The organism is Dongia sp. P2_B8 (genome assembly GCF_056404715.1).
The window spans coordinates 697,501-812,843 of the sequence record NZ_JBFUDM010000003.1 but is presented as its reverse complement, the minus strand read 5'-3'; the positions used below and the strand labels follow the sequence as shown (position 1 = coordinate 812,843).

Annotated in this window: 99 protein-coding genes, 3 tRNA genes and 2 rRNA genes (1 of these 104 running past the window's edge); 41 read left to right on the top strand and 63 right to left on the bottom strand. The window is 60.0% G+C overall.

Annotated features, from left to right (window positions below):
* The 3 genes from AC1DWZ_RS11355 to AC1DWZ_RS11345 form a co-directional block, all read right to left on the bottom strand.
* A protein-coding gene (locus AC1DWZ_RS11355) for an ABC transporter substrate-binding protein (RefSeq protein WP_477168999.1) crosses the window boundary here: on the bottom strand, positions 1-572 show its 5' portion. It extends 433 nt beyond the left edge of the window; the window shows 572 of its 1,005 coding nt (coding positions 1-572); the start codon lies at positions 570-572; the stop codon falls past the left edge of the window.
* A gap of 87 nt (positions 573-659) precedes the next feature.
* Positions 660-1,985, bottom strand: a complete 1,326-nt coding sequence (gene hisD / locus AC1DWZ_RS11350; protein WP_477168998.1) for a histidinol dehydrogenase — start codon at positions 1,983-1,985, stop codon at positions 660-662.
* Positions 1,986-2,017: 32 nt separating this feature from the next.
* Complete coding sequence (locus tag AC1DWZ_RS11345) at positions 2,018-2,797, bottom strand: SDR family NAD(P)-dependent oxidoreductase (RefSeq protein WP_477168997.1); 780 nt, start codon at positions 2,795-2,797, stop codon at positions 2,018-2,020.
* A 62-nt stretch (positions 2,798-2,859) separates the two neighbouring features.
* Here AC1DWZ_RS11345 and AC1DWZ_RS11340 point away from each other — a divergent pair, with 62 nt between their 5' ends.
* The 8 genes from AC1DWZ_RS11340 to AC1DWZ_RS11305 all read left to right on the top strand — a co-directional run bounded on the left by AC1DWZ_RS11340 (position 2,860) and on the right by AC1DWZ_RS11305 (position 10,128).
* Positions 2,860-4,176 (top strand): hypothetical protein, encoded by a 1,317-nt coding sequence (locus tag AC1DWZ_RS11340; protein ID WP_477168996.1) that lies wholly within the window; start codon positions 2,860-2,862, stop codon positions 4,174-4,176.
* Positions 4,177-4,247: 71 nt separating this feature from the next.
* Complete coding sequence (locus AC1DWZ_RS11335) at positions 4,248-4,694, top strand: RrF2 family transcriptional regulator (protein ID WP_477168995.1); 447 nt, start codon at positions 4,248-4,250, stop codon at positions 4,692-4,694.
* 124 nt (positions 4,695-4,818) lie between these two features.
* Positions 4,819-5,676, top strand: coding sequence for a sulfate ABC transporter permease subunit CysT (gene cysT, locus AC1DWZ_RS11330; RefSeq protein WP_477168994.1), 858 nt, complete (start codon positions 4,819-4,821; stop codon positions 5,674-5,676).
* Entirely contained in the window at positions 5,673-6,536 is an 864-nt protein-coding gene (cysW, locus tag AC1DWZ_RS11325; protein ID WP_477168993.1) for a sulfate ABC transporter permease subunit CysW, read from the top strand. Before cysT ends, cysW begins: the two co-directional genes overlap by 4 nt.
* A 20-nt stretch (positions 6,537-6,556) precedes the next feature.
* Positions 6,557-7,609 carry a sulfate/molybdate ABC transporter ATP-binding protein gene (locus tag AC1DWZ_RS11320; protein ID WP_477168992.1) on the top strand — a complete coding sequence of 351 codons (1,053 nt, stop codon included), beginning with the start codon at positions 6,557-6,559 and terminating at the stop codon, positions 7,607-7,609.
* Between the two features lie 11 nt (positions 7,610-7,620).
* Positions 7,621-8,451: a sulfite exporter TauE/SafE family protein gene (locus tag AC1DWZ_RS11315; RefSeq protein ID WP_477168991.1), complete on the top strand. Its 831-nt coding sequence runs from the start codon at positions 7,621-7,623 to the stop codon at positions 8,449-8,451.
* 10 nt (positions 8,452-8,461) lie between these two features.
* Complete coding sequence (locus AC1DWZ_RS11310; RefSeq protein WP_477168990.1) at positions 8,462-9,367, top strand: Gfo/Idh/MocA family protein; 906 nt, start codon at positions 8,462-8,464, stop codon at positions 9,365-9,367.
* Positions 9,368-9,378: 11 nt separating this feature from the next.
* Positions 9,379-10,128 (top strand): SDR family NAD(P)-dependent oxidoreductase, encoded by a 750-nt coding sequence (locus tag AC1DWZ_RS11305; protein WP_477168989.1) that lies wholly within the window; start codon positions 9,379-9,381, stop codon positions 10,126-10,128.
* Between the two features lie 151 nt (positions 10,129-10,279).
* Here the strand turns inward: AC1DWZ_RS11305 and ureG are convergent, their stop codons facing one another.
* From ureG to AC1DWZ_RS11270, 7 genes are all read right to left on the bottom strand, one after another.
* Entirely contained in the window at positions 10,280-10,936 is a 657-nt protein-coding gene (gene ureG / locus AC1DWZ_RS11300) for an urease accessory protein UreG (RefSeq protein WP_477168988.1), read from the bottom strand.
* Positions 10,933-11,616 (bottom strand): urease accessory protein UreF, encoded by a 684-nt coding sequence (locus AC1DWZ_RS11295; protein WP_477168987.1) that lies wholly within the window; start codon positions 11,614-11,616, stop codon positions 10,933-10,935. Before AC1DWZ_RS11295 ends, ureG begins: the two co-directional genes overlap by 4 nt.
* Before the next feature lie 121 nt (positions 11,617-11,737).
* Positions 11,738-12,253, bottom strand: coding sequence for an urease accessory protein UreE (locus tag AC1DWZ_RS11290; protein WP_477168986.1), 516 nt, complete (start codon positions 12,251-12,253; stop codon positions 11,738-11,740).
* Positions 12,254-12,255: 2 nt separating this feature from the next.
* A complete protein-coding gene (ureC, locus tag AC1DWZ_RS11285; protein WP_477168985.1) occupies positions 12,256-13,965 on the bottom strand; it encodes an urease subunit alpha in 1,710 nt (569 codons plus the stop codon).
* 3 nt (positions 13,966-13,968) lie between these two features.
* Entirely contained in the window at positions 13,969-14,280 is a 312-nt protein-coding gene (locus AC1DWZ_RS11280) for an urease subunit beta (protein WP_477168984.1), read from the bottom strand.
* A gap of 10 nt (positions 14,281-14,290) precedes the next feature.
* Positions 14,291-14,593: an urease subunit gamma gene (locus tag AC1DWZ_RS11275; RefSeq protein ID WP_477168983.1), complete on the bottom strand. Its 303-nt coding sequence runs from the start codon at positions 14,591-14,593 to the stop codon at positions 14,291-14,293.
* A 12-nt stretch (positions 14,594-14,605) separates the two neighbouring features.
* A complete protein-coding gene (locus AC1DWZ_RS11270; protein ID WP_477168982.1) occupies positions 14,606-15,445 on the bottom strand; it encodes an urease accessory protein UreD in 840 nt (279 codons plus the stop codon).
* 281 nt (positions 15,446-15,726) lie between these two features.
* Between AC1DWZ_RS11270 and pncA the strand changes: the two genes are divergently transcribed.
* Positions 15,727-16,362, top strand: coding sequence for a bifunctional nicotinamidase/pyrazinamidase (gene pncA, locus AC1DWZ_RS11265; RefSeq protein ID WP_477168981.1), 636 nt, complete (start codon positions 15,727-15,729; stop codon positions 16,360-16,362).
* Here pncA and AC1DWZ_RS11260 read toward each other — a convergent pair.
* From AC1DWZ_RS11260 to AC1DWZ_RS11225, 8 genes are all read right to left on the bottom strand, one after another.
* On the bottom strand, positions 16,334-16,960 hold the full coding sequence (locus tag AC1DWZ_RS11260; RefSeq protein WP_477168980.1) for a chemotaxis protein CheB: 627 nt from the start codon (positions 16,958-16,960) through the stop codon (positions 16,334-16,336). The two genes, pncA and AC1DWZ_RS11260, sit on opposite strands and share 29 nt — an antisense overlap.
* An 82-nt stretch (positions 16,961-17,042) precedes the next feature.
* Positions 17,043-17,753 carry an ABC transporter ATP-binding protein gene (locus AC1DWZ_RS11255; RefSeq protein WP_477168979.1) on the bottom strand — a complete coding sequence of 237 codons (711 nt, stop codon included), beginning with the start codon at positions 17,751-17,753 and terminating at the stop codon, positions 17,043-17,045.
* Positions 17,753-18,487: an ABC transporter ATP-binding protein gene (locus AC1DWZ_RS11250; protein ID WP_477168978.1), complete on the bottom strand. Its 735-nt coding sequence runs from the start codon at positions 18,485-18,487 to the stop codon at positions 17,753-17,755. Before AC1DWZ_RS11250 ends, AC1DWZ_RS11255 begins: the two co-directional genes overlap by 1 nt.
* The gene (locus AC1DWZ_RS11245; protein ID WP_477168977.1) at positions 18,484-19,449 is read right to left on the bottom strand and encodes a branched-chain amino acid ABC transporter permease; all 966 of its coding nucleotides are present in this window, start codon (positions 19,447-19,449) and stop codon (positions 18,484-18,486) included. The genes AC1DWZ_RS11250 and AC1DWZ_RS11245 overlap by 4 nt, the downstream gene beginning before the upstream one ends.
* Positions 19,446-20,327 (bottom strand): branched-chain amino acid ABC transporter permease, encoded by an 882-nt coding sequence (locus AC1DWZ_RS11240; RefSeq protein ID WP_477168976.1) that lies wholly within the window; start codon positions 20,325-20,327, stop codon positions 19,446-19,448. Before AC1DWZ_RS11240 ends, AC1DWZ_RS11245 begins: the two co-directional genes overlap by 4 nt.
* A gap of 152 nt (positions 20,328-20,479) precedes the next feature.
* On the bottom strand, positions 20,480-21,784 hold the full coding sequence (locus AC1DWZ_RS11235; protein WP_477168975.1) for an ABC transporter substrate-binding protein: 1,305 nt from the start codon (positions 21,782-21,784) through the stop codon (positions 20,480-20,482).
* A gap of 144 nt (positions 21,785-21,928) precedes the next feature.
* A complete protein-coding gene (locus AC1DWZ_RS11230) occupies positions 21,929-23,362 on the bottom strand; it encodes a hypothetical protein (protein ID WP_477168974.1) in 1,434 nt (477 codons plus the stop codon).
* Positions 23,363-23,379: 17 nt separating this feature from the next.
* Positions 23,380-23,952: a chloramphenicol phosphotransferase CPT family protein gene (locus AC1DWZ_RS11225; RefSeq protein WP_477168973.1), complete on the bottom strand. Its 573-nt coding sequence runs from the start codon at positions 23,950-23,952 to the stop codon at positions 23,380-23,382.
* Between the two features lie 187 nt (positions 23,953-24,139).
* Here AC1DWZ_RS11225 and AC1DWZ_RS11220 point away from each other — a divergent pair, with 187 nt between their 5' ends.
* The 11 genes from AC1DWZ_RS11220 (at position 24,140) to AC1DWZ_RS11170 (ending at position 36,249) form a co-directional block, all read left to right on the top strand.
* The gene (locus AC1DWZ_RS11220; protein WP_477168972.1) at positions 24,140-25,207 is read left to right on the top strand and encodes an ABC transporter ATP-binding protein; all 1,068 of its coding nucleotides are present in this window, start codon (positions 24,140-24,142) and stop codon (positions 25,205-25,207) included.
* A gap of 29 nt (positions 25,208-25,236) precedes the next feature.
* Complete coding sequence (locus AC1DWZ_RS11215) at positions 25,237-26,553, top strand: ABC transporter substrate-binding protein (protein ID WP_477168971.1); 1,317 nt, start codon at positions 25,237-25,239, stop codon at positions 26,551-26,553.
* Positions 26,554-26,622: 69 nt separating this feature from the next.
* A complete protein-coding gene (locus AC1DWZ_RS11210; RefSeq protein ID WP_477168970.1) occupies positions 26,623-27,561 on the top strand; it encodes a carbohydrate ABC transporter permease in 939 nt (312 codons plus the stop codon).
* Positions 27,561-28,457 (top strand): carbohydrate ABC transporter permease, encoded by an 897-nt coding sequence (locus AC1DWZ_RS11205; protein ID WP_477168969.1) that lies wholly within the window; start codon positions 27,561-27,563, stop codon positions 28,455-28,457. Before AC1DWZ_RS11210 ends, AC1DWZ_RS11205 begins: the two co-directional genes overlap by 1 nt.
* Positions 28,458-28,618: 161 nt before the next feature.
* Positions 28,619-29,476: an FAD binding domain-containing protein gene (locus AC1DWZ_RS11200; RefSeq protein ID WP_477168968.1), complete on the top strand. Its 858-nt coding sequence runs from the start codon at positions 28,619-28,621 to the stop codon at positions 29,474-29,476.
* A 2-nt stretch (positions 29,477-29,478) separates the two neighbouring features.
* Positions 29,479-32,235 (top strand): molybdopterin-dependent oxidoreductase, encoded by a 2,757-nt coding sequence (locus tag AC1DWZ_RS11195; RefSeq protein WP_477168967.1) that lies wholly within the window; start codon positions 29,479-29,481, stop codon positions 32,233-32,235.
* The gene (locus AC1DWZ_RS11190) at positions 32,232-33,752 is read left to right on the top strand and encodes a 6-hydroxynicotinate reductase (protein ID WP_477168966.1); all 1,521 of its coding nucleotides are present in this window, start codon (positions 32,232-32,234) and stop codon (positions 33,750-33,752) included. Before AC1DWZ_RS11195 ends, AC1DWZ_RS11190 begins: the two co-directional genes overlap by 4 nt.
* Positions 33,749-34,651, top strand: a complete 903-nt coding sequence (locus tag AC1DWZ_RS11185) for a UPF0280 family protein (protein WP_477168965.1) — start codon at positions 33,749-33,751, stop codon at positions 34,649-34,651. The genes AC1DWZ_RS11190 and AC1DWZ_RS11185 overlap by 4 nt, the downstream gene beginning before the upstream one ends.
* Positions 34,638-35,222, top strand: coding sequence for an amino acid synthesis family protein (locus tag AC1DWZ_RS11180; RefSeq protein ID WP_477168964.1), 585 nt, complete (start codon positions 34,638-34,640; stop codon positions 35,220-35,222). The genes AC1DWZ_RS11185 and AC1DWZ_RS11180 overlap by 14 nt, the downstream gene beginning before the upstream one ends.
* Positions 35,219-35,803 (top strand): amino acid synthesis family protein, encoded by a 585-nt coding sequence (locus tag AC1DWZ_RS11175; RefSeq protein ID WP_477168963.1) that lies wholly within the window; start codon positions 35,219-35,221, stop codon positions 35,801-35,803. The genes AC1DWZ_RS11180 and AC1DWZ_RS11175 overlap by 4 nt, the downstream gene beginning before the upstream one ends.
* A complete protein-coding gene (locus AC1DWZ_RS11170; RefSeq protein WP_477168962.1) occupies positions 35,803-36,249 on the top strand; it encodes a MarR family winged helix-turn-helix transcriptional regulator in 447 nt (148 codons plus the stop codon). The genes AC1DWZ_RS11175 and AC1DWZ_RS11170 overlap by 1 nt, the downstream gene beginning before the upstream one ends.
* Before the next feature lie 150 nt (positions 36,250-36,399).
* Here the strand turns inward: AC1DWZ_RS11170 and AC1DWZ_RS11165 are convergent, their stop codons facing one another.
* Complete coding sequence (locus tag AC1DWZ_RS11165) at positions 36,400-37,608, bottom strand: amidohydrolase family protein (protein WP_477168961.1); 1,209 nt, start codon at positions 37,606-37,608, stop codon at positions 36,400-36,402.
* Between the two features lie 160 nt (positions 37,609-37,768).
* Here AC1DWZ_RS11165 and modA point away from each other — a divergent pair, with 160 nt between their 5' ends.
* The 3 genes from modA to modC are packed head-to-tail and all read left to right on the top strand — an operon-like array spanning position 37,769 to position 40,365.
* Entirely contained in the window at positions 37,769-38,557 is a 789-nt protein-coding gene (gene modA, locus AC1DWZ_RS11160) for a molybdate ABC transporter substrate-binding protein (RefSeq protein WP_477168960.1), read from the top strand.
* 9 nt (positions 38,558-38,566) lie between these two features.
* The gene (modB, locus tag AC1DWZ_RS11155) at positions 38,567-39,262 is read left to right on the top strand and encodes a molybdate ABC transporter permease subunit (RefSeq protein ID WP_477168959.1); all 696 of its coding nucleotides are present in this window, start codon (positions 38,567-38,569) and stop codon (positions 39,260-39,262) included.
* Positions 39,259-40,365: a molybdenum ABC transporter ATP-binding protein gene (gene modC / locus AC1DWZ_RS11150; RefSeq protein ID WP_477168958.1), complete on the top strand. Its 1,107-nt coding sequence runs from the start codon at positions 39,259-39,261 to the stop codon at positions 40,363-40,365. The genes modB and modC overlap by 4 nt, the downstream gene beginning before the upstream one ends.
* Here the strand turns inward: modC and AC1DWZ_RS11145 are convergent.
* The 10 genes from AC1DWZ_RS11145 to AC1DWZ_RS11100 form a co-directional block, all read right to left on the bottom strand.
* Positions 40,355-40,765, bottom strand: a complete 411-nt coding sequence (locus AC1DWZ_RS11145; RefSeq protein WP_477168957.1) for a carboxymuconolactone decarboxylase family protein — start codon at positions 40,763-40,765, stop codon at positions 40,355-40,357. The two genes, modC and AC1DWZ_RS11145, sit on opposite strands and share 11 nt — an antisense overlap.
* 15 nt (positions 40,766-40,780) lie before the next feature.
* Positions 40,781-42,280, bottom strand: a complete 1,500-nt coding sequence (locus AC1DWZ_RS11140; RefSeq protein WP_477168956.1) for a sugar ABC transporter ATP-binding protein — start codon at positions 42,278-42,280, stop codon at positions 40,781-40,783.
* A complete protein-coding gene (locus AC1DWZ_RS11135) occupies positions 42,281-43,321 on the bottom strand; it encodes a hypothetical protein (RefSeq protein WP_477168955.1) in 1,041 nt (346 codons plus the stop codon).
* Positions 43,318-45,441 carry an ABC transporter permease gene (locus AC1DWZ_RS11130; RefSeq protein ID WP_477168954.1) on the bottom strand — a complete coding sequence of 708 codons (2,124 nt, stop codon included), beginning with the start codon at positions 45,439-45,441 and terminating at the stop codon, positions 43,318-43,320. Before AC1DWZ_RS11130 ends, AC1DWZ_RS11135 begins: the two co-directional genes overlap by 4 nt.
* A 73-nt stretch (positions 45,442-45,514) precedes the next feature.
* Positions 45,515-46,528 (bottom strand): sugar ABC transporter substrate-binding protein, encoded by a 1,014-nt coding sequence (locus tag AC1DWZ_RS11125; protein ID WP_477168953.1) that lies wholly within the window; start codon positions 46,526-46,528, stop codon positions 45,515-45,517.
* A 37-nt stretch (positions 46,529-46,565) separates the two neighbouring features.
* The gene (locus tag AC1DWZ_RS11120) at positions 46,566-47,546 is read right to left on the bottom strand and encodes an ABC transporter permease (protein WP_477168952.1); all 981 of its coding nucleotides are present in this window, start codon (positions 47,544-47,546) and stop codon (positions 46,566-46,568) included.
* A 346-nt stretch (positions 47,547-47,892) separates the two neighbouring features.
* Positions 47,893-49,011, bottom strand: a complete 1,119-nt coding sequence (locus tag AC1DWZ_RS11115; RefSeq protein ID WP_477168951.1) for an autoinducer 2 ABC transporter substrate-binding protein — start codon at positions 49,009-49,011, stop codon at positions 47,893-47,895.
* 65 nt (positions 49,012-49,076) lie between these two features.
* Complete coding sequence (locus tag AC1DWZ_RS11110) at positions 49,077-50,021, bottom strand: ABC transporter permease (protein WP_477168950.1); 945 nt, start codon at positions 50,019-50,021, stop codon at positions 49,077-49,079.
* A gap of 10 nt (positions 50,022-50,031) precedes the next feature.
* Positions 50,032-51,018: an ABC transporter permease gene (locus AC1DWZ_RS11105; RefSeq protein WP_477168949.1), complete on the bottom strand. Its 987-nt coding sequence runs from the start codon at positions 51,016-51,018 to the stop codon at positions 50,032-50,034.
* Complete coding sequence (locus AC1DWZ_RS11100) at positions 51,015-52,541, bottom strand: sugar ABC transporter ATP-binding protein (protein ID WP_477168948.1); 1,527 nt, start codon at positions 52,539-52,541, stop codon at positions 51,015-51,017. The genes AC1DWZ_RS11105 and AC1DWZ_RS11100 overlap by 4 nt, the downstream gene beginning before the upstream one ends.
* A 95-nt stretch (positions 52,542-52,636) precedes the next feature.
* Between AC1DWZ_RS11100 and AC1DWZ_RS11095 the strand changes: the two genes are divergently transcribed.
* Positions 52,637-54,004, top strand: a complete 1,368-nt coding sequence (locus AC1DWZ_RS11095; RefSeq protein ID WP_477168947.1) for an FGGY-family carbohydrate kinase — start codon at positions 52,637-52,639, stop codon at positions 54,002-54,004.
* Between the two features lie 17 nt (positions 54,005-54,021).
* On the opposite strand, the gene AC1DWZ_RS11090 is transcribed toward AC1DWZ_RS11095, so the two are convergent.
* Positions 54,022-55,365 carry an FGGY-family carbohydrate kinase gene (locus AC1DWZ_RS11090; RefSeq protein ID WP_477168946.1) on the bottom strand — a complete coding sequence of 448 codons (1,344 nt, stop codon included), beginning with the start codon at positions 55,363-55,365 and terminating at the stop codon, positions 54,022-54,024.
* Between the two features lie 160 nt (positions 55,366-55,525).
* Entirely contained in the window at positions 55,526-56,314 is a 789-nt protein-coding gene (locus AC1DWZ_RS11085; protein ID WP_477168945.1) for a DeoR/GlpR family DNA-binding transcription regulator, read from the bottom strand.
* 253 nt (positions 56,315-56,567) lie between these two features.
* On the opposite strand from AC1DWZ_RS11085, the gene AC1DWZ_RS11080 reads away from it, so the two are divergent.
* Positions 56,568-58,649 carry a bifunctional rhamnulose-1-phosphate aldolase/short-chain dehydrogenase gene (locus tag AC1DWZ_RS11080; protein WP_477168944.1) on the top strand — a complete coding sequence of 694 codons (2,082 nt, stop codon included), beginning with the start codon at positions 56,568-56,570 and terminating at the stop codon, positions 58,647-58,649.
* Between the two features lie 23 nt (positions 58,650-58,672).
* Complete coding sequence (gene rhaI, locus AC1DWZ_RS11075; protein WP_477168943.1) at positions 58,673-59,971, top strand: L-rhamnose catabolism isomerase; 1,299 nt, start codon at positions 58,673-58,675, stop codon at positions 59,969-59,971.
* Here rhaI and AC1DWZ_RS11070 read toward each other — a convergent pair whose 3' ends face one another.
* From AC1DWZ_RS11070 to AC1DWZ_RS10955, 24 genes are all read right to left on the bottom strand, one after another.
* On the bottom strand, positions 59,972-61,006 hold the full coding sequence (locus AC1DWZ_RS11070) for a class II aldolase/adducin family protein (protein ID WP_477168942.1): 1,035 nt from the start codon (positions 61,004-61,006) through the stop codon (positions 59,972-59,974).
* An 11-nt stretch (positions 61,007-61,017) separates the two neighbouring features.
* A complete protein-coding gene (locus AC1DWZ_RS11065) occupies positions 61,018-61,896 on the bottom strand; it encodes a TIGR01459 family HAD-type hydrolase (protein WP_477168941.1) in 879 nt (292 codons plus the stop codon).
* The gene (locus AC1DWZ_RS11060; protein ID WP_477168940.1) at positions 61,893-63,185 is read right to left on the bottom strand and encodes an FGGY-family carbohydrate kinase; all 1,293 of its coding nucleotides are present in this window, start codon (positions 63,183-63,185) and stop codon (positions 61,893-61,895) included. Before AC1DWZ_RS11060 ends, AC1DWZ_RS11065 begins: the two co-directional genes overlap by 4 nt.
* Positions 63,172-64,713 carry a glycerol-3-phosphate dehydrogenase gene (locus AC1DWZ_RS11055; RefSeq protein ID WP_477168939.1) on the bottom strand — a complete coding sequence of 514 codons (1,542 nt, stop codon included), beginning with the start codon at positions 64,711-64,713 and terminating at the stop codon, positions 63,172-63,174. The genes AC1DWZ_RS11060 and AC1DWZ_RS11055 overlap by 14 nt, the downstream gene beginning before the upstream one ends.
* 41 nt (positions 64,714-64,754) lie before the next feature.
* Positions 64,755-65,507, bottom strand: coding sequence for a class II aldolase/adducin family protein (locus tag AC1DWZ_RS11050; protein ID WP_477168938.1), 753 nt, complete (start codon positions 65,505-65,507; stop codon positions 64,755-64,757).
* Positions 65,508-65,519: 12 nt separating this feature from the next.
* Positions 65,520-66,563, bottom strand: coding sequence for a 2-hydroxyacid dehydrogenase (locus AC1DWZ_RS11045; RefSeq protein ID WP_477168937.1), 1,044 nt, complete (start codon positions 66,561-66,563; stop codon positions 65,520-65,522).
* Positions 66,563-68,125: an FGGY family carbohydrate kinase gene (locus AC1DWZ_RS11040; protein ID WP_477168936.1), complete on the bottom strand. Its 1,563-nt coding sequence runs from the start codon at positions 68,123-68,125 to the stop codon at positions 66,563-66,565. Before AC1DWZ_RS11040 ends, AC1DWZ_RS11045 begins: the two co-directional genes overlap by 1 nt.
* 3 nt (positions 68,126-68,128) lie before the next feature.
* Positions 68,129-69,271 carry an ABC transporter ATP-binding protein gene (locus AC1DWZ_RS11035; protein ID WP_477168935.1) on the bottom strand — a complete coding sequence of 381 codons (1,143 nt, stop codon included), beginning with the start codon at positions 69,269-69,271 and terminating at the stop codon, positions 68,129-68,131.
* Positions 69,272-69,282: 11 nt separating this feature from the next.
* On the bottom strand, positions 69,283-70,383 hold the full coding sequence (locus AC1DWZ_RS11030) for an ABC transporter ATP-binding protein (RefSeq protein ID WP_477168934.1): 1,101 nt from the start codon (positions 70,381-70,383) through the stop codon (positions 69,283-69,285).
* Between the two features lie 3 nt (positions 70,384-70,386).
* Positions 70,387-71,244: a carbohydrate ABC transporter permease gene (locus tag AC1DWZ_RS11025; RefSeq protein WP_477168933.1), complete on the bottom strand. Its 858-nt coding sequence runs from the start codon at positions 71,242-71,244 to the stop codon at positions 70,387-70,389.
* Between the two features lie 9 nt (positions 71,245-71,253).
* Complete coding sequence (locus tag AC1DWZ_RS11020) at positions 71,254-72,201, bottom strand: carbohydrate ABC transporter permease (protein ID WP_477168932.1); 948 nt, start codon at positions 72,199-72,201, stop codon at positions 71,254-71,256.
* A 95-nt stretch (positions 72,202-72,296) separates the two neighbouring features.
* Entirely contained in the window at positions 72,297-73,739 is a 1,443-nt protein-coding gene (locus AC1DWZ_RS11015; protein ID WP_477168931.1) for an extracellular solute-binding protein, read from the bottom strand.
* 24 nt (positions 73,740-73,763) lie between these two features.
* Positions 73,764-74,747, bottom strand: coding sequence for a sugar-binding transcriptional regulator (locus AC1DWZ_RS11010; RefSeq protein WP_477168930.1), 984 nt, complete (start codon positions 74,745-74,747; stop codon positions 73,764-73,766).
* 256 nt (positions 74,748-75,003) lie between these two features.
* Positions 75,004-75,879, bottom strand: coding sequence for a universal stress protein (locus tag AC1DWZ_RS11005; RefSeq protein ID WP_477168929.1), 876 nt, complete (start codon positions 75,877-75,879; stop codon positions 75,004-75,006).
* A gap of 176 nt (positions 75,880-76,055) precedes the next feature.
* Positions 76,056-76,223 carry a cbb3-type cytochrome oxidase assembly protein CcoS gene (gene ccoS, locus AC1DWZ_RS11000; protein WP_477168928.1) on the bottom strand — a complete coding sequence of 56 codons (168 nt, stop codon included), beginning with the start codon at positions 76,221-76,223 and terminating at the stop codon, positions 76,056-76,058.
* Positions 76,220-78,598 carry a heavy metal translocating P-type ATPase gene (locus tag AC1DWZ_RS10995; protein ID WP_477168927.1) on the bottom strand — a complete coding sequence of 793 codons (2,379 nt, stop codon included), beginning with the start codon at positions 78,596-78,598 and terminating at the stop codon, positions 76,220-76,222. The genes ccoS and AC1DWZ_RS10995 overlap by 4 nt, the downstream gene beginning before the upstream one ends.
* Positions 78,595-79,092, bottom strand: a complete 498-nt coding sequence (locus AC1DWZ_RS10990) for a FixH family protein (protein WP_477168926.1) — start codon at positions 79,090-79,092, stop codon at positions 78,595-78,597. Before AC1DWZ_RS10990 ends, AC1DWZ_RS10995 begins: the two co-directional genes overlap by 4 nt.
* Positions 79,061-80,479 carry a cytochrome c oxidase accessory protein CcoG gene (gene ccoG / locus AC1DWZ_RS10985; protein ID WP_477168925.1) on the bottom strand — a complete coding sequence of 473 codons (1,419 nt, stop codon included), beginning with the start codon at positions 80,477-80,479 and terminating at the stop codon, positions 79,061-79,063. The genes AC1DWZ_RS10990 and ccoG overlap by 32 nt, the downstream gene beginning before the upstream one ends.
* A 31-nt stretch (positions 80,480-80,510) precedes the next feature.
* The gene (gene ccoP, locus AC1DWZ_RS10980; RefSeq protein WP_477168924.1) at positions 80,511-81,380 is read right to left on the bottom strand and encodes a cytochrome-c oxidase, cbb3-type subunit III; all 870 of its coding nucleotides are present in this window, start codon (positions 81,378-81,380) and stop codon (positions 80,511-80,513) included.
* The gene (locus AC1DWZ_RS10975) at positions 81,373-81,546 is read right to left on the bottom strand and encodes a cbb3-type cytochrome oxidase subunit 3 (protein WP_477168923.1); all 174 of its coding nucleotides are present in this window, start codon (positions 81,544-81,546) and stop codon (positions 81,373-81,375) included. Before AC1DWZ_RS10975 ends, ccoP begins: the two co-directional genes overlap by 8 nt.
* Positions 81,543-82,295, bottom strand: coding sequence for a cytochrome-c oxidase, cbb3-type subunit II (gene ccoO / locus AC1DWZ_RS10970; RefSeq protein WP_477168922.1), 753 nt, complete (start codon positions 82,293-82,295; stop codon positions 81,543-81,545). The genes AC1DWZ_RS10975 and ccoO overlap by 4 nt, the downstream gene beginning before the upstream one ends.
* 19 nt (positions 82,296-82,314) lie before the next feature.
* Positions 82,315-83,745: a cytochrome-c oxidase, cbb3-type subunit I gene (ccoN, locus tag AC1DWZ_RS10965; protein WP_477168921.1), complete on the bottom strand. Its 1,431-nt coding sequence runs from the start codon at positions 83,743-83,745 to the stop codon at positions 82,315-82,317.
* Positions 83,746-83,777: 32 nt separating this feature from the next.
* Positions 83,778-84,029: a hypothetical protein gene (locus AC1DWZ_RS10960; protein WP_477168920.1), complete on the bottom strand. Its 252-nt coding sequence runs from the start codon at positions 84,027-84,029 to the stop codon at positions 83,778-83,780.
* Entirely contained in the window at positions 84,026-84,844 is an 819-nt protein-coding gene (locus tag AC1DWZ_RS10955; protein WP_477168919.1) for a DUF2189 domain-containing protein, read from the bottom strand. Before AC1DWZ_RS10955 ends, AC1DWZ_RS10960 begins: the two co-directional genes overlap by 4 nt.
* A 158-nt stretch (positions 84,845-85,002) precedes the next feature.
* On the opposite strand from AC1DWZ_RS10955, the gene AC1DWZ_RS10950 reads away from it, so the two are divergent.
* The 3 genes from AC1DWZ_RS10950 to AC1DWZ_RS10940 all read left to right on the top strand — a co-directional run bounded on the left by AC1DWZ_RS10950 (position 85,003) and on the right by AC1DWZ_RS10940 (position 89,445).
* Entirely contained in the window at positions 85,003-85,791 is a 789-nt protein-coding gene (locus AC1DWZ_RS10950) for a sulfite exporter TauE/SafE family protein (RefSeq protein WP_477168918.1), read from the top strand.
* A 133-nt stretch (positions 85,792-85,924) separates the two neighbouring features.
* Positions 85,925-86,716 carry a Crp/Fnr family transcriptional regulator gene (locus tag AC1DWZ_RS10945; RefSeq protein WP_477168917.1) on the top strand — a complete coding sequence of 264 codons (792 nt, stop codon included), beginning with the start codon at positions 85,925-85,927 and terminating at the stop codon, positions 86,714-86,716.
* Between the two features lie 59 nt (positions 86,717-86,775).
* Positions 86,776-89,445 carry a bifunctional acetate--CoA ligase family protein/GNAT family N-acetyltransferase gene (locus AC1DWZ_RS10940; RefSeq protein WP_477168916.1) on the top strand — a complete coding sequence of 890 codons (2,670 nt, stop codon included), beginning with the start codon at positions 86,776-86,778 and terminating at the stop codon, positions 89,443-89,445.
* On the opposite strand, the gene AC1DWZ_RS10935 is transcribed toward AC1DWZ_RS10940, so the two are convergent.
* Together AC1DWZ_RS10935 and AC1DWZ_RS10930 are read right to left on the bottom strand one after the other, a co-directional pair.
* Positions 89,440-90,051: a response regulator transcription factor gene (locus AC1DWZ_RS10935; RefSeq protein ID WP_477168915.1), complete on the bottom strand. Its 612-nt coding sequence runs from the start codon at positions 90,049-90,051 to the stop codon at positions 89,440-89,442. The genes AC1DWZ_RS10940 and AC1DWZ_RS10935 overlap by 6 nt on opposite strands.
* Complete coding sequence (locus tag AC1DWZ_RS10930; protein WP_477168914.1) at positions 90,048-91,196, bottom strand: two-component system sensor histidine kinase NtrB; 1,149 nt, start codon at positions 91,194-91,196, stop codon at positions 90,048-90,050. Before AC1DWZ_RS10930 ends, AC1DWZ_RS10935 begins: the two co-directional genes overlap by 4 nt.
* Before the next feature lie 175 nt (positions 91,197-91,371).
* Between AC1DWZ_RS10930 and AC1DWZ_RS10925 the strand changes: the two genes are divergently transcribed.
* Positions 91,372-93,945: a cation-translocating P-type ATPase gene (locus tag AC1DWZ_RS10925; RefSeq protein WP_477168913.1), complete on the top strand. Its 2,574-nt coding sequence runs from the start codon at positions 91,372-91,374 to the stop codon at positions 93,943-93,945.
* Between the two features lie 46 nt (positions 93,946-93,991).
* Here AC1DWZ_RS10925 and AC1DWZ_RS10920 read toward each other — a convergent pair whose 3' ends face one another.
* The gene (locus AC1DWZ_RS10920) at positions 93,992-94,453 is read right to left on the bottom strand and encodes a MarR family winged helix-turn-helix transcriptional regulator (RefSeq protein ID WP_477168912.1); all 462 of its coding nucleotides are present in this window, start codon (positions 94,451-94,453) and stop codon (positions 93,992-93,994) included.
* 213 nt (positions 94,454-94,666) lie between these two features.
* Here AC1DWZ_RS10920 and AC1DWZ_RS10915 point away from each other — a divergent pair, with 213 nt between their 5' ends.
* The 11 genes from AC1DWZ_RS10915 to AC1DWZ_RS10865 all read left to right on the top strand — a co-directional run bounded on the left by AC1DWZ_RS10915 (position 94,667) and on the right by AC1DWZ_RS10865 (position 110,214).
* Entirely contained in the window at positions 94,667-96,409 is a 1,743-nt protein-coding gene (locus tag AC1DWZ_RS10915) for a redoxin family protein (RefSeq protein ID WP_477168911.1), read from the top strand.
* Between the two features lie 46 nt (positions 96,410-96,455).
* On the top strand, positions 96,456-97,493 hold the full coding sequence (locus tag AC1DWZ_RS10910; RefSeq protein WP_477168910.1) for an alpha/beta fold hydrolase: 1,038 nt from the start codon (positions 96,456-96,458) through the stop codon (positions 97,491-97,493).
* 357 nt (positions 97,494-97,850) lie between these two features.
* Entirely contained in the window at positions 97,851-99,068 is a 1,218-nt protein-coding gene (locus AC1DWZ_RS10905; RefSeq protein ID WP_477168909.1) for a tyrosine-type recombinase/integrase, read from the top strand.
* Between the two features lie 39 nt (positions 99,069-99,107).
* Entirely contained in the window at positions 99,108-99,791 is a 684-nt protein-coding gene (locus AC1DWZ_RS10900; protein ID WP_477168908.1) for a hypothetical protein, read from the top strand.
* A gap of 140 nt (positions 99,792-99,931) precedes the next feature.
* The gene (locus AC1DWZ_RS10895; RefSeq protein WP_477168907.1) at positions 99,932-100,183 is read left to right on the top strand and encodes a helix-turn-helix transcriptional regulator; all 252 of its coding nucleotides are present in this window, start codon (positions 99,932-99,934) and stop codon (positions 100,181-100,183) included.
* Between the two features lie 180 nt (positions 100,184-100,363).
* A complete protein-coding gene (locus AC1DWZ_RS10890; protein WP_477168906.1) occupies positions 100,364-100,717 on the top strand; it encodes a DUF736 family protein in 354 nt (117 codons plus the stop codon).
* Positions 100,718-100,790: 73 nt separating this feature from the next.
* Positions 100,791-101,942 (top strand): hypothetical protein, encoded by a 1,152-nt coding sequence (locus tag AC1DWZ_RS10885; RefSeq protein WP_477168905.1) that lies wholly within the window; start codon positions 100,791-100,793, stop codon positions 101,940-101,942.
* Between the two features lie 274 nt (positions 101,943-102,216).
* A complete protein-coding gene (locus tag AC1DWZ_RS10880; protein WP_477168904.1) occupies positions 102,217-105,015 on the top strand; it encodes a type I restriction endonuclease subunit R in 2,799 nt (932 codons plus the stop codon).
* A 15-nt stretch (positions 105,016-105,030) separates the two neighbouring features.
* Positions 105,031-106,740, top strand: a complete 1,710-nt coding sequence (locus tag AC1DWZ_RS10875; RefSeq protein WP_477168903.1) for a type I restriction-modification system subunit M — start codon at positions 105,031-105,033, stop codon at positions 106,738-106,740.
* The gene (locus AC1DWZ_RS10870) at positions 106,737-108,365 is read left to right on the top strand and encodes a restriction endonuclease subunit S (protein WP_477168902.1); all 1,629 of its coding nucleotides are present in this window, start codon (positions 106,737-106,739) and stop codon (positions 108,363-108,365) included. The genes AC1DWZ_RS10875 and AC1DWZ_RS10870 overlap by 4 nt, the downstream gene beginning before the upstream one ends.
* A gap of 4 nt (positions 108,366-108,369) precedes the next feature.
* Positions 108,370-110,214 carry a restriction system-associated AAA family ATPase gene (locus AC1DWZ_RS10865; protein WP_477168901.1) on the top strand — a complete coding sequence of 615 codons (1,845 nt, stop codon included), beginning with the start codon at positions 108,370-108,372 and terminating at the stop codon, positions 110,212-110,214.
* Between the two features lie 1,044 nt (positions 110,215-111,258).
* Here AC1DWZ_RS10865 and AC1DWZ_RS10860 read toward each other — a convergent pair.
* The 5 genes from AC1DWZ_RS10860 to AC1DWZ_RS10840 form a co-directional block, all read right to left on the bottom strand.
* Positions 111,259-111,333 (bottom strand) — tRNA-Met (locus AC1DWZ_RS10860).
* 261 nt (positions 111,334-111,594) lie between these two features.
* Positions 111,595-111,709: ribosomal RNA gene (gene rrf / locus AC1DWZ_RS10855) — 5S ribosomal RNA — on the bottom strand.
* A 121-nt stretch (positions 111,710-111,830) separates the two neighbouring features.
* Positions 111,831-114,601 (bottom strand): 23S ribosomal RNA (locus AC1DWZ_RS10850).
* 318 nt (positions 114,602-114,919) lie between these two features.
* Positions 114,920-114,996 (bottom strand) — tRNA-Ile (locus tag AC1DWZ_RS10845).
* A gap of 95 nt (positions 114,997-115,091) precedes the next feature.
* Positions 115,092-115,167, bottom strand: a tRNA-Ala gene (locus tag AC1DWZ_RS10840).
* Positions 115,168-115,343 lie beyond the last annotated feature (176 nt).

Genomic DNA, 115,343 nt, shown 5'->3' with positions numbered 1-115,343 from the left:
GCGACCGGCACCTTGCCGGCGATGAGGGCGGAGCCGGCGTCGGATGCCGGCATCGGCACCTTCTGGATGTCATCCAAGGTCATGCCGTTCTGCGCCAGGGCATAGTTCAGCAGGATGTGGCTGGTGGTGCCTTCCTCGAACGCGACCTGCTTGCCCTTGAGATCGGCCACCGAAGCGATCGAGCCATCGGTGATCATGGCATCGGCGGTCATCGAAACGTCGAGGAGCGCAATGATCTTGATCGGCAGGCCGGCTGCAGCAAAAGCCATTGCGGTATGTGTGGCGATGTTGCCGCACTGAACCTGCCCCGCCGCCAAGGCAGCGTTCAAATCGGCATCGGTGTTGAAGTTGACGATCTCGACCTCCGGCAGACCGGCAGCTGCGAACAGGCCCTTCTTGGCAGCGATATGCCATTGGCCGTAACCAAGCCATGGCTCGATCGCCATTTTGATGGCGCCGGCTTCGGGCGTCGTCGGAATGGATTGAGCGAAAGCATTTTTGACCAGGCTGCCGGCCGCCAGCGTGGCCGCACCAGCCTGCAAGACCTGACGCCTATTCGGTGTCCAGTTCATGATTCATCTCCCTCTTTATACGTCGTTCCCCGTTCCGGCGGCGATAGTGATGGGCCGCCTGGAAGCTTGTCAAGCAAACGCCCCCGTTTACGTCAGCAGTTTGGCGCGAATCTCGGAAACCGCGTTGGCATGGGCGTCAAAACCCTCATAGGTCGCAAGCACGCGTGCATGTTTGGCAAGCTCGGGATAGCCGGCCGAGGTCACATAGCCCACCGAGATGCGCTTCATGAAATCGAACACCGAGAGCGGCGAATGGGTCATGGCGGCTCGGCTGGTGGGGAGGACCGCATTGGGACCGAGCACAAAATTACCCAACGTCACCGGCGTGTGCTTGCCGAGCAGCACTTCGCCAGCATTCTCGATGCGCCCCAGATAGGCAAAGGGCTCGTCGGACAGGATTTCCAGATGTTCCGGCGCATAATCGTTGATGAAGTTGATGGCGCTGTCGATGTCGGGGGTGAGCACCACACCACCGCTGCGCCCGGAAAGGACAGCGGACGAAAAGGCGACACGCTGCTCAGACATCTTTGCCCAATAATCAGGCAGCGCCTTGATGTCGGCCTCGGCCACCTTGGCGCTGGGTGTGACCAGATAGGCCGATGAATCCGGCCCGTGCTCGGCTTCGACCAGCAGATCGAGCGCGGCAAGACGCCCGTCCACCGTCTCGTCGGCAAAGATGATGGATTCGCTGGGGCCGGCCGGAATGCCTGGATCGATCACATCCGATAGCAACCGTTTCGCCGCCACCACATAGGGGCTGCCTGGCCCCAGAACCTTGGCGCATTTCGGCACGGTCTGCGTGCCATAAGCCACGGCGGCAATCCCCTGGGCGCCGCCGCATTTAAAGACCTTGTCGACACCGGCCAGACGCGCTGCGACCAGGGTTGCCGCATCGATCTTGCCGTCCGGCCCCGGGGGCGTGATGACACAGATATTCTTCACGCCCGCCACCACCGCTGGCACAGTCGTCATCATGACGACGCTGGGGAACGAGCCCTTGCCGCGCGGCACATAGCAGGCAACAGACGGAATGGGGCGGAAGCGATCGCCGGCAAAAGCGCCCGGCCGCATTTCATGAAGCCACATTTCCTCAGGCTTCTGATCGGTGTGGAACTTGCGGATGTTTTCGACCGCAAATTCGATGGCGGCGATCACCTCCGGCTCAACCGCCTTGAAGGCCGCGTCGAAATCGGCGGAGGTCGCCGCGATCTCACCGGCCTTCACCGGCGATTTGTCGAACTCATTTGCAAAGCGCGCCAGCGCCACATCGCCTTCCTGGCGCACGGCCTCGATGATCGGGCGCACACGGTCGAGGAACGGTCCGAGGTCGGCCTCGGAGCGCTTTAACAGATTGGCGCGCGCTTCGGGGCTGAGGCGCGCGAGGTCATGCAGATTGACGCTGCCCTTGGACATGGACTTATCCATTCAGTCAGATTGTGCGGAAGTCAGATCGAGGCAAGATAGCCACCGTCGACCGGCATGTAAATTCCGGTGACATAGGCTGCGGCATCTGAGCTCAGGAAAATGGCGGCACCGACCAGATCGTCGAGTTTGCCGAAGCGCTGGAGCGGGATCTTGGCCAGCATGGCAGCGGACCAATCCGCATTCTCATAAAAGACGTCGGTCAGCGCCGTGCGGAAATAGCCTGGGCCCAGGCCATTGACGCGGATACCCAGGGGCGCCCATTCGGCCGACAAGGCCCGGGTCATGCCGAGGAGGCCGCTTTTCGACGAGCCATAAGGGACCGCCGTGGGAACACCTACCTCCGAGGTCAGCGAGCACATGTTGAGGATCGAACCACCCCGACTCCGCTCCTGACCGCCCTGGCTCATGATTTTGGCTGCGGCCTGTGCGCAGAAGAAGGCGCCCTTCAAATTGGTATCGAGGATCTTGTCCCACAGCGCCTCATCCACATCGAGGGACGGGCAGATCTGTTCCATGCCGGCATTGTTGACCAGGATATCGAGCCCACCCAGCGCCTGAGCCGCCGCCTCGACGCCCGCGCGGCAGGAGGCGACCTCCGCCACATCCATCTCGATGGCAAAACCCTTGCCGGCAATCTGCTGCAGCGTGTCGTCGAGCCCGGCCCTGGATCTGGCACTTACCGCAACACTGGCGCCGGCCTGCGCCAGGCCGATGGCGATGGCCTGGCCGATGCCGCGGCTGGCGCCGGTCACCAGGGCACGCTTGCCGTCAAGGCTGAAACGGGAAAGGTCGACTTTCATGGGAAGCCCGCGCTAGAAGTCAAAACTGAAGATCGCAGCATAGCCGAAAAGACCGACCTGTCATGTCACTCCAAGCCCCCTCCCTCACAGCACGCGCCAGGGCCCTGGCCAAGACCGGCGATGTGACGGGGGCTGCAATTCTCATCCGTGATCTGCTGCAGGCCAAGTTCGGCTTCGAGGCGGAAGATATCCGCATCAATGTCGACATCTACAGCCTCAATTCTTTGAACGGATTCTTCACGGCGGCCGGCCGGGCCTATTTCTTCAAATTCCATCAGGAGGAGAATGAGGAGGCGATGGCTGGCGAATATTACCGCGCCGGCCTGTTGGCCGAAGCCGGCTTGCCGGTCGACCAGCCGCTCCATGTCTCCACCGAACCCGGCGAACAGATCCTGGTCTATCGCCGCCGCGAGGACCAGCGCTTTGCCGATGTGCTGAAGGAACTGGATTTTAGCAACGACCCTGCTGCCATCGACCGTGCCGTCGCGGCGGAACGCACGCTCAATCAGGAACTGATGGCGGTCTATGCGAGAACCCTGCATCCGATCGACGCCACACAGTCTGCTGCCGAACCGATCCACCGCCTGTTCCATGCGCGTCTTGTTGATGCCGACAGGCCTGGCACCATCGGCGGCCGGTTCGGCAGCTTCTATCGCGGGCAGATGTTCGAGTTCCCCGGCCTCACCTTGTCCTGGGACGAGCTCAAGGATCTGCACTTCGTGGTCAATGGCGTGCGTTACCGCGATACGCTGGCAACCCTGTTCGATGATTCGTTCAGGCTGCTGGCCCCCGCGACCTTTGCCGGTTCCGCCGGCGTCACCGCCCATGGCGATGCGCACAACGCCAATGTCTGGTTCGAGGATCATGGATCCGAAGCTAGGCTGGTGATGTTCGATCCGGCCTTTGCCGGCCGCCACGTACCGGCCCTGCTCGCCGAGGTGAAGACGACCTTCCACAACATCTTTGCGCACCCATTTTGGCTCTATGATCCCGGTGCGGCTGCTTCGCATTTTCACGCCAAAGTATGGCGTGTCGGCGATACGCTGCAGGTCGAAACCGACTGGCAACCGAGTCCGGTCCGGTGGGCGCTTCTGGCGGCGAAACGCGATCTGCTGTGGCGGCCCCTGCTCCAGGAACTGGCCACACGGCATCTGCTGCCGGCAAATTGGCGGCGGCTCATCCAGCTCGCCCTCTTCCTGTGTCCGACCCTGGTCATGAATTTGCGGGCCGGCGGCGGCAGCCATAATCCGGCCTCGTCTGCGATCGGCTTTGCCACGGCGGTGGCCATGGGCAGTGACGCTTTGGCAGGAGATGGGCTAATTTCATCATTCCTTGATAAGCTCACACCCGAATCGGCCGGCCCAGCTTCACATTCGTGAAATCCCGTCGACGGATACTTGACATTTCTCCGCCAAGACATATTCTCTAGTTACCCTATAGAGATTTCAGAATGCTGTCGCAAAAAGCCAAATACGCCATGCGGGCCCTGCTCTATCTCGCCAAGGCCCAGTCAGACGACCCCGTTGGAATCGCCGAAATCGCCGCCAAGCAGGCTGTGCCGCGCAAATTCCTGGAGCTTATCCTCCTGGAACTCAAGCGGAATGGCTTCGTGCAGAGCTTTCGCGGCAAGCATGGCGGCTATGCCCTGGCCAAGGCGCCGGAAGACATTCATTTTGGCGAGGTCATTCGCCTCATTGACGGGCCTCTGGCGGCGCTGCCCTGTGCCAGCCTGACGGCTTATCGTCGCTGCAGCGATTGCGAGGACGAGGCGACCTGCGTTATTCGCCGTGTCCTGAAGCAGGTGCGCGATGCCTCTTCCGGCATTCTCGACCGCACCAGCCTCTCCGACGTGCTCGATGGGCGCGCCGGCGAACTGGTCATGGGAGACGGTATCTAGCGCAGATCTGGCGGGTCCTATTCCCCACCATTTTTTGAGCAAATACACTAGTAAGAAGATAGATAAGATCGCCCTTGAATAAGGCCTTTGGCCAGAGTTGGGGCCGCTGTTTCATGGGTGAGCGATGTCTACACAAGCCGGCATTTTGGGAAATTGGAAGCGACCGAGCGTGTTGCCGGGATTCGGCCTCACGCTGGGCTATGTTCTTTTCTACCTCAGCATCATCGTGCTGCTGCCGCTGGCAGCGCTTATCATGCGCCCGACCGAACTGGGCCTTTCCGGATTCTTTGACACGGTGATGACGCCGCGCGTGCTGTCGTCCTTGCGCGTCAGTTTCGGAACGGCAGCCATCGCTGCCGGCATCAACGGCGTCTTTGGCCTCGTCATCGCCTGGGTGCTGGTGCGTTATGAATTTCCCGGGAAGCGCCTCATCGATGCCTTTGTCGATCTGCCTTTCGCGCTGCCCACCGCCGTGGCCGGCATTGCGCTCACAACGCTCTATGCACCCAACGGCTGGATCGGGTCGCTGCTGACACCCCTTGGTATCAAGGTCGCCTTTACCCCGCTCGGCATCGTCATCGCCCTCATCTTCATCGGCCTGCCTTTCGTGGTCCGCACAGTGCAGCCGGTGCTCCTCGATTTCGAGACGGAGTTGGAGGAAGCGTCAGCCAGCCTCGGTGCCAACCGGCTGCAGGTCTTTGCGCTGGTGATCCTGCCCTCGATCATGCCAGCGCTCCTCACCGGCATCGCCTTGGCCTTTGCCCGCGCGGTCGGCGAATATGGCTCGGTCATCTTCATCGCCGGCAACATGCCGATGAAATCCGAAATAGCCCCGCTGCTCATCGTCAGCAAACTGGAGCAGTTCGACTATGCGGGGGCTGCCGCCATTGCCGTCGTCATGCTGGCGATCTCCTTTGTCATGCTGCTGGTGCTCAACGTCATCCAGCGCTGGGCACGGCGTCACGAGGACAGCGACCGATGAGCAGCAACACCCGTCCCAACAAGCCCCTGGCCCTCCAGGACCCGGCGATCGTACGCTGGGGCCTCATTGGCCTGGCGCTCGCCTTCATCCTGCTGGTGCTGTTCCTGCCGCTGATCTCGGTGTTCCTGGAAGCCTTGCGGCATGGTCTTGGCGCCTATTTCGCCGCTGTCATCGAGCCGGATGCGCGCGCAGCCATTCTGCTCACCCTTGAGGTGGCAGCCATTGCTGTCCCACTCAATGTTGTCTTTGGCCTCGCCGGCGCCTGGGCGATCGCCAAGTTCGAGTTCCGCGGCAAGAGCATCCTCCTCACCCTGGTCGACCTGCCGTTCTCGGTCTCGCCGATCATCTCCGGCCTCATCTATGTGCTGCTCTATGGTGCGCATGGCTGGTTCGGGCCGACCCTGGCCGAATGGGGCGTCAAGGTGATCTTCAATGTCGCGGGCCTTGTGCTGGCGACGATCTTCGTGACCTTCCCCTTCGTCGCACGCGAACTCATCCCACTCATGCAGGAGCAGGGAACCGAGGAGGAAGAAGCCGCCATCTCCCTGGGCGCCGGCGGCTGGCAGACCTTCCGCATGGTGACGCTGCCCAATGTTGCCTGGGGCCTGCTCTATGGCGTGCTGCTGTGCAACGCCCGCGCCATGGGTGAATTCGGTGCAGTCTCGGTTGTTTCCGGCCATATCCGCGGCCAGACCAATACGATGCCGCTCCATGTCGAGATTCTCTACAATGAATATGATTTCGTCGGCGCCTTTGCCGTCGCTTCGCTGCTGGCCTTGCTGGCGCTGGTGACCCTGGCCGCCAAATCCTTCCTGGAATGGCGCTACGGCGACCGGCTCAGTGCCGGCCGTGCCCATTGAGCGCGATAAAGGAGATCCCCATGGGCCTGCAGGCGCAAGGTATCGTCAAGACATTCGGGACCTTCACCGCGCTCCGCGGTGTCGACATCGACATCGCCAAGGGCGAATTCGTGGCATTGCTGGGGCCAAGCGGGTCCGGCAAGACCACCTTGCTGCGCATCCTCGCCGGCCTCGACGGCCAGGACGAAGGCACGGTGCTGTTCAACGATGAGGACATGACGGGGCGCAAGCTGCGCGACCGGCGCGTCGGCTTCGTGTTCCAGCATTACGCCTTGTTCAAGCATATGACGGTCGCCGAAAATATCGGCTTCGGCCTGCGCGTGCGGCCGCGTGAACAGCGGCCCGAGAAGGCCGAGATCAAGCGGCGCGTCGACGAACTGCTGCACCTCGTACAGCTGGAGCGGCTCGGCGACCGCTATCCCAGCCAACTGTCCGGCGGTCAGCGGCAGCGCGTGGCGCTTGCCCGGGCGCTCGCCATCGAACCTTCGGTCCTGCTGCTGGATGAACCATTCGGGGCACTCGACGCCAAGGTGCGCAAGGAATTGCGCCGCTGGCTGCGGCGCCTCCATGAAACGATGAACCTCACCAGCATCTTCGTCACCCACGACCAGGAGGAAGCCCTGGAGCTTGCCGACAAGGTGGTGGTGATGAACAACGGCCTCATTGAACAAGTGGGCACGCCGGAAGCGGTTTATCACAAGCCGGAAACGGCCTTTGTCTATGAGTTCCTCGGTGGCGCCAACCGCGTGCCGTGCGAAATCATCGGCGGCGTCGTCAAGATCGGCCGCACCATTGTTCCCGCCCCGCAAGCCGCCGACAAACCCGACGGCAAGGGCATCGCCTATGTCCGTCCGGAGGAGATCACCTTTGGTGCAGCCGACGGCCCCGGCGTGCCTGCCATCATCCAGCATGTCTTCCGCGCCAGTCCCTTGCCGCGGGTCGAAGTGCAATTGGTTGATACGGCACTCTCCCTTGACGTAACCTTGCCGCCTGAAGCGTTGGGTGCCGCGATGGCAAAGGGACAACGGGTGACGGTGAACTTCGCCAAGTTCGACGTACTGCCCGCACAATGATCTGGGCATAAATGGATCAAGCGAGTCTTTTGGGCGGCGAAATCTGGTTTCTCGTCGGCATTCTGGCGCTAGCCGGCTGCGGGTCCGGGTTCCTTGCCGGCATGCTGGGGGTGGGTGGCGGCATCGTCGTTGTCCCGGCCCTGTTCCAGGTACTGATCGCCTTCGATGTGCCTGACGATCTCCGGATGCATATCGCGGTCGGTACCTCGCTGGGATCCATCGTCCCTACCTCGATCATCTCCCTGCGGTCACACAACAAGCGCGGTGCCGTCGACTGGCAATTGCTCAAATCATGGGGGCCATGGATTGCGCTGGGTGTCATTCTCGGCTCGTTCATTGCCAGCGAAGTGCGCGGCGCCACGCTCACGCTGGTCTTTGCCATCATGAGTCTGCTGGTGGCCAGCTATCTCGCGATCGGCCGGGCCGACTTCCATCTCACCGACAAATTGCCGGGAACACCGGTGCGCCAATTGATCTGCCTGTTCATCGGCAGCGTCTCCGCCATGATGGGGATCGGCGGCGGCAGCCTCTCTGTTCCGGCGATGACCCTCTGCTCCTATCCGATCCGGCGTGCGGTCGGCACTGCATCGGCAATCGGCCTCATAATCGCCGTGCCGGGGACGCTCACCTTCATTGCTACCGGCTGGGATGAAGGTGCCTTGCCCGTGGCGTCGCTGGGCTATGTCAACCTATTGGCGGTGGCAGCGCTGGTGCCGAGCAGCTTGATCTTTGCCCCTATCGGCGCCAAGGTCGCGCATACGGTGCCGCAGATCGTGCTGCGCCGATGCTTTGCGGGCTTCCTGCTGCTCACCTCGCTACGCATGTTCTATTCGCTTCTCTGAAGGTACTTCCATGAAAAGCTATGGTTTCGGAATCATCGGCCTTGGTGTCATGGGGCAGGAGATGGCCGAGCTGCTCTCCGCCCATCCACGCTTTCACGTCGTCGCCGGTTTCGATCCCGCGCGACCCCAGGTTCCGTTTCCGCTGCTGGCAGATGCAGCTTCCGTGGTCGCCGATCCAAAAGTGGACGCGATCTACACAGCGACCCCGCCGGCATTGCATGAATCGATCGTGCGCCTGGCGGTTGCGGCCAAGAAGCCCATTCTGTGCGAGAAGCCGCTCTCCGCGACCATTCCGTCGGCGCGGCTGTGCTGCGATCTGGTGGCAGGTGCCGGGATTCCGGCCGCCGTCAACTTTTCGTTCGCCGCCCGCGACGTGCCGGTGCGCATCGCGCGCGTGGTCAAGAGCGGCGCATTGGGCAGAGTCGAAAGCGCGCATCTGCGCGTCCGTTTCGGGCAATGGCCGCGCGGCTGGCAGTCGGGTGCCGGCGCCTGGCTCGCCCAGCCGGCAGAAGGCGGTTTCACCCGTGAGGTCGTGTCGCATTTCGTGTTCCTCGCCAACCGCCTGTTCGGGCCCGGCACGCTCGTCGCCAGCGACGTCGAACGCGGCACGGTCGGCACCGAGACCAAACTCCACGCGACGATCCAATATCCGACGGTCAACTTCACGATAGATGCCGGCATCGGTGGCGATCGCGACGACGACAACCGGTTCACCGTCACGGGCAGCCACGGCGAGATCTCATTGGTCGATTGGCGGCTTCTCGACTATTCGGGTGATGCGGGTCCCGCCCTGCCGGAAACCTCGCAGCTCGATGCCCTGGCCGATCTTCTCGACGGGAAGCCTAATCAGCTTGCAAGTTTCACTGAGGGTCTCGCCGTTGCTGAATTGATCGAGGCGATGCTCGCCACTTCATAAGGATCCCTGCCATGAGTTTCGATTTCAAGCAGCGCCGCGTGATCGTGACCGGTGGCAGCCGTGGCATCGGGCGCTCGATTGCACTGGGCTTCGCCGCCGCCGGCGCTGATATCTCCATCTGCGCCCGGGGTGCCGCCACCCTTGAAGCCACCCGCCAGGAGCTTGCCGCCTTCGGCCATAAAGTCCATGCAGCGACCTGCGATCTCGCTCAGGAAGCTGCGATCAAGGGATATGTCGCCGATGCGGCCGCCGCATTGGGCGGCATCGATGTCCTGGTCTGCAATGCGTCCGGCATCGACAATACCGGCGACAGCTGGGTCGATTGCTTCAATGTCGACGTGATGGCAGCGGTGCGCGCAGCGGCTGCGGCCGAGCCGTTCCTCGCCAAATCGGGGCAAGGGGCGATCATCAATATCAGCTCGATTTCCGGCTTGAAGCCGTCGGTCAATGACCCGGCCTATGCCGCGGCAAAGGCGGCGCTGATCAATCTCACCACGTCGCAGGCTGTTGGCTTGGCAGTGCAGAAGATCCGCGTCAACGGCGTGGCACCCGGATCGGTGGACTTTCCCGGTGGCTATTGGGACCGGTGCCGGATCGAGACGCCACACGTCTATGAAGAGGTGAAAGCCGGCATTCCCTTCGGCCGCCACGGTACGCCGGCTGAAATCGCCAATGCCGTGCTGTTCCTCGCCTCACCCCTGGCCAGCTGGATCACCGGCCAGACGCTGGTGGTGGATGGCGGGCAGGTATTAAGGGCGTAATTTCTTCGCCTCCCCCCTTGAGGGGGAGGCCGCGCGATAGCGCGGGAGGGGGTATCTATCCGCCAATCCGCTGCAGCGAAACTGAAATGGACCTTACCCCCCTCCCCGCCCTCCCCCTCAAGGGGGGAGGGAAAGCAAAACAAGCAGCCTCTCAACTCCAATCCTGCAGCGCGGGCAGTGCATCAACGAACACGGCCTTGCGCTTGGGCATACCGCCCAGTTCCAGGATCAGCTCGATGATCCGCTCCAGCCCCAGCCCCACGCGCATGTTGGCAAAGACGAACGGTTTTTCGCCACGCTGCTTCTTGGCGTCCGTCGCCATGACGTCGAGATCGGCATGAACGATGGGAGCAAGATCCACCTTGTTGATGACCAGGATGTCGGAGCGTGTGATGCCAGGCCCACCTTTCCGCGGGATCTTGTCGCCCGCGGAGACGTCGATCACATAGATGGTGAGGTCCGCCAATTCCGGCGAGAAGGTGGCGCTGAGATTGTCGCCCCCTGATTCCACGAACAGCAATTCCAGCTTCGGAAAGCGGCCCACGAGATCGTCGACGGCGGCGAGGTTGATCGAAGCATCCTCGCGGATCGCCGTGTGCGGACAGCCGCCGGTTTCGACACCGGAGATGCGCGCCGTCGGCAGCACGCCGGCGCGGTTGAGGAAGGCCGCATCCTCGCTGGTGTAGATGTCATTGGTGATGACGGCGATGTCGTAGGTCTCGGCGAGACACCGGCACAGGCGTTCCAGCAAGGCCGTCTTGCCGGAACCGACCGGGCCACCGATGCCGATGCGAATGGGAAGCGTCATGAGCGGAACAACCTCGTATATTGGGTTTCGTGTTTCATGCTCGACCAATCGACGGCAAGCGCGCTGCCGCCGAGATCGTCGAGCGAGAGATCGGATAGCGTCTTCACATAGCCGATGGTGCGCGGCTCCAGCGCCGCCACGATGCGCAGGCCATCGCTCTGGCCGAGCGGCACCAGGCGGATGCCGGCCGAGATGAGATTGTTGGCAAAGGCCGTGAGATAGGCCTCAAGTGCCATCGCTTCCGGGATGCCGGCCACCGCGCACAGGCAACCGACGATGATGGGATAGGTCAGCTGGCAGGATGCCATGGCCTTGACGGGAGCGGCATCGGCGTAAGTGGGCCAGCCGCTGGCGACCGCTTTCAGAAAGGCAACGCCTTGTGCCGTCGATTCCTGCGCCAGCTCTGCGGTACCGCGCAATGCAGCCGCCTGATGAGCAATCGCGATGAGACCGTCATAAGGCGGCCGCCCTGCCGCGCGATGTGCCGCCAATAGAAACATCCCGTCATTGCGCCCGGCGCCGAAACGCAAGATGCCGTCAACCCAATCGGTCAGCTGCGCCGCGTTGCGCACCAGGCCAGCCTCGATCGCATATTCCAGCCCATGAGAATAGCTGAAGCCGCCCACAGGAAAGGCCGGCGACAGCCAGGTCAGCAGGCGTGTGGCCGTGCCGACATTCACCCCCCCAGCGTCATCCCCGGGCTTGACCCGGGGATCTGCCTGCAGCGCCTCGGCAGCTGAACCTGATCCCCGGGTCAAGCCCGGGGATGACGACTGAGAGGACGCAAACATCTCGCCTCCCTCAATGCTCATGCGTATGCGGTCCATGTTCATGATCATGGTGTGCGGCGTCACCGCCGGCATAGGCGCCACCTTCCGGGTGGAACGGGGCCTCGACGGTACCAAGTTCGGCGCCGAGCCCTTTCAGCATCGCGCGCAAGACGGCGTCATCGACCAGGCGCAACGACTGGTCACCCACCATTTCCGCCGCGGTATGCCGATTTCCGACATGCCAGGCGAGGCGCGCAAGATGTTTTGCATCCTTGGCACGCGCCTCCAGCAAGGTCTCGACGGCCGCAACGACCTTGATGAAGCCGTGGCCCATCAATTGCAGGCCGTCACCATCCGCGAGGCGCATCGGCCGTTCGAGATCAAGCAGGAACGGCTTGCCGCCATCGTCGGTGAGGCGGATACGTCGCCGGCAGCGATCGGCGTAGATGAGTGTCACGGTTCCCACCATCTGCGCCACCGGCCAATAGCCGGACGGAATGACCGCTGTCGCCCGCTTAAGCTGCTCGCTTGTCAGTGACTGGGCCATGATCAGAACAGGAAATAACGTTGGGCCATGGGCAGTTCCTTTGCCGGCTCGCAGGTCAGCAGCTTGCCATCGGCGCGCACTTCATAGGTTTCGGCATCGACCTCGATCGCCGGCATCGCGTCGTTATGGACCATATCCTTCTTCGAGAGGTGGCGCGTGTCCTGGACTGCCACCAATTGCCGCTGCAGGCCGAGGCGACTCCCGACACCCTGATCCAATGCCGCAGCACTGAGGAAGGTCACAGCACTTTCCTTGAGAGCCCCACCGAAGGCACCGAACATGGGCCGGTAATGCACCGGTTCCGGCTTTGGGATCGAGGCATTGGGATCGCCCATGGGGGCTGCGATGATCATGCCGCATTTCAGCACCATGTCCGGCTTCACGCCGAAGAAGGCCGGGCGCCACAACACGATGTCGGCAAGCTTGCCCACGGCAATCGAGCCGATCTCTTTCGACATGCCCTGTGCGATGGCGGGATTGATCGTGTATTTGGCGAGATAGCGTTTGACGCGGTTATTGTCATTCTCGGCCGGATCGCCGGCAAGACTGCCGAACTGCGCCTTCATCTTATGTGCCGTCTGCCAGGTGCGGATGATCACCTCGCCCACCCGGCCCATGGCCTGGCTGTCCGACGACATCATGCTGATGGCGCCCATGTCGTGCATCAGATCCTCGGCGGCGATGGTTTCGCGCCGGATGCGGCTTTCGGCAAAGGCGATGTCTTCGGGGATACGCGGATCGAGATGATGGCACACCATCAGCATGTCGAGATGCTCGTCGAGCGTATTCACCGTGAAGGGCCGCGTCGGGTTGGTCGAGGATGGCAGCACGTTGGACAAGCTGCACAGCTTGATGATGTCCGGCGCGTGGCCACCACCCGCCCCTTCGGTGTGATAGGCGTGAATGACACGGTTCTTGAACGCCGCCACCGTGCGCTCGACGAAGCCGGATTCATTCAAGGTATCGGTATGAATCGCGACCTGGATGTCCATGGCGTCCGCGACTGACAGGCAATTGTCGATGGCGGCCGGCGTCGTACCCCAATCCTCATGCAGCTTCAAGCCGCAGACACCGGCCTGAATCTGCTCGATGAGTGCATCCGGTTTCGAAGTGTTGCCCTTGCCAAGCAGCCCGATATTGACCGGAACGCCTTCCAGCGCCTGCAGCATGCGACCGATATGCCAGGGGCCTGGCGTGCAAGTGGTGGCCGAGGTGCCTTCCGCCGGCCCCGTGCCACCGCCGATCATGGTGGTGACACCGGAATTGATTGCCTCTTCCGCCTGCTGCGGGCAGATCCAGTGGATGTGGGAATCGACGCCGCCCGCGGTGAGGATGCGGCCTTCACCGGCGATGATCTCAGTCCCCGGGCCGATGATGATGTCGACACCGGGTTGCGTGTCCGGATTGCCGGCCTTGCCGATGGCAGCGATGCGGCCACCCTTCAGGGCGACATCGGCCTTGATGATGCCCCAGTGATCGAGGATGACGGCATTGGTGATGACGGTGTCGACGGCGCCTTCCGCCCGCGTGCGCTGCGATTGCGCCATGCCGTCGCGGATCGATTTGCCGCCACCGAATTTCGCCTCTTCGCCGGGGATGCCAAGATCTCTTTCGATCTCGATGATGAGATTGGTATCGGCGAGGCGCAGGCGGTCACCGGTTGTGGGGCCATAGGTCAGGCCATAGGCGCTGCGATCCATGCGGTAAGCCATGTCTCAGCCCTCCAGCTTGCCGTCGACGAGACCGCCGAAGCCATAAATGATGCGGTCGCCACCGAAGGCGACCAGATTGACCTCGCGGCTCTGCCCCGGTTCGAAGCGGACGGAGGCGCCGGACGGAATGTCGAGCCGGAAGCCGCGCGCGGCGGCGCGGTCGAAGGAAAGCGCCGTGTTGGTCTCGAAGAAATGGAAATGACTGCCGACCTGGATCGGCCGGTCACCGGTGTTGGCGACGCGCAGTTTCACCGTGGCGCGCCCGTCATTGAGAACAATCTCGCCAGGCTTGGTCAACATTTCACCGGGTATCATCGGCGCCCCCTCAGCGGATCGGGTGGTGGACGGTGACGAGCTTCACCCCGTCCGGAAAAGTTGCCTCGACCTGCACCTCGTGCAGCATCTCGGCGATGCCATCCATGACCTGGGCGCGGGTGATGACGGTCGCCCCATCACGCATGAGGTCGGCCACCGACCTGCCGTCGCGGGCACCCTCGACGATATAGTCGGAGATGAGCGCGATGGCTTCCGGATGATTGAGCTTCACGCCCCGTTCCAGCCGGCGCCGCGCCACGATCGCGGCCATGGAGATCAGCAATTTGTCCTTCTCGCGCGGTGTCAGGCGCATGGGTGCAGTCCTTCAGGCATGCCAGAATGTCGGCAGATTGGCGGGGAGGTTGCGGGAAGAGGCGCGCAGCCCCATCCACAAAGCGGCGTAAGACGGCCTGATGTCGGCGGCATCGTCAGCCAGCCAGCGCACCAGCAGCACATTGTTGACGATGGTGGCTGCCGCACGCATCGCATTATTGGCAACGTTCAATCTCTCGCGCACCCAGGCCAGGGCCTCGCCGAGACCCGTGCCAACATGGATCAGCATGGCGCTGGCACGGGCGCCGGCCAGGGCTGCCGGATGACCCAGCATCGCGACGAGATCGGCGTCGGCGGCGTGGAAGATGTCGGCCCAGGCCGGCTTGCCTTCGCGCACGATCTGCCAGCCGTCATGGATGAGGCCGTGGGTCAGTTCCTCGCCGCGCGCCTGGCGGCCGAAGGCCAGGATCTCGCCGGCCAGCACGGCACTGCCCGCCTCCATCGACAGATGGGTGCGCCGGCGCAGGCGGGCACCATCGAACAGGATGGTTTCCTGCGGCAGCCATTCCAACCAGGCATCGGCTTTGAGGTCGAGATGGATATCGATCCGGGTTTCGGCACCGGTCGAGCGATAGAGCTTTTCCGCCGCCTGGCCGATCGCCATGGCGCCAGCGCCCTGGCCGATCTCGACCGAGATCCCCAGGCGGTCACCACCGGTGAAGCCGCCGCAGGTGGCTGTGATCGCGGTGACCGGCAGGCCCATGTTCGGGCAATGCGGAAAGAGGGCGCGCATCGGCGCCCGCTGGTCGAGATGGACGAGCCGCGTCTGTGAGAGCGAGGTGGGCCCGATAGGCCGGTCATTGGCAAATCTGATGTCGAGGCTGCCATCCATCTGCGCGATCCGCCCCAATCCCCGAGATTTACCCAAGCACCAATGGCCGCGGCCACAGCAGCCAGCAAGGTAACGCAAGAGCGATGCCAGCCCAGGTCCCGACGGAAGGATCGAGGAATCGGGCCCTCACAGGGGTTGGCTCACTATGGCTTGCGTAGAAAATAGGCAAAGCGGCGCAAGTTTGCCCAAATTGGCGCCATCCTGGCGGCCCGGCTTGGCCCGATGCCACGCCATGTCTTATGATGTGGCAGCCACGCATGGACCGTTCCAGGAGATGGATCTTGACCGCAGCCAGCCTCGACACCGATGCCTTGATCGTCATCGACGTGCAGAACGATTTCTGTCCCGGCGGCGCCCTGGCCGTTGGCGGCGGCGATGAGATCGTGCCGCTGGTCAATCGCCTGATCGGCGCTAGCCCCCATGTCGTCCTGACGCAGGATTGGCATCCGGCCGGGCATTCCAGCTTTGCCAGCGTACATGCTGGCAAGGCGCCGTTCGGCACCATTGATCTCGCCTACGGTGCGCAGACCTTGTGGCCGGACCATTGTGTACAAGGTACCAGGGGCGCCGACTTCCATAGCAACCTTGCCTGGACCAAGGCAGAGCTCGTCATTCGCAAGGGCTTCCGCCCCGCGATCGACAGCTATTCGGCTTTTTTCGAGAATGATCAGACGACGCCGACCGGTTTGGCCGGATATCTGCGCGAACGTGGCCTCACCCACCTCACCCTGGTCGGTCTCGCCACGGATTTCTGCGTCGCCTATTCGGCTCTGGACGCCCGACGCCTCGGTTTTGAGACGCGGGTGATCATGGATGCCTGCCGCGCGATCGACCTCGGCGGCTCGCTCCAGGATGCAGTGGCAAAGATGCAGGCAGCCGGCGTGACGCTCACCGAGTCAACGGTGCTGGCGGCATAATTGATCTTGCCCCCGCTTGTTGGGGGCGGCCGGCGGCGATGTTGACAATCTTCCGAGCGATCTCTTCCGGCGACAGGATAAAATCGACCCATCCGGTGGCGATCGCACTTTCCGGCATGTCCGGTTCTTTGGCCGTCTCTGGTTTCTGTGCGATGGTGATGCCACCGACCTTTTTGATGTCATCAAGGGCGTCAGCACCATCTCCATCAAGGCCTGAGACGATCACGGCAACAAGCTTGCCGTCCCAATTCTTGGCCAGCGAGCAGAGAAAAACCGTGATGACATCCGGCCAACCGTGCGGCTTCGAGATCGGCTTGAGGCGGAATTCACCATCCAGAACATGGAGATCGCGCTTCTCCGGAATGATGAAGACATGATTGCGCTCGACCCGCAGCCGGTCCGTGATGAGCTCGACGGGCATCTTTGTATATTTGGGCAGGATCTCGTGAAGCTGCGTGGAGACGGTGCGCAAGTGATTCACGATGACGATGGCAGCACCCATATCTGACGGCAGATGCTGCAAAAGGCGGACATATGCATTGAGACCGCCGGCTGAGCCACCCACGCAGACGATCGGGAAGTCTCGTGTCATCGGCATCTGAATACTCCACTGGGCTTTATGGCCCAGTTAAGAAACGTTCATGATGCCTCATTCGTTCCGAATTATTCTGAGTATCGGATCAGCGCCGCCGCACACCCACCCCGACATATTGGTGCAACAAGGCGGGATCGGCACGCAGCTCCGCCGGCGAGACGATCTCTGCCGAACGGCCGTTTTCGATGAAAGCGACGCGGTCGGCGACGTGGAGAGCGGATTCCACGCGCTGCTCGACCAGGATGGTGGCAACACCAGCCTCCTTGAGCTTTGCCACAATCTCCAGGATCTTGGCGATCATGAGCGGCATCAGCCCTTCCGTTGGTTCATCCAGCAGCATCACCTTGGGCTCGACGCAGAGCGCGCGGGCGGTGGCCAGCATCTGCTGCTCGCCACCGCTCAAGGTACCGGCACGCTGTCCCAGCCGCTCGCCCAGGATGGGGAATAGATCGAGGACACGGGCGCGGGTGGCGGCACCCCTGCCGCGGGTCATCAGACCGATCTTCAGGTTTTCCTCGACCGTAAGGTCGGAAAAGAGGCGGCGGCCCTGCGGCGTGTAGCCGATGCCCTGCTTCGGCACCTCATGGGGCGCCAGCGACGTCAATTCTACATTGTCGAACAGAATGCTCCCGCCACGCACCTTGACGAGGCCCATGATGGCCTTCAACGCCGTGGTCTTGCCAGCGCCGTTCCGCCCCAGCAGGCACAGCACCTCGCCCGGCGCCAGGTCGAGCGAGAAGTCGCGCAGGACCTGGACATGGCCATAGAAGCAGTTGATGCGGTCGAGTTTGAGCATCAGGTTCCCAGATAGGCGCGTTGCACGTCGAGATTGGCCATGATCTCGTCCGGCGACCCTTCAGCCAAAAGGGTGCCATTGTTCATCACCGTAATGCGGTGGGCGAGTTCCATCACCACATCCATATTGTGCTCGATGAGCAGGATCGTGGCGCTGGCGGCAATCTCCTTCACCAGGCGGCAGAAATCGGCGATTTCCTGCTCCGACAAGCCCTGCGTCGGCTCATCGAGGATCAGCAGGCGCGGCTGCAGGGCGAGACCCATCGCCACTTCCAGCAGGCGCTGATGCCCGTAGGAGAGTTCGCCAGCGAGTTCCTGGGCGCGGCTGGCAAGGCCTACACGCTCAAGGGCCGCCTCGACGCCGGCCGCGATCTCAACCGGGTCGGGCCGGTACCAGATCGCACGCCCCTTGCTGAGCGCCCGCTGCACGGCGAGTGCTACATTGTCGAAGCAGCTGAGATTGCGAAAGACGCTGGTGATCTGGAACGTGTAGACGATGCCGCGCAGCACCCGGTCCCAGGGACGTAAGCCGGTGATGTCCTCGCCCTCGAAGATGATGGCGCCCGAACTGGGCTCGACGCGGCCGGAGATCATGCTGACAAGCGTGGTCTTGCCGGCGCCGTTGGGGCCGATGATGGCTCGGATCTCGCCTTGATTGAGGGCCAGGTCGATGCCGGTCACCGCCTGGATACCGCCGAAGCTGCGGGCAAGCGCCTTGGTGGCGAGGAAGGTCATGGTATCCACCCCAGCCAGCGGGCGCGGATGGTGCCGGCGATTCCCTTGGGGAACCACAGGACGAGGAGTACCAGCATGACGCCCACGACGATCATGTAGCTCGATGTGTGATCGCGGGAGATCTCGATGAGATAGAACATGAGCAAGGTGCCGACGAACGGGCCGACCACAGTACCGACACCCCCCAGCAGCACCCAGAGCAGCGGGTAGATCGAATATTGAATGGCAGCAAAACTCGACCCGACATAGCCGAAGAACAACACATAGGCCGCACCTGCCGTGCCGGAAAGCAGGCCCGAGAGCGTGAGGGCCAAGAGCTTGTAGCGGCGGGCATCGTACCCCAGCATGCTGGTTCGTTCGTCATTCTCGCGAATGGCGACGAGGACGCGGCCGATGGGCGAGCGGACCAACGCCAGACAGGTCGTCAGCGCCACCGCAAACAAGGCCAGCGCCAGATTATAGCGCCAGGCCGGGTTGGTGAGGTCGACATGGAGGCCAAGAAGATCGAAGCCACGCGCTGCCTGGCTCAGGGTCAATCCTTCGTCGCCATGGGTGACATCGTTGAAATAGAGCGTCACCAGGAAGGCTGCCTGGGCGAACATCATGGTCACGATCATGAAAGCCACACCCGTGGTGCGCAGGGCCACCAGCCCTATGAGAAACGCCAGGACCAGGCCGGCCAGCGCCCCAACAATGAAAGCCAGCACCGGATGCAGCGCGAAATAATAGACGCCCATGCCGGCGCCGTAGAGACCGGCGGCAAAGAACATGGCATGACCCAAACTCAGGAGGCCGGTATAGCCAACGAGCACATTGTAGCCCATGGCATAGGTCGCCAGCACCATGATGCTGACGAAATTGGTGTGGTCATAGTCGGGCAGCAGGAATTGCGCGCCGAAGAGCAGCGCGACCAACCCGGCATGCAGAACGACTATGCGCGCCTTTTGCGACGCCGCCCTCATCGCGCCTTGCTCCCGAACAATCCGTTCGGCCGGAACACCAGCACCAGCGCCACGGCCAGTGTCGCGATGATCTTGGAGAGGGTCGGTGAAAAGAAGACGGAAATGATTCCATCGCTGAGGCCGATCACGAAAGCAGCAAGGATCGTGCCTTTGAGGCTGTCGAGGCCACCAATGATGACGACGATGAAGGACAGCAGCAGCGGATCTAGCCCCATCAGATAGTGCGCTTGCTGCAGAGGTACGACCAGCACGCCCGCCACCGCGGCCAGCATGGCGCCCAAAGCAAAGACCGCCGCATAGACCCGCTTCACCGGCACGCCGAAGGCCTGAGCGGTCTCGCGGTCGAACTGCGTTGCACGCATGATCAGGCCGAATTTCGTCCGCGTGACGCCGTACCAGGCGCCGAGCAGCAACAAAGAAGCCGCCCCGACGACGATGAATTTGTAACCGGAATAGCCGAACCAGGGGAATACGATCCGGAACTGGATCGGCGCCACCACGGGCCGCGCCTCCGGTCCATAAATGCTCAGCACCAGCTGCTGCAGGATATAGAGAAGGCCGATGGTGGCGACGATGGTGGCTTCCGGCTGGTAGTTGAGCCGCCGCAAGACGAGTGCATCCGCGGCGACCGCAATCGCACCAACCACCAGGGGTGCCCCGACGAGCGCCAGCATGAAGCCCCAGAACGGCGCCTCCGGCACCAGCGACGTGAACCACCAGGCCAGCACCGCGCCTAACATGAAGAACTCGCCATGCGCCACATTGACGATGCGCATGACACCGAACACCAGCGACAGGCCGAGCGCGGTCACAGCCAGGACGAAGGCCGCGACGCCACCTTCCAGAAGTGCCAAGAGCAGATGGGGGCCGAGATCCAAGGGCGATGTTCTCTCAACTGCTAGTTATGGACTGCCCCCTGTCGTCATCCCCGGGCGAAGGCCCGGAGATCCACTGCGGCAGTTGAGAGAGTGGATGCCCGGGTCAAGCCCAGGCATGACGACATAGGGGACAGTCCCGCGATATCACGAAACTACAGCGGCTGTTTGGTGTAGTCGGTGTCGTTTTCGTAGAGGCCGTCTTCGATCGAGGTCTGGTGGACAACGTTGAGCTTCTGTCCCTCGACCTTCGAGATGAACTGATGGCCATAGCATTGATGCCGCTTGCCATCGAAGGTCTTGTCGCCTTGCGGATGTTCGTTGCCGGCAGCAAAGCTGGTCATCGCTTCGACTGCTTCGATCAACGCGCCCTTGTCGGCAGCCGATTTATAGCCGCTGGCCTCGACCACCTGCTTGATCGTGTAGAGCGTTTCCCAGCAGCCGAACATATGCGAGTAGGTCGCAATGTCCTTGGGATCATCGAGGCTGGCGCCGTTGCCATCGACGCCGACCTTTTCGCGGTAGAATTTGTCCTGCGGTGTCTGGTCGGCGCCAGCATAGCGCGGGAAGGCTTCCCAGAAATAGGTGCCGTCCAGGAATTCGAGGCCGGGACTGGCAAGATCGACCGCTTCCAGGGAATCGATGAAGCCGAAGATCTGCGGGCGCTTCGAGCCGAAATGCTCGCCCATTTCCTTGACGAAGGTGAGCACGCCGGGGCCGACCATGACGTGATAGATGACCTCGGTCTCAGCTGGAATCTGCGGGAAATATTTGGTGTAGGAAGTTTCGGTCGGCGGAATCGCCAGCAGCGCCACGACGCTGCCGCCCTGCTTCTCGATGGCCGCGGTGAAGAAGTCGCGGTGATCGTGGCCGAAGGCATAGTCGGGGAAGATCATGGTGACCTTCTTGCCGAGATTCCCGGCGATCCAGGGCGCCATGGAACTGACCTGCGAGCGCACATCGGTGATGCCGGGCTGGAAGACATAGCGGTTAAGGGCGCCGGAGGCGACGTGATAGCCCTCGCTCACCACGAAATAAGGCATCTTGAGTTCGCCAGCGCGCGGCGCCGAGCCGATCACGACATGGGAGAACAGGGTCCCGAAGACGAAGTCGACCTTGTGCTGGCTGGCGAATTTTTCGACCACCTCCGCACCGCGTTTGGGGTCCGTGCCGTCATCCTCGGTGATGATCTCGACCTGGCGGCCCGCGATACCGCCGCCTTCGTTGATCAGTTTCACGGCAGCCTGGGTAGTGCGGTCATACCAGCGGCCATAGGCGGCACCGATCCCGGTGCTGTGCAGCTGGAAGCCGAGCTTCAAGGGTTCGCTGGTCTGCGCCTGGGCGAAGCGGACATAGCCGGGCGCCAAGCCAATGGCACTCGCAGCACCCAGTGTTTTGAGGGCGGAACGTCTTGTGATCAGGCCTTTTTTGCCGCCGATAAGGGGCGTCTTCGGATTCATAGCACTACTCCCTGTCGTGAGTGGATTCCAGAATCTACAAAGCTTTAGGGTACCCAACGTGCCTCATGCCGGCCTTATGACGACCGTTTGCATACAAATGAAATAGAACACGAGATTTCCCAAAACTCAATAAGCCTGCGTTGCTCACCCGGCAGTTGCCGTCGCCAGCAACCACAGGCCGAACAACGTGTAGAGCACCATCAGGCTTGCCAGCGGCAGTTGACCCAAGGGTGCGCGCCAGCCATCGCCGCCCAATCGCGTATTCTGAATATGTGCGACGGCGACCGCGAGCAGGTGGCCAAGGACAATAGCGCCCGCCTGCAGATTCCAAAGCATCGCTACCGAATGATAGTTGGCCAGAAACGACGTGGTGACGTGATAGCGCCCGGTACCCAGCAGATCCCATCCCAGCCCGAACGGATCAGACAGCGCTTTCACCGCATATTGGAGGTCGACCAGCAGCAATGTCAGGTAATGGGAGAAGTGATAGGCGAGCGAAATCGGAATGATGCTGACGACCAGGAGCCCTGCGGCCCGCCCCGCCGGCAACGCGGGATTAATCCAGCGCGCTATCGCGATCGCCAGCAGATAGGCCGCGACCAGCCCCAGCCACAGGCCGAGCAAACCAAGCGTGTTGAGCCAGACGACCGCGCTACGGCCGGGAAAGTCCAGCGGGTTGATGCCGCCGAGACTGAGCCACCAGAAGGTCTTGCTCAAGCCGTCGAAGGAGACGCTGCCCAATGTCAGCAGCACGAACAAGATGCCGCTCACAGGCAAGGTGGCGATGTCAAATAATCGAGCACCGGGCAGCGTCAGATAGAGGGTGCGATGATCCGGCCGGTCCTGGCCGACCGGTCCCGCCCTCAAAGGCGACAGCTGGGCGATCAGGCGCAGAAACACGCTGAAGGGATCGGCGCGACCCAGCCATGCAACCTCTCCGAACAGAATCATGCCAATGAGAGTGACGGCGCCATAAAGAAGAATGGCACTGGCAAGACGTGCCGGATCGCTAGGGGCAAGATCGACCAGTTCGAACCAGGCAAAACAGGCAAAGCCCAGAATGGCCGGCCAGTAGCCGATGGCGTCCGGATAGCGCAGACAAGGCTGCCTGAGGCCCAGGAGACGCTGCAGCAGGCGATAAGGTGCGAGCCACGGGTTGAGACGATCCCAGAGATCGCCGCAAGCTGCCTGCAGAAAGACAAAGCCGACCCACCAGAGCGACCAGACGGTGATGGGCAGCGGATTGGCACGGGGATCGCGGCTCCCTAGAAAACCGGCGAGGATCAGGACGAACAGAATCAGCGCACTCATCGAACTGGCAAGCAGCGCCGGTGGCAGCCTTACCTCGCCCAGTTTCCGGCGCCCGCCAGCCCATCGTTCCAGCATCTGTGCCGGCAGCAGGAAGACCAGGAAGAACGAGGCCAGGACCGCCAGCGTGCCCCCCGCAATATAATAGCCGGTCGGCAGCAGCAGGACGAAGCCGCCCTCGGTCGTATGGGCCGCCGCGGGCGCCGTCGTCGCCAGAAGCGAGAGCAGACTTAGCTGAAGAAAGGAAAAACACCGTCCTGCGCGCATCATACAGTCAATGTCCGCCGCTACAGTCCGAATGTCTGCTTGATGCGCTCGGCGCAGGCCAGCGGCGTCTCATGGCTGGTATCGATCTCGAGATCGTAGGTCATGTCCCGGTGAACCTTGTCATACTGCCAGCGCGACAAGCCGATCAGGCGGTCGCCGCGCCTGCGTTCACGCTCCTCCAGCACATCCAGCGGTGCAAAAACGCCCACCCAATGGACCTCGAAGGGTGCCAGGAGCTGCCGGTACTCAGCCTTTTCGGCGCCCAGCAGGACTTCATCGATGATGAGATCGTTGCCCTGCGCCGCCAGAGCGACGATCGCGTGCCGCATGCCGCTGAGGGTGCGTTCACCGACCAGCCCCGTCTTGATGACCACAGACGGTTTCCCGTCCACCTGCGTGGTTTCAAAGACGAAACCATCCGGATGGTCAAAGTATTTTTCCGGCAGCATGTCCAAGAAGGCATCCATCGGGACATAGAGAAACGGCTCTTGTGTGATGGCCTGGAGCGCCTTGGCGAGCGAGGTCTTGCCGACGCTCCCAACCCCGTTGAGGAAAACGATGCGCGCGACCTTACTCACCACATTGCCTTTCATGAATTAGTCCGGTGCTTATCTTTTTGTGTATCTTATTGCAGGTGCGCGGACAGCCGCGACCCCATGTTATGCGACCTTAGTCGTATACGGGACTTCTTTCCTTGCACCATCTGGCACTGCCTTATACCGTTCTGTGTAAGCGCTATCATTTGAATCACGAAAAGCGCAACTGGGAGGTTCTGGTCGGATGGCGGCAGTCGGAATTCGCGACGCGCGCAAGGCGTTTGGCACTGCGCAAATTCTTCATGGGGTCTCAATAGATATAGCGGATGGCGAATTCGTCATCCTGGTCGGACCTTCCGGCTGTGGCAAGTCCACCTTGCTGCGCATGATTGCCGGCCTCGAAAGTGTCACCTCCGGCGAGATCTCCATCGGTGGCCGCGTGGTCAACGACGTGCCGCCGAAAGAGCGCGATATCGCCATGGTGTTCCAGAATTATGCGCTCTATCCGCATATGACGGTGGCCGACAATATGGGTTTTTCGCTGAAGCTCAAGAAAGCGCCGGCAAGCGATATCGCCCAACGTGTCGGACAGGCGGCGGAAATTCTCGGCCTCACCCCTTATCTCGACCGATATCCGCGCCAGCTTTCCGGCGGCCAGCGGCAGCGCGTCGCCATGGGCCGCGCCATTGTCCGCGATCCGCAGGTCTTCCTGTTCGATGAGCCGCTTTCGAATCTCGATGCCAAATTGCGCGTCGCCATGCGTGCCGAGGTCAAGGAACTGCATCAACGCCTCAAGACCACGACGGTCTATGTGACCCATGACCAGATCGAAGCCATGACCATGGCCGACAAGATCGTGGTCATGCATGATGGCATCGTCGAGCAGATCGGCGCGCCACTGGACCTTTATGATCGGCCGGGCAATCGTTTTGTCGCTGGCTTTATCGGCTCGCCGTCGATGAATTTCATCAATGGCCGGATCAGCGTCGAGGGCGGTACGTCCTTTGAGAGCCAGAGCGCGCAGTTCAAGCTGCCGCTCGACGGCGCTTACGCTGTCCATGCCGGCCGACCGGCGGTGCTGGGCGTGCGGCCGGAACATCTGCTGTTGGCAGAGGGCGGCGTCATGGCCGACGTCGTCGTCGTGGAACCGACCGGCTCGGAAGTGCAGGTCAATGCGCGTCTTGCCAGCGGCGAGGAAATCGTCGCGGTCTTCCGCGAACGCCATCTCTTCAAGCCGGGTGAACGAATCAGTCTCAAACCGCAACCGGGTCTCGTGCATCTGTTCGACGAAGCCACTGGCGCACGACTCTAGGAATTGCCATCCCAGAAGGAGGAATGACCATGAGTTTCAACCGACGCGACCTGCTTAAAACGACGGCGGCGCTCTCTGCCGGCGCCTTGGCACCGGGCCTGCTGGGTGGCCGCCAGGCTTTGGCCCAGGACACCCTCAGCTACAAGCCGGAAGATGGTGCAAGCCTGCGGCTGCTGCGCTGGTCACCCTTCGTGAAAGGCGACGAGGAGCAATGGCTGGCCAACACCAAGAAATTCACAGAAGCGACCGGCGTTGAAGTGCGCGTCGATAAGGAAAGCTGGGAGGATATCCGCCCCAAAGCAGCCGTGGCCGCCAATGTCGGATCCGGCCCCGATCTCATGATGGTCTGGTTCGACGATCCGCATCAATATCCCGACAAGCTGCTGGATGTGACCGAGCTTGCCGAATATCTCGGCAAGAAATATGGCGGCTGGTATGACGGACCCAAGGATTACGCCTCCCGCGACGGCAAGTTCATCGGCCTGCCCACCGCCACCATCGGCAACGCCATCGTCTATCGCGAAAGCTGGGTGAAGGCTGCGGGCTGGTCCGAATTCCCGACCAAGACCGATGACTTCCTGGAACTGTGCAAGGCCATGCAGAAGAGCGGCCATCCGGTTGGCTTTACCCATGGCCACGGTGTCGGCGATGGTAACAATTATGCCCATTGGCTGTTGTGGAGCCATGGTGGGCAGATGGTCGACAAAGACGGCAAGGTCACGATCAACAGCCCGGAGACGATGAAGGCGATCGAATACGCGCAGGCACTCTACAAGACCTTTATTCCCGGCACCGAAGGCTGGCTCGACGTCAACAACAACCGCGCGTTCCTCGCCGGCGAGCTGTCGGTCATCGCCAATGGCATCTCGGCCTATTACACGCCGAAGAACGATCCGGCACAGGCCGAAATCGCCGCCGACATCCGCACCACCGGCCTGCCGATCGGTCCCGTGGGCAAGTCGATCGAACTTTATCAGGTGACCAGTTCGGTCATCTTCAAATACACAAAGTATCCGAATGCGGCACGCGAATATCTGCGCTTCATGTTCGAGGCCGAGCAGATGAACAATTGGATCGAAAAATCCGCCGGCTATTGCTGCCAGACACTGAAGAGCTATGAATCGAACCCGGTCTGGACAGCCGATCGCAACAATGCGCCCTATGCCAAAGCCTCGGCGACGCTGCGACCCAACGGCTATGCCGGCCCGTTGGGTTACGCCTCCGCTGCCGTGATGGCAGATTATGTGCTGGTCGATTTGTTCGCCGAATCCGTGACCGGTGCCGCCACCCCGCAGGAGGCGATCGAAAAGGCGGAGAAGCGCATCAACCGTTACTACCGCGTCTGACGCGTCGCACGCGACCGGCGATGTTCGGCGCGCCGGTCGCGCTTTTTTTCCTCATCTGGCATCGGCTTCATGGCAGTCATAGAGACCACGCAAGCGACCAAGCGCCCGCTTCTTGCCCGCATCGAGCAGAGCCGCGGTGCGCTCGCCTCCCTGTTCATGCTGCCGGCTGCTGTGCTGCTGCTGGTGTTCCTCACCTATCCGCTGGGCCTCGGCGTCTGGCTGGGTTTTACCGATGAAAAGATTGGCCGCGCCGGCATCTTCGTCGGTCTTGAAAATTACGAATATCTCTGGGATGACAGCGTCTTCTGGCTGTCGGTGTTCAACACGCTGCTCTACACCACCAGCGCCTCGGCCTTGAAATTTGCGCTCGGCCTATGGCTGGCGCTCCTGCTCAATGAACATCTGCCGTTCAAGGCGTTCTTCCGGGCCATCGTATTGTTGCCCTGGGTGGTGCCGACAGTGCTCTCCGCCATCGCCTTCTGGTGGATCTATGATGCGCAGTTCTCGATCCTCTCCTGGGTGCTGATGGATTGGGGCATCATCGATCACCCGATCAATTTCCTAGGCGACCCCAACAATGCCCGCGCCTCGGTCATCGCCGCCAATGTCTGGCGCGGCATTCCCTTTGTCGCCATCACCTTGCTGGCCGGCCTGCAGACCATTCCACCCTCGCTCTATGAAGCGGCAACGCTGGATGGCGCCACGTCCTGGCAGCGCTTTCGCTTCATCACCTTTCCGTTGCTCACGCCGATCATCGCCATCGTGATGACCTTTTCGGTATTGTTCACCTTCACCGATTTCCAGCTGATCTATGTGCTGACGCGCGGCGGGCCGGTCAATGCCACCCATCTGATGGCGACGCTGAGCTTCCAGCGCGGGATTTCGGGCGGCAATCTCGGCGAAGGTGCGGCCATCGCCGTCAGCATGATCCCGTTCCTGCTGGGCGCCATCCTGTTCAGCTATTTCGGCCTGCAGAGACGGCGCTGGCAGCAAGGTGGGGGCGATTGATGGCTGGTAGCAAGGCATTTGCCGCGATGGGCGGTGGCGATGAAGGCGGCATGAACTATCTGCAGCGCCTGCCGCGGCGGATCGTGACCGTCTATCTGCCGCTGGCGGTGTTCGTGTTCGTGCTGTTGTTCCCGTTCTACTGGATGGCCATCACGGCGGTGAAGCCCAACCAGGAACTGACTGACTACAAGAATTTCAGCCCGTTCTGGGTGGTCGAACCGACGCTCGATCACATCAAATACCTGCTGTTCGAAACCTCGTACCCCGGCTGGCTGTGGAATACCGTCATCATTTCGGTCGCTGCGACCGCATTGTCTCTGGCCGGTTCCGTCTTCGCTGCCTATGCCATCGAACGACTGAGGTTTCAGGGATCGCGCACCGTGGGCCTTGCCATTTTCCTGGCCTATCTCGTGCCGCCCTCGATCCTGTTCATTCCGCTGGCGGTGATGGTGTTCAAGCTGGGTCTCTATGACACCAAATTCGCACTCATTCTGACCTATCCGACCTTTCTCATCCCGTTCTGCACCTGGCTGCTCATGGGCTATTTTCGCTCGATTCCCTTCGAGCTTGAGGAATGCGCGCTCATCGACGGGGCGACTCGCTGGCAGATCCTGACCAGGATCGTCTTGCCACTCGCGGTTCCGGGCCTGATTTCGGCCGGTATCTTCGCCTTCACCCTGTCGTGGAACGAGTTCATCTACGCCCTCACCTTCATCCAATCCTCGGAAAACAAGACTGTCCCAGTGGGCGTCTTGACCGAATTGGTGCGCAGCGACGTCTATGAATGGGGCTCCCTCATGGCTGGCGCCCTCATCGGCTCCCTGCCGGTGGTCATCCTCTATTCCTTCTTTGTCGAGCATTACGTCTCGTCCATGACCGGTGCGGTCAAGGAATAGGCGGCCCTGCCCACGCCGAATAGGCGGTCCTTTCCCCAGGCCCGGCCACATCAAGCCCCTTGACGCCCTGCCCGGTCAGCGGGACAATCATTTGCATACAAATGAATTTGGCTGGCGCCCGTGGCTGGCCGAAGATCTCACTGTGAGAGGACCCAGCCTGCATGTTTGTGCAGCCGGCATCGCTGAATGCAGCCATCAACCTCCTGGCGCAGCAGGGGGGCAAGCTCCTGGCCGGCGGGACCGATTTCTTCCCGGCGCTGGGCCAGGCCGCCATCACCAATCCGGTCATCGACATCTCGCGCTTGCCCGAATTGCGTGGGATCGGCATCGCGGGTGACACGATCCGCCTCGGCGCTGCTGCCACCTGGAGCGAGATCGTGGCGGCGCCCCTGCCCACCGGCTTTGACGCCCTCAAAGCCGCCGCCAAGGAAATCGGATCGATCCAGATCCAGAATCGCGGCACCATCGGCGGCAATCTGTGCAACGCCTCGCCCGCCGCCGACAGTGTGCCGCCGCTGCTGACATTGGATGCCCGCATCGAGCTTGCCTCGCCGCGTGGCCGCCGCGAGATTCCGCTAGCCAGCTTCATCAGCGGCTACCGGCAGACGCTCCTGGCAGCGGACGAGATCGTGATCGCCGTTTTGGTGCCCAAGGAAAATGGCGATCTCGCCACCCATTTTGCCAAGCTCGGCGCGCGGCGCTATCTGGTCATCTCGATCGCCATGATCGCCGTAGCACTTCGGCGCGCCGACGATGGCAGCGTCAGCGACGCGCGCGTTTCGATCGGATCCTGCTCGGCCGTGGCGATGCGCCTGCCGGAGCTGGAAACGGCGCTGATCGGGATCAAATCAGCCGACGAGATCGCGGCGCGGGTAAATGCCGATCATCTTTCGCACCTGACGCCCATCGATGATGTACGGGCCACCGCGCGCTATCGCGAGGATGCTGCGCTGACCCTGGTCCGCCGCGCCATCCAGGATTGCTTCAACCTCACGCCAGCCAGAACGGGCAAGCTTTAGTCATGTTCGATGCCACCACCGCCATCCCCTTCACGCTCAACGGCAAGGCCATCGAGGTCGCCGCGCCTGCGGAATGGCGCCTGAGCCGGGTGCTGCGCGATGAGCTCCGGCTTTCCGGCACCAAGGTCGGCTGCGATGCCGGCGATTGCGGTGCCTGCACAGTGCTGGTGGACGGCGAGACGAGCTGCGCCTGCCTGATGGCCGTGGGCCAGGTCGCCGGCCGGTCGGTGACGACCATCGAAGGCCTGCCTGCACAGTCCGCAATTGCGACTGAATTGCAGCAAAGTTTCCTCCGCCACGGTGCCGCCCAATGCGGCATCTGCACCCCCGGCATGCTGGTGGCGGCCACGGCCCTGCTCACCCGCGATGCCGCCCCCAGCGAGGATGCTGTGCAGGATGCACTGGGTGGCGTGCTGTGCCGCTGCACCGGCTATCGCAAGATCATCGCCGCGGTGATGGATGTGGGCAGGCCCGTCACCGCTGAGGCGCGCCCTGTGGCCGGCAAGGCCGTGGGTGCTCGCATCAACCGGCTGGATGGGCAGCGCAAGGTCGATGGCACGGACCTCTTTGGAGCCGACGGGCATCCCCAGGACACCCTGTTGCTGCGCGCCATCCGTGCCCCCTTTCATCATGCACGCTTCACGATTGGCGACCTCAAGACATATCTTCGCAGCAATCCCGGCATCGAGCGCATCTTCACGGCGGCCGATGTGCCGGGCGAGAATTGCTTCGGCGTCATCGGCCCCTTTGCCGACCAGCCGGTTTTTGCCGTCAGCGAAACGCGGTTCCGGGGCGAAGCGATCGCCGCCGTGGTTGGGGAGGCACAGGCGATCGAGGCCCTCGACCTCAAGAAATTTCCGGTGACCTGGGAAGAGTTGCCAGCGCACCTCACGCTCGACGCGGCATTGGCCGGCAACGCATCGCTGGTGCATGACGCGCGCGCAGGCAATATCCTGGTGCGTGGCCGCGTGGTCCGCGGCGATGCCGAGGCGATGCTGGAAAATTCCGATGCCGTGGTCGAAGGCACTTTCGAAACCGGCTTCGTCGAGCATGCCTATATCGAACCCGAGGCCGGCATTGCGCAGCGGGTCGGCGACCGAATGGAAGTCCAGGCCTGCACCCAGGCGCCCTATATGGACCGCGATGATGTCGCAAAGATCCTGGGCATCCCGCTTGATGCGGTGAGGATCATTCCAACGGCGGTCGGCGGCGGTTTCGGCTCCAAGCTCGACCTCTCGGTCCAGCCGTTCATCGCAGTCGCGGCCTGGCATCTCAAGCGCCCCGTGCGCATGGTCTATTCGCGCCAGGAATCGATTTCGACCACCACCAAGCGCCATCCCGGGCGCATGCAGGTCCGCGTCGGTGCCAATAAGGATGGCATGCTGACTGCGATGGATTTCACGGGCGATTTCAACACCGGCGCCTATGCCTCGTTTGGTCCCACCGTCGCCAACCGCGTGCCGGTCCATGCGTCCGGTCCCTATTTCGTGCCGCACTACCGCGCCCTGACGCGGGCCGTCCATACCCATGTGGTCCCGGCCGGTGCCTTCCGCGGTTTCGGCGTGCCGCAGGCTGGCATCGCGCAAGAGCAGCTCTATGACATGCTGGCCGAGAAACTGGGCATCGATAAACTACAGTTCCGCCTCATGAACGCCTTGCGGCCGGATCAGCCGACGGTCACCGGCCAGGTACTGGGTGCCGGGACCGGCATTCGGGCCTGTTTTGAAAGCCTGCAACCCCATTGGCAGCGCGCATTGCAGGATGCTGCCACTGCCAATGCACGGCGTACGGCGGACTCACCCCTGCGCTACGGCGTCGGCATTGCCGGCATGTGGTATGGCTGCGGCAATACCTCGTTGGCGAACCCCTCCACCATCCGCTTAGGCTTGAAACCGGACGGTCGCCTGGCGCTGCATCAGGGCGCCGTCGATATCGGCCAGGGATCGAACACCGTCATCACGCAGCTCTGCGCCGATGCGGTGGGTGCCCAGATCGACAGCATCGATCTCGTCTCGGCCGATACCGACCTCACCCCCGATTGCGGCAAAACGTCGGCTTCGCGCCAGACCTTCATCACCGGCAAGGCGGCGCAATTGGCGGGCGAAGCATTGCGCCGGCAGATCCTGCGCCTCGCCAATGCCGGGGCGGATTCTATCCTGAGTTTCCAGCCCGGCAGGGTCGTTGTGCAAGACGGTGCGGCCGCGCACCAGATCAACCTTGCGACCTTGGCCCAGGATACCCGTGGCTATGTGTTGGCCGCGGAGGAAACCTTCGATGCACCGACCACGTCGCTCGACGCCGATGGCCAGGGGGCCCCTTATGCCGTCTATGGATTCGGCGCACATATAGTGGAACTTGCGGTCGATATCGAGCTTGGTACCGTGAAGCTGTTGAAGATCACCGCCGCCCATGATGTCGGCCGTGCGGTCAATCCGACGCTTATTGAAGGGCAGATCGAAGGCGGCATCGCGCAGGGTATCGGCCTTGCCCTGCTGGAAGAGTTCCATCCCGGCCGCGGTGAAAATCTGCACGACTATCTCATCCCCACTATCGGCGATGTGCCGCCGGTCGAATCGATCCTGATTGAGGATGCCACGCCCGTTGGGCCGTTCGGCGCCAAGGGCATCGGTGAGCAGGCGCTTATCCCCACAGCCCCAGCGATCCTCAATGCCATCGCGCACGCGACCGCCGTGCGGCTCCACCGTATTCCGGCAACACCAGACAGGATCCTCGCTGCGATCAAGGAAGCACGTCCATGAGGGATGACACGGTAACAGAAGCCTCTGCTGGTGACGTCGGCCCCAAAGTGGTTGACGGCAAGATTCGGTGCGATGCCTGTCCGGTCCTGTGCTACATCCGCGACGGCATGACCGGTGCCTGCGACCGCTATGCCAACCGCGGTGGCGAGTTGGTCCGTGTCGATCCGCATATCGTGTTGAACCAGGCGCTGGCCGGTGGTCAAGCGGTGGTGCCGTTCAGCGGCCCAGCGCAAGACTGGGGTGGCGACATCCTGCACAGTGGGGATACCTTTGTGACGGCGATCGGCGCCGGGACGACCTATCCCGACTACAAGCCAGCCCCCTTCATTGTCGCTGCCGAGGTGGATGGTGTCGACATGGTCACGGTGGTGACCGAGGGCATCTTCAGTTATTGCGGTGTCAAAATCAAAATCGACACCGACCGCTATTTGGGACCGGAACAGGCGAATGTACGCGCCCAGGGCGAGGCCGTGGGGCATGTTACCACGGGCGAATATGGATCGCAGATGCTCTCATTGGGCGGCGTCCATCACCTGACCGGCGGCTCGAAGAAAGAGGGTCGTGTCACATGTGATACGCTGCTTAATCTCTGCAACAAGCAGGCGGTGGAACTCACCATTGATGGCGGGGCGACCGTCATCGTTGCTGCCGGCAAGGCGCCGATCGTCGACGGTGAAACCGAGGAGCGCATGCGGGTCGGCTGCGGTTCCGCCACCATCGGCATGTTCGCCAAGCAATGGCAGGGCAAGGTCGATGAGGTGGTGGTGGTCGATGACCACATCACCGGCGTGCTCTCGGAGCATCAGGCCGGCAAGCTGCTGGGCATTCCCGATACCGGCATCAAGATGCGCGGGCGGAAATCGACGCCAGGGCGCTATTTCCAGGTGGCGGAACCCGGCACCGGCTGGGGTGGAACGGATATCTCCGATCCACTCGCCATCCTGCAGCCCTTCGACGCCAAGGTGGCGCGGCCCGGCATGACCATGCTGATGGTGAGTACCACCGGCGAGCATGCGGCCTATTTTGAACTCGACGATGCATTGAAACCGGTTGAGCGAGACCTGCCACAGCCGTTGCAGGAGTCGGTCGCACGCATCAAGGAGAATTGCGAACCGGCGATGTGCACCGTGCTGTTCATGGGCGGTGCCGGTGGATCCTTGCGGGCCGGCGTCACTGAAAACCCGGTGCGCCTCACGCAATCAGTCAAGCGTGCGCTGACCTATGTCACCTGCGGCGGGGCACCGGCCTATATCTGGCCGGGTGGCGGCATCACCTTGATGGTGGACGTCACCTTGCTGCCGCAGAACGCTTTCGGCTATGTGCCGACGCCGGCCCTCGTGGCACCGATCGAATTCACCATGCGCCTTTCCGATTACGAGGCCTTGGGCGGGCATATGGATTATGTCCAGCGCCTGTCGTCGCTGGCTGGCGACGGTTTCAAGCGCCAGCAGGTAACGCGGCACGCAGACTCGCCCTGGCCGCTCACCTTTCATGACCGCAAGGGCAAGCATTCATGATTACACGGCAGCAAGCACGCCTGCTGCCCGATGGGCGCCGCCTGCATCTGCAGGACGGCCCGATTGACCTCATCATCGGCGCCGACGGCGACTCTCAGGCGATTGCGCAGGCCTATGACGCGGCCAGGAGCCGCTTTGCCACGCTGCTTGATGAGCTGTGCGCTGAGCTCACATTGCTCCGCCAAGCTGTGACGCAAGAGAGCCAGCCACCCATTGGCGCCGTCGCCAGGCGGATGTTCGACGCCGCCCTGCCCTATGCCGACCGGCATTTCGTGACACCGATGGTGGCGGTCGCCGGTGCCGGGGCCGAGGCGATCCTGAGCGCGATGGTGGCTGCGGCGCCGCTTGCGCGCGCCTATGTCAATAATGGCGGCGACATTGCGCTCCACCTCACTGGCGGCGCCCAGTTCGAAATCGGCATGATGGACCGACCTGATCACCCCAATCTTTTCGGCAAGTTGACGGTCAAGAGCAGTGACTTCATCCGCGGCATCGCCACCAGCGGCCGCCATGGCCGCAGCTTTTCCCTCGGCATCGCCGACGCTGTGACCGTGCTAGCGGAAGATGCGTCGACGGCCGATGCGGCAGCGACCATGATTGCCAACGCGGTCGACCTGCCGGGACATCCCGCCATTCTGCGGACACCTGCCAATGCCCTGCAGCCGGACAGCGATCTGGGATCCTTGCTGGTTACCCGCTCGGTCGGCCCGTTGACGGCAGCCGAAATCGCGCGGGCGCTGGCGCGCGGTGCGCGCTATGCCGAGCACTTGGTAGAGACCGGCCGCATACAGGCTGCCGGCCTGCACCTCGCCGGCAGCACCAAGATCGTTCAAGCATCATCCGGCCTGATAAGTTCCGTCGGCCCAACCAAGGAAGTCCTGATCCATGCCGCAAGTTGAGATTCGCAAACGCCTGATCTCGGTTGAGGAGATCTTTCACGAAGGCGGCCCCAAGGCCACGACCCCGCTCCGCCGCGTCTCTGCAGTCGCCGTCATTCGCAATCCTTTCGCTGGCCGCTATGTCGAGGATATTGCCGGTTTCATGGACGACCTCACACCGCTGGGTCTTGCCATGGCGCGCGACATGGTGGCGGCCCTGGGGGGTGATCCGAAGATCGTGCAAGGCTATGGCAAGGGTGCCATCGCCGGGTCGGCCGGCGAAGCGGAACATGCAGCACTTTGGCATGTGCCTGGCGGCTATGCCATGCGCGAAGTGCTGGGCGACACCAAGGCCATCGTCGCCTCAACCAAGAAGGTGGGCGGGCCGGGGACGCGGCTGGATGTACCGATCACGCATATCAACGCCTCCTATGTCCGCAGTCATTTCGATGCGATGGAAGTGGGCTTGGCGGATGCGCCCCGCGCCGACGAATTGCTGCTGGCCTTGGTCATGACAACGGGGTCGCGCATCCATGCGCGCGTTGGCGGCCTCAAGGCCAGTGAGATCAAGGGAGAGGATGGATTGCGATGAAAGCCGAGATCCGGAAGATCGTCACCTTCGTCGAGGAAACGCACCGCGAAATGGAGCGCAGCATCAATCCACCGACCCGACGCGCGGCTGCGGTCGCCATCATCGCCAATCCCTTTGCCGGCAAATATGTCGAGGACCTGACGCCGCTCATGGATATCGGCGAGGAACTGGGTGCCCTGCTGGCGGCCAAGGCCGTGGCGGCACTTGGCATCGATGGGGCAAAGGCCGAGAGCTATGGCAAGGCCGCGGCAGTGGGCGAGAATGGCGAGTTGGAACATGCTGCCGCCATCCTGCACCCGAAGCTCGGCACGCCGGTCCGGAAGGTGCTGGAAAAAGGAGCTGCCCTCATCCCGTCCTCCAAGAAGCGCGGTGGGCCCGGTGTGGCACTCGATATTCCCTTGGGCCACAAGGACGCTGCCTATGTGCGCAGCCATTTCGACGGCATGGAAGTGCGCGTCAATGATGGTCCACGCGCCAATGAAATCATGGTGGCTGTTGCGGTGACCGATAGCGGCCGGCCACTGCCCCGGGTCGGTGGTCTCACCAAGGATCAGATCAAGGGCGAGGATGGATTGCGCTGATGGCACCCCAACCCCGCCAGAAACCTGACGGCACCACCCGCGATTACGCGCTCGATGACCAGATCGGCTTCATCCTGCGCAAAGTCAGCCAGCGCCACACCGCGATTTTCGCGGCCGCCTTTCCAGACCTCACGGCCCCGCAATGGGCGACACTGGCAAAACTTTATGAAAGTGGCCCCACCTCGCAGAACCAGCTCGGCCGCCTGGTGGCGCTCGATGCCGCCACCATCAAGGGCGTGGTTGACCGGCTCGGCGCCCGCGGATTGACGATCACCGCGCCGGACCCCGACGATGCAAGGCGCGTCGTCGTGGCGCTGACCGAAACCGGCCGGCAGGAAGCGGAACACGGCTTTCCGATTGCGGCGGCCGTGACGGCGGAGACGTTGGGGGCGCTGAGTGTTGAGGAGCGCGTGCAATTGGTGCAGTTGTTGAAAGCGCTGGAGTAGAGATCGGCTCGCTAGTCCTTGTTCTATTCCCTCTCCCTTTAGGGGGAGGGTTAGGGTGGGGGCATGGATGATGGCTATCCAAGATCGAAACTGAGCGCAGCCCCCACCCCGGCCCTCCCCCTAAAGGGAGAGGGAGAAGAGATGCGTCTCCTACCCCAACTTACCCTTCACCAGATCCGGGATACGCGTCGCGGGTGGGGTGTTGCGGCTCCTTTGAATGCGTGGGATGCCGTCGATGACGACCATGCCGACGCCCGGCAAATCGCCGAGTTGAACCGAGTCCAGCAGATCCTTGCCAGCGGAATGCTGCGCCTTGTCGAGGAAAACGAAATCGGCCGACATGCCGGCTTGAATGAGGCCTGCATCGAGCTTGCGCATGCGGGTGGTGTTGCCGGTGGCAAAGCAGAAGGCGATCTCCGCCGGGATATCGCCCAGCGATGAGAGCATCGAGACCATGCGGAGGATGCCGAGGGGTTGCACGCCCGAACCGGCCGGCGCATCTGTCCCGAGGATCACGCGCTCCAGCTGACCCATTTCCTTGGCCGTGCGCAGCGTGAAGAGGGCTGCGCGTTCATTGCCGTTATGGACGATCTCGAGCCCGCGCTTGCAGCCCTCGCAGATGCAGCGGATCTGGCTGTCCGGCAGCGCGGTATGGCCGCCATTGATATGGCCCACCACATCGGCATCCACCTCCAGCACCACATCCTTGTCGATGAGGCCGGAGCCTGGGATCGAGGGGCCGCCAGTGTGGATCGTGCTCTGGATGCCGTATTTTCGCGCCCATTCGACCATCTTGTGCCCGTTCACACCGTCCTTGACGCCGCCCAGCCCAATCTCGCCCAGCAAGGTGACGCCGGCCTTGGCAAGGTCGGCGAAATCTTCCTCCACCATGCCCTGCTCGATGATGGGGGCACCGCCATGGACCTTGACGCCACCGGGACGGAAAGCCGCATACATGCGCTGATGAAAGATTGCCATGGCCTTCAGACCGACGATGTCCTTGGGTCGGCCGGGCATGTGCACTTCGCCGGCCGAGATCATGGTGGTGACGCCGCCGTGGAGCGAGCTGTCGATCCAGCCGATCTGGTTCTGCCGTGGCGTCCAATCACCCGCCACCGGATGCACGTGGCTGTCAATGAGGCCTGGTGCCAGCGCGGTCCCCTGCGCATCGATGACTGTGTCGGCGCCTTCAAGATCGAGGTCCTTGGCCTTGCCGATGGCGACGATCCTGCCCTTTTCGACCAGGACGGCATCGCCGGCCAGGACCGGGTTCTGGATATCGCCACTGAGGATCAGCCCGATATTGCGGATTGCGAGTTTCGTGGGACCGCCGGCTCCGGCCGGTGCGTCGTGCGCCATGGAAAACTTCCTCTCAAGCCTTGGAAACAACTGACTTATTCAATCCGAATGTTAATGCAGGATCGGACAGAACGCCAAGCCAAACCGTGCTTCTTCCCCTTTGACGGCTGAGCTTATTTCGATATATACGGATGGCTATAACGCACAATGAGGATATCCGATGGCCACCTTCCTTACCCGCCGCACCTTGCTCGCCGCCCTTTCGGCATTCGTCACATTTGCCGCTGTCCCGCACGTCAGCTTTGCCGAAGACGGCAAGATCATCGTCTTCGCGGCAGCGAGCCTGAAGGGTCCGTTGGATGATGCCGCCGCGGCATTCAAGGCCGACAAAGGCGTCGACATCGCGATCTCCTATGCCGGCAGTTCCGCACTGGCCAAGCAGATCGAAGGTGGGGCACCCGCCGATCTTTTCGTCTCCGCCGATCTCGACTGGATGGACCATGTCGAAAAGGCCAAGCTGGTGAAAGACGGTACGCGCAGCAACTGGCTCGGCAACACGTTGGTGCTGGTTGGGCCGGCTGATGGCACATCGGCACTCAAGATCGCCAAGGGCTTCGACCTTGCCGGTGCTGTCGGCGACGGCAAGCTCGCCATGGCCGATGTAAAGGCCGTGCCAGCCGGCAAATACGGCAAAGCGTCACTGGAATCGTTGGGCGTGTGGGGCACCGTCGAGGGCAAGGTCGCCCAAGCCGAAAATGTCCGCGCTGCCCTGGCCCTGGTTGCGACCGGCGAGGCACCACTCGGCATCGTCTATCAGACCGACGCCACGGCCGAGCCCAAGGTGAAGGTGATCGATACTTTCCCGGAGGACTCGCACAAGTCGATCATCTATCCTATCGCCCAGTTGACCAGCTCGACAGCGCCGCTGGCCGCCGACTTCCTGAGCTTTTTGAAGTCGCCGGCTGGCACAGCATTGTTCGAGAAGGCGGGCTTTGTCATTCTGAAATAAGCAGGTTTTGTGCTGTCATTTACCCCGGAAGAACTCGTTGCGATCCATCTCAGCCTGAAGATCGCCTTGTGGGCCACGGTAGCGAGTCTGCCGCCGGGTCTGCTGGTGGCTTGGTTGCTGGCGCGCCGGGACTTCTGGGGGAAGACGATCCTCAATGGCATCGTCCATCTCCCGCTCATCCTGCCGCCGGTCGTGACCGGCTATATCCTGCTCCTGCTCTTCGGCCGCAAGGGTCCCATCGGCGAGATCCTCGATCAGTGGTTCGGTATCGTCTTTGCCTTCCGCTGGACGGGTGCCGCTCTTGCCGCCGGCATCATGGGTTTCCCGTTGCTGGTCCGTGCCATCCGCCTCTCCATCGAATTGGTGGACCGGCGGCTTGAAGCGGCTGCAACAACATTGGGCGCCCATCCGGTCTGGGTGTTCCTCACGATCACCCTGCCCCTCGCCTTGCCCGGCGTCATTGCCGGCGTGATCCTCTCCTTCGGCAAGGCGCTGGGGGAATTCGGCGCCACCATCACCTTCGTTTCCAACATACCTGGCGAAACACAGACGATCCCCACGGCGATCTACACCTATACCAATGTGCCGGGCGGTGACACAGCGGCCATGCGCCTCGCCCTCGTCTCAATTGTCATTTCCATGGCGGCGCTGATTCTCTCGGAAATCCTGGCGCGGCGCGTGGCGTCGAAGGTTGCTGGCCTATGAGTGTCGAGATCAACCTCAGGCATCGTATTGGCGCGCTGGATGTCGCTGCCGATTTCACCAGTGGCGCTGGTATCACCGCCCTCTTCGGCCGTTCCGGCTCCGGCAAGACGACGCTGGTGAATATGGTGGCGGGCCTAGTCCGGCCGGATTCCGGGCGCATCAAGATCAATGACCGTGTGCTCTATGACAGTGAAGCCGGCATCAACCTGCCGCCACATCAACGCCGCATCGGCTACGTGTTTCAGGAAGCGCGCCTGTTTCCGCATCTCACGGTCAAGCAGAACCTGACCTATGGCGCCTGGTTCGCCAAAGCGCGCTTACGGGGGAACCCGTTTGACCATGTGGTCGAGATGCTGGGCATCGGCCCCTTGCTGGCGCGACGTCCTCTCACTCTCTCCGGCGGCGAGAAACAGCGCGTCGCCATCGGACGCGCGCTGCTCTCCGGACCTGATATTCTGCTGATGGACGAACCGTTGGCGTCGCTCGACGACGATCGCAAGGGTGAGATCCTCCCCTATATCGAACGCCTGCGGGACGAAGCATCGGCACCGATCATCTATGTCACGCATGCGGTGCCGGAGATCGCGCGCCTGGCCACGTCCGTCGTACTGTTGGCGGACGGTAAGGTGATTGCCAATGGCAGTGCCGCCGATATCCTGAGCCGGCTCGACCTGCTGCCCTTCACGGCGCAGGATGATAGCGGCGCGGGCGCCCTGATCGATGCCGAGATTGCGCGCCATGATCTCGACGATCACCTCAGTATCCTCCATTCCGGCTTGGGTGAGTTCCGCATTCCGGCGATCGATGTGCCACTTCGCACGCCCTTGCGGCTGCAGATCAAGGCGCGCGACGTGATGATCAGCCTGACGCGGCCTACCGACATCAGCGCGCTCAACATCGTGCCCTGCCGCATCGTTGAATTGCGGGACGACGCTGCCGGCATGGTGAATCTTAAACTGTCCCATAACGACGCCATCTTTATGGCGCGGGTCACCCGGAAGTCGGTACGTCAGCTCGCTTTGCAACCGGAGCTGGATGTCTTTGCCGTCATCAAGTCCGTTGCCTTCGATCGCCGCAATGTCGGCGCCTGGGTCAGGACTTGACTTCGAATTCCGGATCGAGCGGGATCTGCATCGCCGTCACCAGATGATTGGTCTGGGCGGCGAGACCGATGATGGCCATCAGTTCCGCATGCTGCGCGTCGGTCATGCCCTTGGCGCGCGCCGCCGCGGTATGTGAGTGCACGCAGTATGAGCAGCTGTTGGCCGTCGAGACAGCGATGTAGATCAGTTCCTTGGTGAGCGGGTCGAACTCGCTGGGCGTCGCCATGACAGCTTTGATTTGCACCCAGGTACGCTTCAACAGATCGGGGCTGCCAGCAAGGCCGCGCCAGATATTGTTGATGAAATCGGACTTTCGCGTGGCGCGGATGTCGTCATAGACCTCCTTCACCGCCGGATTCTTCTCGGCCTCGGCAATGCTCGGTAGCTTTACGGTCGCCATGACGTTGGTTCCTTCTCAATGCACCGCCGCATACATGATCTTTTCTTCCGTGGCATCGGTCGGCGAGAATTCCTCGACGATGCGGCCCTGGCGGCAGACCAGGATGCGGTCGGACAGATTCATGATTTCCGGCAAATAGGACGAGATCACCACCACCGCAAGGCCCTCATCCGCCAGGCGGTTGATCAGTTGATGGATCTCGGCGATGGCACCCACGTCGACGCCACGCGTCGGTTCGTCGAAGATGATGATCCGAGGCTTCTGCACCAATCCCTTGCCGATGACGACCTTCTGTTGGTTGCCACCGGAGAGTTCCACCACGCGGGCATTGTCATTGATGGCGCGGATGTTGAGTGTCCCCTTCCATTCTGCCGCCAACGCCTGCATTTCCCGTAGGGAGACATAGCTGTGCTTTTCGCGGCCCGATGCCAGCAGGCCGGAAAAAAGGTTCTCGGCGATCGACATGGTTTCAAAAAATCCTTCGGCCTTGCGATCTTCGGTCACATAGACGATGCCGTCCCTGACTGCCTCGCGCGGCACAACGTAGCGCACCGGCCTGTCGTCGAGCTGGATCTCGCCGCCGCGCAGGAAGTCGCGCTTATAGATGCCAGAGACGATCTTGAACGTTTCGGTGCGGCCGGAGCCGATAAGGCCGAAGACGCCGGTGATCTGGCCTTCGAAGACCGAAAAGGAGTTGTTGCGCACCACGGCGCCCATTGAAATATCCTCGACCGACAGCACCTTGGCTCCAGCCTTGCGCAGGGTCGCTGCGTCGCGATGCTTGCCATAGAGCTCGTCGGAGAGGGCGCGCCCGACCATGGCACGGACGACCTTCTCGCGGTCGAAATCCTTGGCATCCCCGGTGATGACATGCTCACCATCGCGCATGATGGTGATGCGGTCGGCATGTGCGAGAGCCTCCTCCAACGCGTGGCTGATGAAGACGATGGAGACGCCGCGTACTTTCAGCCGCTGCATCAGTGCGAAGAAATGGCGCTTCTCCTCCGGCGTCAGCGTGGCGGTTGGTTCATCGAAGATGATCACGTTGGCATTGTGGTGGACAGCGCGCGCAATCTCGACCATCTGCCGCTTGGCAGCACCCAGCGTTTCCACCACCGCCGTGGGATCGACCGGAAAATTCAGGGATTGCAGGAATTGCTGGGCGGAAATGTAGATGCCGCGCAGGCGGTTGAGGAATTTCTCCTCGCCCAGATAGAGATTCTGCGCCACCGTCATCGAGGGCACTAGGCTGGTCTCCTGAAACACCATGGCGATGCCTTCCTGCAGGGCTTCGTTCGGTGTCTTGAAGGCCACTTCCTTGCCGCGGTAGATCATGCGGCCGCTGGTCGTCTGGACAACCCCGGCCATGATCTTCGTCAATGTCGATTTCCCAGCCCCGTTTTCACCCAACAACGCGTGGATTTCGCCAGGCCGCAGGTCGAAATCGATTTCCTTCACCGCCGGCACACCGCGATAGGCCTTGGTGATCTTTTGCATTTCGATGATCGGGTTCATCTATCGGACCTCGCGTGGCAGCTTAAGGATCGCGTTGCCACCTTTGGCACCCACCAGCAGAGACCCATCGTCCTCGACCAAGCTGGTGACGCCGTGGCGGCTGCCGTTGGCACGGCTGTGATAGCTGGTGACCGGACGAAAGCCGGCATCCAGCCGCACCACCAGTCCATAGGAGCGGCTGGGTGACCAGGGCTTATGGATGCCCATGGTCTTGATGCCACCACATTGCAGGGGTTCAAGGAAGCTCGCCCCGGAAGAAAGGCTGGGAGCGATCCAATAGGGGCGCGGCACCGACTGCATCATGTCGGTAAGATAGGCTGGTTCCTGCAGTACAAATTCCACCAGCCGGTTGCGGGGCGCAAAGAGGGCGAGCCAGGCGCCGCCATCCTGCGCCGGCGACAAACGCGCCGGGTAGCCCGGCAGCTTTTCAAGAATCGGCACCGGATTGCCGCCCGAGAGCGGCAGACGCAGCAGACGATGCTTCCAGCTTTCCGCAATGATCAACTCAGTACCCGTCAGCAGCAGGCCTTGCGGGAAGGCCAAACCGCCAGCCAATTGGCTGGCATCGCCACTGCTAAGATCTATGCGCCAGACCGAGCCCAGCGCATTGCCTTCCATGAGGTCGACAGCCCAGTCGGCAGGGCCGTGTGCAGTCGAGCCGTTGCAGACATAGAGCGTGTTGTCGTCGCCGAAGGCGAGAGCCGTCAGGCAGCCGACACTGGCAGGCAGTTTGATGTCGTTGTCAGCCACCAGCAGATGCCCGTTTTCGAGAGCGACAGCGACGCGGCCTTGAGCCGACGCGGCGAGAGCTGAAATGGGCGCGTCAAAGCTGGCAACTATTTTTGACGGCACCAAGGTACGAAGCTCGTTACCGGACGAGAACAAGATCTGGCCACCAGCCGTACACAAATTGTCCGGAGCGCTTATCGCAAGATGGGCTTCCGCTTCGTCCAATGCGAGATTGGGGCGGAAGGCGCCATCGAGCGGCGGGACCGTGACAGCCTTGCCACGAAAGAGATCGAGGATGGGATCGAAAATCATTTCGCCCCTCCCCAATATGAGTTCGGGCCAGTCCAATTGGGATCGGCGCCCGGGAGCGGGTGGCGACCAACACGGTTGTTGAGAATGCCGCCCACGAACAACGCCCCCTTATGCTCGCGCATGGAGGTTACCATCGGGTGCGAGACACCAGAGAGATCGCCCAGGGTCTGGACGATTTTGCCGGATTCGTCGAACTTCACCACACCGCCGGTATTGATGTTGGGAAACAGCCATTCGTCCTGCGGCAAGCGCCGGGTCATGCGTTTGCGCATGGCCGGGTGACGCAGGGAGAGATCGAAACTCGGCGTCCGCATGCCGAGCCAAGCCATCCAATAGGTGCCGTCCGACGCGCGGTTGATGTTGTCGGGGTAGCCCGGCATGTCTTTGATAACGCAGTCGACCTGACCGGCCTTGGGGCCATCGAACCAATAGCGATGCACGCGGCAGGCCCAGGATTCGGCAAAGAACAGCGACTGCCCGTCATGGGCGATGCAGACACCATTCGCATAAAGGTAATTGTCGAGGAGAGTCGTGGTCTTGCCGGTCTTTGGATCATAGCACAGGAGACGCCCGGTTGGCCGGCTCTCGATCGAATCCAGCGCCCAATCATGAGCGTCATAGCGCTTGGTAGAATCGGTGAAGAAGATGCGACCGTCTGGTGCCACGTCGCAATCATTTGGGTCGCGCAACCGCGCATCATCGACTACCGAGGTCCAGGTACGGCGCGTTTCGGCGGTGAGTTTCGTCACCACGCGATCCTTGGAGATGGAATAGAGCCCCATGGCGCCGACGCAGGAGATGAGATTGCCATCGCGGTCGAAGGCAAGCCCCAGCGGGAAACCGCCGGTATGGGCAAAGACTTCCGACTTCTGATAGTCGGGAGCGAAGAAGCGGATGATCTCGCCGTGGCGCGTGCCGCAATAGAGATGATCATCTTGATCGAGAATGACGTCTTCCGGCCCTTCCAACTGTCCCAGCCCGATATATTGCGTGCCAGCCAGGTTGTTGTTGAGCGCATAGGGGGAACCTGATTCAGGCTCCGCCGATTGAGTGTCGCCCATGCGTTGGTAGATCGGTGCGACATAGACCTCGTTCAAGACTTTGTGCCGGTTCTTCAGCCAGCGGATATCAAGTGTGACGGCCGCCGCCAGCATCAGGCCCAGCACCATCTGGTTGGTACCGGTGCCGTAGCCGAGACGGATGAGGCCGTTGGTCATGACCAGGACGATGACGGCACCCATCAATCCCTTGACGATGGAGCCGCGCCCGCCGCCCAGGCTGTTGCCACCGACAACTGCTGCCGTCAGCGCCATGATTTCAAGATTGAGGCCAGTTCCGGGACCGGCGCCGCTCAAGCGGCAGGCGAACAGGAAGGCCGCAATGCCGCAACAGATGCCGGAGATGACATAGGTCATGAACACCGTCTCGCGTACGCGGATACCGGCATTGTGCGCGGATCGGCGCGAGCCGCCGACTGCCAGGATATGCCAGCCTGGTCGCGAGCGGGTGAGGGTAATATGCGCGACGAGGGCGATGACGGCCGCCACGATGACACTGATCGCCACGCCGAACACGGTGCCATCGCCGATGAAGTCCCAGGTATCGGAGGTGACGTCGGAGAGCTGGACCTTGGAAGCGAAATTCACCACGAGGATATCATAGACGGCGCGACCGATGATGAACGTGACCAAGGTGGTCAGGAAGGCACGCAGCCGCACATAGCCGATCAGGAATCCGTTGAGCGCGCCGAAAGCGCCGCCCACAGCGATCGCCGCCAACAGTGCCACCCAGACCGGCAAGTCAAAAATGAACAGGGACGAGACCGCAGCAAACGCGGCAAGCGCAAAAATCGATCCCACCGAAAGATCGATGCCGCCACCCAGCATGACGATGGTGAGACCAGTAACAACGATCGAGAATTCGCCGAGCTGTCTTGTGGAATCGCTCAGCGATTGCGGCTTGAAGAAGCCCGAGATAGCTGTGCCAAAGCCAATGATGGTGATAACCAGCGCCAGGAACGGGATGGCACTGTCGGTCCAGCGCTTGGTGAGAATTTCGCCAATCAGATGATCGGGGATGAAATTATAGCGCCAGCGCTGCAGTTTTTCCCGGAAGGGCATGGACGTTCCCGAATGTGAATGCAACAACGCGGCCGGTAAATGTACCGACCGCGTTGTCGCCCGTGTCGTTTGATCAGTTCGCCGCCTGCAGAGACTTGAGATCCCAGCAGGTGCTGGGCTTCAGGTCGGCCTTGGTGGTCGCCTTCTCCAACGTATAGATGTAGGTGGAGGCGGCGCCGGGCTTCTGCCCGCTCTGCAGCAGGTATTTGAGGATCGCGTTGATATCGCGGGACTGGCCAGCCAGCTCAGTCATCACCACCGCGCCGAACGTGCCGTTTTCGAGCGCATCACAATCGACCTTCTCGCCACCGCCGGTGGTGACCAGGAATATCTTGTCCTGCTTTCCGGCTTCGCGGATGGCGGCCGACGTTCCCGTCGCGTCACCATCCCAGAAGTCGATGATGCCGCAAATATCCGGGAACTGCTGCAGCATGGTGGTCGTGACGTTACGCGCCGTGGTTGCGTCCCAGTTCGAATCCGGTTTTGCCACGACTTTGAAGTCCGGATGCTTTTCCAGAACCTTCATGATGCCGGCATACTGGTAGAGGCTGGACGCGTTGACCTGATCGCCCTGGACGAGGCCGATCTGCTTCGACGATTTCTCGCCGCAGCCTTTGATCACGGCTTCGGCTTCCAACTGGCCGAGACGATCCCAATCGCTGCCGATGAACGCATCGACCGGATAATTGACGGGATTGTCGATCGCCACCACGAAGATGCCCTCTTTCTGGGCCTTCTTGAACAGCTTGGCATAAGAGTTGAGATCGGGCGAATGGACCACCAGCACGTTAGGTTTAGGATCGGAGGAAATTGCCTCGGTGATCGCCTGGGCACCAGCTTCGATGCTCCAGTTCGGATCGCGGGTTTCGAACACGCCGCCGAAAGCTTCCACTTCCTTCTTGAGGTAGGCCGCCCAGCCCTGGGCGAGATCGAAGCCCATGGCCATCGGCACCATGACAACGCGCTTGTCCTTGAGAGCCGCCGCATAGGCCGCCGGGCCTGGATCTTCCTGGGCCACTGCCACGCTGCCGAAGGCCAGGGTCATCACCGCGGCTGCGGCGACGAAGGTCTTTTTAAAGCCGATCATTTTGCACCTTCCCGTCTGTCGTTGTTATCAGTCTCTTCTAGATATCGCCCTGCTGTGCCGTCTGCTCATCGCGCGGGTTGAGCAGGCCATCGATAATGATTGCCGCCAGCAGGATCGTCGATTTGATCAGGTTCTGATAGATGTTCGGGATATCGAGGATGGTCATGGCATTGAGCATGATACCGATCAGCAAGGCGCCGACGATCACGTTGCGCATGCCGCCTTTGCCGCCCGAGAGCCCGATGCCACCGATGACCGCGACCAGCACGATGTCGTAGAGCAGGGTCGAATTGACCACGCGAGTGTTGATCGAGAGCAGGCTGGAGGCGGTCAGGATGCCCGCCGTAAAGGCAATGAGCGCCGAGATCACATAGCGCAGCAGCAGCATTGGCCGAACAGGAATGCCCAGATTACGCGCCGCCATCGGATTGTCGCCGGCGAAATAGACATAGCGCCCCCATTTGGTGAAGCGCAGGAAGAGAAATGCCAGGAAGACGATCACCGAGAACAGGAACACCTCGATCGGGATACCCAGCCAGCGGGTACGGCCCAGGGCTTCGATCCAATGCTGGGGCGGGACCGGGATCGCATCCTGGGTGATGAGCTGCGAGCGCACGAAGCCAAACACGAAGGAACCGCTGGCCAGGGTCACGAAAATCGGCGGCACATCGGCATAAGCGACGAGGAAGCCGTTGACCAGGCCGATCGCCAGCACCGCACCCAGTGCAATGGCCAGCGCCGTGCCATTCGGTGTGCCGTCCCCCAGCATCTGCAGGTACCAGGCCACCGACATGGCCATGATAGCGACCGCGGACAAATCGATGCCGCGGCCGATGATCACGATCGCCATGCCGACCGCCAGAATGCCCAGCACCGAGACGCTGCGCACGATCGACACCACGTTTGCCGTGGTCAGAAATCCAGGCAAGCCGATGGCGGCCACAATGAAAAGTGCGACCGCTATCGCCAGAACAATCCGCTCCTGATCCAGGCGCGCGGCTAAAGATCGAACAATCATCCCAGAACGCCATTTCATATGGATTTCGGCCCGATACGACAGCAGCCGATCACCCTATGCCCACGATATGAGCCCCGAAGCGAGGCTAATACGGCAGCAATTGAAGAGTCTACTGATCATTTGTAAGACAAGGTACGAGCCAAGGTTAGGCCAGCTGGCGCGGCCGGGCGATACCCCTAACGGAGCAGATGGCCAACGGGCCAGCGCGTATTTCTGCGGCCTGCCTGAGAAATTGGCGCCAGTGGTCGCCGGGTGTTTTGGCAAAGAGGGGTTTGGACAAAGAAAAGACGCGGGATCCAGAAGGACCCCGCGTCGTGCAGTTAGACAGGGAACCGGCTATCAGGGATCAGAAGTCGAAATCGTTGATATTGTCCTTGGTGAAGGTAAAGGGTGCGCCGAGCAGGATCTCGGAACCATTGATCACCTGCAGCTCGCCCAACTTGCCGGCCTTGACCGAGGTCGCACCCGGCTTCAAATCGCCGTCGATCGCCGCACGCAGCACGTACATGGCGGCATAGCCGAGATCGACCGGGTTCCACAGCACCACGGACTTCACGCAATCCTTGGCAACATAGGGCTTCATCGCGTTCGGTGTGGCCAAACCGACCACGGCGATCTGGCCACATTTACCACCTTGGGTCACGGCTTCGGCCGAGGCCGGGGTCGCAACGCTGGTCATGCCGAAGATGCCCTTTAGCTCATCGCCATATTTGTTGATGAGGGTGCTGGCCTGGTTGAAGGACAGGACATTGTCCTCCTGCGCCTCGACTGTTTCCAGCCACTTCATCTTCGGATGGCATTTGGCCTGATAGGCCGCCATCTCGGCGATCCAGCGCGCCTGGTTCGGTGTGGTGAAGGTCGAGGTAACGATGGCAAAGGACGCCTCTTCGCCCGCTTCCTTGGCCATATTGTCGACCATGGATTTGGCGATGCCGTTGAACTGCGCCTGATTGACGAACCATTCGCGCGCATCCGGGGTCGAGTTGGCGTCATAGCCGACGACATGGATACCCTTGGAGAGCGCCTTCTTCAGCACCGGCGCGATCGCCACCGGATCGTTGGCTGCAAAGAGCAGGCCGTTGACACCGCTGGTGATCGAATTGTCGAGGAAGGTGATCTGTTCGTCGATATTAGCCTTGGTCGGGCCGTCGGTCTTGGCATCGACATTGCCGAGTTCCTTGGCCGCATCGGCGATGCCCTTGGAGGTCGCGTTGAAATAGCCGATGCCGATCAGCTTTGGCACATCGACGACGGTGATCTTCTGTCCTTTGAGATCCGGCGCGCCGGTCGGCTGACCGCCGTCATAAGGCACGGACGCAGCGGCACCGGCCGCACCGTCGCAGGCCAGCGGATCGGTCGGCAATTCATCACCCCCGGTCCAGGCTGAATCGGCCAAAGCGACACTCCCAGTGCTCATGGCCGTGCCAACGGCAAGTCCCAACGCCAGTATCATAGTCTTGTACATGGTGGCTTCTCCTTTTGTGACGCGGGTGATTTCTCGACGGCGATGCCCGCGCCTTCCTCCCAGTCTCAGCCGTCACCGTTACGGCTCAGTAGATTTCCCAATAGAATGGCGGCGATCAACACCACGCCGATCACCACAATGGTCCCATCGCCCTTGACGCCCGCGAGCGCCAGGCCGCTTTTCATGGCCTGCATCAAAGCGAGGCCCAGTACCGTGCCGATGATGGTGCCGCGGCCACCGAAGATCGACGTGCCGCCCAGCACCACGGCGGTGATGACATCCAGTTCCAGTCCGGTGCCCATATCCGAGCGCGTGGTCGAGACCCGCGAAACGAAGATCACTGCGGCGAGGCCCGCGACCAGGCCAGAGGTTGCATAGATGATCAGTTTCGTACGGGCAACATTGAGGCCGGAGAACCGGGCCGCCACTTCATTGGCGCCGATGGCATAGGTGGTGCGGCCGAAGGTGGTGAGGCCAAGGACGGCAGCCGCCGCAACGGCAAGGCCGAACAGGAACCAAAGCTGGGTCGGCAGGCCGAGGAGCTCGCCCTGCCCCAAAACGAAGAACCAGTCCGGATATCCGCGCACGGAGCGCGCCTGGCTGATGCCTTCGGCGAGGCCGCGATAGAGCGCCAGGGTCGCCAGGGTGGCGATGAGCGGCGGGACGCTGAACCGCGTCATGATGAGGCCGTTGCCAAGACCGGCGACACCACCAACGATGACAGCCAGCACCATCGCTGCCGGCAAGGGGATGCCAAGATTGTGCCAGAAGACGCCGAGAAGTATCGCGGAAAGGCCGAAGATCGATCCCACGGAAAGATCGATCCCGCCCGTGATGATGACGAAGGTCATCGGCAAGGCCAGCAAGCCAACTTCCGCCATCAACCGGCCCTGATTGAGCAGGTTGTCGGTGGTGAAGAACTTATCCGATTGCTGGGCAAGGATGATGAGGGCGATGACCAGCAGAATGAGCAGGATGGTCTCGTGGCGCAGGAAATGGCGCAGTGTCATGGCCGTTTCCTCACCGCAACCGGCGCCGCCGAGCCATATCGGCAAGGACGGTCGCAAGAATAAGAAGGCCCTGAACAGCACGAAGCCAATAGGCCGACACGTTGGTGAAGATCAGCGCCGAGCCGATGGCCGCAAACAGGATCGCGGCCAAGGTCGATCCCACAACGGTACCGGTGCCACCCAGAATGCTGACACCGCCCACGACAGAAGCGGTGATGACGGTCAGCTCCAGATTTGGGGGGACAGTGGACTGGATGACCTGCAATTGCGTGGCAAACAGCACGGCGGCGATACCGGCAAAAAGCCCGTGGATCATGAACACACCGACAATCGAGCGTTCGATGCGGATGCCGGCCACACGGGCAGCATCCGGATTGCCGCCGATCGCATAGATCGTGCGGCCGAATCCAGCATGCCGCATCCAGAGGGCGGCCAGAATGGTCAGGATCACCATGAAATAGATCGGCGAGGGAATGCCGAACAGGCGGAACTGCGCCAGCATGAAATCGGGCGGCAGGTCGTTGATCCAGGCGCCGGCCGTGGCGCTGATGAGACCGCCTTTAAGAACGGAGAGCATGCCCAGGGTTACGACGATCGACGGAATACGCACATAGGCGACCAGGACGCCGACAAAGGCATTCACGGCAATACCGACGACCAAGGGCGCCAGCCAACAGACGATGATGGGATAGCCATTGACGGCTAACGTGCCGGCAATGGTTGCGAGTACGCCGATGAGCGACCCGACCGACACATCGATATTGCCGGAAATAATGACCAATGACATGCCGATGGCTGCCACTGCGACATAGGCGTTACCGGAAAAAATGCTGGTCAGGTTGTTTTCGCTGAGGAACCGCGGATTGATCATTGCCACCACCGCGAACAGTACGATGATCACGGCAAACACAACCAGTTCCTGGCCATTGGCTTCCAGGGTCGTGGCCAGACGGCGGATCGGAATCGGCAGCCGAGGTGCGACGATGGGTGCGGTCATGAGGCAAGCTCCGCCGGACGATCAGCGCCGGTATTCCTCGCTGCAGTCATGGCAACACCCACCGCGTCCGGCGTCGCCTCGGCGCGGTCGAATTCAGCGACGATGCCGCCGCCACTCATCACCAGCACACGGTCGCTCATGCCAAGGACTTCGGGCAATTCGCTGGAGATCATCAGAACAGCGAGACCCTGACCGGCAAGTTTGCTCATCAGGGCGTGGATTTCGGCCTTGGCACCCACATCGATGCCGCGGGTAGGTTCATCCATGATGAGCACGCGGGGTTCGGTTGCGATCCATTTCGCCAGCACCACCTTTTGCTGATTGCCGCCGGATAGTTGCCGGACCAATTGCTCGGCACCACGCGCACGGATGCCAAAGCGCGTGATGGCATCGCGGGCGAGGGCACCTTCGCGCCTACGATCGACCACCAGGAGCTTCGCCAGCCGGTCGAGAATGGCGAGCGAGACGTTCTCACGAATGGTCTGTGGCTTGATGAGCCCCTGCAGGCCACGATCTTCGGGCACATAGGCGATGCCGAGACTGCGTGCCGTTGCCGGACTGTCGATCGTCACCGGTTTGCCGTCGATCAGAATCTCGCCAGACGTCGCCGGCGTGATGCCGAACATGGTAAGCGCCGTCTCGGTGCGGCCGGAGCCGATCAGGCCGGCAATGCCGACAATCTCGCCAGCGCGCAATTTGAGGCTGATATTATTGACCACGTGGCGATAGCTGACATTCTTCAGCTCCAGCACCGTGGCCCCCGGCGTGGTTGCCACCTTCGGGAAGAGCTGATCGATCGACCTGCCGACCATCATGGAGACCAGCGACGCTTCCGTCACCTCGCCGATATCCTTGGTCGCGATATAGGCACCATCGCGCAGGACCGTAACCCGGTCGGCCAGCGCGAAGATCTCAGGCATGCGGTGGCTGACATAGATGATGCCGACGCCACGGTCCCGCAGGCGCCGCACGACACTCATCAGACGCTTGGCGTCGGCATCCGCCAGGGCTGCCGTCGGTTCGTCCATGATGACCAGCCGTGCCTCCTGCGACAGGGCCTTGGCGATTTCGACACGCTGGCGGTTGGCGACCGAGAGCAACCCAACCTTGGTATCGACGTCGAGGTCGTGGCTGTCGAGGGAGTCGAGCAAAGCCCTGGCGCCAGCCCGCATCGCCTGCCAATCCAGGCTGCGCCATTTGGTGCGTGGCGCATGGCCGAGATAGATGTTTTCGGCGACCGTCAATTCGGGAAACAGCAACAGTTCCTGATAGACCGTGGCAATCCCGCTCTGCCGCGCCTCGCGCGGCGAGGCAAAGCGCACCACTTTCCCCTCGACTTTCAACTCGCCGCCATCGGGCTGGAGAACGCCGGAGATGATCTTGATCAGGGTTGATTTGCCGGCACCATTCTCACCCAACAGCGCATGGACTTCGCCAGGGCGCACATCGAAGCCGATATCCTTCAGAACCCGCAGATTGCCGAAGGATTTCGAGATGCCGGTGAGGTCGACGACGTTGCTCATGCCCGCCCTGCCTTTTGCCAACGGATCAGGGCTTGCGGGCATCGGCGCCGATGCGCCATCCTGGGCCGAACTGAACAACGGACCGTGACGGAACGATGCTGGCAGTCATTGATCTCGGCAAGACGAACGCGAAGATGCTGATCTTCGGTACCGATGGCCAGGTCCATTGGCAGACGCGGTCGGCGCCACAATGGGTTGATCACGGTGCCTACCGGGCGCTCGACGAAGCGCAACTGTGGGCATGGATCAACCGGTCGCTGAGTGAGGCCATCTCTATCCTGCCCCTCTCCGGCATCATGCTGACCACACATGGCTGCACCTGTGCCTTGATCGGCGCCGATGGTTTGACCGTGCCGATTCTGGACTATGAATCGCCGCTGCCGGCGGAAATTGACGCCAGCTTCCGGCGCATGGCACCGCAGTATGGCGAGACTTTTTCTCCACAACTGCCCCTCGGCCTCAATTTCGGCAAGCAGATCTTCTGGCTCGATCAAATCGATTCCGGTCTGCTGGCACGCACCGATGCCATTCTCTGCTATCCGCAATATTGGAACTGGCGCTTCACCGGCCAAGCCTATAGCGAGGTCAGCTATCTCGGCTGTCATTCTCATCTCTGGGCGCCTGGCCGCAACGATTTCAGCAGCCTGGTTGATGGCCAAGGCTGGCGTGGAAAGTTCCCGGCGTTCAAGCGCGCCGGCGACGTGGTCGGCGAGTACGCCGTGCCGGGCAGCGACGGCCGTCGTCACGCCTTGCCGGTTCATCACGGGGTCCATGACAGCAATGCCTGCCTCTATTTCTACCGCCGGCTGGGATTCCAGTCGTTCTCGCTGATTTCGACCGGCACCTGGGTCATTGGCTTCAACACGGCCTGCCCCCTCGATGCGCTGGATCAAGACCGCGACATGCTGGCCAATGTCACGGTGGACGGCGCCCCGGTTGCGACGGCGCGCTTCATGGGTGGCCGAGAATTCGATGTGATCTCGCATCAGGCGCGCTGCGTCGTGCCGGTGGACGCGGTCGAGGCTGTCCTTGCCAGCAGGCAGTTTGCGCTGCCGAGCTTCGCACCCGGCGGCCCCTTCCCCGGTGCCCAGGGTTGTATCGACGGGCCGGAACCCGGTACGGAAATCGCGCGTGCGGCGCTCGCCACCCTCTATGTCGCCTGCATGATGTCGACCATGCTCGACCTGCTGCAGTCGCGGAACACCATCATTGTCGATGGCGGCCTTGCCCATAATCTCACCTTGCTGCGGCTGCTGGCTGCGCTGCGGCCGGATCAGCAGGTGTTGCGGAGCGACAACGCCGAAGGTACGGCGGCTGGTGCCGCGACCCTGGCCTTCGAAAGAGGCGGCCAGCAGCCCTTCCAGGAGAGCTGCGTTGTCATCGAACCGTTGCAGCTCACCGGCTTGCGGCGTTACATGGCCGAATGGCAGGCGCGCGCCCAGGCGCATATGGAGACGGCCTAAAATCATATGGGCTAAAATCATGCCGGCAAGGCCTCCCGCCAGCGATCGCGGTATTGGGCCATCGGTAGATCGAGAGGGGTCACTGACCGACTGAGACCCTCGATCTTCTGTCCTGCCAATTGCACTGCGCCGCTGATGGTGCCGGTGGCGTCCTCGGACACCAGCAGATCGTGAGAGCGCCGCAAGGCCGCCAAAGCGGATAGATAGAGATTGTTGCCGATCAAACTGCCCTCAACCACCACCGGGCCGCTGGCCTTGATAAGATCCAGGCAATAGTCGGTCATCAGCGCGAGATAGAGACTGGCCTGCGCCACGGTTTCTTGCTGCCGATGAAGAAGCGTACCCCGCTGGCCACCCTGTCCGCGGCCGGCGAACGGTCCCCCGAAATCGCTGACCGGCGGCACCAGCAGAGCGCCAGACTGAATCACCTGAGCAGCGTCCTGCGGCGTGGCGAGAACAGCATTGACGCCGTCCGTCAGCGTCGAATATTCGCGACCACCCATGAAGATGCTACAGGGAACCGGCGTCCCCAAGGCATCGACATTGGCCAGGCAGTTGCGATCGGCAGGCAAGCCAGCAACATCAGCGCCCGCTGCCATGCACACGACCCAGGTCCCCGTCGACGCGACCGCAAAAGGCGATGTGCGCGACAAGCGGTGACGCAGGAAGGAGGCGCTGCTGTCATGGATGCCAACGCGCACCTTGCAGCTTGCCGGCAGGCCGGTGCTAGCCTGTATATCCGGCAGGATCGTGCCCAGCACGTCATCCGCCCGGCGCAAGGGTGGAAACAGGTGGCGCCAGCCCATACGCTCGACCAAGCCACTGAAGGTCGCTGCCACCGGTTGCCACAGGCCGGTATGGCAGCCCAGATAGGTGACTTCGCTGCTTGCAACGCCGCTGAGGCGGAAGCTCCAATATTGCGGATAAGGCAGGATGTAGCGAACACGCGCAAAGTCGGCTGGGAAATTCTGTGCCAGCCAATGGATCTGCCGGCCAAGATTGAGCCCGCCCGCCATCGACGGCGAAAATGTCTCGGCAAAGGGTGAGGCCAACTGGTCATACGCCGGATCTTCGATCGGTGCTTCATAATCCAGAATCGGCAGAGCGAGCGTTCCGTCATCTGCGACCAGCGCTGCGGTGGCACCATGGGCCACGACGACGACATCCGTGATCTCGGCTTCCGCCGCAAGATCCCTGAGGCCGCGGATCAGGAATGCCCAGATGCCCGCTTCGTCGATATGCGGGTAAGGTCCATCGGGCAGGGAGCGATCGGGCGCCGACAAGGTATGGCGGATCTCGCCCGCCTCGACCAGAGACAGTTTGATATTGGTCTTGCCGATGTCAAAGACGACGACCGCCATGGCAATCAGCCCGCACACTTCCGGGGCGATGGCAGACGATCGTTCATGGCCGCCATCTCATGGATGGCAATGCAACTCGAACACATTCCGGCCTCCCCTGTTTACCGGTGGTGCAATCAGAACTCAGGCCAAGGGCACGAAAACTCGAGAACGCGTCGGATCAAGCGACCGACGCAGCTTTCAGAACTCGCGTGACGATGACCTCAACCCCGGCATCGGTCAGCATCTTGTGCGTGCTGGTTTCGATACCGTCATCCGTAATCAGGATATTGATGCGCTCCAGCGGACAGAGGATGAGGCTGCCGCGGTTCTTGAATTTGCTGCTATCGACCAGGACGATGACTTTTTCGGCTTGGCGGATCAATTTCTGCTCGGCGCGAATGAGCAGCGGATCGGTCTGCATCAGACCATGTTGCGTGATCGCCCTTGCACCAATGAAAGCCTTCGACGCAATGAAACGATCAACGGCGTCGTCTTCGAAGGGACTGAGGATCAAGCCCTGCTCGCGGAAGATCTCGCCACCCGGTAGGATCACACGCCCCTGGCCGCGCTTCATCAGATATTCGGCAATTGGGAATGAATTGGTCAGGACCTGCAGGTCGCGATCGCCGAGAAACTCGGTCATGGCATAGGTCGTGGTGCCACCGTCGATGATGACGGAATCGCCGGTCAGGCACAGATCGGCCGCCGCACGGGCAATCGCCCGTTTCATGTCCCGATGGCGCATCTGATTGGCATCGAAGTTTGGTTCGGCCAAAGCCGGGGCGCCGTGCATCGCTTCGGCCCCACCGCGTACGCGCTTGATGCGGCCGGCCATCGCCAGATCTTGGATATCCCGCGCGATCGTGGCCCTTGAGGCAGAGAGCCGGACCATCAGATCCGGCACCGTCGCGAAGCCTGTGGCCGCAACGATCTCGCAGATCAAATGATGGCGCTGCCTTTGAAGCATGGTCCCTCTTCGTACCGCTGCCTGCCCTGCCTCTCGAATAGCCGGAAACGCATGGAACCGTCAAATAGAAATGTTCAAAATCGCTCACGCATTAATCATTTTGCATCGCAAAAAGAAGTTACTGCGATGCAAAATGACGGAAATTATTGACCTGGGCGCCCCTCAAGCCTATTTCAGGGCGTATATCGAGGCTCGTCTGAGTCCAGATGAGCGATTTTGACGATTTTAGATCGCATGATCGATGGAGCCGCCCGTGACTGCAGAAAATGTCATCCCTTCCCTGTGGGACGAACAGAAGGCCAAGGCCCTTGGTGAGCCGGAGCAATTGCTCTACCGCTCCAATCTGCTGGGGTCCGACCTGCGCATCACCAACTATGGCGGCGGCAATACCTCGGCCAAGATTCCGATGAAGGACCCGCTCAGCGGCGAGACGGTCACCGTGCTTTGGGTCAAGGGATCGGGTGGCGACCTCGGCAGCATGAAGCTGGATGGCTTTTCGACCCTCTATCTCGACAAGCTAGAAGGGTTGAAGCGGCTCTATCGCGGCCTGCCCCAGGAAGACGAGATGGTTGGCTATCTGTCCCATTGCACCTTCAACATGAATCCGCGTGCTGCCAGTATCGACACGCCTCTCCATGCCTTCATCCCCTACCGGCATGTCGATCACATGCATCCCGACGCCGTCATCGCGATCGCCGCGGCTGCCAGCAGCCAAAAGCTCACCGCCGAGATCTTCGGTCCGGAAATCGGCTGGCTACCCTGGCAGCGACCCGGCTTCGACCTTGGCCTCAAACTGGGCGAGATGGCAACGTCGCGGCCCAACCTCAAAGGCATCGTGCTGGCAGGACATGGCCTCTTTACCTGGGGTGATACCTCACAGGCCTGTTACGAGAATACCCTGCGGGTCATCCGCCTCGCCGATGCGTGGCTTGCGGAAAAGACGGCCAAGGCACCTATCTTTGGTGGGCCGGCTACCGAGCCACTCGATCAGGTGCAGCGCCGCCAGATTGCCGCCGAATTGATGCCGGTCATTCGCGGCCGCGTTACCAGCGGCCGCCCGAAGGTCGGGCATTTCAACGATTCACCTGAGGTTCTCGACTTCGTCTGTTCGAAGAACCTGCGCACACTTGCCGATCTTGGCACCTCCTGCCCGGATCATTTCCTGCGCACGAAGATTCGCCCGCTGGTATTGGATTTCAAGGGCGATACGGCGGCCACCATTGCCAGCCTTGATGAGGCGCTCACGGCCTATCGCGCGGAGTACAAGGCCTATTACGATCGCTGCAAACGCAGCAACAGCCCAGCGATCCGCGACCAGAACCCGGTCGTCTATCTCATCCCCGGCGTCGGCATGGTAACCTTCGCGACAGACAAGGCCACAGCGCGCATCGCCGGCGAATTCTACGTCAACGCGATCAACGTGATGCGCGGCGCCAGTACTGTCGATACCTATGTCGGCCTTGACGAGCAGGAAGCCTTCGACATTGAATATTGGCTGTTGGAAGAAGCAAAGCTCCAGCGCATGCCCAAGGCGAAGAACCTCGCCGGCCAGGTCGCCTTCATCACCGGCGGTGCCGGCGGCATCGGCCGGGCAACGGCAGAGGCCCTGTTGGCCGAAGGCGCCTGCGTCGCACTCGCAGATATCGACGGTGGCCGGCTTGATCAGGCCGTCACAGACCTTGGCAGCAAGCATGGCAAGGACAGGGTCTGGGGCACCACCCTCGACGTAACCCACGAGCAAAACGTGATCGACGCCTTCACGGCGACAGCACGGCAATTCGGCGGTGTCGACATCCTGGTATCCAACGCCGGCATCGCCTCAGCATCGCCCATCGAGGATACCTCGCTGGAATTGTGGAACCAGAACATCTCCGTGCTCGCCACGGGCTATTTCCTGGTGAGCCGCCAAGCGTTCCGTCTGATGAAGGTCCAGAATGTCGGCGGCAGCATGGTTTTCATCGCCTCCAAGAACGCGATGGCGGCATCCGTGAATGCGTCGGCCTATTGCACTGCAAAGGCCGCCGAGGTGCATCTGGCCCGCTGCCTGGCACTGGAAGGTGCCCCGCTCGGCATCCGCGTCAACGTCGTCAACCCGGATGCTGTTCTCAAGGGCTCCAACATCTGGAGCGGGAATTGGCTGCAGGAACGGGCGGAAGCGTATAAAATCGACACCGATCAGCTCGCTGAACATTACCGGCAGCGCAGCCTGCTGAAACTGTCGGTCTACCCGGAAGATATCGCCGTGGCCGTCAAGTTCTTCTGCACGGAAGCGCCCAAATCGACCGGCAATGTTCTCAATGTCGACGCCGGCAACGCCGTCGCCTTCACACGCTGATCACAAGGATAAGGGAGGCAGTCATGTCAGGTAGCTACCGAATCCCAGAGGCCGATGTCGCCGCGCAGAACGCCAAGCTCCTGCCGGCCTTGCAGGACGATTACGACAGTCTTGCACGCCGCCTTGCGCGCAGCGGCAGCGATATCGAGACCATCACGGCCGCTGTCGCCGCTTTTGGCGTGGCGCTGCCCAGTTGGGGCGTTGGTACAGGCGGTACACGCTTTGCCCGCTATCCCGGTATCGGCGAGCCGCGTCACATCTTCGACAAGCTGGAAGATTGTTCAACGATCCATCGCCTGACCCGCGCCACACCGACCGTCTCGCTGCATTTTCCCTGGGACAAGCCCAGTGACATCGGGGCGACACGTGATCTTGCCGCTGAGCTTGGCCTCGGTTTTGATGCGGTCAATTCCAACACGTTCCAGGACGCCGCCAATCAGAAGCTGTCCTACAAATTCGGCAGCCTGACCAACACCGACCGGTCCGTGCGTGAGCAGGCGGTGGCGCACAATATCGAATGTATCGAACTCGGCAAGGCACTGGGGTCGAAGGCGCTGACCGTCTGGATTGGCGACGGCTCGAATTTCGCCGGCCAGCAGCATTTCACCCGCGCGCTGGAGCGCTACCTGGAAAGCACCAAGGCGATCTATCAGGCCCTGCCCGCCGACTGGCATATGTTCATCGAACACAAACTCTATGAACCAGCTTTCTATTCGACGGTCATTGCCGATTGGGGCACCAATTACCTCGCCGCCACGGAACTCGGGCCAAAGGCGCGGTGCCTGGTCGACCTCGGCCACCATGCGCCCAACACCAATATCGAAATGATCGTGGCGCGGTTGATTCAGTTCAAGAAACTGGGCGGCTTCCATTTCAATGACAGCAAATATGGCGACGATGATCTCGACAGCGGGTCGATCAACCCATTCCAGCTGTTCCTCATCTTCAACGAACTGGTCGATGCAGCCGACCGCAATGCCTTTGATGTGGCGCCGGCCTATATGCTGGATCAGTCACACAATGTCACCGATCCCATTGAAAGCCTGATGTCGAGCGCTATGGAACTGCAGCGTCGCTACGCCCAGGCGATGCTGATCGATCGTGCCCGTCTCGAACAGGCACAGGCCGAGAACGATGCGCTGATGGCGCTGGAAACGCTGAAAGCTGCCTTCAACACCGATGTAGCGCCCATTCTTGGTATGGCGCGACAACGGAAAGGCGGCGCCATCGACCCGATCGGCGTCTATCGCTGGTCACAGTATCGCCGGCACAAGCAGAACGAACGTCCGGCCGCCGCGAAGCAGTCGGCGGGGATCGTTTAGTTATTTGGCGCGTTCTTCCATCAGCTGCTTGCGATAGCGTTCGGCATCCCAGTTGAGCAGGGCGATTTCCTCGTCACGTGGCAGATACCGGATCGGCGACGAGGGTGGCACGCGGTTGATGACCAGGCCGAGGCATTCCAGCATGGCCTCGGCGGCGGGCAGAATATCCTGCCTGACGAGCGCACCAGCACCGGGCACCAGAAAGGCAACCGGCGGCGGCCGATCATTGAAAGTGGCCAGAAACGCTGCCACTGATGTCGTCCCGACCGGCAGGCTCGGCAATGCCGGTCCCAAGAAAACGACATGATCGGGATAGAGCGATCCATCCGTCGCAAGCTTCAAATTTCGTTCGCTGGTTGCCAAGACATGGCTATTCTCCGAAGCCGCCGGCCGATAGTCGGTGCCAGCGCAGAGCGCCTGGAGCCGTGCTTGATCGCTTGATGTTGCTGGATTTGGGTTGAGCTGCAGCCGCCGCTCAACCTCGGCCATCAAGGCCTCCGCCGCGTCGACATCCGGGCCGCCCACGAGCAGGCCGTGATTGCCGAGGATGAGAACATCCGGCTGTTCGCGCGCGGTCAGTGCGGAGATCGCCTGGCTAAGTGGCAATCCCGGCCGATAATAGGGCAACTTCGCCCAGGCAAGTCCCGCCAGCCGGTCGCGCAGCGCATCATCGCCATCGGTTCGGATCGCCCAGACGATGCTGTTGATGGCATGCACGTGCAGCACGACCGTGTGTTTCATCAACGCATGTAGCGAAGTTTCGATCGACGGGCGCAGCTTCATCTCCCCAAAGCGCGTCAGCACCGGCATGGTGGCATTCTGGTTCGCCAGAGCTAGCAGGGCGCCTTGCAGGTCGACCGGCACAAAGATCTGGTCGCGCGCGGCATCGGCGAGCCACAGTCCAGACGCCTTCACCCACAGCGCATCATCTATCTTGATCGAGGTGTTGCCACCGGCACCCTGAACCAGATGCAGATTCTGACCGATGCGCGCGGAGACGCGTTTCAAACCCTCGAGTGCCGCTGGCATATTCATGTCAATCTCCCTCACCAGGCTAAATGCGCGATGATCCAATGTGGTTCCTTGCCCGGATCTGCTGCCAGCTGGCACACAGCGCGCGGCAAATCCGCTGCCGCACGCAACCGGCTTGCATGCACGCCGGATGTGATGAGGACCGTGAGGAATCCAGCTTGGCGACCACCTAGTATATCGTGATCAAGTGAATCGCCAATGACAACGACACGGGTCGGCTTGGGGTTCCCCAGCTCCCGCAACGCGGCCGCAAAAATCGGTGGATGCGGCTTGCCGATATAGGTCACGGCCCCACCCATCTCAGCATAATGCGCCGCCAGCGCCCCAGCACCCGGTATCAGACCATCGGCACCGAACATGGTGAGGTCAGGGTTCGCGCAAAGCAGCGGCAGATGATGGGCGATGGCCGCTTCGAAGACGCCTTGCCAGACCTCGGTCGACGCCATCGCGTCATCCAGACCACCCAGCAAGATGAAGTCGGCGTCAGATGGCGTGTCGACCAGAGCAATTGGCAAGCCGTCAATGATGGAACGGTCCTCGCCGCGGGTGATCAACAAGCAGCGACTGCCCAGCGATTTGAACGGCGCGCTGTCCCGATCACGCAGGCCGCGCCAAGCTGCCTCACCGGACGTTAGAACGCCGTCATAAGTGTCGGGTGGCAGGCCCAGATCGGCGATGCGCTGCACATTCTCCTGTGAGCGCTTGCCGGAGTTGGACAAGACCAGAATTTTCTTACCCACGCGGCGCAATTCTTCCACACATTGGCGAGCGGCTGGAAAGATGGCTTTGCCTTCATGCAGAGCGCCCCATTGGTCGAGCAACACGGCATCGAAGTGATCCGCAACCTCGCGCAATCCTGCGATAATATTTGGCACGACGCGCTGCTCCGTCATGGCGGCCCCTCCCGCAGGGCCAGAAGTGCCGTGCCGAAGGCGGCTTCCGTCTCGCTGGCCAACGTCACAGGCACGCCGAGCATCCTTTCGCGAATTTCCATCCAGGAAGCGTTCGACGCGCCGCCACCGATGCTGATCACGCGCTTGAGCTGTGGTGCGCCAATTTCGGCAAGGCGGGCATAGGCCGACCTTTCGATCGCGGCAATACCTTCGAGCATGCCCTGGAAAAAAATCGCATCATTGGATGGTCTGGGCGTCAGGCGCGGTGCAAAGTTAGGGTCGTTGATGGGAAAGCGCTCCCCTGGTTTCGGTAATGGATAATAGTCGAGGCCGGTAGGGTGGGCTGGATCGACCAGCGGCGTCAATTCTGCAATTTGCGCCGCACTGAACTGCGCCAGAAGAGCGGCACCGCCAGTGTTCGAAGCACCACCGGCAAGCCAGCGATCGCCCAGACGATGGCTGTAGATCCCTTGGCTCGCAGCAAAAATTGGCTTCTCGGAAAGCAGCTTGAGGACCAACGTCGTGCCCAGAGACGTCACCGCGTCGCCCGGCCGATTGGCCCGCGTTGCCAGGAAGGCCGCCACCCCGTCCGTGGTGCCGGCACAGATGACGGCCGATCTTGGCAAGCCAAGCCTGTCGGCCATGGCAGGATCAATAGGTCCCACGACATGGCCGGGGACCCCAACGGAGGGCAGCAAGCGGCGCGGGACACCCAACCCATCCAACCAATCCGGCCATTGCCGCAAAATGGGATCATAGCCGAGTTTCAGGGCGTTGTTTTCATCGCTGAAATCGAAGCAGCCGCGGAGACGTCCGGCAATCCAATCGGCCTGGTGAACCACATGATTTACATCCGCCGGCAACGTTGGCAGAAGATGCAGAAGCTTCGCCAGCGCCGCACTCGGTCCATGGGCGCCGCTTTCTGCGGGCGCTACGGCCTTGATGCGTTGTGCCGCCTCAATGGCGCGGGCATCGTTATACATCAAGCCTTTTGAGTGGGGGTTTCCCTGCGCGTCGACGAGCAGCAAGGTGCCGGAGGTACCGTCCACTGCCAACCGTGCCACTTTTGCCAGATCGCACTTTCTGGCAAGATGCCCGAGCGCTTCCGTAACGGCCAGCCACCAGATTTCAGGATCCTGCTCGACCGCCGGGCCATGTTGAATCGGTGCCGGCATCGCGACGGTACTTGTTGCAACGACACGCTCTGTCGCGCCAAGCGCGCAGATGCGAACACCGCTGGTGCCAATATCGATGCCAAGAAACAGCTGGTCCGCGTCAGACAAGGGCATCGCCGCGTCCCTGCGCACCCGCAACCTCATTGAGCCCCTTGAACCAGACCTCGAACGCCTGCCTCTCGGCAATCGTCAAGTGGAGGCCGTGTTTGGTACGGCGATCGAGGATGTCCTCCGCTGAAAGTGCCCATTCCCACTTGCGCAGGAAATGCGCTTCACGTGCATAGAGCTGGGCTCCGAAATGGCGCCCCAGATCCCCGATCGCCGCAGCATCCGCCAAGAGCGCATCGGCCCGTGTGCCATAGAGCCGCGCAAAATGCTGCGCCAACGGTGTCGGCAACCACGGCCAGCGCGCGTGGAACTCCACCAACCATTGATCAAAATCGGCCGCCGGCATATCGCCGCCGGGCAGAGTTGCCTGCGTCGTCCAGGGCTTTCCCATGTGTGGAAAGAACGGTGACAATTTTTCCAACGCGTGTTCGGCCAACTTGCGGTAGGTCGTAATTTTACCACCGAAGATAGATAAGATGGGTGCAGCCTGAGTTTCAGCAGTCTTCGGGTCGACATCGAAAACGTAATCCCGCGTCACCGCCGACGGGTTGGCAGCATTGTCGTCGTATAGCGGCCGCACGCCGGAAAAGCTGTGAACGATATCGGCGCGGCTGGGCGGATTGGCAAAATAGCGCTCCAGCACTCTTATCAGATAATCGATTTCGGTCTCATCGATCCTGGCACTTTCCGGTTCGCCGTCGATGGGTATGTCAGTCGTGCCAATCAGCGCCAGATCATGTTCATAGGGGTTGACGAAGATTACCCGCTTGTCATGGTTTTGCAGCAGGTAGGCGTGTTCGCCCTGCCAGAACTTCCGCATGACCAGATGGCTGCCTTTGACAAGGCGTACGCGTCGTTCGCTGCTGGCACCCTGCACGTTGCCAAGCATCCGTTCGACCCAGGGACCGGCTGCATTGACGATGCATCGCGCCTCGACCGTGCTGCGCGCGCCGGTCTGGGTATTGAGGAGATCAACCTCCCAGGCATTGTTGAGACGGCGCGCGGCGGTGACTTCAGTCCGCGTCAGAATTCGCGCCCCTTGCCTTTGTGCATCCAATGCATTGAGGACCACGAGGCGTGCATCGTCCACCCAGCAATCAGAATATTCGAATGCCTTGGTGAATTCTGTCTTGATCGGCCTGCCGACCGGATCACTGCGGAGCTTGATGGCGCGAGTGCCCAGTAATTTCTGGCGACCGCCCAGATGGTCATAGAGAAGGAGACCGAGGCGCAACAGCCAGGCAGGGCGGTGCTCCGGACTGTGCGGTAGGACAAAGCGCATGGGCCAGATGATGTGCGGTGCAGCCCGCAGCAAAACTTCGCGCTCGATCAAAGCTTCCCGGACCAGGCGGAACTCGTAATATTCGAGATAGCGCAGGCCGCCATGAACCAGCTTGCCGCTGCGCGAGGATGTCCCTTGAGCCAGATCATCACGCTCGCACAACATCACAGTGAGGCCGCGGCCGGCGGCATCGCGGGCGATGCCGGCGCCATTGATGCCACCACCGATGATGAGAAGATCGACCCGTTCCATGCTGTCTTTGTGCCGTTGATCTGGACTTTTCCCGGCGTTTTCTAGCCGCGACGCGCCTTCTTCGCCACGGCTTTCTTCTTTACGGACGGCTTGGTCTTGCCAACTGCACGACCAGCGGGCTTTGCCCGTACCGCCGCCGGCTTCTGGCGCGGGCCGTAATTCTTGAACTTTTCGATGACATGGGAAATTTCGCCGTCATCGAGAACCTGTGCATCGTCGAGCAGCAAGGTCAGGTAGTATTGCCGCGCAATGGTCTCGATCTCGACCGCCAACCATAGCGCCTTCTTGACGTTGGCACCCGTCGCAATCACGCCATGATTGCGCAATAGGCAGCAAGTGCGCCCCTCCAGCGCCTTCATGGCATGCTCTGAGAGTTCCTTGGTCCCATAGGTCGCATAAGGTGCGACGCGAATATCGGGGCCGCCAGCCGCGGCGACCATGTAGTGAATGGCCGGGATCGGCTTGTTGCAGATGGCGAGCGTGGTGGCGTAGGTGCTGTGGGTGTGGACGACCGCACCAACCTCGGGCCTCGCGCGCATGATATCCATATGAAAACGCCATTCCGAGGACGGATCGAGCGGGCCGGACCAGCTGCCATATTCACCCCTGATCGGCATGGCAGCAATATCCTTGGGCGTCAGATCGTCATAGGAAACACCGGTGGGCGTGATCAGCATCGTATCGCCGTAGCGCGCACTGATATTGCCGGAGGTGCCCTGGTTGATGCCAAGCCCGTTCATCGCCTGACAGGCCTTGATGATGCCGCGCCGGATCTCGAGTTCTTCCTTGGTCATGACGGATTGCCTTCAGCAGGGGTTGAGAGGTTGTTCACCCGACGCATGCCGCCGGATTTCCTCAGCGATCATACGGGCCGCGATGCGAACGGTTGTGGTCGAGGCGCCGGCGATATGCGGCGTCAGCGTCACATTGTCGAGCTTGAGCAAGGGTGCATCCACGGGTGGCGGTTCCAGCCAGAAAGTTTCCAGCATGGCGCCCCGTACATGGCGTGACTTTAGGGCGTGATAGAGATCGTCGTAATTGACCATCGGCCCACGCGCTGTGTTGATGAAATAGGCACCGGCCTTCATGCGGGCGAATTGCGCCGCCGCCAAGAACCCCTTGGTCTCATCAGTCACCCGGGCATGCAGGCTGACGACATCGCTTTCTTTCAGCAACGTATCGAGATCGACCCCGAGCACTCCGTCGGCTGTGTCTTCCGGCGACAGCACGCGGTAGGGATCCGCGACCAGGATGCGACAGCCGAAGGGCTTCAGTAATTTCACCACCCGGGTGCCGATATGGCCGTAGCCGATCAGGCCGACGGTCATCTCCGACAGCTCGGCATCGATCTTGTCGAAGCGATAGAGATCACCCCGCCAGATGCCCTGCCGCAGCGCTTCATGGCCGGCCCGGATCAGGCGCGTTTCAGCAAGGATAGCCGCGATGGTAAATTCCGCCACAGCGGAAGCATTGCGACCCGGCGTATTGACCAGCTTCACCTTGCGATCGCGACAGGCCTGAACATCGATATTGACCGGTCCGCCGCGCGAGACAGCAATCATCTTCAAGTTTGGCAGCTGATCGAGAATGGCGCCGTTGATCGGTGCCAAGTGGTTGATCAAAATATCGGCGCCCTGGACGAAAGCTACCACCTCCGCCGGCTCACCTTGATATTCACGCAGGCCCTCAAGGCCACCGTCGACATAGCCGTGGCGCATCGGTTCATCCGGCCAGGGCAGCTCCTTGGTTCGCACATCCACCGCAAGATCCGGCACTTTTTCCAGCGCGTCCGTGAAAGCGGCTGCCTTCATGAATTTGTCGCCAATAACGGCTACCTTCAATTTAGTCATCAAGAATTCCTGCGTTGCGTGGTGGCGAGATCCGCCCAAACCGGCGGCATCAACTGCCGCGTCTTCTGGTAGATCGGGAAGAGCTGATCAAAACGTGCCTTCAGCACAGCATCTGGTTCGATCGTGCCCCGCAAATTGGGTGTTACCCATTGCTTGACTGCAGCTTCCATATCGGGAACGGCGCCAATTGCCACGGCCGCCATCATCGCGGCACCAGCTGCTCCTGCCTCCTCCCGCACGGTTTCCCGGACCGGCACGCCTAATGCGCTTGCAAGCAGGGTCTTCAAGGCGCGGGACCTCTTGGCCCCGCCCGCCACCCGGATTTCATCCGGCAACTGACCCATGGCCGCATAACAATCGCGCGCCGCCAGGACCAGGCCGTCATAGACGCTGCGTACCAGCTCGGCAAAGCCGGTCCGGTTGGTAAGACCGATAAATTGTGCACGTGCATAGGCGTCGACGAACGGTCCCCGCTCGCCTGCTTCATGGATGTAGGGATGATAGATAGGCGTTTGCGCCCCCGCATCCAGCACCTGGGCATCGAAAATCGCCAAAGCGTCCTGGCGTGTCACTTCCTTGCCCAGCATGCGGGCAGCGTCGCGGCCGACGTCGACAATCCAGTCGATGTTGAGCGTCGCTGCCATGTTGGACTGCATCTGGGCAGCCGCATTCGCAACCGGAAAAGCCATGGTGTAGCCACTGGGTTCGGGTGCAAGATTCAGGGATGCGGCATCAGATACATAGCGCATATGCATCGCCGTCGATCCGACGATCGAGCAACCGACCGATTTGCCGGACTCATATAGACCACCGCCCAGCGCCGTACACACAACGTCCACCGCCCCCAGAGAAACCGGCAGGCCCAGGGGCAGGCCCGTCGCCTTGGCGGCTCCGGCCGTCAGGCCATGAGTGATCTTGCTGCCATCGACGATCTCCGGCAGCAGGTTTCGCCGATCTGCAATATCGAGCCAGTCAAGGATTTCAGGTTGATAGGCGCGGGTGCGGAAATTGCCGAAGGTGAAGACACCTTCGCTGACATCGGTCACCCGCTTGCCGGTGAGACCCAGATAGAGCCAATCCTTGCAATGATGCGCCGTGGTCGCCTTGTTCAGCACCTCCGGCATGTGGCGTTGCATCCAGGCCATCTGGGCGCTTTGCGAGCAGGCGTTCAGGCCGCAGCCGGTATAGGCATACATCCGGCGACGAATACCACTGGCTTCCTGCTCACGCACCAGATCGGCGGCCCTGGAATCAAGCCATAGCCAAGCCGGCGCGACAGGACTGCCATCGCGATCGACCAGCCAGGTGCCGTCGCCTTGCCCGGTAACAGCAAGGGAGGCTGCCCGGTCCTTCAGGTCCGACGCCTGGTCCGTGAGGTCACGCAGAACATCGACCGTATCCAGCCATGTCCGCGCCATGTCCTGCTCGACAGCACCACCGATACCGGTCTGGTAGGCATTGGGCCTTGATGCCGCAGCGATTTGATTGCCGGCAAAATCGAACACCAGCGCCTTGATCACCGACGTCCCGGCATCGACAGCGATGATGAGGTCGCGCTCCATGCGTCAGTGTCCCCGCACGTTCAGGCCATGCGCCAAGGCACGACCCGATTCCGCATCGAAGAGGTGAATGGCCGACGCCGGGAAATGCAAAGCCAGCGTCTGGCCGATATCTGTTTCAATCGGCCGTTCGGTAACACAGACGACACTGGTGCCGGCGACATCAAGTGAAATATGGCTCTGATCACCCAGCCAATGATTGCTGATCACCCGCCCGATTGCCACGCCGTCGTGCCCGGTCTCTGAGTGGCCGGTACAGATCTCAATGAGATGTGGCCGAATGCCGACGCCGATATTGCGACCAAGAACGCTATCCAATGACGGCGCCTTCAAGGTGAATGCCGGCTGCCCACCTGCACCCAGACCGTCTATCCTGAGATATCCATCGGACATCGCTACCTTGGCGTCAAAGATATTCATCGGCGGCTCGCCAACGAAACTAGCGACAAACAGATTGCTGGGGTTTTCCTTGATTTCCGCCGGCGTGCCGAATTGCTGCAGCTCGCCCTTCTCCATGACCGCAATCCGGTCGGCAAGCGCAATAGCCTCAGTCTGATCATGCGTGACGAACAGGGTCGTCATCTTGTGTTCGATCAGATAGTCCTTCAGCCGCGCCCGCACGATGGCGCGCAATTGTGGCTCCAGCTGCGACATGGGCTCATCCAGGAGAGAGACCTCGGCGCGCCGGATCAAGGCTCGGGCCAGAGACGTCCGTTGTTGCTGCCCGGCAGAGATGACGGTTGGATAACGATCGAGGATATCGCTGATCTCCAGAAGTTCCGCGACCTGCCTGACCCGAGCGTTGATGTCGGCGGTGGCCTTGCGCTCACGCAGCAAGGCAAAGGCCACATTCTCCCGCACCTTCAAAGGTGGATAAAGCGAGTATCCCTCGAACGCCATCGCGACACCACGCTGTGACGGTGGCAGATTGTGGATTTCCTGACCACCAATGCGGATGGCCCCCTCCGTCACCTCTTCGAATCCGGCCACCATGCGCAACATGCTGGTCTTGCCGCAACCTGAGGATCCCAGCAAGGCCACGATCTCACCATCCTTGATATCCAGCCGCACCTTCTTGACCGCACGGATCGGCGCCTTGGCCCGCGGGGCGTAGGTTTTGGAGATGTCGTCGAGCAGCAGGCTTGCCATGGGTTTCGTCCTCAGTTTACGCGGGGCGCGATGCGCTGCCCATCCGCTGCATCAAACAGCAGGATGTCTTGCGGTGAGAATTTCACCCAGACTTTGCGGTGCCCACGACCGAACTGAGCCGCTTCATTCTCCCCTACGGTCGCCAATACCTCTTCGCCAGCCGGACCGCGCAGATAGAGGACGCTGCGGACGTTAACAGGCATGACGGCGTCGAGGTCGAATTCGATGCTATCCGGCAGCGGATCACCACTGACCGCTACATGCTCCGGCCGCAATCCGGCAACAAGATCGCGCCCCGTGGCGTGGGCGAAGGCATTGGAAACCACACTCGCACGGCCGAAAACATGAACCTGGCTGCCTTGCCCGGTTGTCTCCAGCCTGCAGGGCGTCAAATTGATGGTCGGGTCGCCAAACAGGCGGGCAACCTCAAGCGAGACCGGCTCACGATAGATGACCGTGGGCGTCGCCCATTGTTCGATCCGCCCATTGCGCAAAACGGCGATGTGGTCGCCCAGCGCCATAGCCTCTTTGTAATCCTGGGTGACATAGATGACGGCGCTGTTATAGGTCCGCAGCAAGCGTGGCAGCTCGAGGCGCATTTCATAGCGGAGCTTCGCATCGACATTCCGCAAGGGATCGTCGAGCAGCAGTACTTTGGGTTGCCCGACCAGCGCCCGTGCCAAGGCCGTACGCTGCTTCTGGCCATTCGAAAGTTCCCGCGGCGCGTGCCCCAGCACATGATCGATCTTCAACATGCGCGCAATGCCGGTCACCTGTTCCTGCAATCGGCCGGCTGGCGTGTTGCGTGCAGTAAGAGGGCTGGCGATATTGTCGAATGTCGTGAAGTGCGGAAACAAGGCAAAGTTCTGGAACGCCATCCCGACATTCCGGGCATCGGGTGACGCATCCGTCATGTCTTCACCGTCGATGGTGACCTGCCCGGCGTCGGCTTCCTGCACCCCGGCAACAATGCGCAGCAACACAGTCTTGCCGGTACCCGAGGGACCGAACACGACAACGATTTCGCCGGCCTTCACCGACAGCGAGATATCCTCCAGCACGGTACCGGATTTAAAACCCTTGGAAATGTTCCTGATCTCAAGGCCCGACATGGATTACCCCTTCACCGCGCCAAGAGACAGACCTTCAACCAGGTACCGCTGCGCATAGAGGGCAAGCAGCAGGGTTGGCGTCACCGACAGCACAATCGCAGCAGCGATCTGCCCATACTGGATGCCAGACGCCGTCACGAAGGCCAAGGCTCCCACGGTGACTGGCTGCTTCCCCGCCGAGGCAAGAATCAGGGCAAAGACGAAATTGTTCCAGGCAAAGATGAAGGCCAGCAACCCTGCCGCGGCAATTCCCGGTCGTGCCAGAGGAATGGCAATCTTGCGGAACGTCCGCCACCAGGAATGACCGGCGATGCGATAGGCATTTTCGATGTCCGGACTGATATCCTCGAAATAGCCGCGCACGATCCATAGAATCAGCGGCAGGCAAATCAACTGATAGACCCAGATCAAGCCGATATAGGTGTCCGTCAGTCCCAACTGCTTGAAGAACAGGCTGAGCGGCAATAGAACCAGCAATGGCGGCGCAAAACGGAACGACAGCAAGGTGAACGCGATATTTTCCCCCAGCCGGAACTTGAAGCGTGCGAACGCATAGGCAGCCGGCACACCCAGTGCCAGGGACAGCAGAACCGAACAGGTCGAGAGCAGCAGACTGTTGCCAAGGTTGCGCATGAAGGCGATATCCAACGACCCGGCTGCCGTTTCCAACCGCCCAGTCAGCAGCGCTGCATAGTTCTGCAAGGTCGGCTCGAAGAACAGGCTCGGCGGGATACGCAGGATGTCTTCATTGGTCTGGAACGACATCAGCAAGATCCAGAAGATCGGAAACAGAAAGAACAGCAGCACCGCGACGATGAGGACGCCACGGATTGCTTTCTCAAGGGTCGAATGCCGTTCCATAGCGTTTCCTCAGGCCGGTCCATGCGCACGTTCGCGCAGCTTCAGCCAATGCTTGATGAAGAGATTGGAGAGCGCATAAGTGATCGCCCAGAGCACGATCAGCAACGCGGCCGACCTGCCGACATTCGTGTATTGGAAGAATTCAAGATAGGACTGAACCTGGAACACCATCAGTGTGTCACCCGGACCGCCCTGGGTCATGGAATAGACGATGTCAAACTGCTGCATGGAATCGAGCAGCCGGAACAAGGTCGCCGTGATGATATAGGGCATCAGCATCGGCAGCGTGATCCGGAAGAACACAAACGATCGCGGGACACCGTCCAGCGCCGCTGCCTCAAAAGGTTGCTTTGGCAGGGACCGCAGCCCCGCCAACAGCAGGATCATGATGAACGGGGTATAAACCCAGACATCCACTAGAACGACCGTGAACAATGCTGAGGACGGATCGGATGCCCAGCGGAAATCTGTGAAGCCGATCAGGCTCACCAGATAGCTGAGAATACCGAAGTTCGGATTGGTCATCAGCTTCCACATCAAGGCTGCCAATGCTGGCGCCGTCATCAACGGCAGCAGCAACATGATCGAGGCCGCATTGTTGAGCTTGGTCGGGCGGACCAGCAGGAGTGCTATACCCAGGCCCAGCAACAGCTCCCCAGTCACCGTGACCAGGGCATAGGTCAATGACACCTGGACGGTGTTCCAAAAGGCGCCGTCGCTGAGAAACGAGATATAATTGTTGAGCCCGATAAAGCCCTTCATCGCCGGCAGGTTCAGCCGGAACCGCAGGGTCGAGTAGTAAACGGCGGTGAAGAACGGCACCAGAATGCCGATGCACACTAGAAGCGCCGGCAAGCTGAGCAGATATGGCAAGGCACGCCGCAGCGACCAGCGAGGTTTTCGTTTCGGACTTGCGGCGGCGGTCATGCTCTCGTGAACCAGATCCAATGACGTCATGGTGATGTACCCGGATGACAACACATCCGAACCTTAAAAGGTTGCGGCAGAGGTGACCCGGCATCGGCCGGGTCACCGTCAACCATCACAAAGTGTCAGCCTCCGATGCCCGCATCGGCAAGCTGTTTATCGATGCTAGCTGCCAATTGGTCGAGGCCTTCATCGATCGGAACTTCCTTGGCAACCATCTTCTGCAACGTTTCGGCCCATTGCGTGGTGAGGTCGAAGAACAAGGGCTGTGCCGTGAAGTAGATCTTTGCACCCGGCGCCGAGGTATCATGCTGGTTGAGATACCCGGGATAGGATTTATCGATACGGCCGCGGAATTCCTCATCTTTCCAGACAGAGGCACGAACCGGGTTCACGAAATCCATCTTGCGGGCCCCGAACAGATCATGCTCGACGGACGCTGCCCATTGCATGAAGTACCAGGCCGCGTCCTTCTGGCCGGAGAAGCTGGACATGGCCAATGACCAGATCCAGACATTGGGCGTTGGCGCCGTCGCGGCTGGGTTGGCGGCAAAGGGCGCGTAGTGGATGTTGCCCTTTTCCTTATTGTCGCCGCCATTCATGAAATAGCCAAGAATGTCAGCGTCAAAGATCATCGCAGAAGCGCCCGCACCGAGATCGGTGCCGACCTGATACCAGGTGTAGGTCGACCAGTTCTTCGGCCCGGATTCCTGGATCATCTGAACCCAAAGCTTGTGATAAGCCTTGGATTCCGCGGTATTCATCGCAGCCTTCAATTTCCCGTCGGTGACCGTGAAGTCCCGCTGACCATAATTCGAATAGCCGGACAGGAAACCCGGGTGGATCGAGGCCCATGAGCGCGAACCACGTACGCCGATACCATACGCACCACCAGCATCCTTGGTCAGTTTGGCGGCAACACCAACCATGTCTTCGAGATTTTTGGGCGGCTGGACGCCGACCTTGTCGAAGAGCTTCTGATTGTAGGAGAGATTGTTGAGCTCATAGCCCCATGGAATGCACCATTGCTTGGCATCTGCCGAGCCGAGCTCGCCGCCGGGAACGCCGTTCCAAGAGGTCGATGCACGGAGGCCCGGCAGAACGTCATCCCAATTGAAGGCAGGGTTGGTCTTGGCCGGGTCCTTGATGTAGGTGTTGAGATCTTCGATCCAGCCGGCCGGCCCATAGGTCCAAGTCATATAGGCGCCGGTCATGAAGGCATCATATTCGCTGGATCCGGACGACAAGGCCGCCGTCACCTTGTCGAAATAGACGTCTTCCGGGAACACGTCATAAGTCACGTCCATGCCGGTCAGCATCTTGAAATTCTCAAGATCGGCCACCATGGCGTCGACATAAGGATGCTTGTTGAGCAGCAACTTCAATTTGGTGCCGCTGTATTTCTTCCAGTCGAAATCGGCCGCCATCGCCTGGCTCATCGCCTGGCTGACCAGAAAGCTTGTGGCTGCCACACCCAGGCCCAATTGACCGGCCCGTTGAATCAACTCCCGACGCCCGATTTGCTTGCGAACAAAGGCGGCCGCCAGATCATGCCCTTTCTCAAACATGGTACTGTCTCCTCTCCAGGATTTTTATCGCTTGGCCATTTTCTTTCCGGCCGCAACGTCGCCGCCGTCGAGACTGTCGACAATGGCTTTTGCAGTCGCTTCATCCGTGATCAGGCCTTTAATCACGTGACTTTCCAGAACAGCTTTAATCGCCTCGGTCTTGTCGGCGCCGCCAGCAATGGCGACGACTGATTTTCCCTTGATTTCCTCAAGCTTGAGCGCCACGGCGCGATCGTTGAGTTCGGCAGCGACCGCATGGCCATTTTTGTCCAGAAAGCGGCCGATGACTTCGCCCACGGCACCCGCGCGCTTGACTTCACGCAGTTCCTTGTCTGTGACCGTGCCGGTCGCCAGCATATGGGCATGCACGCCGACTTCACCGATGCCGACCACATAAAGTTCGGCAGCCCGGGCCAATGAAAACACGTCTTTCAGGCCCTTTTGCGCCAGCAATACTTTCTTGTCGGCGATGCTATCGGCGAAAAAAGGCGCTGGCATGAAATAGCATTCGGCCCCCGTCACCTCGACCAACCGATGGATGACATCGAACGGATTGGCGGCGGCATGGCGCGTGAGGCTGCCCAGCAAGGACACAAATCGCACGTCCGGCCGCGCGATCCGCGGTAGGTAGCGCACCACTTCATCGAGTGTGCGACCATGGCCGATGCCGATCAGCTTGACGTCGCCGCGCTCCAGGACACCGTGGAGGTAGTGCGCACCGGCAGCCGCCAGGGTGCGGAGTGGTAAGGTGCCATCATCCACGGTCGGCGAGACTGAGCAGAAGTCGAGCTGCCAATGGGCGGTGATCCGGGCTTCCAAGGCCACGCATTCGGCCGCGTTGCCTTCGACAAAAACTCGCACCAAGCCGGCCTCGGTCGCTTCCGCGATCAGGCGATTGATCTTGACGCGGGAGAGACCGAGCTTCTGCGCGATCTCTTCTTGCGTATAGCCACCAATGAAGGAAAGCCAGGCGGCTCGTGCCGCAAGGCTACGCTCGTTTCCCTGCACCTGGACGCTTCCTCACTGTCGAGTTTCTTGTATTGAACTTTAGTTCATGTCTCGTACATGTGTGCAGCATGGCGGCAGTCGGCCCGCTTTGTCAAGCAGGTGCGTGCAGGGCAGATACCAAAGTCGGACACAGCGCAGCGGCGGCGCTGTCGAGGCGAATTGAACCGCGAGCCTTTACAGAGCGTTATGCCAGGGAGGCAGGCGCTATGGCGCAGCGCACAAATTGCGCGGGCGGCAGGGTGGCAAGATCCTGATCTTAATGCGCCAACAGCATCGGGACCTTGGCTTCGGTCAGCATGTGGCGCGTGACGCCACCCAGCAGCATCTCGCGCAGCTTGCTGTGGCCGTAGCCACCCATGACGACCAGGCCGCACTGTGCATCGGCCAGGGCTGCCAGCAAAGCTGTCGGGGTGGATTCCGATGGTCCCGGTATCCGCCTGGTGCGGGCATCAATGCCACGCATGACCAATCTTTCGACCAGTTCCGTAGCATCCGGGCCGTCGCTCAAGCCCGCCGTCACGACCACGGCGCTGCCACAGGCCGCCAGCAAGGGCATGGCATCACCGACCGCGCGCGCTGCCTGCAGGCTGCCGTTCCACATGATGGCGACCCGCCGGGCGTCGAGCTTTTTCATGCCGCGCGGCACGCACAGGACCGGCCGGCCGGTATCGAAGAGAGCCGATTCCACGATCGTATCCTGGGTGCGCGATCCACCAACGGTCGGCTGGGCGACCACGATCAGGTCGACCAGGCGGCCATATTGCATCATGGCGCTCTCATAGGTGCCGTCATGCTGGCGCCAGGAGGCGGTCGGCTGCCCGTTCGAGGATGTAATATTCTTGCCCGCGTCGAACTCTGTCCGAACGGCGTGGCGGTCGCTCCAGTCGGCAAAAGCACGCTGCGCTGCCATCTGGCGCCGGTCGATATCCTGCTTGATGCCGACAATGATATCCGACGTCCCCAATCCGTTGATGCCGTCGATGATTCCAGCAAGGACCAGATAGGGATCGAGCCGCGGGTGTAGCACTTCGATATGGCTGTCATAGATGCGCGACAGCTCGAAGGTCACATCGAGCACATCCTCATCGGCCGGCGCCCCCGTCACGACAGCCAGGATGACCCCCTTTTTCATTGCGGGATCCTCATCACCGATCGAGAATTACGTCGATATTCTGGGACCTTGCCCAACATTTAATCCATCCAAGCGCATTGGCCGCATGTAAAGACGGTATTCTACGACCCCAAGGCCCTGGGGTTCTTGATTTAGGTCAGGCCCGTTCACAAAAAAGCATGCTGTCTCGCAACACCTCAATCCTCGTTTCCCGGCGTGGATGGTGGCGGGTCGTCAAACAGGATTCGCTGGGCAGCACCGTCAAGGTCATCGAACTGGCCCGACCGCATCGCCCACAAAAAACCACCCAGCCCAAGCCCGCCCAGCATCAAGGCGATGGGAATCAGGAAAAGCAGGACTGTCATGCCTGTTGCCTCATTGGGTTTGATATCGGGCGTTCTGCCTTCAAGCGACCGATACGCAAGGCATTCAGCACCACGATGATCGATGAACTCGACATCGCCACGGCGGCGATCAACGGCGTCACCAATCCCATGATCGCCAACGGCACCGCTGCCAGATTGTACGTCAATGAGATCACAAGATTCTGGCGCACCAGCAGGTCCGCCTGCCGGGCGGCAGCGACGGCCAGCAGGGCAGGTGCCAGATAGTCACCCTGGAAGACAAGATCGGCAGCATTCTGGGCGATATCCGCCCCGCTCGCCGGCGCCATGGACACAGAAGCCGCCCGCAGGGCCGGCGCGTCGTTGATGCCATCCCCGATCATCAGGACATGCTTGCCCTGGGCACGGAGCTCTTCCAGCCGGCGCACCTTGTCAGCCGGCAATTGCTGGGCGCGCCAGGTTTCGATGCCGGCCGCGGCCGCTGTCGCCGCCACGGTTGCCATGCGGTCGCCCGAGCAGATCTCAACGGGGCCGAGCTTCCGGAGATGCTCGATCACAGCAACCGCGTCGCTGCGCATCGGATCGGCAAACTGGAAGGTCGCCCCCTGCCCGTTCGGCCCGACGAGCCAAAGCGTCAGTGCCGTCGAGAAAGTTTCCTGCTCGCCGGTGAATTTAGCGCTGCCAAGGCGCCAGATGCCATCGGGCCCATGCCACTCCAGGCCCTGCCCCGGCATTTCCAGCACATTTTCGACAGCAGCGACCAATCCCGCCGCCCGGCGGAGTGCAACCGATAGCGGGTGCCGACTATTACAGGCGACGGCCGCCGCCTTTGCCAGCATGGCGGGGTCACTGCAGGATTGCAGGACCGGTCGGCCGATGGTCAGGGTTCCGGTCTTGTCGAGCAGAATGTAATCGACCTTGCGCAACCGCTCGAGCGCGTCCGGCGCCTTCATCAGCACCCCAGCCTTCAGCAGGCGCTGGCTGGCGACGACCTGGACGGCTGGCACCGCCAGCGCCAATGCACAGGGGCAGGTGATGATCAGCACCGCGATCGAGATCAGCAGGGCATCCTGCCAGGCCATGCCTCCCAGGAATACCCAGGCAACAAAGGTCACCAATGCCGTGAGATGGACAACCGGCGAATAGAAGCGCGCGACCCGCTCGGCAATCCGCACGAAGCGGCCGCGGCGCGCCTCCGCAGCTTCCATCAGGCGGATGATGTCGGCCAGCAGAGTCGATTCGCCGACCTTCTCCACGGCGATGGTCAACGGCACCTCAAGGTTCAGCGTCCCGGCATAGACATCCATTCCCGGCACGATATCGGCTGGGATGGATTCACCGGAAATCATCTGCAGGTCGACCCGGCTGCTCCCGGCTATGACTTTGCCGTCGGCCGGAATGCGGCCGCCGGCAGCTACCAGCACCCGTTGGCCGGCCAAGAGCTGGCGCGGCTGCACATCCTGCAATGCGCCATCGGTTCCAATCACCGTCGCCGCTTCCGCATTCAAGGCCAGGAGCTGTTCGGCCGTGGCGCGTGCGGCCCGCCGCGCCCGGTGATCGAGAAAGCGCCCGATTAACAGGAAGAACAACAGGGTGACGGCAGAATCAAAATAGGCATGCTGGCCGCCAGTAAAGGTCTCGAACAGGCTGAGGCTTGGTGCCAGGATGACCGCCAGCGAGATCGGCACGTCCATGTTCGTACGCCGGGCCCGCAGCGCGCCCCAGGCTGACCGGAAGAACGGCCGGCCGGCATAGGCAATCGCGGGAATGGCAATCATCGCCGAAACCCAATGCAACAGGTCGCGCGTCGCGGGATCGGCTCCCAACCAGACCGATACCGAGAGCAGCATGATGTTGCCGGCAGCAAACCCGGCGACCGCCAGATAGCGCAACAGCTGCTTGACCTCAGCTTCCTCACGGCCGGCGAGACAGGTCGGGTCGAGTGGTACCAACCGATAGCCCAGCCGCTGTACGCCGGTCACCAGAATGGCGGGGTCGACTGTCTTTGCCTCCCAGACAATGGTAAGGCGCCGTGTCGTCAGGGCCACGCGGGCATTGATGACACCCGGCTGCTGCAACAGAAACTGCTCAATCAGCCAAACGCAGGCGCCACAATGCAGGCCATCGATCAGAAGCGTGATCTCGCGGCGATCGGCATCCAAGGACCGCGTCCATGCCGCCAGATCGCTGACCAGATGGTCATCGTCCGGCCTTGGCTTCCGCTGTGTGACGTCGAGGATGCGCCGCTGGTAATAGGCGCCAAGGCCAAGGTCACCAATCAAATGATGTGCGGCCGCGCAGCCGGGACAGCAATATTTACCAGCCCCATCGACGTCGTTGCCGCAATGCAGACATTTGCTGGCATCCGGCCGGGCGGAGACAGGCTGCAGGATCATTGCAGGAAGATCCTTTGCACCTGTTGCCAGGCCGTATCACCGGACCGCGCGCTGATGCGCAATTCCCAATTGCCCAGGCCTTTGGGCGTGAAGGCCGCGCCATAGCGGCCCTCACCGAGGTCGGTAAGCTTAAGCGAGGTATCCATGCCGGCATTGGTCGGGCGCACGAGGACCGCTTGAACCTGCAACGATTTGACCGGCGCCCCCATGCGATCTGTCACCAGGATCTGCAGCTGCCTTTCCGCAGTCTTGCCGGCCGTAATCGTTGGCTCGGCATACCAGCCAGTCCGCGCATTGTCGGCCGCTGCAGCCAAGGCCTGGTTATAGTGCAGCCCCTTTTCATAGGCGCTGTCCGTCTCCAAACCGCTGAAGCTCCTGACCGCCTCGAAAATAAGGATACCATTCACCGCAATGACGATGAGGAAACCGAGAACAAACAATCCCGGCACCCACAAGGCGCGCCTAATCGGCTGGGCCGCTGAAGATAGCGTCATGACTGCTTCTTTCATGTGTTGCCTGGTCCTCGATGGTCACGGTGATAGGGGTCGATTTTTCCGACAGGCTGCGGAGCGGGGCATGGAGCAGCAGCCTGAAGGTGCCGACGGAATCGCCCGGTACGGTCACGATATTGCCGGCTTGCCCGATCAATTTGGCCTGCACCTGGTCGATGCCGGCGACATCGACCGTGTAGCGCCCAGGCTCACGCAGCATGTTGAGGATTTTGATGCTGTAGCCGTTCTGGATGCTGCCGTTGCTCAAACGCACAAAGAGCGGCGACCGGTCGGCTTGCAACGACACTTCTACCCGCGCCCGCCAGCCCAGGGACATGGCCATTGCCGCCGCAATGAAGAGAATGACGACCCCATAGAACATGGTGCGAGGCCTGATGAAGCGCTGGTGTGTCGGGCGCCCCGCCGCCCGTTCGGCCTGATTGTGGAGCGAGTCATAGGTGATCAGCTCGCTCGGCCGGCCGATTTTGGCCATGACACCGTTGCAGGCGTCGATGCACAGGCCGCAGCCGATGCAGGCGAGCTGCTGGCCCAATCGAATATCGACGCCGGTAGGGCACACATGATGGCACAGGCCGCAATCGATGCAGTCGCCCATCTTTTCACCCGAAGCTGACACTGCTTTGACCTTGCCACGCGGCTCACCACGCCACTCCTCATAGGTCACGAGCAATGTCCGCTCATCGAACATCGCAGCCTGGAAACGAGGCCAGGGGCACATATAGATGCATACCTGCTCTCGCGCCCATCCGGCGAGGAGATAGGTCGTGCCGGTAAAGAGGGCAATGAACCCATATTGCGTGGCACTTGCCTGACCGGTGAAGACCTCGCGCACCAGGGTCGGCGCATCACTGTAGTACATGGCCCAAGCACCGCCGGTAAGCAGCGCAATGAGCAGCCACACGCTGTGCTTGGCTAGCTTGAGGACAATTTTGTGCGCGCCCCAAGATTCCTTGTCCAGCTTGATGCGCTTGTTTCGGTCACCCTCGATCCAGCGCTCAACGAACAGGAACAAATCCGTCCACACGGTCTGTGGACAGGTAAAACCACACCAGACACGCCCCAGCAAAGCAGTGGCCAGGAACAGGCCGAATGCTCCCAGCATCAGGAGGCCAGCGAAATAGTAAACCTCCTGTGGCCAGATCTCGATCCAGAAGAAGTAGCCGCGCCTGCCGGTAAGATCGAGCAGGACGGCCTGATCCGGAACGCCCGGGCCGCGATCCCAGCGTAACCAGGGGATGATGTAATAGAGCCCCAGCAGGACACCCAGAACCAGCCATTTGATCAAGCGAAAGCGGCCGAAGACCCGTTGTGGATATATCTTCTGCTGCGCAGCAAAGAGGCTTTTGGTCGTGATGTCCTGCGTGGTCATTTTAGATCAGGCATTCTGTGCATTGCGCTACCTATTGCCCGCCGCTGAGGCTGTGCACATAAATCGTCACCATCTTGATGCGCTCATCGCTGAGGCGGCCCTGCCAGGCCGGCATGACGCCGTGGCGCGGCGAATTGATCTGCGCTGCAAACGCCGTCCGATCGCCGGTAAATTGCCAGATGTTGTTGGTCAGAGAAGGCGCGCCAAGTTCCGGTTTGCCGCCCGCATTCTCGCCATGGCAGGCGACACAATTATCAGCAAAGATCTTGGCGCCGCGATCGCGGGCAGCGGCATCGACCTCGGCATTCGTCAGAGACGCCACATACTCCGTGACATCGGCAACTGCCGCTTTATCGAGAATGCTGTCGGCGCCAAAGCGCGGCATTTGCGACTGGCGCGTCCCTTCGTCGTCCGGCGAACGGATCCCATGACGGACAGTCTGTTCGATATCGGCAAGCTTGCCACCCCAGAGCCAATTATCGTCGGCCAAGATCGGATAGAATTTCTGCCCCTGCCCGCCGACACCGTGGCATTGCGCGCAGTTCTCATTGAACACTGCTTGGCCGCCCGCCAGAGAGAAGGCAAGAAGCTGCGGGTCTTTCTCGATTTCCTCGACACTGATAGTCGAGATTTTGTCGGTGAATTCCTTTTGCGCAAAGGCCGCGGCGCTAGCCTCCGTATAGTAGTCGGCATGAGAGTTGTAGCCGAGGACACCCTTGGTATAATTGCTCAATGACGGCCACGCCGGATAGAAGACCGTGTAACCCAGGCCGTAGATGATGCAGGCATAGAAGACCAGCAGCCACCAGCGTGGCAGCGGGTTGTTCAATTCCTTGATGCCATCCCATTCGTGGCCAGTGGTTTGAACGCCCGTGGCGTGATCACGCTCGATTTCAGCCATGATCGTTCATCTCCTCAGCATCGTGTCGAAAGGGTATCTGGGCGCAATCGGCGAAGTAGTCCTTGTTCCGCTTGCGATAGGCGTAGAAGACGATGACGCCGAAAATGATCAGCAGCCAGACGACCCAGAGTTCGCGCGCCAGGCTGGAAAGTTCATGCATCGTCATGGCTGACTCCCGTCACCGGCCGCATTGGCGGCAGTGTTGAGTTCCGGCCGATAGGTCGTGAAATCGACCATCCGGCCGAGTGATTGCAGATAGGCGATAAGGGCGTCCATCTTGGTGATCTTGGTGGGATCGCCGTCCAGATCGCCGATGGCGGCCTTGGGGTATCGCTGCAGCAGCTTTTCCGTATCCGCATCGGGCGTCGCTTGCGCCACCATATCGGCGGTCGCGTCGGCGATCATGTCGTCGGAATATGGCACGCCAACCATCTTGAGCGCCTGCAGGTCAGCACCGATCCGCGACGGGTCGACCAGTTCGGTCGCCAGATGCGGATAGGTCGGCATGATCGATTCCGGCACGACGGAGCGTGGATCGATCAAATGCGCCACCTGCCAATCGTTGGAGTATTTTCCGCCAATGCGCGCCAGATCGGGTCCGGTTCGCTTCGAGCCCCATTGGAACGGATGGTCATAGATGCTTTCGGCAGCGAGATTGTAATGACCATAGCGTTCAACCTCGTCGCGGAACGGGCGGATTTGCTGGCTATGGCAATTGTAGCAGCCCTCCGAGATGTAGACGTTGCGGCCAGCCAGTTCGAGTGGGCTGAGGGGACGAACGCCCTCGACCTTTTCGATCGTCTCGCCGATGGTGAACAAGGGAACGATTTCCACCAACCCGCCGATGGCGATTGTCAGCAGGATGCCGACCAACAGGACGATGGAATTCGTTTCGAAGCGTTCGTGCTTAATCATGGCAAGCCCCTTTCCGGCTTCAGGCTTGCGCAACGGCGACGACGCCGATGCCACGTTCTTGCCGGACATCGCCACGCATTGTCCGGATCAAATTGTAGGTCATGATGATCGCCCCCACGAGGAACAGGACGCCGCCAAATCCGCGCACCACGTAATAGGGATGCATCGCAGCCACGGTTTCGACGAAGGAATATTGCAGGAAGCCAAGGCTGTCATAGGCGCGCCACATCAGGCCCTGCATGATCCCCGAGATCCACATCGAAACGATGTAGAGAACGATCCCGAAGGTCGCGACCCAGAAATGCCACTCAACCAGACGCGAGCTATAGAGACGCTCACGCTTCCACAGAACCGGCACCATGTAATACATCGCACCGAAACTGACGAAGGCGACCCAACCCAGCGCGCCCGAATGCACGTGGCCAATGGTCCAATCGGTATAGTGGCTAAGCGAATTGACCGCTCGGATCGACATGACCGGACCTTCGAAGGTCGACATGCCGTAGAACCCGATCGAGGTGACCAGGAAACGCAGCACCGGATCGGTCCGCAATTTGTCCCAGGCACCGGACAAGGTCATCAATCCATTGATCATGCCACCCCAGCTTGGCATCCACAGCATGATCGAGAACACCATGCCAAGAGACTGGGTCCAATCCGGCAGCGAAGTGTAGTGAAGATGGTGCGGGCCGGCCCAGATATAGAGGAAGATCAGCGACCAGAAATGGACGATCGACAGACGGTATGAATAGACTGGCCGGTTCGCCTGCTTTGGCACGAAATAATACATGATGCCAAGGAAGCCGGCGGTCAGGAAAAAGCCGACCGCGTTGTGGCCATACCACCATTGCAGCATAGCATCCTGCACACCGGCAAAGAGCGAATAGCTCTTGCTGCCCATGAATGAGACCGGCATCGCAAGGTTGCGGCCGACATGCAGGACCGCGATGGTCAGGATGAAGGCAAGATAGAACCAATTGGCGACATAGATGTGCGGTTCCTTTCGCTTCATCAATGTGCCCAGGAAGATCAGCAAATAGACTACCCAGACCAGGGTCAGCCACAGATCGACGTACCATTCCGGCTCGGCATATTCCATGCCTTCGGTAATGCCGAGGACATAGCCGCTTGCGGCAAGAACGATGAACAGCTGATAGCCCCAGAACAGGAACTCGGCCAGCAGCTCGCCCCCGAACAAGGTGGCGCGACAGGTACGCTGGACGACGAAGAGACTGGTGCCCAGCAGAACGTTGCCGCCGAAGGCGAAGATCACGGCCGACGTGTGCAATGGACGCAGGCGCCCGAAAGACGTCCATTCCAGGCCGAGATTGAGGGCTGGGAACGCGAGTTGAAAGGCGATGAACACGCCCGCCAGGAATCCGACCAGTCCCCAGACCATGGAGGCGATCGTAAACTGTCGGATAACGCGCTCATTATAGGATTGGGCCATATACGCCCCCGTGCTTGTCATGGAACGTTCCTTCAGATTTCAGGGCTTCCGGCGGGAAGCAAAAGCACAATGACGCGGAACAGCATCAGAATGGCGAAGCCGGCAAGGCAGGCACCGAAGAGTTGGAAGGCTAGATCAACCGCATGGGCGGTCACATAGATGCCAAGCAGTGCGAGAATTCCCAGAACAACGATCATGATCCAGCCGGATCCGAGGCTTGGCCGGCCGGTGTCGGCACGGGGGTTTGTCATGGCATCGGGTCGTGCTTGAGAAACTTCATTCATGTGTTGGACTCCACCAGGTCGCGATAGGCATGCCAGCTGGCATGGCCGATGAGGGGCATGGTTACGATCAAGCCGATGCAGAAGGTCGCGATCCCGGCGACCGTAAAGAGCGCAATGAGTGCCGCCCAACCGATGAGGACGCGCCAATTGACCAATGTCGCGCAGACCGATGTCGTCATGGCGCGCAAGCTTCCGCAATCGCGCTCCAGCAACATCGGAAAGGCGACAACGCTGATGGCAAAGGCGATAGCGGCCAGAACACCACCGGCCAACGTGCCGACGATCAGAAAGGGCAGGCCCTTGGTGGAAAACAAGATGACGTCAACGAACTGTTCCCAATCGGCTGCACCGCTGCCAAAGAAGCCGGCATAGATCAGCATCGCGATGCGTTCCCAGGCGAGATGCAGGAACATCATCAGCAAGCCCATGGTAAGGAGTTGTCCCGCCCGCGGCCGCCAGCAAAGTGCAATATCGATGATGTTGAGAGGCAGGCCCAGTTCGAGCCGCCGGCTGATATCATAGAAGGCGACGGCCAGCAGGGGCGCGATAAAGAAAAAGCCGGCGGCCAGGGGAAAGGAATATGGCCGCAGATCGCTCTGCCACAGGCCGAAGACAAGAAGCGCACTCAGGAGCGCAATCGCAACGCCGAAGGCCAGGCTGACGACGCCAGCGCGCTGGAAGTCCTGCCAGCCGCGCAGCAGCCAGCGCCACGGCTGCTCGACGGTCACCATATTGACCGGCAATTCCAGATCGACTCCGATGATCGACGTATAACGGACGCCGGTCGGGTCGCGGGGAGCGGTGAATTTTCCCATGTTCTTCAATTCCCTGGCCCGGCTGCGATGGCAAAGCCGAGTCCCTTCCTGTCGCCAAGGTTACCGATTGGGGCGCAACGGGCGTTGATTTAGATCAATGAACCGAAGGGGCTGCAGGCTCATGAAGAGTGCCTATCGCGCAACAATCCCGGCGTTCAATGACATCCATGCTGGAACTGGCATCAAGCCTCGGGAGCCATTGCCTGATCGCCGTGCAGGACCATGGATCACTGCTGCTCAGCATGTTCCTGGCCGGCCTGGTGGGCAGTGCCACCCATTGTGTCGGGATGTGCGGCCCCTTTGTGGCGGCGCAGTCGATCGAGCTTGCCGGTCGCCAGAATGCAGCCGAGGCGACCACTTGGCGGCGGCTCACCGGCAGCGCGCTGTTGCCGTATCAGTTCGGACGCTTGACGACCTATATGAGCCTCGGCGCCGTGGCATCCCTGCCAGTCAGCCTGGGCAGCCAATTTCTCTCTCTCAGCCTGCTGCCATCCTTACTGCTATGGGCCGCGGCCGGGATTTTTCTCGTGCAGGGCCTCACCCGATTGGGCGCCCTGCCGGCGGTGGGATCTGGCACCATTTCGATCGCAAATGCGTCTTGGTCGCAACTCCGTTCGATGGCGGCGCTGCGCGATTTTACGCGCACCCTCTTTCGCCAACCGGTCGGTCTGCGCGGCTATCTGCTGGGCGTTCTGCTGGGCTTCCTGCCCTGCGGACTGCTCTATGGCGCCCTCATCATCGCAGCGGCAACGGCCTCGCCCCTGACCGCCGCGCTGGCGATGTTAGCCTTTACCCTGGGGACTTTTCCCCTCTCCTGGGCGGTTGGATATGGGAGCCGTTTTGCCACGGTGCGGTTCCGCAGCAAGACCCGCATCCCTCTTGCTTTGTTGATGATTTTCAATGCCATCCTGCTGGCAGTCCTCGGCCTGCAGGCGATCGGCGTGTAGGCAAGCGCGGCGACCTGCCGCATACGTAGATCTACGTAAGTATCACCCCTAACTACACGATTCCGCGGGGTCGCCGTTTAATGGCGTTGTCCGGAACCGATGTCCGGGCTTCGCCAGGATAGGGGATCCAATCATGCCTGCTACTGCGCTATTCAACTGGAAGAATGATGATGCCAACGTCTGCCACGCGATGCACGGTGCCTTGCCGTCGCTGCTGGCTCGTGGGCTGACGCCGCAGGACATGATCCGGGTCAACGCCGCCCGCCCCACTTTCTGCACGCTGGAGCCGGGACAATCGCTCTATTACCAAGGTGATGATTGCCGCAACATCTACCTGCTCCTTGATGGCTGGGCATTCCGTCACCAGATCCTGGAAGATGGCCGCCGCCAGATTCTCGACTTTGCCCTGCCCGGGGTTGTCTTCGGCCTGCCGGGATCTGGGGTGATGTCGCACAGCCTTGAAACCTTGACCGGCTGCACGTTCAGCGTCTTCACGCGCGAGCGGCTGTTCGACCTCATGCGCGATGTGCCGGCGCTTGGCTTCCGGCTGCTGGAAAATCTGGCCGATGCGGAGGCGCGCGCCTTTGAGCATCTGACAAGTGTCGGCCGGCGTACGGCCAAGGAACGGGTGGCGCATTTGCTGCTCGAACTGGTCCTGCGCATGAATGCGCCGGTTTCGGCGTTGCGCGACGGCACCATGACCCTGCCCTTGATGCTGCCCCATATCGCAGATGCCCTTGGCCTTACCAGCGAGACGGTCTGCCGAGCGCTCTCGTCCATGCGCAAGGACCGTATCGTCGTTCTGCGCGGGCAGAAGTTGGACGTGCTGGACCTGAAGCGCCTGGCCGCGGCGGCGGGCGTCGATTTGGCGCAAGACACGGACCACAAAGCCAGGGCCGCACGGGCGGAACTGCTTGCTTCCTGAGCTGGAATGCGCTCGAGAACCCGGAGGTTCCTGAGAGTATCAGCAAGGGAATTTGTCCGGTGACGATCCGCAATCTCAACAGCCTGTTTCGTCCGCGCTCGATTGCCTTGATTGGCGCCAGCGATCGACCAGGCGCCTTGGGTTATGTCCTGGCCCAGAATCTTTTGACGAGCGGCTTTGTCGGCGACATCACCCTGGTCAACCCGAAATACTCATCCGTGCTCGGACACCCTTGCATCGCGGACGCCGCATTGCTGACCAGGGCCCCGGATCTTGCCGTCATCGCCACCCCCGCTGCCACCATTCCAGCCCTCATCGCGACCCTCGCCGCGCACGGGACGAAGGCTGCGGTCATCATCAGTGCCGGGTTTGGCGGTCCTGAAGGCAGCGTGCTCAAATCCGCAGCCTTGCAGGCGGCCAAGCCGCATCTGTTGCGCATCCTCGGCCCAAACGGCCTGGGTCTGCTCGTCCCCGAGATCGGACTCAATGCCAGCTTTGCCCATCTTGCGCCGAAGAAAGGCACCATCGCGCTCCTGGCGCAATCGGGTGCCATCCTCACGGCAGCGCTTGATTGGGCGGCCGCACGGGGCATCGGCTTTTCGCATCTCGTGTCCATGGGCGAGATGCTGGATGTCGATTTCGGCGACATGCTGGACTACCTCGCCGACGACCCACACACGTCGGCGATCCTGATTTACGCTGAAGCCATCACGCATGCGCGCAAGTTCGTCTCCGCCGCCAGGCGTGCGGCCAGACTCAAACCCGTCATCATCATCAAGGCGGGCCGTCACGCCGAGACGGCCAAGGCCGTCTCCTCTCATACCGGTGTTCTGGCTGGCAGTGACGCCGTCTATGACGCCGTTTTCCATCGGACCGGCCTGTTGAGGGTCGACGATCTCGACGAATTGTTCGGTGCCATGGAGACACTCGCCTTGATGCGGCCAACGAAGGGCGATCGCCTGGCCATTCTGACCAATGGCGGTGGTGCCGGTATTCTCGCGGCCGACGCCTTGGTCAAGCATGGTGGCAGGCTGGCAGTCCTGCAACCATCGACCATTGCGCAATTGGATCAGGTTCTGCCGGCCGGCTGGTCGCGGGGCAATCCCGTTGACATTATCGGTGACGCCGCCGCTGACCGCTACCGCGCCGCACTCGACATTCTTATCAAGGATGACAATGCGGATGCCTTTCTGATCCTGAACAGCCCGACCGCGATCACCTCCAGCCTCGCGGCAGCGGAGGCGGTGGTCGGCAGCCTGGCTGGACAAAGAACATGTGCATTTACAAGTTGGGTCGGTGAACAAACCTCCCGCGCAGCGCGCCAGAAATTTGCCGAAAATCATCTTCTCAGCTACGAGACACCAGAGCAGGCAGTCCGTGCCTTCATGCATCTGGTGACATTCCAGCACAATCGTACGCTGCTAGCAGAAACACCCCCCTCCCTGCCGACCGAATTCTCGCCGGCCCTGGACGATGCCAAATCGATCATCAGTCTAGCCTTGCAACAAGGCCGGGACTTCCTGACGGCACCCGAATCGCTGGCGGTCCTGCGTGCCTATGGTGTTCCAACCGCGGCTGAGACGATCGGCCGATCGCCGGCGGATGCCCGCACCGCCGCCGCGTCGATTGCCGGCCCGGTCGCACTGAAGCTTCTATCGCCTGATATCACGCATAAATCCGACGTCGGCGGTGTCATCCTCAATATAGAGACGCCGGAGGAGGTCGAAGCTGCGGCCACGGCAATGCTGGCTGGCGTGCGGCAGAAGCGGCCGGATGCTCGAATAGAGGGCTTTACGGTATCGGCGATGATCGATCGAACAGGCGCCCATGAGTTGATTGTAGGCGCAACCGTTGACCCACAATTCGGTCCCATCATTCTCTTTGGACAAGGCGGCATTTCAGTCGAAGTCACGGCCGACCGCGCCCTGGCCTTGCCACCACTCAACCTCAAGCTCGCCCATGAACTCATCGCCAATACGCGCGTATACAGACTTCTGCAAGGTTATCGCGATCAGCCACCTGCGGCGATCGATGAGATCGCGCTAACTATCCTGAAAATCTCCCAGATCATGGTCGATCTTGGCGACATCGTCGAACTCGACGTCAATCCGCTTTTGGCGCGTCCAGACTCCGTCCTGGCATTGGATGCCCGCATCCGCGTCAAGAAGGCCGATGCCACCGCCACATCCCGCTTGGCGATCAAGCCATATCCGAAAGAGCTCGAAGAGACGGTGACCTTGCCCGATGGCACAGCTTTCCGGCTGCGACCGATCAGGCCTGAGGACGAACCGGCCATGCTGGCAGCCTTTGATCTGCTTTCGGCTGATGCCAAGGAGCAGCGCTTCTTTCGCGCCATGGCACGGGCCTCGCACGGCATGGTCGCCGGCTTGACGCAGATCGACTATGACCGCGAAATGGCCTTCGTGCTGACGTCACTGGATCCTGCCGAACCGCCACAGATATTTGCCGACGTTCGCATTCATATGGATCCCGATCGCGAAGGGGCCGAATATGCGATCATCGTCCGTGACGATGTGGCCGGGCGGGGGCTAGGCAGCCTGCTCATGCAAAGGATTCTTGCCTATGCACGGTCTATCGGCGTTCAGCATATTTTCGGCAAGGTGCTTATTCACAATGAAAGAATGCTGGCGATCTGCCGCCGGCTTGGCTTTTCACTGCGGGCCGAACCGGAAATGCCGGCCATCCTTCACGTCGCCAAGGACCTATGAGACTTTGAGAACATCGAGTTCCATGGCCATGCGGACCAGTTCCGGCAGGCTCTTGGCCTTCATCTTCTCCATCACCCGCGCACGATGGATTTCGACGGTCCGAACACTGATATCCAGCACATGTGCAATGATCTTGTTGGGATCACCGGCAATCAGGAGATCGAAAACTTCCCGTTCGCGCGGCGTCAGGCTTTCAAAACGGCCCAACATCTCCGGGCTGGCTACCTGTTTGTTGTGACGATTCGCGCTCTTTCTGATCGCTTCGGTGACGCTGGCAAAAATGGATTCATCTGTAAACGGCTTCTCGACAAAGTCGGACACGCCGGCCTTCATGGCACCGACAGCCAGGGGAACCTCACCATGCCCAGTCATGATAATGACCGGAACATCGATTTTGGCTGCTATGAGGGCATGATGCAGTGCCAAACCGTCCATGCCTGGCATGCGCACATCGGTGACGACGCAGGCCGGTAGTTTCACCTTGCACCGATCCAATGCCGGCTCCGCAGCCGCGAATGACTCGACCTCAAATCCGGCCGACTCAAGCAGGATGGCCAAAGAATCCCGAACAGCGTCGTCGTCATCGACGATGTAAATCAATGTCATGCCAACTTCCCGTCCGTCTCGTGCGCGATTGGCAGCGCTATGTAGAAGACAGCGCCGCGTTTTGCATTCGGGCTGGCCCAAAGACGACCACCATGCGAATCGATAATCGTCTTGCAGATGGAAAGGCCGAGCCCCATCCCACGCTCCTTGGTCGTGACGAATGGCTGGAACAGCTGCGCTTGCACCTTGGGTGCCAGTCCAGGGCCACTGTCGCTGATCGAAATCTGGGCGGTATCGTCATCCACCAATGTCGTGGTGACGACCAAGTCACGCGGCAACGGATGATCAGCCATCGCTTCAAGGCCGTTGCGGATGATATTGAAGACCACCTGCTGGATCTGGACCTTGTCGATAAGGACCGGCATGGCAGCATCGCTCAGGTCCCAGCGAACATTGATACTGGCTTCCTTGGCACCAACCAGAGCCAGTGCTGTCGCCTCTTCCACTGTCTTGTTCAGCTCTTCGATCTGCCGTTCCGCCTCGCCCCGCCGGATGAAGCTCCGCAAATGACGGATGATCTCGCCGGCGCGCGCGGCCTGCACGACAGCCTTGTCCATCACCTCCAGAATCTTCGGCGACACCGGTTCTTCCTGTGCCTGCAGGAGGCGCCGCGTTGCCTGGACATAGTTGACGATGGCAGCGAGCGGTTGATTGAGCTCATGGGCCAAGGTCGAGGCCATCTGCCCGACATCACTCAGGCGCGAGACATGCAGCAGTTCCAGCTGCAGTTCATGTAGCCGGTTCTCGGTCAGCTGTCGTTCGGAAAGGTCGCGGATGAAGCCGGTAAAATGACGGCGCCCACCAATCATCGCCTCGCCCACAGAAAGTTCGATGGGAAAGGCACTGCCATCCTTGCGTTGCCCGACGACCACACGGCCGATGCCGATGATGCGTCGCTCGCCCGTTTCCAGATAGTGCCGGATATAGCCGTCATGGCGGTCACGGTAGGGAGACGGCATCAGGATGCTGATATTTTTCCCCTGGACTTCCTTGGATGCGTATCCAAACAAGCGTTCGGCAGCCGGGCTGAACGATTCGATGAGGCCTTTTTCGTCAATGACCAGGATGGCATCAGGCGCCGATTCCAGGATCGACTGCAGGCGTGCTTCGCGATCGCGCAGCATTTGCTCGTTCGCCGCATCCACGGCCGTATCCTCTGGCACACTCGACATCATCGTCCCCCTTATAGTTCAATAGTAGTATAGAGCGATAGCTGACGAAAGATGCTTGCTTGGTTCCGGTCCTGACCGCGCCGCAGCTGAAACCTGCCCGTGAGCCGGTCTGTCGACGGCCCGGTGGACTGCCATGGAGAGATTAAGAATGGTCGAGCAAGCCGCCAAGATTGTCGGGTTGACGGAGATAGAAGCCCGGGCCCGCTTGATGCGCGACGGACCAAACGAATTGGCGCGCAGCGATCGACGCTCTCCTCTTCGAATCGCGCTCAACGTGCTGCGCGAGCCCATGTTGATCCTCCTCCTCGGCGGCGGCGTCATTTACCTTCTGATTGGCGACCTTGCTGAGGCCTTGACCTTGCTGGTCTTCGCAACACTGTCGGTTTCGATCACAGTCGTACAGGAAACCCGCACCGAGCGCGTCTTGGAAGCATTGCGCAATCTTGCCAGTCCGCGCGCGCTCGTGATGCGAGACGGCATTCGGAAACGCATCCCGGGTCACGAAGTCGTTGTCGGCGATTGCGTGATACTTTCCGAAGGTGATCGCATACCTGCCGATTTGGATCTTGCCGAAATACATGATCTTCTGGTCGACGAATCTCTGCTGACTGGAGAATCCATCCCCGTCCGCAAACTTGCCCGCGCGCAGGCGGAGCAAGGTGTGCGTCAACGTGCCGGCGGTGATGACCTGCCCTGTGCCTATTCCGGGTCACTCGTGGTGCGGGGCGCCGGTGTGGGAATCGTCTTTGCCACGGGCGCTCGTAGCGAGATGGGCAAGATTGGCGAAATCTTGCGGACGCTGCAGCCGGAGCCACCGCGGCTGCAGGCGCAAACACGCCGCCTGGTCCGCGTGTTTGCCGTCTTTGCTGGCCTTACCAGCCTTGTTGTCTTGTTCCTTTACGGCATGCTGCGCGGCAGCTGGTTGGAAGGATTTCTGGCTGCGATCGCCATCGGCATGTCGCTGATCCCCGAAGAATTCCCAGTCGTCCTCACCGTGTTCCTGGCGATGGGTGCATGGCGCATCTCGCATGCCCGCGTTCTTACCCGGCATGCTGCCGCCATCGAGACCTTGGGGTCTGCCACGATCCTATGCACCGACAAGACCGGCACACTCACCGAAAACCGTATGTCGGTTGCCGAACTCAGGGCCTGGCGCGGATCGGGTTGCCGCCTGGCGGAGCCGACCTTGGCCGATCCTATGGAGAGTGATCTGCCGCACGATTGCAGAGCCTTGGCCGAGATCGGGGTACTGGCAAGTCAGCCTGCCCCCACAGACCCGATGGACCGTGCCTTTCACGCCCTGGCGCCACGCCTGAGTGCGGGGTTCCAGGAACAGCTGTTGCAGCGGGTCCTGTTGCGGGAATATGGCCTCCGTCCCGACCTGCCGGTCATGTCAAATGTCTGGAGCATGGGATCAGAGACAACCAGCCGCATGATCGCGCTGAAAGGCGCGCCGGAAGCGGTGGCCGCCCTCTGCCAACTTGGCAAAGACGATTTTGCGCTGTTGCAATCCGCCATCGATGATATGGGCCGCCGAGGCATGCGCGTTCTCGGTGTCGCCTGCGGGGAGTTCAGCGGAGATATGTTGCCGGCCTCACAGCGCGAAATGACGCTCCAGTTCATGGGTCTGGTCGGCTTTGCCGATCCGCTGCGCGCCAACGTGCCAGCTGCCGTGGCAGAATGCGCCTCGGCCGGTGTGCGTGTCGTGATGATTACCGGTGACTATCCAGCGACCGCCAAAGCGATCGCCGCAGAGGCGGGCATTGTTGATGCAGACACCGTCGTGACCGGCGCGGAGCTGGTGGGCCTCGACGATGCTGCGCTGGCGCAGCGTGTAGCCAGCGCCGGGGTTTTTGCCCGGATCCTGCCCGAGCAGAAACTGCGGATCGTCAATGCCTTCAAAGCGCGTGGCGACATCGTGGTCATGACCGGCGATGGCGTCAACGACGCGCCGTCTCTCAAAGCCGCACATATCGGGATTGCGATGGGCGGGCGCGGCACGGATGTCGCCCGCGAGGCTTCGTCGATCGTCCTGCTGGACGATGATTTCGGCTCGATCGTGAAGGCCATTCGGCTCGGCCGCCGCATCTATGACAATCTGCGCAAGGCCATGGGTTTCATCATCGCCGTCCACGTACCGATCGCCGGCCTCTCCGTCCTGCCCCTGCTATTTGGCCTGCCGATCCTGTTGGGACCGATGCATATCGCCTTCCTGGAAATGGTGATCGACCCTGTCTGCACCCTGGCCTTCGAGGCTGAGGCCGATGAAGAGGATGTCATGCGGCGGCGGCCGCGCGATCCATCCGCTCCTTTATTCTCACGGCATTTGATTGGCTGGAGCCTGTTCCAAGGCGCTGTCACGTTCGGCGTCACCGGCGCCTTGCTCGTTTTTGCCCTCGGGTCGGGGATGCTGGAAAATGATCTGCGCGCCCTGGTGTTTGCCGCGCTGGTCATCTCGATCATCGGCTTGATCGTGGTCAACCGGTCCTTCAGCACCTCTCTCAAGGTCGCTATTATTAGGCCCAATCCGACACTTGCCTGTGTGTTGCTGGCCGTCCTGCTGGTTCTCGCCGGCACCCTTTGGTGGCCGCCCGCCCGGAATCTCTTTCATTTCGGTCCGCTGCACGTAGACGATCTGCTGCTGTCGATCGCAGCCAGTGGACTCCTGCTGGCGTTTCTCGAACTGGCGAAACGACTGCTCCGGAGACTCTTGTCGCCGTGAGCTCAGTGACTGCGGTCCTGACGGTGGTTGGCCGGTGGCCTGGCCATCATCCCTTGTCGCGTGCGGCCCTGATGAGATTGTTCCGCAACGTGACGACCGCCTTCTGCATTTTGGGAAACTCCTCTGATGTCAGGCCGGACGCCTCCACGAGATTCATCGTCAGGCCTTTCTCCCGCAGGCGGCGGCCAGCGTCGGTCAGGCTGACCAACACCTGGCGTTCGTCCGCCGCGTCGCGCTGCCTGCGCAGATATCCCATGCCTTCAAGTTTCTTGAGGATCGGCGTCAGCGTGTTGGATTCCAGAAACAGCTTCTCGCCCAGGCCACTGACGGTCTGATTGTCTTCCTCCCACAGTGCCACGATGGCGATGTACTGCGTGTAGGTAAGACCTAGTTCTTCAAGGATCGGCTTATAGGCCCGGCCATAGGCGAGATTGGCCGAATAGATCGCAAAGCACAGAAAATCTGCGAGCCTGGGGTTTGTGGGGCCTTTCGGGTCAGTGCTGTTCATCATCGTCCTCGCGCGCTTAAGGGAAATGCACCTCTAGACTCTATATATATCGGATACGATTAAATCGGAAGGCCTTGACAATCGATTTAGCTTTCATATATTAGACGCATACGATCTAAACGGATACGAGTTATTAATCAATTCAGGTTGACCAAACTCTTATCCATCGCAGCAGCGTCAAACGTCCTTTCCAACTGGCGAGCAGAGCAACCGATGACATTCTTCATCCTGGCTTATTTGGCAGGCGTGCTCACCATCGCCACGCCTTGCATTTTCCCGATCCTGCCATTCGTCCTGGCGCGGGCCGATCAGCCATTCAGAGAGGGTGCGTTGCCGATGCTGTTCGGCCTCGCCATTGCCTTTGCAACTGTCGCAAGCCTGGCCGCTTTTGCGGGCGGCTGGGTGGTGGCGGCCAATCACCATGGCCGGACCATTGCCTTGCTGCTGATGACCTTGTTCGGTCTGGCGATGCTCCTCCCCACCGTGGCCGTGCGCATGACGGCGCCGCTTATGGCGATCGGATCCAGACTGTCGAACTGGACAGGACGGCGCACGACAGTCCTTGGCACGACAGCTTTCTCTTCGATGCTGCTTGGCATCGCCACTGGCTTGGTCTGGGCACCTTGCGCTGGCCCCGTGCTGGGATTGATCCTGACCAGTGCCGCGCTGCGTGGTCCCAGCGTTGAAACGTCTCTGCTGCTCCTGACCTATGGATTGGGGGCTGCAACCTCGCTGGCCGCCGGCCTGTTCTTCGGTGGTCGCCTCATGGCCGTTGCCAAGCAGTCTGTCCGCAGGGGAGATCACTTGCGCCGCATCCTCGGCGCGGCCGTGGTGGCGGGTGCTGCACTTGTCTGGGGCGGCATCGATACCGGCCTTCTCACGCGCTGGTCTTCGGTCACCACGAATATGCTCGAACAGGAACTCATTGCCGCCCTGCAGAGCAAGCCCAGCCTGGGCTTGGGCACGGCCGCCGCTGCCACTCCAGAACCTGCCCTGTCCGGCCCGCTCGCCTCACTGCTGGGCGCGCCGCAATGGTTGAACGCGCAACCGCTGCGCCCAGACGACTTAACCGGCAAGGTCGTTCTGGTGAATTTCTGGACCTATTCCTGCATCAACTGCCTGCGTGTACTGCCACACGTCCGCGCCTGGGCGGAGAAATACAAGGAACGTGGTCTTGTGGTCGTTGGTGTGCACACACCGGAATTCGCCTTCGAGAAAGATGTCGCCAATGTGGGCAAGGCCCTGACCTCTCTTGGGGTCAGCTATCCGGTCGCGATCGACAATGATTTTGGAATCTGGCGGGCATTCAGCAATCAGGCATGGCCAGCACTCTACTTCGTCGACGCCAGCGGCGACGTCCGCGATTACCAGCTCGGCGAGGGCGGTTATGAGCAGTCTGAACGGTTGATCCAGCAGCTTCTGTCCGAAGCCAAGGCCGCCCCCGTTCCAAGCGAGATCGTCCCCGTCAACGGTGTAGGCGCGCAGGCGGCAGCTGACCAAGACAATCTAGGCTCTGGCGAGACCTATCTCGGCTATCTCCAGGCCAGGAATTTTTCTTCTCCCGGCAGGGTCTGGGAAGATGAACCGAACCTCTATCAGCCAGCATCGGACCTATCGCTCAATCAATGGAGCCTGGCTGGCCTTTGGACGATCGGCGGCGAGTTCGCCACACTCGACGACAGATCGGGCAGCATTGCCTATCGCTTCCACGCCCGCGATCTGCACCTCGTCATGGCGCCGGCAGCGCACGACCGCCCTGTCCGCTTTCGCGTCACGATCGACGGCGCAGCACCCGGAAAGGATCATGGCTCCGATGTGGATGCGGACGGATGGGGCAGCGTGCAGGATGACCGGCTCTATCAGCTGGTCCGGCAAGCCGGACCCATCGCGGACCGCACCTTCAGGATCGAGTTCTTTGATGGCAGCGTTCGCGCTTATGCGTTCACGTTCGGATAGAGCAGACAGTCCGCAACACCTCAACATGCTGCATCAGGAGCCACCCATGTCAGACCTCGCGGATCCAAGGCGCAGGCATTTCCTGCAAGTCGCCGGTCTTGCCGCTACGGCGCTTGCCGCCGCTGAAATCGTCGCGGCGGGTTCGGCCTATGCACAGTCCGAGACTACAGCGCCGGGAACGCACACGTCGTTTGGTGCATTGAAGCAGATCGATGCCGGCGTGCTCAATATTGGCTATGCTGAAGCCGGCCCCGCCGATGGTCCTGTGGTCATTCTTCTCCATGGTTGGCCTTATGACATTCACAGCTTCGTCGACGTCGCGCCGGCGCTGGCGTCGGCGGGCTACCGCGTGATCGTTCCACATCTGCGTGGCCATGGCACGACGCGCTTTCTATCGAACACCACGTTCCGCAATGCCCAGCAATCGGTGGTCGCCCTCGACATCATCGCCTTGATGGATGCGCTGAAGATCAAAACGGCACTCCTTGCCGGCTATGATTGGGGTGCCCGGACTGCCTGCATCATCGCAGCGCTCTGGCCAGAACGCTGCAAGGCGCTGGTCGCCGTGAATGGCTATCTCATCAACAATCTCGAACGCAACAAATTACCCTTGCCGCCCAAGGCCGAATGGGGATGGTGGTATCAGTATTATTTTGCCACCGAACGCGGCCGGGCCGGCCTCGATGCCAACCGGCATGATTTTGCAAAGCTCATCTGGAAGTTCAACTCTCCGACATGGAATTTCGATGACGCGACCTTCGATCGCACTGCCGCCTCCTTCGACAATCCGGACTATGTCGGCATCGTGATCCACAATTATCGCTGGCGCCTGAGCCTGGCCGAGGGCGACCCGCAATATGACGATCTGGAAAAACGCCTGGCCGCGGGTCCGGTCATCACGGTGCCCACGATCACGCTCGATGGTGATTCCGACGGCGTGGTCCCCGCCACGGACGGCATGTCCTACGCCAAGAAATTCGCGGGCAAGCGCACGCACCGGATCATCAAGGGCGTCGGGCACAATCTGCCGCAAGAGGCCCCGCAGGCCTTCGCCGACGCCATTATCACGGTCGACAGCTATTAGGCGGGCTCAGCTGAATCAGAGCGGCGCGATGCGCGTGAGGCTCCGCGGCGCCTTCCCGGAACTCCTGGAATTGTGCAGCACCTCTCATCTGCCCACCAAAAGCCAAACCCCCGCGCTTTTGTTGCGCGGGGGTTTTGTGTTGGTTGCGGGAGCAGGATTTGAACCTGCGACCTTCAGGTTATGAGATAGTTTGGCATAGATACGCTCGACTACTACATGATACGCCATGCTACTATAAGATATTGATTATACTCACATATTAAAGTTCATCATCGCGACCCACCTACGCCATTCTGCGCTGGATTTCGCCACCTGATGCTTCCATATTGCTTCCAGATTTCAAAGACGGGATTCGGGATGGCCAAGATCACAAAGCGGCTTGTCGATGGCTTGGCGGCCAAGGCATCAGACTATTTCGTTTGGGATGACGAGCTAGCAGGGTTCGGCATTCGCGTTTTGCCTTCCGGCCGCAAAGCCTATGTCGTGCAGTATCGCGCGGGCGGGCGCACTCGCCGTAACGCCTTCAGCCATGTTGGCACGATGACCCCGGATGAAGCCCGGAAGCACGCCCGCGAACTCCTGGTGTCGGTGGACAAGGGGCAAGATCCCTCCGCCGAGCAAGCCGCCTACCGGCGCATTCCGACTGTTGCCAAGCTCTGTGACAAATTCCTGGAAGAATATGTCCCCAAACGCTGCAAACCGAGCACGACAAAGGAATATCAGCGGTCGGTAGACCTATTCATCAAACCGCGCCTGGGCACTTTCAAAGTCAGTGATGTGAAGCGCTCCGATATTGCGAGCCTGCATCACGATTTGCGCGACATTCCTTATCAGGCCAATCGAACCCTTGGTGTCCTCTCGAAGCTATTTAACTTGGCGGAAGTATGGGAATTACGGCCGGATGGTTCAAATCCGTGCCGGCACGTCGAAAAGTACCGTGAGCAAAAACGCGAGCGCTTTCTGAATTTTGACGAAATCGGCCGTCTCGGCCAGATCTTGGACGAAGCGGAGCGAAATGACACGGAATCACCTTTTGTCATTGCAGCAATTCGCTTGCTGATTTTGACCGGCGCGCGTCTCGGGGAAATTCAAACCCTAAAATGGGCGTATGTGCAGGACAACTGCCTCGCCCTGCCCGATTCAAAGACTGGCGCAAAGCGCATCGTTCTGAGTAAAGACGCTATGGAGGTCTTGAAGCGCGCCAGAAAGGTTCCCGGCAATCCCTACGTGATTGCTGGAAACATTGAAGGCCAACACCTCACAGACATGCAGAGACCATGGCGGCGAATTCGGAAACTAGCGAAACTGCCAGATGTTCGAATTCACGACCTGCGCCATTCTTTTGCCTCGGTAGCCGCAGGCGGCGGCGAAAGTCTGATGACCATTGGAAAGCTGCTTGGTCACAATCAAGCTCAGACAACCGCACGATATGCGCACCTTGCGCATGAGCCTGTGAAGGCCACTGCAGATCGTGTCGCCGGGGAAATCTCATCTGCGATGCGAACGGGTTCTCTGCGAGCTAAGGTCGCAAATTCAAACGAGCCTCTAGAGCCAAAAAACAAAGCAGCCGAATAATCGGCAATTTGAACACCTGAAAACCTGCCTACGGTACCAATGTCCAAGAATTCAAAAAGTGCTTGGGAAAGCGGCGTCACTCTCTCCAAGGCCATAGAGCTATTTTCTGACGAAGGTCGCTTCAATGAATATATGCAATTGGAACAATTAAATTCGATCAAGCTGGAAATTGGTGGGCCGCAAAAAATTAATCTAAAGCCAATTCTGCCCGTAAGAGAAGAATTCGAAGCGATGGCTGTACGCCATATAGCTCTGCCAGGACTGCTGCAGGAGGACGTGCTAAAACGCCTCAAGGACGGCTCTTTAGTTGGGTTTGGATTTCAGTTACCGCGCGTCCGGAATGACGCTGCAATTCTTATCAACCACACAGATTGGGATACAGGCAGCGTCAATTGGGCAAATTCTTATTTGTTCTCAAATGGCCGAGAATTCGAAGAAGTCCGCGTTGTTGAATCTCGAACTACACCAACCGCAATTCAGACCGCCGGCGAATATCAAGAGACTGCAAAGCAACCGGGCCGCCCCCCGCTTACTGGCGAAATTCGAGATGCCATTCGCCGCCTTCGGGACAATGGGCAATTTATCGATAAGCCCCTGAAAGCCAATTACGAGAATGTTCGAAACGTAATTCGACAGAACAATTGCCATATTGATGCCTCCGATCGCGGACCCAGCGACGAGACAATTCGTCGGGTGATTAAAGCCGAACTCGATCAACGCTAGGTCAAACGCCAGCAACCTCAAAACCACCCTCAAAATCGCCCTCAAAACTCAATAATCGCTTCCAGTTTTGAGGCGTTTATTGAGGTTTCAAGTCGAGCAACAACTGGTCTCGCGCAATCATGCGTTAACGGGAGCCAGTCGTGACAACTATCAATGCCAGCACTCGTAGCGAGCAGTCCCACACGCAAAGCCTCGTCCCTGAGGACGTTGCGGCGGAATTCTTAGGCGTATCTAAGCGAACCCTCCAGAAATGGCGCCTCCGCGGTGGCGGCCCGCAGTTCGTCCGCGCGTCCACTCGCGCCATCAGATACCGCCTAAATGATCTGATCAGTTGGAGTGAGCAGCGGCTTTGCGCCAGCACATCGAGCGTCCTGCCACCGCTCCGCCGTTAGCTATCTAAGAGTTTTTGCCTCGTGGAGTTGACCGCGACACGAGGTGTTTTGGGGCCGGAAGGCTCTAAACGAGGGGGACACCGGGCCAGGTGTCCCCCTCATTACCGGCCCCAAAACCCCAAGCGGTCCCGGCGCGGAGCGCACATATCCAGCAATCTTTATCAGCTAGAGGAAAATCAAATGAAAATTGGGCAGATGAAAAGCAAAGACACGGCAAGCGGCCAAATTCTCGAAGGTGCAATTAGTACTTTGGAAAATGACATTTCATTTTTCGCCGTGAAATTGCCTGCGGCAACCAATCCAAATGCGCCCTCTCACAAGCTGTGCGCCTGGAATAGAAATGGTGCCGAAGTGCAAATCGGCTCGGCGTGGACCAAAGCCGTGAAAAGCGCGGAACGCTATGGCGATGAATTCTTGACGCTGACTTTCGATGACCCGAGCTTCGAAAAGCCGTTAAATGTCGCTGCATTTAAGAATGCCGAGACCGGCGACTGGGACATCATGTTCCGCCGCCGTCAATCGCGGGCCGCTTAGCTGCCCGCCCCTGCCAGTCAATGGCGGGGGTCCTTGTAACACCCCCTCCTAGAATTACAGGAACCAGCTTTCCATGACCCCTTTCAAAACATTGCATAAAGGCTTTGATGGTCTCGACATGGCAATAAAAGGCGCATTGCGAGCACCAGAACTTGAACTGCTTGAGGACGCCAAGAAGACAACCGAGAAGGCCTACCAGCCAACTTTGATCAAGCTTGGCCCCGGCCAGGTCGCCATGCATGTTGCCGACACTGGCGCCAAGGGCGGTTATGCCTTTCGCTGCGATACTGGCCCAATGGGTGAGACTTGGTTTTTTAAGCGCAACCAATCGGCTAGCGACTGGAATATCCGAGTAAGCGCCAAATCGCTGCCACTCGCAATTCTGGGCTACAAGGGTGTGCGGGATCAAATCAGGACGCGCCTTGCAGATATGGGAGCCATCTTTGGCGAGGAACGCCTGGGCCGCCTGGATTACGCCATCGATTTGTTGATGCCTGCCGAATTTTCGCTTCAACCGGATCAATTCGTGGCGCACTCAAAAACAAAGGTTGCCGAACATAATTACCCAGTGACGCCTACTTCCATTAATCCAGACGAATTTCAGGTACATTGGGCAGGACGGCAAGCATCGAGTGTAACCATTGGCAAAATGCCTGGGCGGCAAATTATTATCTATGACAAAAGACGAGAGGTTATTCAGAAATACAAAAGGCATTGGTTCTCAATCTGGGATATTGACCCCACGGATAAGAATTATGCAGTCTGGCGCGTAGAAGTACGCGCGGGGAAAAAATATTTGCGCTTCTGGCACATTAAAGACTTTGCCGACTTGGAAAATCAATTTGGCGATTTGGTCGTCGCGGCTGTGCAGGATATTCGCTATGTCGTGGACTCTGATCAATGCACCAACATTACGCGCATAGCTCTGAATCCGCTTTGGAAAAGAGTTCAGGAGGAATTGGCAATTGCTCTTGGCGATTTCCGTTCCGGGATAGTTCCCGACAATATCATTCGAGGTGAGCGCGAAAGAATTCTGACGCAGTATAAATCTCAAATTACCGCATTATTGCCGGGCGCCTTAATTGCAAATGGCTTTTCTGAGCGAGAAGCGGAACAGGAATATGCGGCCTTCTTCATGGAGTTGGCCAAAGCCATCGAAACCGGCGGAATGAAGGAATTTCGGAAGAAGCTCGCCCGCGCCAGCTCAAGGCTGCATTTCATTTAGACTTTTGTTGCCAACTAATTGAAATATTTGATAATGTGTTCATAGCCGTCTGCCGGGAGTAGATTACCATGTGGCGAAATTCGAAGCCGTAGAAGGACTAGGGGTTGTCCAGGGGCCGGATTCCCTTGGTATAAGGCGGCAGCCAGGGGCTCTAGTAGGCGGGGGAAACGTGGGAAAGCTACTTCGGGTCAGTCTCGATTGCCTTCCGAGTGCTCAGCATGGCTCGATAGAGCCATCGTCTGGTGCAATCCGCTTTCACGGATAATGGCGGATCATGCCTAGTACTGAAGCCGAAACAAGAGCCGAGCTTATTGATTTGGCTCTTACCCAGTCAGGCTGGAACATAAAAGACCCAACTCAAGTTGTTGAAGAGTTCGATATCCTAACCAACCTCCCGGAAGGCGTGGCCGAGCCGCGCACTCCTTATGAGGGGCATCAGTTCAGCGATTACGTTTTGTTGGGCAAAGACGGCAAGCCGTTGGCCGTGATCGAAGCCAAGAAGTCCAGCCAGGATGCCGCCATCGGCCGCGAGCAAGCCAAGCAGTATTGCTACAACATTCGGGAACAGTTGGGTGGTGAGCTGCCGTTCTGCTTCTACACCAACGGCTACGAAAGCTACTTCTGGGATTTAGAAAACGCCCCGCCTCGCAAGGTCATCGGCTTTCCCACGCGCGACGATCTGGAGCGCTTCGCCTATATCCGCCGCAATCGCAAGCCGCTGACGCAGGAGTTCATCAACACCTCAATTGCAGGTCGCGACTACCAGATCCGCGCTATTCGCTCGGTGCTTGAAGGTATCGAGCAGAAGAAGCGGGACTTCCTATTGGTCATGGCTACCGGCACCGGCAAGACCCGCACCTGCATTGCCTTGGTCGATGCGTTGATGCGCGCCGGGCACGCCGAGAAGGTATTGTTTCTGGTAGATCGCATTCCGTTGCGTGAGCAGGCGCTGGCGGCGTTCAAAGAGCACATGCCCAACGAGCCACGCTGGCCGAATGTCGGCGAAAAGCTCATCGCCAAAGACCGCCGCGTGTACGTTGCCACCTACCCGACGATGCTGAACATCATCCGAGATGAGGCACAGCATCTGTCACCTCACTTCTTCGATTTCATCGTGATCGATGAGAGCCATCGCTCTATCTACAATACTTATGGCGAAGTGCTCGACTATTTCAAAACCGTCACGCTGGGTTTAACGGCTACACCCACCGACATCATCGATCACAATACTTTTCAGCTTTTTCATTGCGAAGACGGCCTTCCGACTTTCGCCTATACCTTCGAGGAGGCCGTGAACAACGTGCCGCCTTACCTCTGCAACTTCCAGGTCATGAAGATTCAGACCAAGTTCCAGATGGAAGGCATCAGTAAACGCACCATTTCATTGGACGATCAAAAAAAGCTGATCCTGCAAGGCAAAGAAGTTGAAGAAATTAACTTCGAAGGCTCGCAGCTGGAAAAACAGGTCATCAACATGGGCACCAACACCCTGATTGTCCGAGAGTTTATGGAGGAATCCATCAAAGATGCCAACGGTGTGTTGCCGGGTAAGACCATCTTCTTCTGTGCCACCAAGGCACACGCACGTCGGATGGAAGACATTTTCGATAGGCTCTATCCGCAATACCATGGTGAGCTGGCCAAGGTGTTGGTATCGGAGGACCCGCGCGTCTACGGCAAAGGCGGCCTGCTTGATCAGTTCACCAACAATGACATGCCACGCATCGCCATCAGTGTGGATATGCTCGACACTGGTATCGACGTGCGCGAGATCGTCAACCTTGTGTTCGCCAAGCCAGTCTATTCCTATACCAAGTTCTGGCAGATGGTGGGGCGCGGCACGCGTTTGCTGGAAGCCCGCAAGCCCAAGCCCTGGTGTCTCGAGAAAGACGCGTTCCTGATCCTCGACTGCTGGGACAACTTTGAATACTTCAAGCTCAATCCCAAAGGCAAAGAACTCAAGCCGCAATTGCCCCTGCCGGTGCGGCTCGTGGGTCTGCGGATCGACAAGATCGAGAAGGCCAATGACAGCGGTCAAGCCGACATCGCCGCGCGGGAAATAGCGAAACTCCGCATTCAGATTGCTGCATTGCCTAAAGAATCAGTGGTGATCAAGGAAGCCGCCGCCGCACTGGCGCGGCTGGRCGAAGACAATTTCTGGATCAACCTTAGCCACAACAGACTGGAATTTCTGCGTGCCGAAATCAAACCGCTTTTCCGCACCGTCTCTGAGGCCGACTACAAGGCCATGCGTTTCGAGCGCGACCTGCTCGAATACTCACTGGCTGTGTTGAACGAAGACAAGGAGCAAGCCGAAGCCCTCAAAGAAGCCATAGTCGAACAGATCGGCGAACTACCACTCTCGGTCAGCTTCGTGAAGCAGGAAGAAACTCTGATACGCGCCTCACAAACTAACCACTACTGGGCCAAGGCGGATGAAGATGCCTTCGACGATATGGTCGCCAAGCTCGGCACGCTGATGAAATTCCGTGAGCAAAGCACTGGCCAGGAGCAAACCCACCTTGATCTGGCCGATGAACTACACAAGAAGGAATGGGTGGAATTTGGCCCGCAGCACGAAGCAGTCAGCATCTCCCGCTACCGCGAAATGGTCGAGGCCTTGATTGCCGACCTAACTGAGCACAACCTGGTGCTGCAGAAGATCAAGAGCGGCGAGGCGGTCAGCGCAATAGAGGCAAGTGAACTGGCCGAACTGCTGCACGACGAACATCCGCACATTACCGAAGACTTGCTACGACACACTTACAAAAACCGCAAGGCGCGCTTTATCCAGTTCATCCGCCACATTCTGGGCATTGAAGTGCTCAAAAGTTTTCCGGATGAAGTCAGCGCCGCCTTCGATCAGTTCATTCGCGCCCGCACCACGCTAAGCAGCCGGCAGATGGAATTCCTCAACCTGCTGAAGGACTTCATCATCGAGCGCGAAAAGGTGGAGAAGAAGGATTTGATCAAGACTCCCTTCACGGTCATTCACCCACAAGGCATCCGCGGCGTGTTCAGCCCAACCGAAATCAACGAAATCCTGCAGCTGACCGAACGGTTGGCCGCATAACGAACAGGCAATCCCATGCTGCAAAACAACCCCGAACTTAAGAGCAAGATCGACCAGCTCTGGAATAAATTCTGGAGCGGTGGCATCAGCAACCCGCTCACCGCCATCGAGCAGATCACCTATCTGCTGTTCATGAAACGGCTCGATGAGCAGGACCTCAAGCGCCAGTCCGACGCCGAGTTCACGGAAGACAAATACATCTCCAAGTTCGACGGCAAATGGATTCCGCCAAGATTCAGGGCAAATCTGCGTGAGGAAGATTCGGCAGAGGAACGCAAAAAAAAGCTGGAGGACGAAAAGCGCTATGAAATGGAAAAACGCACCCTGCGCTGGAGCGAATTTAAATTTTTCAGCCCAGCAGATCGAATGCTTGAACATGTCCAGGACAACGTTTTTCCATTTCTGAAAGACCTGAATGGCGCCGAATCAAACTTCACCCATCACATGAGAAACGCGGTGTTCATCATTCCCAAACCTGCCCTACTGGTGGAAGCGGTGAAGACCATCGACGAAATTTTCGAGGTAATGGAGAGAGACTCGCAGGAGAAGGGCCAGGCCTTTCAAGACATCCAGGGCGATGTATATGAAATGCTGCTGTCTGAAATTGCCACCGCAGGGAAGAACGGTCAGTTCCGCACCCCGCGCCACATCATCAAGTTGATGGCCGATCTGGTGCAGCCACAACTTGGCCACAAAATTGCTGACCCGGCCTGTGGCTCCGGTGGCTTTTTGCTGGGTGCGTACCAGTACATCGTGACACAACTGGCCATCAAAGCGGGCGCCAAAGACCTCACTCCTGATGAAGACGGCTTCGTGCGCACCTCGGTGGCAGCTGCACTCACCGAAAGAGCCCAGGCCATTCTGTCCAGCTCACTGTGGGGCTACGACATCGACTCCACCATGGTTCGCCTGGGGCTGATGAACCTGATGATGCACGGCATTGACGAGCCGCACATCGACTACAAAGACACGCTCAGTAAGAGTTTTACCGAAGAATCCGAATACGACATCGTGATGGCCAATCCGCCCTTTACCGGCAGCATCGACAAGGGCGACATCAATGAAGACCTGCAACTGGGCACCACTAAGACCGAACTGCTGTTCGTCGAGAACATTTACCGTCTGCTCAAAAAAGGCGGCACCGGCTGCGTGATCGTGCCGCAGGGCGTGCTGTTCGGCGCCAGCGGCTCCTTCAAGACGCTGCGCCAAATTCTGGTAGAGCGCTGCGATCTCAAGGCCGTCATCACCCAGCCCAGCGGCGTGTTCAAACCTTATGCAGGCGTGAGCACCGCCATCCTACTATTCACCAAGGTCTGGGGGCCGAAAGACAAGGTAAGCAAGCCGGCGACCGAGCATGTCTGGTTCTATGAGATGCAGGCCGATGGCTATAGCCTGGACGACAAGCGAACCAAGCAAGAAGGCTACGGCGACTTGCAAGACATCGTCACCCGATACCACACCCGCAATCCATCCACCGACACCGACACCGACCGCACGGCGAAATGCTTCATGGTGCCGCGCGCCGAGATCGAGGCTCAGGGTTATGACCTTTCTCTTTCTCGCTACAAGGAGGATATGTTCGAGGAAGTTCACTATGACTTGCCAAGCGTAATTCTGGATCGGCTGATTCAAGCCGAGGTGGGTGATGTGGATGAGAATGAGCTTGCCAGGATTCAAGGCGGCATTGTGCGTGAGCTGCTGGAATTGAGGGGGATGGTGGGATGAGTTCCTTCAAAACTCTTAGAGAGATCATCACGTTTAAAGGCGGCGGCACACCGTCAAAATCTGTAAGCGAGTACTGGGGAGGGGAAATTCCCTGGGCAACCGTAAAGGACTTTACGTCGACAGCGCTTACGACAACTCAAGATGCCATTACGGAGGCTGGCCTAAAAAGTAGTTCCGCGAACCTCATCCCGCGCGGGCACGTGATCATTCCGACCCGAATGGCATTGGGAAAGGCAGCAATCAATTATATTGATCTCGCCATCAATCAAGACTTGCGCGCCCTAATTCCAAAAGCTCCTATGGATCCCAGCTATCTTTTACATGCTGTCTTGTCACTGAAGGAAACCATTGTACGGAAGGGATCTGGCGCTACCGTCAAAGGCATAACTCAGGAGGAACTTTACGACCTCGAAATCTTCTTTCCGCCGCTCGACGACCAAATTCGCATTGCCCATCTGCTTGGCAAAGTGGAAGGCCTGATCGTTCAGCGCAAACAACACCTGCAACAACTCGACGACCTGATCAAAAGTGTATTCCTGGAGATGTTTGGTCCGAGCTGCCAAGGTTACGACGCGTGGCCTTTGGTAGAGATTCGCGATCTAGCTGCTAACCACAAGGGAGCCATGCGAACAGGGCCCTTTGGATCAAATCTCTTGCACAGCGAATTCACAGCCGAAGGTGATGTAGCAGTTTTGGGCATCGATAACGCCGTTCAAAACCGCTTTGCATGGGGTGAGCGCCGATTTATTTCCAATGAAAAGTATCAAGAGCTGGAGAACTATCGCGTCTCTCCCGGCGACGTGATTGTGACGATCATGGGCACCATTGGTCGCTCAGCGGTGGTGCCAGACGATGTTCCTTTAGCGGTTAATACGAAGCACTTGGCGGCGATTACTCTGAACAGAGAAGTCGCAAATCCATTGTTCTTGTCTTACTCCATTCACTCCAGCCCGTTCATTCTGAATCAGTTTAGGAGCAAGAATAGAGGCGCCATCATGAGCGGCCTAAATCTCGGACTAATCAAGGAAACCAAGCTCAAGCGCCCGCCAATCGAGTTGCAGGAGAAATTTGCCGAAACGCACACTCGTGTTGATGAATTGAAGGCTATGTATCAGTACAGCCTAACCGACCTCGAAACTCTTTACTCGGCGTTGAGTCAGCAGGCCTTCAAGGGCGAGCTGGATTTGTCGCGGGTGCCGTTGCCCGACGAACAAGCTCAGCCAGGGCAGGGTGGGCGGGATGTGCAGCAGCAGGCCGATCCGCTACCTATATCCGCGGGAGCGATCACGCCGACGGAAGTCACCAACCAAATGGTTCAGCCCACACCGCCACAAGTTCGTCGCGCATTGCTGGTTGATTGGCTGAGACAGTACCTGACGAACACCTTGCCGGATGCCAGTTTGGATACTGCGCAACTTATCGAATCGGCATGGCAGGCGCTGCAGTCAACTCGATCCAAGGTCGAAGGCGACACGCTGACGATGGCATCCGAGGACTACGACGCGTTGAGAGGGTTTCTCTTGGAGGCCTTGGATGCGGGCGATCTGGAGCAGTATTTTGACGGCGACAGCAATCGGGTCGGCTTGAAACCCGGCGCCCGACTGGCTGCATACGGCAGTTGGTAGGCCCATGAAGCTGCTGCGCCTGAAGATCACCGACCCGGCCGGCTTTCGCAGCCTGCCCTGTGGCTTTGAGCATCACTTCCGCACGGAATGGATACTGCAAGACGAGCTGGAACAACCTGCAGGCTTTGCACCCTTCGTTTGCGCCGGACCGAATGGCAGCGGTAAATCCAATCTCCTGGAGGTCCTTGCGGCGATTTTCTTTCAACTGGAGTTGCTGCGCGTGCGCCGCAGCTTTTTACCCGAGGCGCTGCAAAACGAGGATCGGGATATTCCGCCGGCGGCGTTTGAGCTGGATTATTTGATTCAAGTGCCGCCAGAATTTAGGCGCGCCGATGGTCCAGTGTGGGCAAACGTCGCTGTCCGGAAGAACTCCGGAGAATCGGTGCGCCTTCTGTGGGAAAATCAAAGCAACTTCGGTACCGATGTCGACGAGTCCTTCAATGGAAGCCAGGCCGATATCCTGGTGCCGCAATTCGTGCTTGGTTATTCGTCTGGTGAAAACGAAATCCTCAGCCTGCCCTTTTTCAAGCTGCGCTTTGTGCAGTTTGACGAATATTGGAATGCACTGACGCGCCAGCTCCCCTATCCGGGGCATCCGGAAACGCGGCTGGCTTATCTCGACAATGGTTTCAGCCAAGCCATTCTGCTTTGCAACTTGCTGTTCCAGGATGAAGTGACCCTGCAGCCCTTCCGCGAGGACATCGGTATCGAAGCGCTGAAGGAGTTCCGTATTGTTATTCGGCGCAGCATTCCCCTCCAACCGGAGCAGCTTGTTGGCTTCGCCAGCGAAGACGAGAACCAGCGGCAGTCACTTGATGACATCGTCAAAAGTAACCCGGCTTTGCGCGCCGAAACGGATGACGATGGCACTACCCATTATCGGCTGAACCTAATGCAACTATTGGAGGGAGACGATAAGTCCTCCCTGATGGTGAGCGCTCTTAAGCGCTGCGCCACGCTGAACTATGTGGACGAGACTACTGACGCCCTCATCCTCGATTACTGGGTCAACGAAGCGACAAAGGAAGCCTTTCGGAAAAACTTTGGCGACTCAGCGTTCCAGAAAGACTTCGTCGATTCAGCCTTTCAGGGAAGACCCGATAATTCAGCTTTGGCTCTGTTTCAAGCATTTCAGGTTCTGCTGACATTGAACCTATTTACAACCAGCGATGCACTCAAAGCTGACCTTTACAGGTCGCCCAGCCATTATGTAAGCGAAACCGTACCCGTGCTCGCCTCCGACCAGCGCATTATGCGCTTCAAGTTCGTGCGCTTTCACAAGCAACGGGTGGCGGAACCGATATCACTCAAGGAATTGTCGGACGGCGAACACCAGCTACTGCACAGCCTTGGACTTTGCCTGCTGTTCCGCAACACCAACAGCTTATTCTTGTTGGACGAGCCTGAAACTCACTTCAATCCAGACTGGCGAGCCAATTTTATCACTCGGCTCCGCCAGTGCCTTCCCGGCACCGGAAATGTGGGGCAAGAAATGTTGATCACTACCCACGCGCCGTTTCTGATTTCGGACAGCAAACCGGAAAAGGTGCTGGTATTCGCCAAGGACAAAGACAGTGGCGCGGTCAGCATCAGCCACCCGGATTACAATACGCTGGGCGCCTCGATCAACAAGATCACCATGAACACCTTCGGCAAGCGCGAAACCATTGGTGGCTATGCGCAGGCGTTGCTTGACGCATTGCGGGCACGTTTTGCACAAGGCGTCGATGACAAGGAACTATTGATCACGGAAATTCACCAGCAACTCGGTGACTCGGTGGAAAAAGTGCTGCTGATCAAGGCAATCCTCGATAGCGATCAGCCGGGCAACGGGAAGGCGCCGGTCTGATGCTGTTTTCGTACACCTATGTGCCGCACAAAATGGAGAAGATGCAGGAATTCATCGACTTCATTTTTCATGAGGTGTGGTGCAGGGCCCCGGCAAGCGGCCTCTTTGATCTGCACCTGTTCGACGCCAACGCGGAGTTACGCGATGTGATGGAGGCTTTCTATTACTCCGACACCCAAGGTGCCGATTTCTTTTATGGTCACGTGGAGCGCATCTACGATTTGTTTTCGGCGCTGACCGCTGCCCAGATCAGGCAGTTTCAACATTGGTATCGGGGCAACAACGATCTGGAGAAGGTGTGTGCCAATGACCCGGCGACGCAGCTGGCGCGCTACGCTGACATCGCCGTCAACCACAAGGGCCTTGCCGACCAACTCGGCACTTTTTTCAAGGGCCTGTATTCACAATCGCTGCTGGATCTGGCCGCATTACGCGCCCAGATCGGAGACATCGACGATCACTATCAGGCCTTTATGATTACCAACAAGGCGGGGAAATGCCCGTTTTGTGGCATCAACGACCTGCTAGGTGAATACCACAGCAAGCGTGAAGCCTATGACCACTACCTACCGAAGGCGCTATATCCGTTCAATTCGATCAATTTTCGCAATCTCGTGCCCGCCTGTCATCACTGCAACAGCAGCTACAAGACGAGCAAGAACCCAGTCCACACCCCCAAAGACCCTGCCGGGACAGTCCGGCGCCGCGCCGTTTTCTACCCGTACAAAATGGGGCCGCATTCCATCGAACTACAAGTTGTCTTGCATCACCCAGACATCACCAACCTGACGCCAGCGGATATCACGCTGCAATTTGGCCCCGCTGCCGTCACCGAGGAACTTGATACTTGGAAGGATGTGTACGGCATCGAGGAGCGCTATAAGGCCAAGCTCTGCGGAGAGAATGACGGCAAGTATTGGCTCACGCAGCTGCTGGACGAATGGCAAGAAGGTGGCCGAGATCCTGACGCGTTTTTAACGACATTGGCACTCCAGGCACAGAAGCGACCGCATGCTGAGTGCAATTTTCTCAAGCTGCCGTTTCTGGAGAGCTGTAGAAAGGTTGGAATTTTCGACCTTCAGGTTATGAGCCTGACGAGCTACCGGGCTGCTCCATCCCGCGTTAAGTCTTTGGCCGGGGTTTTATGCCCGGTAGCATTGTTTGTCCGCGTTGCGGACGGGGACTGCTCCATCCCGCGTTAAGTCTGTGGCCGGGGTTTTATGCCCGGTGGCATTGTTTGTCCGCGTCGCGGACGGGGCTGCTCCATCCTGTGTAAGGATGTTTCGTGCCATTTAAGCACGAAAGGCGCGCTTTGTTGMWGAGCGCGCCTTTTGATGTTTGTGATTGTGTYTCTGATGCATGTTGATCCGGACTTGGAAGACCTGGCGGCGACCTACTCTCCCGCGTCTTGAGACGAAGTACCATTGGCGCTGAGGGTTTTCACGGCCGAGTTCGGGATGGGATCGGGTGCAGGCCCCTCGCCATAACCACCAGGTCATCGAAGGCCGGATTGCAAACTCATCTTGCGACGAGCGATTACCAATATGAAGTGCTGAATGTGCCGAGGCCTAGAGTTCAGCTGTCCTTAGAGGACAGTGCCTTGCAAGAAGAAGGCGAAGATCAAGCCAGTGGAGCGATTAGTACCGGTTAGCTCCGTACATTACTGCACGTCCACACCCGGCCTATCAACGTGATGGTCTCTCACGGCTCTCATAGGGAGTATTAGTTTTGAGGTGGGTTTCCCGCTTAGATGCTTTCAGCGGTTATCCCGACCGTACATAGCTACCCGGCGATGCCGTTGGCACGACAACCGGTACACCAGAGGTACGTTCACCCCGGTCCTCTCGTACTAGGGGCAAATCCTCGCAATACTCCAACACCCACGGCAGATAGGGACCGAACTGTCTCACGACGTTCTGAACCCAGCTCACGTACCACTTTAAATGGCGAACAGCCATACCCTTGGGACCTGCTCCAGCCCCAGGATGTGATGAGCCGACATCGAGGTGCCAAACGACTCCGTCGATATGGACTCTTGGGAGTCATCAGCCTGTTATCCCCAGCGTACCTTTTATCCGTTGAGCGATGGCCCGTCCACGTGGGACCACCGGATCACTATGACCGACTTTCGTCTCTGCTCGACTTGTCAGTCTCGCAGTCAGGCGGGCTTATGCCATTGCACTCGACAGCTGATTTCCGACCAGCCTGAGCCCACCATCGCGCGCCTCCGTTACTCTTTGGGAGGCGACCGCCCCAGTCAAACTACCCACCATGCAGGGTCCCGGTCCCGGATAACGGGACGCGGTTAGATATCAGAGAACGAAAGGGTGGTATTTCAAGGTTGCCTCCACACTGACTGGCGCCAGCGCTTCATAGGCTCCCACCTATCCTACACATTCATTCCCTAATACCACTGCAAAGCTATAGTAAAGGTGCATGGGGTCTTTCCGTCTAACCGCGGGTACTCCGCATCTTCACGGAGAATTCAATTTCGCTGAGTTGGTGTTGGAGACAGTGGGGAAGTCGTTACGCCATTCGTGCAGGTCGGAACTTACCCGACAAGGAATTTCGCTACCTTAGGACCGTTATAGTTACGGCCGCCGTTTACTGGGGCTTCGATTCAGAGCTTGCACCCCTCCTCTTAACCTTCCAGCACCGGGCAGGCGTCAGACCCTATACGTCGTCTTAAAGACTTCGCAGAGCCCTGTGTTTTTGTTAAACAGTCGCCACCCCCTGCTCTGTGCCCCCCACCCATGGTTGCCCATAGATGGGGCCCTCTTCTCCCGAAGTTACGAGGGCAATTTGCCGAGTTCCTTCAACACCATTCTCTCAAGCGCCTTGGTATACTCTACCAGTCCACCTGTGTCGGTTTAGGGTACGGTCTATACGCTGGAGTTATTTCCCGGAACACCTTCGCGGCCATCACAATCCGATAAGCGATGACAACATACGGCATTCGTCACTTCCAGCAGGCCCTGGAATATTAACCAGGTTCCCATCGACTACGCCTTTCGGCCTCGCCTTAGGGGCCGGCTCACCCTGCGCGGATTAACCTTGCGCAGGAACCCTTGGACTTACGGCGACAGTGTCTCTCACACTGTTTATCGCTACTCATGTCAGCATTCTCGCTTCCGTTATCTCCAGCATGGCTCACGCCACACCTTCACAGATTTGCGGAACGCTCCGCTACTGCGTGACCAAGGACGCTACCTTGATCACACCCGCAGCTTCGGTGCATGGCTTTAGCCCCGTTACATTTTCGGCGCAGGACGGCTTAACTAGACCAGTGAGCTATTACGCTTTCTTTAAAGGATGGCTGCTTCTAAGCCAACCTCCTGGCTGTCTTGGCCTTCCCACATCCTTTCCCACTTAGCCATGACTTGGGGACCTTAGCTGGCGGTCTGGGCTCTTCCCCTCTCGACCATGGACCTTAGCACCCACAGTCTGTCTGTCGGGATATAACCCGTTGGTATTCGGAGTTTGGTTAGGTTTGGTAAAGATCGCTCTCCCCTAGCCCATCCAGTGCTCTACCCCCAACGGTGAACTCCCGACGCTCTACCTAAATAGATTTCGCGGAGAACCAGCTATTTCCGAGTTTGATTGGCCTTTCACCCCTATCCACAGGTCATCCCAATCCTTTTCAACGGATACGAGTTCGGCCCTCCAGTCGGTGTTACCCGACCTTCAGCCTGCCCATGGATAGATCACCCGGTTTCGGGTCTCATCCTACGAACTATGGTCGCCCTATTAAGACTCGCTTTCGCTACGCCTTCATCTATCGACTTAAGCTCGCTCGTAAGACGAACTCGCTGACCCATTATACAAGAGGTACGCGGTCACCCCATACGTGTTGCCACGCAAAGGCTCCCACTGCTTGTAGGCATTCGGTTTCAGGTACTATTTCACTCCCCTCATCGGGGTGCTTTTCACCTTTCCCTCACGGTACTGGTTCACTATCGGTCATTGAGGAGTACTTAGGCTTGGAGGGTGGTCCCCCCATGTTCAGACAGGATTTCTCGTGTCCCGCCCTACTCAAGGATACAAAACCTTCCTACCCATACGGGGCTATCACCCACTATGGCCTGCCTTTCCAGACAGTTCTGGTTCGAAGATTAAGTACCACTGGCCTGGTCCGCGTTCGCTCGCCACTACTAGCGGAGTCTCTGTTGATGTCCTTTCCTCCAGGTACTGAGATGTTTCAGTTCCCTGGGTTCGCTTCCTTACCCTATGTATTCAGATAAGGATGACCTTACGGCCGGGTTTCCCCATTCGGAAATCCACGGATCAAAGCCTGCTCGCGGCTCCCCGTGGCTTATCGCAACGTGCTACGTCCTTCATCGCCTCTCAATGCCAAGGCATCCACCAAATGCCCTTAACGCGCTTGATCCTAACCCTCAATCTCACAAGCTGAGACCAAAGGCCTCGGCACACTCAGCACTTCAGTTGGTAATCTATACGACCACAGGCTCAGTGAATGACAGCTACCCTCTCCCCACTATCGACGAAGTCGATAATCGAGTTAGGTTTAGCCAGCCACCCACATGCGGTTTATACGGAAAGACCGCCCGTGGTCGCTTGCATCAGATCTACAATGACAAACAGCTTTTCAAAGATACCCACCAGGCCTTGACCCGGCAGCGCCTCTTCAAACTTTGAACTCGCTCAGCCGCGGCACTCTCTTCCGAGAGGCGTCGCGCGCAAACAATGGTGGGCCAGGGAAGATTTGAACTTCCGACCTCACGCTTATCAAGCGCGCGCTCTAACCAGCTGAGCTACTAGCCCATATTCTTCCGAGAAACAGTGAGGATCCTTTTCGCGGAGCCGCCCCGTCAGCAAAGCTGACAAACGCAACATCCGAGATCGGCGACACCACAAAGTGGTGGAGCCGATCGGGATCGAACCGACGACCTCAAGCTTGCAAAGCTAGCGCTCTCCCAACTGAGCTACGGCCCCAACGGTGCCAAAACACCGCCGCCCGGCAACACCAACTCTCGTTGATGGCCTGGCCTGTTTCTCGAGAAGGGATACGCAGACGGCGGATCCAGTAAGTTGCCTTACTAGAGCCAGTAATCTTGAGTGGTTTTCAGTAGTTGTTAAGTAAAGCAAAAGAGGCGTGTGAGACGCTTAAC

Bases quoted from the DNA above. Each gene is read 5' to 3' on its own strand.
- hisD (WP_477168998.1), bottom strand. From the start codon at position 1,985: ATGTCCAAGGGCAGCGTCAATCTGCATGACCTCGCGCGCCTCAGCCCC.
- AC1DWZ_RS11345 (WP_477168997.1), bottom strand. From the start codon at position 2,797: ATGAAAGTCGACCTTTCCCGTTTCAGCCTTGACGGCAAGCGTGCCCTG.
- AC1DWZ_RS11340 (WP_477168996.1), top strand. From the start codon at position 2,860: ATGTCACTCCAAGCCCCCTCCCTCACAGCACGCGCCAGGGCCCTGGCC.
- AC1DWZ_RS11335 (WP_477168995.1), top strand. From the start codon at position 4,248: ATGCTGTCGCAAAAAGCCAAATACGCCATGCGGGCCCTGCTCTATCTC.
- cysT (WP_477168994.1), top strand. From the start codon at position 4,819: ATGTCTACACAAGCCGGCATTTTGGGAAATTGGAAGCGACCGAGCGTG.
- cysW (WP_477168993.1), top strand. From the start codon at position 5,673: ATGAGCAGCAACACCCGTCCCAACAAGCCCCTGGCCCTCCAGGACCCG.
- AC1DWZ_RS11320 (WP_477168992.1), top strand. From the start codon at position 6,557: ATGGGCCTGCAGGCGCAAGGTATCGTCAAGACATTCGGGACCTTCACC.
- AC1DWZ_RS11315 (WP_477168991.1), top strand. From the start codon at position 7,621: ATGGATCAAGCGAGTCTTTTGGGCGGCGAAATCTGGTTTCTCGTCGGC.
- AC1DWZ_RS11310 (WP_477168990.1), top strand. From the start codon at position 8,462: ATGAAAAGCTATGGTTTCGGAATCATCGGCCTTGGTGTCATGGGGCAG.
- AC1DWZ_RS11305 (WP_477168989.1), top strand. From the start codon at position 9,379: ATGAGTTTCGATTTCAAGCAGCGCCGCGTGATCGTGACCGGTGGCAGC.
- ureG (WP_477168988.1), bottom strand. From the start codon at position 10,936: ATGACGCTTCCCATTCGCATCGGCATCGGTGGCCCGGTCGGTTCCGGC.
- AC1DWZ_RS11290 (WP_477168986.1), bottom strand. From the start codon at position 12,253: ATGGCCCAGTCACTGACAAGCGAGCAGCTTAAGCGGGCGACAGCGGTC.
- ureC (WP_477168985.1), bottom strand. From the start codon at position 13,965: ATGGCTTACCGCATGGATCGCAGCGCCTATGGCCTGACCTATGGCCCC.
- AC1DWZ_RS11280 (WP_477168984.1), bottom strand. From the start codon at position 14,280: ATGATACCCGGTGAAATGTTGACCAAGCCTGGCGAGATTGTTCTCAAT.
- AC1DWZ_RS11275 (WP_477168983.1), bottom strand. From the start codon at position 14,593: ATGCGCCTGACACCGCGCGAGAAGGACAAATTGCTGATCTCCATGGCC.
- AC1DWZ_RS11270 (WP_477168982.1), bottom strand. From the start codon at position 15,445: ATGGATGGCAGCCTCGACATCAGATTTGCCAATGACCGGCCTATCGGG.
- AC1DWZ_RS11260 (WP_477168980.1), bottom strand. From the start codon at position 16,960: ATGCCGATGACACGAGACTTCCCGATCGTCTGCGTGGGTGGCTCAGCC.
- AC1DWZ_RS11255 (WP_477168979.1), bottom strand. From the start codon at position 17,753: ATGCTCAAACTCGACCGCATCAACTGCTTCTATGGCCATGTCCAGGTC.
- AC1DWZ_RS11250 (WP_477168978.1), bottom strand. From the start codon at position 18,487: ATGACCTTCCTCGCCACCAAGGCGCTTGCCCGCAGCTTCGGCGGTATC.
- AC1DWZ_RS11245 (WP_477168977.1), bottom strand. From the start codon at position 19,449: ATGAGGGCGGCGTCGCAAAAGGCGCGCATAGTCGTTCTGCATGCCGGG.
- AC1DWZ_RS11235 (WP_477168975.1), bottom strand. From the start codon at position 21,784: ATGAATCCGAAGACGCCCCTTATCGGCGGCAAAAAAGGCCTGATCACA.
- AC1DWZ_RS11230 (WP_477168974.1), bottom strand. From the start codon at position 23,362: ATGATGCGCGCAGGACGGTGTTTTTCCTTTCTTCAGCTAAGTCTGCTC.
- AC1DWZ_RS11225 (WP_477168973.1), bottom strand. From the start codon at position 23,952: ATGAAAGGCAATGTGGTGAGTAAGGTCGCGCGCATCGTTTTCCTCAAC.
- AC1DWZ_RS11220 (WP_477168972.1), top strand. From the start codon at position 24,140: ATGGCGGCAGTCGGAATTCGCGACGCGCGCAAGGCGTTTGGCACTGCG.
- AC1DWZ_RS11215 (WP_477168971.1), top strand. From the start codon at position 25,237: ATGAGTTTCAACCGACGCGACCTGCTTAAAACGACGGCGGCGCTCTCT.
- AC1DWZ_RS11210 (WP_477168970.1), top strand. From the start codon at position 26,623: ATGGCAGTCATAGAGACCACGCAAGCGACCAAGCGCCCGCTTCTTGCC.
- AC1DWZ_RS11205 (WP_477168969.1), top strand. From the start codon at position 27,561: ATGGCTGGTAGCAAGGCATTTGCCGCGATGGGCGGTGGCGATGAAGGC.
- AC1DWZ_RS11200 (WP_477168968.1), top strand. From the start codon at position 28,619: ATGTTTGTGCAGCCGGCATCGCTGAATGCAGCCATCAACCTCCTGGCG.
- AC1DWZ_RS11195 (WP_477168967.1), top strand. From the start codon at position 29,479: ATGTTCGATGCCACCACCGCCATCCCCTTCACGCTCAACGGCAAGGCC.
- AC1DWZ_RS11190 (WP_477168966.1), top strand. From the start codon at position 32,232: ATGAGGGATGACACGGTAACAGAAGCCTCTGCTGGTGACGTCGGCCCC.
- AC1DWZ_RS11185 (WP_477168965.1), top strand. From the start codon at position 33,749: ATGATTACACGGCAGCAAGCACGCCTGCTGCCCGATGGGCGCCGCCTG.
- AC1DWZ_RS11180 (WP_477168964.1), top strand. From the start codon at position 34,638: ATGCCGCAAGTTGAGATTCGCAAACGCCTGATCTCGGTTGAGGAGATC.
- AC1DWZ_RS11175 (WP_477168963.1), top strand. From the start codon at position 35,219: ATGAAAGCCGAGATCCGGAAGATCGTCACCTTCGTCGAGGAAACGCAC.
- AC1DWZ_RS11170 (WP_477168962.1), top strand. From the start codon at position 35,803: ATGGCACCCCAACCCCGCCAGAAACCTGACGGCACCACCCGCGATTAC.
- AC1DWZ_RS11165 (WP_477168961.1), bottom strand. From the start codon at position 37,608: ATGGCGCACGACGCACCGGCCGGAGCCGGCGGTCCCACGAAACTCGCA.
- modA (WP_477168960.1), top strand. From the start codon at position 37,769: ATGGCCACCTTCCTTACCCGCCGCACCTTGCTCGCCGCCCTTTCGGCA.
- modC (WP_477168958.1), top strand. From the start codon at position 39,259: ATGAGTGTCGAGATCAACCTCAGGCATCGTATTGGCGCGCTGGATGTC.
- AC1DWZ_RS11145 (WP_477168957.1), bottom strand. From the start codon at position 40,765: ATGGCGACCGTAAAGCTACCGAGCATTGCCGAGGCCGAGAAGAATCCG.
- AC1DWZ_RS11140 (WP_477168956.1), bottom strand. From the start codon at position 42,280: ATGAACCCGATCATCGAAATGCAAAAGATCACCAAGGCCTATCGCGGT.
- AC1DWZ_RS11135 (WP_477168955.1), bottom strand. From the start codon at position 43,321: ATGATTTTCGATCCCATCCTCGATCTCTTTCGTGGCAAGGCTGTCACG.
- AC1DWZ_RS11130 (WP_477168954.1), bottom strand. From the start codon at position 45,441: ATGCCCTTCCGGGAAAAACTGCAGCGCTGGCGCTATAATTTCATCCCC.
- AC1DWZ_RS11125 (WP_477168953.1), bottom strand. From the start codon at position 46,528: ATGATCGGCTTTAAAAAGACCTTCGTCGCCGCAGCCGCGGTGATGACC.
- AC1DWZ_RS11120 (WP_477168952.1), bottom strand. From the start codon at position 47,546: ATGATTGTTCGATCTTTAGCCGCGCGCCTGGATCAGGAGCGGATTGTT.
- AC1DWZ_RS11115 (WP_477168951.1), bottom strand. From the start codon at position 49,011: ATGTACAAGACTATGATACTGGCGTTGGGACTTGCCGTTGGCACGGCC.
- AC1DWZ_RS11110 (WP_477168950.1), bottom strand. From the start codon at position 50,021: ATGACACTGCGCCATTTCCTGCGCCACGAGACCATCCTGCTCATTCTG.
- AC1DWZ_RS11105 (WP_477168949.1), bottom strand. From the start codon at position 51,018: ATGACCGCACCCATCGTCGCACCTCGGCTGCCGATTCCGATCCGCCGT.
- AC1DWZ_RS11100 (WP_477168948.1), bottom strand. From the start codon at position 52,541: ATGAGCAACGTCGTCGACCTCACCGGCATCTCGAAATCCTTCGGCAAT.
- AC1DWZ_RS11095 (WP_477168947.1), top strand. From the start codon at position 52,637: ATGCTGGCAGTCATTGATCTCGGCAAGACGAACGCGAAGATGCTGATC.
- AC1DWZ_RS11090 (WP_477168946.1), bottom strand. From the start codon at position 55,365: ATGGCGGTCGTCGTCTTTGACATCGGCAAGACCAATATCAAACTGTCT.
- AC1DWZ_RS11085 (WP_477168945.1), bottom strand. From the start codon at position 56,314: ATGCTTCAAAGGCAGCGCCATCATTTGATCTGCGAGATCGTTGCGGCC.
- rhaI (WP_477168943.1), top strand. From the start codon at position 58,673: ATGTCAGGTAGCTACCGAATCCCAGAGGCCGATGTCGCCGCGCAGAAC.
- AC1DWZ_RS11070 (WP_477168942.1), bottom strand. From the start codon at position 61,006: ATGAATATGCCAGCGGCACTCGAGGGTTTGAAACGCGTCTCCGCGCGC.
- AC1DWZ_RS11065 (WP_477168941.1), bottom strand. From the start codon at position 61,896: ATGACGGAGCAGCGCGTCGTGCCAAATATTATCGCAGGATTGCGCGAG.
- AC1DWZ_RS11060 (WP_477168940.1), bottom strand. From the start codon at position 63,185: ATGCCCTTGTCTGACGCGGACCAGCTGTTTCTTGGCATCGATATTGGC.
- AC1DWZ_RS11055 (WP_477168939.1), bottom strand. From the start codon at position 64,713: ATGGAACGGGTCGATCTTCTCATCATCGGTGGTGGCATCAATGGCGCC.
- AC1DWZ_RS11050 (WP_477168938.1), bottom strand. From the start codon at position 65,507: ATGACCAAGGAAGAACTCGAGATCCGGCGCGGCATCATCAAGGCCTGT.
- AC1DWZ_RS11045 (WP_477168937.1), bottom strand. From the start codon at position 66,563: ATGACTAAATTGAAGGTAGCCGTTATTGGCGACAAATTCATGAAGGCA.
- AC1DWZ_RS11040 (WP_477168936.1), bottom strand. From the start codon at position 68,125: ATGGAGCGCGACCTCATCATCGCTGTCGATGCCGGGACGTCGGTGATC.
- AC1DWZ_RS11035 (WP_477168935.1), bottom strand. From the start codon at position 69,271: ATGGCAAGCCTGCTGCTCGACGACATCTCCAAAACCTACGCCCCGCGG.
- AC1DWZ_RS11030 (WP_477168934.1), bottom strand. From the start codon at position 70,383: ATGTCGGGCCTTGAGATCAGGAACATTTCCAAGGGTTTTAAATCCGGT.
- AC1DWZ_RS11025 (WP_477168933.1), bottom strand. From the start codon at position 71,244: ATGGAACGGCATTCGACCCTTGAGAAAGCAATCCGTGGCGTCCTCATC.
- AC1DWZ_RS11020 (WP_477168932.1), bottom strand. From the start codon at position 72,201: ATGACGTCATTGGATCTGGTTCACGAGAGCATGACCGCCGCCGCAAGT.
- AC1DWZ_RS11015 (WP_477168931.1), bottom strand. From the start codon at position 73,739: ATGTTTGAGAAAGGGCATGATCTGGCGGCCGCCTTTGTTCGCAAGCAA.
- AC1DWZ_RS11005 (WP_477168929.1), bottom strand. From the start codon at position 75,879: ATGAAAAAGGGGGTCATCCTGGCTGTCGTGACGGGGGCGCCGGCCGAT.
- ccoS (WP_477168928.1), bottom strand. From the start codon at position 76,223: ATGACAGTCCTGCTTTTCCTGATTCCCATCGCCTTGATGCTGGGCGGG.
- AC1DWZ_RS10995 (WP_477168927.1), bottom strand. From the start codon at position 78,598: ATGATCCTGCAGCCTGTCTCCGCCCGGCCGGATGCCAGCAAATGTCTG.
- AC1DWZ_RS10990 (WP_477168926.1), bottom strand. From the start codon at position 79,092: ATGACGCTATCTTCAGCGGCCCAGCCGATTAGGCGCGCCTTGTGGGTG.
- ccoG (WP_477168925.1), bottom strand. From the start codon at position 80,479: ATGACCACGCAGGACATCACGACCAAAAGCCTCTTTGCTGCGCAGCAG.
- ccoP (WP_477168924.1), bottom strand. From the start codon at position 81,380: ATGGCTGAAATCGAGCGTGATCACGCCACGGGCGTTCAAACCACTGGC.
- AC1DWZ_RS10975 (WP_477168923.1), bottom strand. From the start codon at position 81,546: ATGACGATGCATGAACTTTCCAGCCTGGCGCGCGAACTCTGGGTCGTC.
- ccoO (WP_477168922.1), bottom strand. From the start codon at position 82,295: ATGATTAAGCACGAACGCTTCGAAACGAATTCCATCGTCCTGTTGGTC.
- ccoN (WP_477168921.1), bottom strand. From the start codon at position 83,745: ATGGCCCAATCCTATAATGAGCGCGTTATCCGACAGTTTACGATCGCC.
- AC1DWZ_RS10960 (WP_477168920.1), bottom strand. From the start codon at position 84,029: ATGAATGAAGTTTCTCAAGCACGACCCGATGCCATGACAAACCCCCGT.
- AC1DWZ_RS10955 (WP_477168919.1), bottom strand. From the start codon at position 84,844: ATGGGAAAATTCACCGCTCCCCGCGACCCGACCGGCGTCCGTTATACG.
- AC1DWZ_RS10950 (WP_477168918.1), top strand. From the start codon at position 85,003: ATGACATCCATGCTGGAACTGGCATCAAGCCTCGGGAGCCATTGCCTG.
- AC1DWZ_RS10945 (WP_477168917.1), top strand. From the start codon at position 85,925: ATGCCTGCTACTGCGCTATTCAACTGGAAGAATGATGATGCCAACGTC.
- AC1DWZ_RS10935 (WP_477168915.1), bottom strand. From the start codon at position 90,051: ATGACATTGATTTACATCGTCGATGACGACGACGCTGTTCGGGATTCT.
- AC1DWZ_RS10925 (WP_477168913.1), top strand. From the start codon at position 91,372: ATGGTCGAGCAAGCCGCCAAGATTGTCGGGTTGACGGAGATAGAAGCC.
- AC1DWZ_RS10920 (WP_477168912.1), bottom strand. From the start codon at position 94,453: ATGAACAGCACTGACCCGAAAGGCCCCACAAACCCCAGGCTCGCAGAT.
- AC1DWZ_RS10915 (WP_477168911.1), top strand. From the start codon at position 94,667: ATGACATTCTTCATCCTGGCTTATTTGGCAGGCGTGCTCACCATCGCC.
- AC1DWZ_RS10910 (WP_477168910.1), top strand. From the start codon at position 96,456: ATGTCAGACCTCGCGGATCCAAGGCGCAGGCATTTCCTGCAAGTCGCC.
- AC1DWZ_RS10905 (WP_477168909.1), top strand. From the start codon at position 97,851: ATGGCCAAGATCACAAAGCGGCTTGTCGATGGCTTGGCGGCCAAGGCA.
- AC1DWZ_RS10900 (WP_477168908.1), top strand. From the start codon at position 99,108: ATGTCCAAGAATTCAAAAAGTGCTTGGGAAAGCGGCGTCACTCTCTCC.
- AC1DWZ_RS10890 (WP_477168906.1), top strand. From the start codon at position 100,364: ATGAAAATTGGGCAGATGAAAAGCAAAGACACGGCAAGCGGCCAAATT.
- AC1DWZ_RS10885 (WP_477168905.1), top strand. From the start codon at position 100,791: ATGACCCCTTTCAAAACATTGCATAAAGGCTTTGATGGTCTCGACATG.
- AC1DWZ_RS10875 (WP_477168903.1), top strand. From the start codon at position 105,031: ATGCTGCAAAACAACCCCGAACTTAAGAGCAAGATCGACCAGCTCTGG.
- AC1DWZ_RS10870 (WP_477168902.1), top strand. From the start codon at position 106,737: ATGAGTTCCTTCAAAACTCTTAGAGAGATCATCACGTTTAAAGGCGGC.
- AC1DWZ_RS10865 (WP_477168901.1), top strand. From the start codon at position 108,370: ATGAAGCTGCTGCGCCTGAAGATCACCGACCCGGCCGGCTTTCGCAGC.